This is a genomic window from Streptomyces sp. NPDC111606, from assembly GCF_055656945.1.
This window is the reverse complement of record NZ_JBVKBY010000005.1, coordinates 371,683-484,522: the sequence shown is the minus strand read 5'-3', so window position 1 is coordinate 484,522 and position 112,840 is coordinate 371,683. Positions and strand designations below refer to the sequence as shown.

The 112,840-nt window shown below is 70.8% G+C and carries 106 protein-coding genes, 1 pseudogene and 1 riboswitch (1 of these 108 cut by a window edge); of the genes and pseudogenes, 57 read left to right on the top strand and 50 right to left on the bottom strand.

The genetic code is table 11. The features are described from left to right. Positions 1-194 precede the first annotated feature (194 nt). The 14 genes and pseudogenes from ACZ7M7_RS20880 (at position 195) to ACZ7M7_RS20815 (ending at position 8,826) form a co-directional block, all read left to right on the top strand. Positions 195-422, top strand: a complete 228-nt coding sequence (locus ACZ7M7_RS20880) for a helix-turn-helix transcriptional regulator (protein ID WP_472118960.1) — start codon at positions 195-197, stop codon at positions 420-422. Beyond that, complete coding sequence (locus ACZ7M7_RS20875; RefSeq protein WP_472118956.1) at positions 412-654, top strand: DNA-binding protein; 243 nt, start codon at positions 412-414, stop codon at positions 652-654. Before ACZ7M7_RS20880 ends, ACZ7M7_RS20875 begins: the two co-directional genes overlap by 11 nt. Then, complete coding sequence (locus ACZ7M7_RS20870; protein ID WP_472118953.1) at positions 654-956, top strand: hypothetical protein; 303 nt, start codon at positions 654-656, stop codon at positions 954-956. Before ACZ7M7_RS20875 ends, ACZ7M7_RS20870 begins: the two co-directional genes overlap by 1 nt. Further along, the gene (locus ACZ7M7_RS20865) at positions 953-1,153 is read left to right on the top strand and encodes a hypothetical protein (RefSeq protein ID WP_472118950.1); all 201 of its coding nucleotides are present in this window, start codon (positions 953-955) and stop codon (positions 1,151-1,153) included. Before ACZ7M7_RS20870 ends, ACZ7M7_RS20865 begins: the two co-directional genes overlap by 4 nt. After that, entirely contained in the window at positions 1,150-2,025 is an 876-nt protein-coding gene (locus ACZ7M7_RS20860) for a bifunctional DNA primase/polymerase (protein WP_472118948.1), read from the top strand. The genes ACZ7M7_RS20865 and ACZ7M7_RS20860 overlap by 4 nt, the downstream gene beginning before the upstream one ends. Then, positions 2,022-3,431 (top strand): DNA primase family protein, encoded by a 1,410-nt coding sequence (locus ACZ7M7_RS20855; RefSeq protein WP_472118944.1) that lies wholly within the window; start codon positions 2,022-2,024, stop codon positions 3,429-3,431. Before ACZ7M7_RS20860 ends, ACZ7M7_RS20855 begins: the two co-directional genes overlap by 4 nt. A gap of 189 nt (positions 3,432-3,620) precedes the next feature. Continuing rightward, entirely contained in the window at positions 3,621-3,791 is a 171-nt protein-coding gene (locus ACZ7M7_RS20850; RefSeq protein ID WP_472118940.1) for a hypothetical protein, read from the top strand. A gap of 169 nt (positions 3,792-3,960) precedes the next feature. Then, positions 3,961-4,311 (top strand): annotated as a pseudogene (locus ACZ7M7_RS20845) (NUDIX domain-containing protein); the annotation flags it as partial. Positions 4,312-4,415: 104 nt separating this feature from the next. After that, the gene (locus ACZ7M7_RS20840) at positions 4,416-5,015 is read left to right on the top strand and encodes a hypothetical protein (protein ID WP_472119296.1); all 600 of its coding nucleotides are present in this window, start codon (positions 4,416-4,418) and stop codon (positions 5,013-5,015) included. Positions 5,016-5,017: 2 nt separating this feature from the next. Next, positions 5,018-5,596, top strand: coding sequence for a hypothetical protein (locus ACZ7M7_RS20835; RefSeq protein WP_472118938.1), 579 nt, complete (start codon positions 5,018-5,020; stop codon positions 5,594-5,596). Continuing rightward, complete coding sequence (locus ACZ7M7_RS20830; protein WP_472118936.1) at positions 5,593-6,429, top strand: hypothetical protein; 837 nt, start codon at positions 5,593-5,595, stop codon at positions 6,427-6,429. Before ACZ7M7_RS20835 ends, ACZ7M7_RS20830 begins: the two co-directional genes overlap by 4 nt. Positions 6,430-6,877: 448 nt before the next feature. Continuing rightward, positions 6,878-7,306 carry a hypothetical protein gene (locus ACZ7M7_RS20825; protein ID WP_472118933.1) on the top strand — a complete coding sequence of 143 codons (429 nt, stop codon included), beginning with the start codon at positions 6,878-6,880 and terminating at the stop codon, positions 7,304-7,306. Between the two features lie 26 nt (positions 7,307-7,332). Further along, entirely contained in the window at positions 7,333-7,620 is a 288-nt protein-coding gene (locus ACZ7M7_RS20820; RefSeq protein ID WP_472118930.1) for a hypothetical protein, read from the top strand. An 18-nt stretch (positions 7,621-7,638) separates the two neighbouring features. After that, positions 7,639-8,826 carry a tyrosine-type recombinase/integrase gene (locus ACZ7M7_RS20815; RefSeq protein ID WP_472118927.1) on the top strand — a complete coding sequence of 396 codons (1,188 nt, stop codon included), beginning with the start codon at positions 7,639-7,641 and terminating at the stop codon, positions 8,824-8,826. A 175-nt stretch (positions 8,827-9,001) separates the two neighbouring features. On the opposite strand, the gene ACZ7M7_RS20810 is transcribed toward ACZ7M7_RS20815, so the two are convergent. The 7 genes from ACZ7M7_RS20810 to ACZ7M7_RS20780 all read right to left on the bottom strand — a co-directional run bounded on the left by ACZ7M7_RS20810 (position 9,002) and on the right by ACZ7M7_RS20780 (position 17,275). Continuing rightward, entirely contained in the window at positions 9,002-9,784 is a 783-nt protein-coding gene (locus ACZ7M7_RS20810; protein WP_383599385.1) for an SGNH/GDSL hydrolase family protein, read from the bottom strand. 61 nt (positions 9,785-9,845) lie between these two features. Continuing rightward, entirely contained in the window at positions 9,846-10,859 is a 1,014-nt protein-coding gene (locus ACZ7M7_RS20805; RefSeq protein WP_383599382.1) for a hemolysin family protein, read from the bottom strand. Then, positions 10,856-12,199 carry a hemolysin family protein gene (locus ACZ7M7_RS20800; RefSeq protein WP_472118923.1) on the bottom strand — a complete coding sequence of 448 codons (1,344 nt, stop codon included), beginning with the start codon at positions 12,197-12,199 and terminating at the stop codon, positions 10,856-10,858. Before ACZ7M7_RS20800 ends, ACZ7M7_RS20805 begins: the two co-directional genes overlap by 4 nt. A 182-nt stretch (positions 12,200-12,381) precedes the next feature. Continuing rightward, positions 12,382-12,807, bottom strand: coding sequence for a GNAT family N-acetyltransferase (locus ACZ7M7_RS20795; RefSeq protein ID WP_472118920.1), 426 nt, complete (start codon positions 12,805-12,807; stop codon positions 12,382-12,384). Between the two features lie 56 nt (positions 12,808-12,863). After that, positions 12,864-13,769 carry an LLM class F420-dependent oxidoreductase gene (locus tag ACZ7M7_RS20790; protein ID WP_472118917.1) on the bottom strand — a complete coding sequence of 302 codons (906 nt, stop codon included), beginning with the start codon at positions 13,767-13,769 and terminating at the stop codon, positions 12,864-12,866. Positions 13,770-13,815: 46 nt separating this feature from the next. Continuing rightward, positions 13,816-16,389: an ABC transporter permease gene (locus tag ACZ7M7_RS20785; protein ID WP_451165824.1), complete on the bottom strand. Its 2,574-nt coding sequence runs from the start codon at positions 16,387-16,389 to the stop codon at positions 13,816-13,818. A 4-nt stretch (positions 16,390-16,393) separates the two neighbouring features. Further along, entirely contained in the window at positions 16,394-17,275 is an 882-nt protein-coding gene (locus tag ACZ7M7_RS20780; RefSeq protein ID WP_472118914.1) for an ABC transporter ATP-binding protein, read from the bottom strand. Between the two features lie 222 nt (positions 17,276-17,497). Here ACZ7M7_RS20780 and ACZ7M7_RS20775 point away from each other — a divergent pair, with 222 nt between their 5' ends. Continuing rightward, a complete protein-coding gene (locus ACZ7M7_RS20775; protein ID WP_383599366.1) occupies positions 17,498-17,737 on the top strand; it encodes a toxin-antitoxin system HicB family antitoxin in 240 nt (79 codons plus the stop codon). Positions 17,738-17,741: 4 nt separating this feature from the next. After that, on the top strand, positions 17,742-18,116 hold the full coding sequence (locus ACZ7M7_RS20770; protein WP_472118911.1) for a fic family toxin-antitoxin system, toxin component: 375 nt from the start codon (positions 17,742-17,744) through the stop codon (positions 18,114-18,116). On the opposite strand, the gene ACZ7M7_RS20765 is transcribed toward ACZ7M7_RS20770, so the two are convergent. Both ACZ7M7_RS20765 and ACZ7M7_RS20760 read right to left on the bottom strand, forming a co-directional pair. Further along, on the bottom strand, positions 18,117-18,812 hold the full coding sequence (locus ACZ7M7_RS20765) for a class I SAM-dependent methyltransferase (protein ID WP_383599363.1): 696 nt from the start codon (positions 18,810-18,812) through the stop codon (positions 18,117-18,119). A 96-nt stretch (positions 18,813-18,908) separates the two neighbouring features. Further along, complete coding sequence (locus ACZ7M7_RS20760) at positions 18,909-19,595, bottom strand: esterase/lipase family protein (RefSeq protein ID WP_383599360.1); 687 nt, start codon at positions 19,593-19,595, stop codon at positions 18,909-18,911. A 114-nt stretch (positions 19,596-19,709) separates the two neighbouring features. Here ACZ7M7_RS20760 and ACZ7M7_RS20755 point away from each other — a divergent pair, with 114 nt between their 5' ends. After that, positions 19,710-21,956 (top strand): helix-turn-helix transcriptional regulator, encoded by a 2,247-nt coding sequence (locus ACZ7M7_RS20755; RefSeq protein WP_472118908.1) that lies wholly within the window; start codon positions 19,710-19,712, stop codon positions 21,954-21,956. Here ACZ7M7_RS20755 and ACZ7M7_RS20750 read toward each other — a convergent pair. From ACZ7M7_RS20750 to bioB, 4 genes are read right to left on the bottom strand one after another with little or no spacing between them, the layout of a single operon-like run. Next, positions 21,953-22,432 carry a hypothetical protein gene (locus ACZ7M7_RS20750; protein ID WP_472118905.1) on the bottom strand — a complete coding sequence of 160 codons (480 nt, stop codon included), beginning with the start codon at positions 22,430-22,432 and terminating at the stop codon, positions 21,953-21,955. The two genes, ACZ7M7_RS20755 and ACZ7M7_RS20750, sit on opposite strands and share 4 nt — an antisense overlap. Next, positions 22,429-23,145 carry a dethiobiotin synthase gene (gene bioD / locus ACZ7M7_RS20745; protein WP_451165834.1) on the bottom strand — a complete coding sequence of 239 codons (717 nt, stop codon included), beginning with the start codon at positions 23,143-23,145 and terminating at the stop codon, positions 22,429-22,431. The genes ACZ7M7_RS20750 and bioD overlap by 4 nt, the downstream gene beginning before the upstream one ends. A 2-nt stretch (positions 23,146-23,147) precedes the next feature. Further along, positions 23,148-24,446 (bottom strand): adenosylmethionine--8-amino-7-oxononanoate transaminase, encoded by a 1,299-nt coding sequence (locus ACZ7M7_RS20740; RefSeq protein WP_472118902.1) that lies wholly within the window; start codon positions 24,444-24,446, stop codon positions 23,148-23,150. Further along, positions 24,439-25,683, bottom strand: coding sequence for a biotin synthase BioB (gene bioB, locus ACZ7M7_RS20735; protein WP_472118900.1), 1,245 nt, complete (start codon positions 25,681-25,683; stop codon positions 24,439-24,441). Before bioB ends, ACZ7M7_RS20740 begins: the two co-directional genes overlap by 8 nt. A gap of 146 nt (positions 25,684-25,829) precedes the next feature. Between bioB and ACZ7M7_RS20730 the strand changes: the two genes are divergently transcribed. Continuing rightward, complete coding sequence (locus ACZ7M7_RS20730; protein ID WP_472118896.1) at positions 25,830-26,957, top strand: 8-amino-7-oxononanoate synthase; 1,128 nt, start codon at positions 25,830-25,832, stop codon at positions 26,955-26,957. 82 nt (positions 26,958-27,039) lie between these two features. Here the strand turns inward: ACZ7M7_RS20730 and ACZ7M7_RS20725 are convergent, their stop codons facing one another. Then, positions 27,040-27,267, bottom strand: a complete 228-nt coding sequence (locus tag ACZ7M7_RS20725; protein WP_328429218.1) for a DUF397 domain-containing protein — start codon at positions 27,265-27,267, stop codon at positions 27,040-27,042. Between the two features lie 9 nt (positions 27,268-27,276). Continuing rightward, positions 27,277-28,146: a helix-turn-helix domain-containing protein gene (locus ACZ7M7_RS20720; RefSeq protein WP_383629349.1), complete on the bottom strand. Its 870-nt coding sequence runs from the start codon at positions 28,144-28,146 to the stop codon at positions 27,277-27,279. Positions 28,147-28,359: 213 nt separating this feature from the next. Between ACZ7M7_RS20720 and ACZ7M7_RS20715 the strand changes: the two genes are divergently transcribed. Then, on the top strand, positions 28,360-28,818 hold the full coding sequence (locus tag ACZ7M7_RS20715) for an ATP-binding protein (protein ID WP_383599337.1): 459 nt from the start codon (positions 28,360-28,362) through the stop codon (positions 28,816-28,818). A 15-nt stretch (positions 28,819-28,833) separates the two neighbouring features. On the opposite strand, the gene ACZ7M7_RS20710 is transcribed toward ACZ7M7_RS20715, so the two are convergent. Continuing rightward, on the bottom strand, positions 28,834-29,748 hold the full coding sequence (locus ACZ7M7_RS20710) for a LysR family transcriptional regulator (protein WP_383599334.1): 915 nt from the start codon (positions 29,746-29,748) through the stop codon (positions 28,834-28,836). A 101-nt stretch (positions 29,749-29,849) separates the two neighbouring features. On the opposite strand from ACZ7M7_RS20710, the gene ACZ7M7_RS20705 reads away from it, so the two are divergent. Continuing rightward, a complete protein-coding gene (locus tag ACZ7M7_RS20705; protein ID WP_472118889.1) occupies positions 29,850-30,464 on the top strand; it encodes a LysE family translocator in 615 nt (204 codons plus the stop codon). A gap of 65 nt (positions 30,465-30,529) precedes the next feature. Here ACZ7M7_RS20705 and ACZ7M7_RS20700 read toward each other — a convergent pair whose 3' ends face one another. The 3 genes from ACZ7M7_RS20700 to ACZ7M7_RS20690 all read right to left on the bottom strand — a co-directional run bounded on the left by ACZ7M7_RS20700 (position 30,530) and on the right by ACZ7M7_RS20690 (position 32,511). Next, complete coding sequence (locus ACZ7M7_RS20700; RefSeq protein WP_472118886.1) at positions 30,530-31,003, bottom strand: C40 family peptidase; 474 nt, start codon at positions 31,001-31,003, stop codon at positions 30,530-30,532. Between the two features lie 3 nt (positions 31,004-31,006). Then, positions 31,007-31,139: riboswitch (cyclic di-AMP (ydaO/yuaA leader) on the bottom strand. Positions 31,140-31,559: 420 nt separating this feature from the next. Continuing rightward, positions 31,560-31,868 (bottom strand): hypothetical protein, encoded by a 309-nt coding sequence (locus tag ACZ7M7_RS20695; RefSeq protein ID WP_369269637.1) that lies wholly within the window; start codon positions 31,866-31,868, stop codon positions 31,560-31,562. A gap of 7 nt (positions 31,869-31,875) precedes the next feature. Next, positions 31,876-32,511, bottom strand: coding sequence for an ATP-dependent Clp protease proteolytic subunit (locus tag ACZ7M7_RS20690; RefSeq protein ID WP_472118883.1), 636 nt, complete (start codon positions 32,509-32,511; stop codon positions 31,876-31,878). Positions 32,512-32,579: 68 nt separating this feature from the next. On the opposite strand from ACZ7M7_RS20690, the gene ACZ7M7_RS20685 reads away from it, so the two are divergent. Next, positions 32,580-32,867: a type II toxin-antitoxin system Phd/YefM family antitoxin gene (locus ACZ7M7_RS20685; protein WP_383599320.1), complete on the top strand. Its 288-nt coding sequence runs from the start codon at positions 32,580-32,582 to the stop codon at positions 32,865-32,867. Positions 32,868-32,995: 128 nt separating this feature from the next. On the opposite strand, the gene ACZ7M7_RS20680 is transcribed toward ACZ7M7_RS20685, so the two are convergent. Next, on the bottom strand, positions 32,996-34,027 hold the full coding sequence (locus ACZ7M7_RS20680; protein WP_472118880.1) for an ABC transporter permease: 1,032 nt from the start codon (positions 34,025-34,027) through the stop codon (positions 32,996-32,998). Between the two features lie 106 nt (positions 34,028-34,133). On the opposite strand from ACZ7M7_RS20680, the gene ACZ7M7_RS20675 reads away from it, so the two are divergent. From ACZ7M7_RS20675 to ACZ7M7_RS20645, 7 genes are all read left to right on the top strand, one after another. After that, positions 34,134-34,781, top strand: a complete 648-nt coding sequence (locus ACZ7M7_RS20675) for a TetR/AcrR family transcriptional regulator (RefSeq protein ID WP_383599314.1) — start codon at positions 34,134-34,136, stop codon at positions 34,779-34,781. Between the two features lie 116 nt (positions 34,782-34,897). Then, on the top strand, positions 34,898-35,200 hold the full coding sequence (locus tag ACZ7M7_RS20670) for an urease subunit gamma (protein ID WP_383599311.1): 303 nt from the start codon (positions 34,898-34,900) through the stop codon (positions 35,198-35,200). 10 nt (positions 35,201-35,210) lie between these two features. Then, the gene (locus tag ACZ7M7_RS20665) at positions 35,211-35,522 is read left to right on the top strand and encodes an urease subunit beta (RefSeq protein ID WP_369269632.1); all 312 of its coding nucleotides are present in this window, start codon (positions 35,211-35,213) and stop codon (positions 35,520-35,522) included. Next, positions 35,515-37,236 (top strand): urease subunit alpha, encoded by a 1,722-nt coding sequence (locus tag ACZ7M7_RS20660; protein ID WP_472118874.1) that lies wholly within the window; start codon positions 35,515-35,517, stop codon positions 37,234-37,236. Before ACZ7M7_RS20665 ends, ACZ7M7_RS20660 begins: the two co-directional genes overlap by 8 nt. A gap of 19 nt (positions 37,237-37,255) precedes the next feature. Further along, a complete protein-coding gene (locus ACZ7M7_RS20655) occupies positions 37,256-37,930 on the top strand; it encodes an urease accessory protein UreF (RefSeq protein WP_472118871.1) in 675 nt (224 codons plus the stop codon). A gap of 209 nt (positions 37,931-38,139) precedes the next feature. After that, entirely contained in the window at positions 38,140-38,817 is a 678-nt protein-coding gene (ureG, locus tag ACZ7M7_RS20650; RefSeq protein ID WP_383599301.1) for an urease accessory protein UreG, read from the top strand. Next, the gene (locus tag ACZ7M7_RS20645; protein WP_472118868.1) at positions 38,805-39,578 is read left to right on the top strand and encodes an urease accessory protein UreD; all 774 of its coding nucleotides are present in this window, start codon (positions 38,805-38,807) and stop codon (positions 39,576-39,578) included. The genes ureG and ACZ7M7_RS20645 overlap by 13 nt, the downstream gene beginning before the upstream one ends. A 15-nt stretch (positions 39,579-39,593) precedes the next feature. Here the strand turns inward: ACZ7M7_RS20645 and ACZ7M7_RS20640 are convergent, their stop codons facing one another. The 6 genes from ACZ7M7_RS20640 to ACZ7M7_RS20615 form a co-directional block, all read right to left on the bottom strand. Next, a complete protein-coding gene (locus ACZ7M7_RS20640; RefSeq protein ID WP_383599295.1) occupies positions 39,594-40,334 on the bottom strand; it encodes a lysophospholipid acyltransferase family protein in 741 nt (246 codons plus the stop codon). 320 nt (positions 40,335-40,654) lie between these two features. Further along, the gene (locus tag ACZ7M7_RS20635; RefSeq protein WP_472118865.1) at positions 40,655-41,890 is read right to left on the bottom strand and encodes a PP2C family protein-serine/threonine phosphatase; all 1,236 of its coding nucleotides are present in this window, start codon (positions 41,888-41,890) and stop codon (positions 40,655-40,657) included. An 88-nt stretch (positions 41,891-41,978) separates the two neighbouring features. Beyond that, positions 41,979-44,435 carry a SpoIIE family protein phosphatase gene (locus tag ACZ7M7_RS20630; RefSeq protein WP_472118862.1) on the bottom strand — a complete coding sequence of 819 codons (2,457 nt, stop codon included), beginning with the start codon at positions 44,433-44,435 and terminating at the stop codon, positions 41,979-41,981. 441 nt (positions 44,436-44,876) lie between these two features. Next, positions 44,877-46,094, bottom strand: a complete 1,218-nt coding sequence (rocD, locus tag ACZ7M7_RS20625; RefSeq protein WP_472118859.1) for an ornithine--oxo-acid transaminase — start codon at positions 46,092-46,094, stop codon at positions 44,877-44,879. Next, complete coding sequence (ddaH, locus tag ACZ7M7_RS20620) at positions 46,091-46,903, bottom strand: dimethylargininase (RefSeq protein ID WP_383599285.1); 813 nt, start codon at positions 46,901-46,903, stop codon at positions 46,091-46,093. Before ddaH ends, rocD begins: the two co-directional genes overlap by 4 nt. A 153-nt stretch (positions 46,904-47,056) precedes the next feature. Then, positions 47,057-47,554 carry an Lrp/AsnC family transcriptional regulator gene (locus tag ACZ7M7_RS20615; RefSeq protein WP_383599282.1) on the bottom strand — a complete coding sequence of 166 codons (498 nt, stop codon included), beginning with the start codon at positions 47,552-47,554 and terminating at the stop codon, positions 47,057-47,059. Positions 47,555-47,643: 89 nt separating this feature from the next. On the opposite strand from ACZ7M7_RS20615, the gene ACZ7M7_RS20610 reads away from it, so the two are divergent. From ACZ7M7_RS20610 to ACZ7M7_RS20595, 4 genes are read left to right on the top strand one after another with little or no spacing between them, the layout of a single operon-like run. Then, entirely contained in the window at positions 47,644-48,408 is a 765-nt protein-coding gene (locus ACZ7M7_RS20610) for a LytR/AlgR family response regulator transcription factor (protein ID WP_383599279.1), read from the top strand. A 2-nt stretch (positions 48,409-48,410) separates the two neighbouring features. Next, the gene (locus ACZ7M7_RS20605) at positions 48,411-48,770 is read left to right on the top strand and encodes a hypothetical protein (RefSeq protein WP_383599276.1); all 360 of its coding nucleotides are present in this window, start codon (positions 48,411-48,413) and stop codon (positions 48,768-48,770) included. Between the two features lie 22 nt (positions 48,771-48,792). Further along, positions 48,793-50,505 (top strand): sodium/solute symporter, encoded by a 1,713-nt coding sequence (locus ACZ7M7_RS20600; RefSeq protein ID WP_383599273.1) that lies wholly within the window; start codon positions 48,793-48,795, stop codon positions 50,503-50,505. 37 nt (positions 50,506-50,542) lie between these two features. Further along, positions 50,543-51,757, top strand: coding sequence for a sensor histidine kinase (locus ACZ7M7_RS20595; protein WP_383599270.1), 1,215 nt, complete (start codon positions 50,543-50,545; stop codon positions 51,755-51,757). A gap of 3 nt (positions 51,758-51,760) precedes the next feature. Here the strand turns inward: ACZ7M7_RS20595 and ACZ7M7_RS20590 are convergent, their stop codons facing one another. The 7 genes from ACZ7M7_RS20590 to ACZ7M7_RS20560 form a co-directional block, all read right to left on the bottom strand. Continuing rightward, complete coding sequence (locus ACZ7M7_RS20590) at positions 51,761-51,931, bottom strand: hypothetical protein (protein ID WP_328429244.1); 171 nt, start codon at positions 51,929-51,931, stop codon at positions 51,761-51,763. Positions 51,932-51,943: 12 nt separating this feature from the next. After that, positions 51,944-53,839: a serine/threonine-protein kinase gene (locus ACZ7M7_RS20585; protein WP_472118854.1), complete on the bottom strand. Its 1,896-nt coding sequence runs from the start codon at positions 53,837-53,839 to the stop codon at positions 51,944-51,946. Between the two features lie 39 nt (positions 53,840-53,878). Beyond that, positions 53,879-55,201: a DUF6777 domain-containing protein gene (locus tag ACZ7M7_RS20580; RefSeq protein WP_472118851.1), complete on the bottom strand. Its 1,323-nt coding sequence runs from the start codon at positions 55,199-55,201 to the stop codon at positions 53,879-53,881. A 181-nt stretch (positions 55,202-55,382) separates the two neighbouring features. Continuing rightward, positions 55,383-56,333 carry a cytochrome c oxidase assembly protein gene (locus ACZ7M7_RS20575; protein WP_451165876.1) on the bottom strand — a complete coding sequence of 317 codons (951 nt, stop codon included), beginning with the start codon at positions 56,331-56,333 and terminating at the stop codon, positions 55,383-55,385. Between the two features lie 108 nt (positions 56,334-56,441). Further along, entirely contained in the window at positions 56,442-57,467 is a 1,026-nt protein-coding gene (locus ACZ7M7_RS20570) for a 6-phosphofructokinase (RefSeq protein WP_383599260.1), read from the bottom strand. A gap of 201 nt (positions 57,468-57,668) precedes the next feature. Beyond that, positions 57,669-58,397, bottom strand: coding sequence for a type 1 glutamine amidotransferase (locus ACZ7M7_RS20565; RefSeq protein ID WP_472118847.1), 729 nt, complete (start codon positions 58,395-58,397; stop codon positions 57,669-57,671). Between the two features lie 34 nt (positions 58,398-58,431). Then, on the bottom strand, positions 58,432-59,670 hold the full coding sequence (locus tag ACZ7M7_RS20560; protein ID WP_369269613.1) for a MurT ligase domain-containing protein: 1,239 nt from the start codon (positions 59,668-59,670) through the stop codon (positions 58,432-58,434). 111 nt (positions 59,671-59,781) lie between these two features. Here ACZ7M7_RS20560 and def point away from each other — a divergent pair, with 111 nt between their 5' ends. Further along, positions 59,782-60,336, top strand: a complete 555-nt coding sequence (gene def, locus ACZ7M7_RS20555; RefSeq protein ID WP_472118844.1) for a peptide deformylase — start codon at positions 59,782-59,784, stop codon at positions 60,334-60,336. A 6-nt stretch (positions 60,337-60,342) separates the two neighbouring features. Here def and ACZ7M7_RS20550 read toward each other — a convergent pair whose 3' ends face one another. After that, positions 60,343-60,987, bottom strand: coding sequence for a TetR/AcrR family transcriptional regulator (locus ACZ7M7_RS20550; RefSeq protein ID WP_472118841.1), 645 nt, complete (start codon positions 60,985-60,987; stop codon positions 60,343-60,345). Between the two features lie 180 nt (positions 60,988-61,167). On the opposite strand from ACZ7M7_RS20550, the gene ACZ7M7_RS20545 reads away from it, so the two are divergent. After that, the gene (locus ACZ7M7_RS20545; RefSeq protein ID WP_383599250.1) at positions 61,168-62,394 is read left to right on the top strand and encodes an acyl-CoA dehydrogenase family protein; all 1,227 of its coding nucleotides are present in this window, start codon (positions 61,168-61,170) and stop codon (positions 62,392-62,394) included. Positions 62,395-62,439: 45 nt separating this feature from the next. Here the strand turns inward: ACZ7M7_RS20545 and ACZ7M7_RS20540 are convergent, their stop codons facing one another. From ACZ7M7_RS20540 to ACZ7M7_RS20520, 5 genes are all read right to left on the bottom strand, one after another. Continuing rightward, entirely contained in the window at positions 62,440-62,676 is a 237-nt protein-coding gene (locus tag ACZ7M7_RS20540) for a DUF6213 family protein (RefSeq protein WP_328429254.1), read from the bottom strand. A gap of 25 nt (positions 62,677-62,701) precedes the next feature. After that, a complete protein-coding gene (locus tag ACZ7M7_RS20535; RefSeq protein ID WP_472118837.1) occupies positions 62,702-64,096 on the bottom strand; it encodes an NADP-dependent succinic semialdehyde dehydrogenase in 1,395 nt (464 codons plus the stop codon). A gap of 76 nt (positions 64,097-64,172) precedes the next feature. Then, entirely contained in the window at positions 64,173-64,646 is a 474-nt protein-coding gene (locus ACZ7M7_RS20530) for an NUDIX hydrolase (protein WP_472118835.1), read from the bottom strand. Between the two features lie 16 nt (positions 64,647-64,662). Continuing rightward, on the bottom strand, positions 64,663-66,201 hold the full coding sequence (locus tag ACZ7M7_RS20525) for an ATP-dependent DNA ligase (RefSeq protein WP_472118833.1): 1,539 nt from the start codon (positions 66,199-66,201) through the stop codon (positions 64,663-64,665). Between the two features lie 125 nt (positions 66,202-66,326). Further along, the gene (locus tag ACZ7M7_RS20520) at positions 66,327-67,250 is read right to left on the bottom strand and encodes an NAD(P)/FAD-dependent oxidoreductase (RefSeq protein ID WP_472118830.1); all 924 of its coding nucleotides are present in this window, start codon (positions 67,248-67,250) and stop codon (positions 66,327-66,329) included. Positions 67,251-67,327: 77 nt separating this feature from the next. Between ACZ7M7_RS20520 and ACZ7M7_RS20515 the strand changes: the two genes are divergently transcribed. The 6 genes from ACZ7M7_RS20515 (at position 67,328) to ACZ7M7_RS20490 (ending at position 72,630) form a co-directional block, all read left to right on the top strand. After that, the gene (locus ACZ7M7_RS20515) at positions 67,328-67,903 is read left to right on the top strand and encodes a helix-turn-helix domain-containing protein (protein WP_383599236.1); all 576 of its coding nucleotides are present in this window, start codon (positions 67,328-67,330) and stop codon (positions 67,901-67,903) included. A 103-nt stretch (positions 67,904-68,006) separates the two neighbouring features. Beyond that, on the top strand, positions 68,007-68,984 hold the full coding sequence (locus ACZ7M7_RS20510; protein ID WP_472118827.1) for an NADPH:quinone oxidoreductase family protein: 978 nt from the start codon (positions 68,007-68,009) through the stop codon (positions 68,982-68,984). Continuing rightward, positions 68,981-70,165, top strand: coding sequence for an acyl-CoA dehydrogenase family protein (locus ACZ7M7_RS20505; protein ID WP_472118824.1), 1,185 nt, complete (start codon positions 68,981-68,983; stop codon positions 70,163-70,165). Before ACZ7M7_RS20510 ends, ACZ7M7_RS20505 begins: the two co-directional genes overlap by 4 nt. Next, positions 70,162-71,247: an acyl-CoA dehydrogenase family protein gene (locus tag ACZ7M7_RS20500; protein WP_472118821.1), complete on the top strand. Its 1,086-nt coding sequence runs from the start codon at positions 70,162-70,164 to the stop codon at positions 71,245-71,247. The genes ACZ7M7_RS20505 and ACZ7M7_RS20500 overlap by 4 nt, the downstream gene beginning before the upstream one ends. Before the next feature lie 195 nt (positions 71,248-71,442). Then, complete coding sequence (locus tag ACZ7M7_RS20495) at positions 71,443-72,309, top strand: phosphatidylinositol-specific phospholipase C/glycerophosphodiester phosphodiesterase family protein (RefSeq protein WP_472118818.1); 867 nt, start codon at positions 71,443-71,445, stop codon at positions 72,307-72,309. 126 nt (positions 72,310-72,435) lie between these two features. Beyond that, the gene (locus ACZ7M7_RS20490; protein ID WP_328429264.1) at positions 72,436-72,630 is read left to right on the top strand and encodes a hypothetical protein; all 195 of its coding nucleotides are present in this window, start codon (positions 72,436-72,438) and stop codon (positions 72,628-72,630) included. Between the two features lie 3 nt (positions 72,631-72,633). On the opposite strand, the gene ACZ7M7_RS20485 is transcribed toward ACZ7M7_RS20490, so the two are convergent. Both ACZ7M7_RS20485 and ACZ7M7_RS20480 read right to left on the bottom strand, forming a co-directional pair. Continuing rightward, on the bottom strand, positions 72,634-73,869 hold the full coding sequence (locus tag ACZ7M7_RS20485) for a phosphodiester glycosidase family protein (RefSeq protein WP_472118815.1): 1,236 nt from the start codon (positions 73,867-73,869) through the stop codon (positions 72,634-72,636). Between the two features lie 75 nt (positions 73,870-73,944). Further along, positions 73,945-74,322 carry a DUF779 domain-containing protein gene (locus ACZ7M7_RS20480; RefSeq protein ID WP_472118812.1) on the bottom strand — a complete coding sequence of 126 codons (378 nt, stop codon included), beginning with the start codon at positions 74,320-74,322 and terminating at the stop codon, positions 73,945-73,947. 707 nt (positions 74,323-75,029) lie between these two features. On the opposite strand from ACZ7M7_RS20480, the gene ACZ7M7_RS20475 reads away from it, so the two are divergent. Then, complete coding sequence (locus ACZ7M7_RS20475; RefSeq protein WP_472119279.1) at positions 75,030-76,598, top strand: LamG domain-containing protein; 1,569 nt, start codon at positions 75,030-75,032, stop codon at positions 76,596-76,598. An 85-nt stretch (positions 76,599-76,683) separates the two neighbouring features. On the opposite strand, the gene ACZ7M7_RS20470 is transcribed toward ACZ7M7_RS20475, so the two are convergent. The 5 genes from ACZ7M7_RS20470 to ACZ7M7_RS20450 all read right to left on the bottom strand — a co-directional run bounded on the left by ACZ7M7_RS20470 (position 76,684) and on the right by ACZ7M7_RS20450 (position 86,048). Further along, positions 76,684-81,897, bottom strand: coding sequence for a family 43 glycosylhydrolase (locus tag ACZ7M7_RS20470; RefSeq protein WP_472118810.1), 5,214 nt, complete (start codon positions 81,895-81,897; stop codon positions 76,684-76,686). A gap of 215 nt (positions 81,898-82,112) precedes the next feature. Beyond that, positions 82,113-82,745, bottom strand: a complete 633-nt coding sequence (locus ACZ7M7_RS20465) for a DedA family protein (protein WP_383599212.1) — start codon at positions 82,743-82,745, stop codon at positions 82,113-82,115. Positions 82,746-82,862: 117 nt separating this feature from the next. Further along, entirely contained in the window at positions 82,863-84,146 is a 1,284-nt protein-coding gene (locus tag ACZ7M7_RS20460) for a sugar ABC transporter permease (protein WP_472118807.1), read from the bottom strand. Beyond that, entirely contained in the window at positions 84,140-84,913 is a 774-nt protein-coding gene (locus tag ACZ7M7_RS20455) for an ATP-binding cassette domain-containing protein (RefSeq protein WP_472118804.1), read from the bottom strand. The genes ACZ7M7_RS20460 and ACZ7M7_RS20455 overlap by 7 nt, the downstream gene beginning before the upstream one ends. 46 nt (positions 84,914-84,959) lie before the next feature. Beyond that, a complete protein-coding gene (locus ACZ7M7_RS20450) occupies positions 84,960-86,048 on the bottom strand; it encodes a sugar ABC transporter substrate-binding protein (RefSeq protein WP_451165897.1) in 1,089 nt (362 codons plus the stop codon). A gap of 472 nt (positions 86,049-86,520) precedes the next feature. Here ACZ7M7_RS20450 and ACZ7M7_RS20445 point away from each other — a divergent pair, with 472 nt between their 5' ends. The 3 genes from ACZ7M7_RS20445 (at position 86,521) to ACZ7M7_RS20435 (ending at position 90,381) form a co-directional block, all read left to right on the top strand. Continuing rightward, a complete protein-coding gene (locus tag ACZ7M7_RS20445; RefSeq protein ID WP_472118801.1) occupies positions 86,521-89,058 on the top strand; it encodes a SpoIIE family protein phosphatase in 2,538 nt (845 codons plus the stop codon). Then, the gene (locus tag ACZ7M7_RS20440) at positions 89,055-90,140 is read left to right on the top strand and encodes a sugar ABC transporter substrate-binding protein (protein WP_451165900.1); all 1,086 of its coding nucleotides are present in this window, start codon (positions 89,055-89,057) and stop codon (positions 90,138-90,140) included. Before ACZ7M7_RS20445 ends, ACZ7M7_RS20440 begins: the two co-directional genes overlap by 4 nt. A 64-nt stretch (positions 90,141-90,204) precedes the next feature. Continuing rightward, entirely contained in the window at positions 90,205-90,381 is a 177-nt protein-coding gene (locus tag ACZ7M7_RS20435) for a hypothetical protein (RefSeq protein WP_383599194.1), read from the top strand. A gap of 20 nt (positions 90,382-90,401) precedes the next feature. Here the strand turns inward: ACZ7M7_RS20435 and ACZ7M7_RS20430 are convergent, their stop codons facing one another. Further along, complete coding sequence (locus tag ACZ7M7_RS20430) at positions 90,402-91,709, bottom strand: SUKH-4 family immunity protein (protein ID WP_472118797.1); 1,308 nt, start codon at positions 91,707-91,709, stop codon at positions 90,402-90,404. A 320-nt stretch (positions 91,710-92,029) separates the two neighbouring features. Between ACZ7M7_RS20430 and ACZ7M7_RS20425 the strand changes: the two genes are divergently transcribed. From ACZ7M7_RS20425 to ACZ7M7_RS20415, 3 genes are all read left to right on the top strand, one after another. Next, positions 92,030-94,330, top strand: coding sequence for a glycosyl hydrolase family 95 catalytic domain-containing protein (locus ACZ7M7_RS20425; protein ID WP_472118794.1), 2,301 nt, complete (start codon positions 92,030-92,032; stop codon positions 94,328-94,330). A gap of 35 nt (positions 94,331-94,365) precedes the next feature. Further along, positions 94,366-96,258, top strand: a complete 1,893-nt coding sequence (locus tag ACZ7M7_RS20420) for a glycoside hydrolase family 97 protein (RefSeq protein ID WP_472118792.1) — start codon at positions 94,366-94,368, stop codon at positions 96,256-96,258. 123 nt (positions 96,259-96,381) lie between these two features. Further along, positions 96,382-97,614: a glycoside hydrolase family 88 protein gene (locus tag ACZ7M7_RS20415; RefSeq protein ID WP_472118789.1), complete on the top strand. Its 1,233-nt coding sequence runs from the start codon at positions 96,382-96,384 to the stop codon at positions 97,612-97,614. 16 nt (positions 97,615-97,630) lie between these two features. On the opposite strand, the gene ACZ7M7_RS20410 is transcribed toward ACZ7M7_RS20415, so the two are convergent. Next, the gene (locus tag ACZ7M7_RS20410; RefSeq protein ID WP_472118786.1) at positions 97,631-98,929 is read right to left on the bottom strand and encodes an alginate lyase family protein; all 1,299 of its coding nucleotides are present in this window, start codon (positions 98,927-98,929) and stop codon (positions 97,631-97,633) included. A gap of 220 nt (positions 98,930-99,149) precedes the next feature. Here ACZ7M7_RS20410 and ACZ7M7_RS20405 point away from each other — a divergent pair, with 220 nt between their 5' ends. From ACZ7M7_RS20405 to ACZ7M7_RS20385, 5 genes are all read left to right on the top strand, one after another. Further along, positions 99,150-100,235: an S-(hydroxymethyl)mycothiol dehydrogenase gene (locus ACZ7M7_RS20405; protein ID WP_383629383.1), complete on the top strand. Its 1,086-nt coding sequence runs from the start codon at positions 99,150-99,152 to the stop codon at positions 100,233-100,235. Beyond that, positions 100,232-100,867, top strand: a complete 636-nt coding sequence (locus ACZ7M7_RS20400) for an MBL fold metallo-hydrolase (RefSeq protein ID WP_472118783.1) — start codon at positions 100,232-100,234, stop codon at positions 100,865-100,867. Before ACZ7M7_RS20405 ends, ACZ7M7_RS20400 begins: the two co-directional genes overlap by 4 nt. A 196-nt stretch (positions 100,868-101,063) precedes the next feature. After that, positions 101,064-101,426, top strand: a complete 363-nt coding sequence (locus tag ACZ7M7_RS20395; protein ID WP_383599170.1) for a bifunctional 3-phenylpropionate/cinnamic acid dioxygenase ferredoxin subunit — start codon at positions 101,064-101,066, stop codon at positions 101,424-101,426. After that, entirely contained in the window at positions 101,423-102,586 is a 1,164-nt protein-coding gene (locus ACZ7M7_RS20390) for an NAD(P)/FAD-dependent oxidoreductase (RefSeq protein WP_472118780.1), read from the top strand. Before ACZ7M7_RS20395 ends, ACZ7M7_RS20390 begins: the two co-directional genes overlap by 4 nt. A gap of 50 nt (positions 102,587-102,636) precedes the next feature. Next, positions 102,637-103,767, top strand: a complete 1,131-nt coding sequence (locus ACZ7M7_RS20385) for an aromatic ring-hydroxylating oxygenase subunit alpha (RefSeq protein ID WP_383599164.1) — start codon at positions 102,637-102,639, stop codon at positions 103,765-103,767. Positions 103,768-103,776: 9 nt separating this feature from the next. On the opposite strand, the gene ACZ7M7_RS20380 is transcribed toward ACZ7M7_RS20385, so the two are convergent. Continuing rightward, on the bottom strand, positions 103,777-104,559 hold the full coding sequence (locus ACZ7M7_RS20380) for an IclR family transcriptional regulator (RefSeq protein ID WP_383599749.1): 783 nt from the start codon (positions 104,557-104,559) through the stop codon (positions 103,777-103,779). 166 nt (positions 104,560-104,725) lie between these two features. Between ACZ7M7_RS20380 and betA the strand changes: the two genes are divergently transcribed. Continuing rightward, positions 104,726-106,396 carry a choline dehydrogenase gene (gene betA, locus ACZ7M7_RS20375; protein WP_472118777.1) on the top strand — a complete coding sequence of 557 codons (1,671 nt, stop codon included), beginning with the start codon at positions 104,726-104,728 and terminating at the stop codon, positions 106,394-106,396. 75 nt (positions 106,397-106,471) lie between these two features. On the opposite strand, the gene purU is transcribed toward betA, so the two are convergent. Beyond that, the gene (gene purU / locus ACZ7M7_RS20370) at positions 106,472-107,353 is read right to left on the bottom strand and encodes a formyltetrahydrofolate deformylase (RefSeq protein ID WP_383599158.1); all 882 of its coding nucleotides are present in this window, start codon (positions 107,351-107,353) and stop codon (positions 106,472-106,474) included. A gap of 215 nt (positions 107,354-107,568) precedes the next feature. Between purU and ACZ7M7_RS20365 the strand changes: the two genes are divergently transcribed. The 4 genes in view from ACZ7M7_RS20365 to ACZ7M7_RS20350 are tightly spaced (at most 20 nt apart) and all read left to right on the top strand, a layout consistent with a single transcriptional unit that may run on beyond the window. Continuing rightward, the gene (locus ACZ7M7_RS20365) at positions 107,569-109,038 is read left to right on the top strand and encodes an aldehyde dehydrogenase family protein (protein WP_472118774.1); all 1,470 of its coding nucleotides are present in this window, start codon (positions 107,569-107,571) and stop codon (positions 109,036-109,038) included. Positions 109,039-109,058: 20 nt separating this feature from the next. Then, entirely contained in the window at positions 109,059-110,144 is a 1,086-nt protein-coding gene (locus ACZ7M7_RS20360) for a quaternary amine ABC transporter ATP-binding protein (RefSeq protein ID WP_383599153.1), read from the top strand. Beyond that, the gene (locus ACZ7M7_RS20355) at positions 110,144-112,147 is read left to right on the top strand and encodes an ABC transporter permease (protein WP_472118771.1); all 2,004 of its coding nucleotides are present in this window, start codon (positions 110,144-110,146) and stop codon (positions 112,145-112,147) included. The genes ACZ7M7_RS20360 and ACZ7M7_RS20355 overlap by 1 nt, the downstream gene beginning before the upstream one ends. A gap of 13 nt (positions 112,148-112,160) precedes the next feature. After that, positions 112,161-112,840, top strand: partial view of an ABC transporter substrate-binding protein gene (locus ACZ7M7_RS20350; RefSeq protein ID WP_383629388.1) — the 5' portion only. It continues 292 nt past the right edge of the window; the window shows 680 of its 972 coding nt (coding positions 1-680); it begins with the start codon at positions 112,161-112,163; its stop codon lies beyond the right edge, outside the window.

The following is a 112,840-nucleotide window of genomic DNA, read 5'->3' as shown; positions in this document are numbered from 1 at the left end:
TAGTACGCTGCCCGGCAATCGACAGAGAATGTCGAGCTGCTAGCCCTAGGCAGTAGGCCAGTTCGCCCCGGTGGCGAACCCCTGCTGAGTAAGGCCAGCGGCGCCACCCTGGAGGTTCCCAAGGCGCCGGGCAGTGCGTGATCCAAGAAGGATCGCGTCACGTGCTCGGCGTTCGCGTTTTCAAGGGACCTTCCATGGCACGGATCTTCTCCGGCCCCCGGCTCCGCGAAGCCCGGAAGTTGGCCGGCCTTTCCCCCGAACATCTCGCTATCAGCGTCCGCCGCTCCTCCTACTCCATCCGCGAGTACGAGATGGGCCGCGTAACCCCCAGCGTCAGCACCCTCGCCGCCCTGGCCGACACCGTCGGCTGCGCGGTCGACGACCTCCTCGCCGAGACCGAGGAGACCGCCAATGCCGCCTAAGACCCGGCCCACTCTCGCCGACATCCGCAAGTGGCCGGCCACGGTGAGCGTGCCGCTCGCCGCGCAAGCCCTCGGATGCAGCAAGAGCCACCTGCACGAGCGCATCAAGGCAGGCGACAGCCCCGTCAAGACACTCCCGTTCGGAACCCGGCACGTCGTCATCACCGCCGACCTCGTGCGACTGCTATCCGGCGAAACGCCCCCCGCTCAAGAGGGGAACGAGGCTGCCTAATGGCCCAGAACGCAGAAATGCCGCACGGGGCACGTGCGGCATTTCGAGAAGACTCCGCGGCGGGCGGTAAGTCCGCTGCCACCGTACCGCAGGCATCGCCGCAGAGCGACGGCCTGTTCCCCGTCGACCCTGCGCCGCTCATGGCCCGCCCCCTGGTGCTCATCACCCGCGGACGCGTCGAGTACCTGGCGCACTGCCCCAACTGCCGCGACTGGCACCGCCACGTCCACCTCGGCAACGTCACCGGACCCTGCGGCACCGAGTACGAGCTGCAGTCCCGACGAGCCAAGGGGGCCGCATGAGCGACAGCACCCTGCCCCCGAAGACTCAGTGCGGCCACTGGATCGGCGCCGAATCGGGGTACTGCCGAGCAGGCAAGGGCATCCGCCACTACCTGCCCGGCTACCGCTGCCCGGCCCACACCCCGGCCGCCCTGCAGGGCAAGCCTGAAGCGCCCCCCGGCCCCGGCTGGCCTATCCACCGGGAGGTGCAGGCATGAACAACTGGCAGAACGCCCTCGACAACGCCCTGCAGGCCGCAGACCGCGACTTCGGCGTCTTCCCACTCTCCCGCAACAAGGTTCCCGCCATCCCGTCCCCTCACGAGAAGGGACACCGCTGCGGAGGCCTCCGAGAGTGCGGAGCGTTCGGGCACGGCGTCCTCGACGCCAGCACCTGCCCCGACATCATCAGCGCAGGGTTCGACCAGGCCCCGCACGCCGCCGGATACGGCATCGCATGCGGCGCCGGACCCGTGGCGCTCGTCGGTATCGACCTCGACCGGAAGAACGGCGTCGACGGCTGCGCCAGCCTCAACCAGCTGGCCCGGGAGCACGGATTCACCATCCCGCGCACCGTAACCGTGTGCACGCCGTCCGGCGGATTCCATCTCTGGTTCACCGGCCCGGCAGGCGTCCACGTACCCAACAGCGTCGGACGCCTCGGCCCCGGCATCGACATCCGCGGCACCCGCGGCTACCTCGTCGGCCCCGGAAGCCGGGGCAAGGCAGGCGAGTACACCGTTCACCCCAGCATCACGGAGCCGACCGTTCACCCGATCCCCGAGCAGCTGCTCACGCTGCTGATGTCGCCGCCCGCACCGAAGTTCCGGCAGCCGCTCACACGGCGCGTACCAAGCCCCCGCGGAAACGTCCTCGACGGCCTGGTGCGGTTCGTCGCCCAATCCGCCGAAGGCACGCGGAACGACCGCCTGTTCTGGGCTGCAGCCCGAGCATGGGAGCACGTGAGGGATGGGCATCTCGCGGCCAGCGAGGTGGGGGGCGCCCTGGTCCCGGCGGCTGTCGGGGTGGGACTGGGTGAGCGTGACGCCGAACGCACCGTGGACTCAGCCCGAAAGGAGGTAGGAGCGTGACCGAGCCCTACGCCCAGCCGGCCGCCGCCCCGAGGCTGCGCGTCGTCCCCCTGCCGAAGAACGCCCACGGCGGCCACCTCGGCATGGCCGAGCGCTTCCTGGAGCAGCACTCCGACGAGCTGCGGTTCGTCCACGGGATCGGCTGGCACCACTGGGACGGCGCCCGCTGGAAGCCCGACGAGGAACGCATCGACGTCGAGGCTGCCATCGCCACCACGAAGCGAGCGCTCGCCGACGTGCTCCGCATGGACAAGTCCCCTGAGCGGGATGCCCTGTACGCCGACGTGAAGAAGTCAGAGAGCGCGGCCGGCATCGAGGGCATGCTCAAGCTGGCCAGTGCCCTCAAGCCGATCTCCACCGCGTCGCGCCAGCTGGACGCCGACCCGTTCTACTTCAACACCCCTCTCGGCACGGTCGACCTGCACGAAGGGTCCATCAAGCCCAACGACCGCAACGACCTGATCACCAAAGTTGCCGGGGGCGGGATCGGCGAAGAACCGAACGAGGAATGGGAAGCGTTCCTCAAGCGGATCCTGCCCGACGAGGACGTGCGGGCCTTCGTTCAGCGGCTGTTCGGCTACGCCATGCTCGGCAAGCAGACCGAGCACGTGATGCCGATCTTCACCGGCACCGGCGCCAACGGCAAAGGCACCCTCCGCGACGCCCTCATGGCCGCATTCGGCGACTACTGCATCGAGGTCGACCCCGCACTGCTCATGGAGTCCAAACACGAGCGGCACGGCGCCTTCAAAATGCGGCTCCGCGGCGCCCGACTGGCCTTCTGCTCCGAGACGGAGAAGGGCCGCAAGTTCGCCGAAGCCACCATGAAGCGGCTCGTCGGCGGCGACCAGATCGAAGCCAACCTCATGCACAAGAACCCGATCACCTTCGACCCGTCCCACACCCTCGTCATGCTGACCAACCACCTGCCGGCCGTCAGCGGCGACGACCCCGCGGTATGGCGCCGCATCCTCGTCGTCCCGTTCGACGTCGTCATCCCCGAGGAAGAGCGAGACGGCGAACTGCCCGCACGGCTCAAGCAGGCGACCGCGGCCGTCCTCGCATGGGCCTACGCCGGATGGCTCGACTACCAGCAGCAGGGCCTCAACCCGCCCGAGGCGGTGCGGGTCCGCACCGAGCAGTACCGCACCGACAGCGACACTCTCGGTCGCTTCCTCGCCGAGCGGACCCTTCCCGGCTCGCACGGCTACGTCCGCTCGCGGGAGCTCTACAGCGCTTGGTCGACGTGGTGCCACAACGCCGGCATCAAGGCCGATGAAGTCGGCTCAGAGGTGGCGTTCGCGACGTCCATGAAGGCCCGCGGCTACGAGAAGAAGGCCCGCAAGATCGGGGCCGTCTGGCTCGGCCTCATGCTCGCCGGCGACGAGGAGGACGAAGCGGCCTGACCTGCAATTACGTCTGAGGGGTGGTGGGTTGTGGTGGGTCTCCCCAAAACCTTCCATGTGTGCGCACGTAGCGAGTTTCGGAAAACCCACCACAACCCACCACCCACCACCCGGCAACCGGACCTCAACCCACCCCCTCCCACCCCCGCTAATGCACACCCCAACCCCAGCCACCCACCGGGAGCAACCGTGACATCCCACGTCGAGCAAGCCGTCGCGGCGCGGATAGCCGCAGCGGGACAGAAGCGGGCCAGGCGCAGGCTGCAGCGGGCCGAGTTGGACGAGGCCCGCACCTACGGACTGGAAGCCCGGCACGCCGCGAAGCTACGCCGCTGGGCCGCCGAGGAGAACCCCGAGTGACCCGCGCCCGACACCAGTGCGCGGCCTGCGAGCGGTTCGTCACCAGCGCCCGCTCCAAGCCCTGCGTCCGCGGGTGCGGCGCCCGACTCTGCCGAACCCCCCGCCGACCGCCGTGCAACGACGTACACGGCGGACAGTGCCCCAACCTCGACCTCCCGGAGGCCTCGTGATGTTCACCTACGACACCTCACGCGGCTACGTCACATGCGACCGAGGCTGTCGCCACTGGGGGCCGCACGGCGCCGCTGGCCTCCTCCTGCTCCACGCCGGGCAGATCCTCCTGCAGCAGCGAGCCTCACACGTCCACCACGGCGGGACGTGGAGCATCCCGGGAGGCTCTCTCCACGATGGTGAGACCCCGCGCGCTGGTGCCCGCCGCGAAGCGACTGAAGAACTCGGCGGTCTGCCGCGCATGCGTCACCACGTCACCCACCCCAACGATCACGGCGGATGGACCTACCACACCGTCATTGCCCAAGCCCTCGAACCGTTCCACCCCCGCCACGGCGACGGAGAAGGCAGCCAAACCCGCTGGATCGCCCCCCAGGACGTCAACGACCTGACGCTGCATCCCGGCTTCGCCGAAACCTGGGGCCGCATCGCCGTCCTCCTCGGAGGCCGCCGATGGTGCTGCCCGAAGCCCTCACCCTCGACAGCGGCCCGCAGCTGTGGAACGACCGACAACTACAGCGCGACATCAACCGGTACGTCACCCGCCAGGCCCGCGCCATGCGGCCCGACATCTTCGCGATGATCCTCGACCGGACCGGCCCCGACCTACTGCCCACCATCCTGTGGCACGCCTGGCGCCGCCACATCATCCCCACCGACGCCATTGGCGAACACCTCGGTATGGCCTTCGCGTACTGCGCCCGCCCCGGAGAACTCCTCACCCAGGAACGCTGGCTCACCCTCTTCGAGGCCGTCGGATTCCGCATCGACGGAACCCCGGCAGACCGGCCGACCCAGCCAACCAGGCTCTACCGGGCCTGCCTGCCCAAGCACACCCGGCGCATGTCCTGGACGCCAGACCTTCACGTCGCCCGCGCCTACGCGACTGGAGAAGGCCACCACCAGCCCGGCGCCGGCCACATCTACACGGCCGTCGCCGACCCCCAGTACGTCCTCGCTATCAACGACGACGTCCTTGCCAACCCCGACGAAACCGAGTGGATCGTCGACCCCCGAAACCTCGACATCACCCCGCACGGACAGGAGAACTGACCATGGACCGCGAACAGATCCTCAACAGCTACAACCAGCAGCTCGCCCGCATCGCCGACAACCGCACGTACAGCGACCACGCCAAGCAGGTACTGACCGCGAAGGCGTACACGGCCGCCCAGTCGGCCATGGACCAGCTGCGGGAGTCCACCGTCGAGCAGCTGCGCGGCCGACGTCAGGACATCCGCCGCCGCATGTTCGGGCACGCCGACACCGGCGACGCGAACACCATCCTCGCCCGCCGCAACGCATCCGACCGGGCCGCCGAACTCGACAACCCGCGCATCGCCCGCGCCCAGCTCGGCGAGGCGCTCGCCCAGGGGGACAGCATCCTCGCCCGGGCCATCGCCCAGCAGGCAGACGCCTGGGGATGGGACGACGTCGTCGGCGCCTACGCCGAAACCCGCCCCGACTTCGCCCGGCTCGCCGAGGAGTTCAACAACACCCCCAACCCGGACGACCGGGGCTGGAGTCTCGGCAACGCGTTCGCGCACGTCGTCCCCGCGCCCGACATGCTCGGCGGACTCCAGCCCCACCAGATCGGCCGGCTCGCCGAGCAGGACCTCGAGGACGCAGCATGAGCATCGGCAACCTCGTCGCAGACGCCACCCGAGCGGTCACGGCCGCCGAACGGCGCAAGCTCCCCGTACCCGACGCGGTACGGCAGACCGCGGCCGTCCGCGGCGCCATCCTCCAGACCATCCAGCAACCCGACCCCGAACGGCCCGCCCTGCCGGATACGGCCGCCGACGTCGAGCAGGCCATACGCGAATACGCCGCCCAGCTCCACCTCGTCGACCTCACCCGGCGGGCAGCCGACCGGTTCGAGGAAGAGGCAGACCTGCGCTACGTCGGAGCCGTCCGCGCGTCCATCGCCGACTGGATCGCCGGCCTGCAGAAGGAGTTCACCACCCTCGTCGGCGTCGTCTCCAAAGCCGCGGCCAAGCTCCCCGACGACCTGATGGCGCTCGACCCCAAGCGGATGAACTGGAACGACGCCGCCCGCTCAGCCGCCTATACCAAGGCCGAAGGTGCAGCCGTCCAACTGGAACAGCTCATCTCCGACCGGACAGACATGGTCAAGGTGGCAGGCGGAGACGGAGGCCGCGACAACGCCCTCTACTCCGTGGCCGCCATGCCCGACCCCAGCGCCGAGCGAGTCATGGCCGGCGACTGGCGACAGCTGTCGCCGACCATCGCCAAGTGGCGGGAGCTGCGGGGGCAGCCGGTCGCGCGGTGGGTGTACCTCGTGCGCCAGCAGGAGCTCAACCTCACGCTCGCCACACCAGGCGAGGTCAGGCAGCGGTCGTCCCAGGTCGAACGGTGGAGGGATGCAGGGCACGCGATGCGGTCGGCCACCACCCGAGCAGGCGGCGAGGCAGCGGTCAGGCAGTACCTCACCAGGACGGCCTGACTCACAAGCTCGGCGTCAAAGGCATCGACCTTGTCTGATCTTCACAAGCGTCGAACCCATGGAGCGGGAGTCTTCACCGTTCTCGCCCGCACCAGCGCCGACCCCCTACCCCCACCCCCCTCCCCCCGGGGGCGGGGGTAGGGCACAGGCACAGCACAGCAAGCAGTTGAGTTCGATCAACAACACGAAGAACGAAACAAGATCAAAAGACTTGAAATCGAATCGAATTGATCAACGAAGCAAGCGAACGCGACGACACAGCGAGCAGCCACACCGGGGCGTTACGGATCACGCCCTCTACCTGCACAGACATACCTGATCATGCCTCTGACCTGCGGGAACACCCTGGGGACCCACACCTCCACCCGCACCCCCAGGTACCGGGGCCGTTTAGCAATCAAGGATCGCTGCATCGCAGAAACGTCAGTTTTACCAAGGGAGGTCAGCCGTGGCTGATGACGAGAACACCCCAACTCCGCCCCCGGCCGGCCTCGGTGAGCGCGGTCTGAAGCTGTGGACGGACACGCTCGAGGACCTCGAACTCGACCCCGACGAGCTGATCCTCCTCGAGGAGGCGTGCCGCCTGGCGGACGAGCTTGACGAGATGGGTGTCCTGCTGGCCAACTCGGCGATGTTGTCGAAGGGTTCGCGCGGGCAGCCGGTCGCCAATCCGCTGATCCGGGAGATCCGCGGTCACCGTCTGGCTCTGTCGCGGGTGCTGCGGCAGTTGGGGGCCACGCGGCCGGGGGAGGACGACCAGGAGAGGCTGACGCCTTCCCAGCGCGGTCGTAAGGCTGCGATCGCCCGGCATCACGGGGCGCGGTCGCTGGCGCCGGTCCGTCCGATCTGGCCGCCGCGGGAAGGGGATGCGTCGTGAGGCGCCGGCAGCGAAGTGAGTCGAGCGTGCCCGAGCATCTGCGCCGGTTCGACTGGCGGGAGTGGCGGGAGCCGGCCGCGTCGGACGATCCGTTCCCGGAGTATCGGACTTGGTACATGGGTCTGTGCGACTGGCTGGCGGCTCGCCGGGCTTGGGCAGCGGGGCACGACGTGCCGCTGCGCCAGGTGCCCAAGGAGCCGGTGCCGCCCCCAGGCCCACGGCCAGCGTTGTACGCGTCGCCGCCCGGCGAGGAGGCCCCCAAGGTCCACCGGGCCCGGTCCGTTCCGCGTGCTCGCCCCATCAAGTTGCAGTGAGGAGAGAGGGTTACGAGGATGGCTGAGCCGAAGCGGATCGTCCTGCAGGACGGCACGGTGCGGTGGCGCACGGTGGTCGACGCTGGCCACGACGAGAACGGCAAGCGAATCCAGCTCACGATCACCAAGGACACGAAGACGGAGGTTAAGGAGGAACGCGCCAGGATCATTGCCGCTCGCTCCTCGGGCACCTTCATCGCCCCCAGCAAGCTCACGCTGGGGGAGTGGCTTGACCAGTGGCTGGAGTACAAGCAGCGGGACGTCGAGGAAACCACGATCCGCACGTACCGGCTCGCCCTGGTCCACGTGCACGACCGTCTCGGGCATGTGCGGCTGCAGGAGTTGACCGAGGATCAGGTGCAGGGCTGCGTCGATGACATCGTCCGTCAGGGCCGTCGCATGGGCGGCACGCCTGGTACGCGGCTCGCTGTGTCCACGGTTGACGGCGTCCTCACCCGCCTGAAGGAGGCGCTGAGCCGTGCGGTCGTGCGGAAGCTGATCGCCGTGAATCCGGCGCAGCACGTGCGGGTGGCACTCGTCGACAAGAAGACCGACAAGCGGGAGCGGGTTGAGGTCAAGCCGTGGACGGTGGAGGAGGTGCAGACGTTCATCCGTGGCATCGAGTCGGACCGGCTGTACGCCCCGCTGCTGCTGTCCCTGATGGGGCTGCGTCCGGCCGAGGTGTGCGGGCAGCGCTGGGTGGACATCGACCTGCAGCGCGGCGTTCTGGAGATGACCAACACCCGCACGATGATCGGGAACGTCAAGGTGCTGGAGAAGGACGCCAAGACGGCTGCCGGCGAACGGGGACTGCCGCTGCCTCAGTGGCCGTGGGAAGCGCTGAAGAGGTTCAAGGCGCAGCAGGCCCGGGAGAAGCTCGCCGCGGGCGAGGGCTACACCGATACCGGCTACGTCCTCGTCGACGAGCTAGGGATTGCCCTGAATACGCGGAAGCTGCGCGAGCACGCCTACCGGCTCATGGATGAGCTGCAGTTGCGCCGTGTCCGTCTGTACGACGCGCGGCACAGCTGCTTGTCCTACCTGGCGGTGAACGGCGTTCCTGACGTCGTGCTGGCCGCGTGGGCGGGGCACACGAACGCCAACTTCACGAAGCGTAAGTACGTCCATGTCACGCCGGAGGACATGCGGGCCGCCGCCGCGGCATGGGACGTGTTCCACGGTGGTGACCCGAAGGCCGCTACGTGAGAAATTGTGAGAAACGATCTCTGCCCAGGTCTCCCATATGGCCTCTGACCTGCGGTGGGAGATGCGGACGCAGAACAGTGTCCAGATTCTACTGGCGGTTTGTGCAGGCCAGCGCCGCGGCCCGGTTGGGCGGAACGTACGAGACGTGCGTCACGTCGCGCAGACGGCTCCGGCGCTACTCCACCGTGTCCTCGTACGGCAGCAGACCCGGCCGCTTCGCCGGGCGGCCGTCGCCGGAGGAGCGGCCGGTCAGGCGGCGTCCGATCCAGGGCAGCAGGTACTGCCGGGCGAACCGGGCGTCGGCGACCCGCCGCGAGGTCCACCCCGGCGGCAGCGTGGCCGGCATCGGCGTACGCCACTCGGTGTCCTCGGGGTCGTACCCGAGCGTCTGCCACACGGCCTCAGCGACCCTGCGGTGCCCCTCAGCCGAGAGGTGCAGCCGGTCCACGTCCCACAGGCGCGGGTCACTGAGCGACGGGGCGCCGTACAGGTCGACGACGACGGCGCCGTGCCGCGCGGCCAGCTCGTCCACGTGGGCGAACAGCTCCTCCATGCGCGGCCGGAACCGCTCCAGCACCGGGCCCTGGCGGCCGGGGCTGCGCATCAGGACCAGCTGTTTGCAGGACGGGGCCAGCCGCTCCACGGCCTCGGTCAGCAAGGCGCGCACGCGCACCATGTCGCACTTGGGCCGCAGGGTGTCGTTGAGCCCGCCGACCAGCGTGATCACGTCGGCCTGCATGGCCGCCGCAACCTCGACCTGCTCGTCGACTATCTGGCGGATCAGCTTCCCGCGCACCGCGAGGTTGGCGTACCGGAAGCCGGGCGTACGGGCGGCCATCCGGCCGGCGAGGAGGTCGGCCCAGCCCCGGTAGGAGCCGTCCGGGAGGAGGTCCGACATGCCCTCAGTGAAGGAGTCGCCGACCGCGACCAGGCTGCTGTAGGTGGGATTCGTCTGCATGGCGACAGAAATAGTATCCCGTGCACATACCCGTCGGTCGGTCGGCCTGCGTCCCCCGACCTCACGCCCGCTGCCCGAACAGCTCCCGCAGCACGTCCTCCATGGTCACCACACCGCCCAGCCGCCCGTCGCTCCCCAGCACGGCCGCCAGGTGCGTCCGGCTGCCGCGCATGGCGGTGAGCACGTCGTCCAGCGGCGTGCTCTCCCGTACGCGCGCGATGGGCCGCATGTCGTCCACCTGGAACGGCACGTCCCGCGGGGAGGCGTCCAGCGCGTCCTTCACATGCAGATAGCCGACGATGTGGCGGCCGGAGTCGACGACCGGGAAGCGGGAGAAGCCCGACTCGGCCGACAGCCCCTCCAGCTCCTCCGGAGTGACGCCCACGCGCGCGTAGACGACGCGTTCCAGCGGAAGCACCACGTCACGCACCGGCCGACGACCCAGTTCCAGGGCGTCGTGCAACCGCTCCCGCGCGCGCTCGTCGATGAGGCCGGCCTCACCGGAGTCCCGCACCAGGCGGGCCAGCTCGGCGTCCGAGAACGTGGCGGTGACCTCGTCCTTGGTCTCGACGCGCATCAGCTTCAGGAGCGCGTTGGCGAAAGCGTTGATCGTGAAGATCACCGGCCGCAGCGCCCGCGACAGCGTGACCAGCGGCGGGCCGAGCACCAGGGCGCTGCGCACCGGCTCGGCCAGCGCGATGTTCTTCGGCACCATCTCGCCGAGCAGCATGTGCAGATACGTGGCCAGCGACAGCGCGATCACGAAGGACACCACGTGCCCCGCGCCCTCCGGCACGCCCACCGCGTGGAACACCGGCTCCAGCAGATGCTCGATGGCGGGCTCCGCGACCACACCGAGCACCAGCGTGCACAGCGTGATGCCGAGCTGTGCCGCGGCCATCAGCGCGGACACGTGCTGCAGACCCCACAGCACGCTCTTGGCGCGCCGGTCGCCCTGGTCGGCGTACGGCTCGATCTGCGAGCGCCGAACCGAGATGAGCGCGAACTCGGCGCCCACGAAGAAGGCGTTCACGACCAGCGTCGCGAAACCGATGAGCAGCTGTACGGCGGTCATCGCTCGCCCTCCTTCTCGTCCTGCTCCGCCGCGTCGTCCAGCGGCGCGTGCATCAGCACCCGCGCGGCCCTGCGCCCCGCGGCGTCCACCACGTCGAGGCGCCAGCCGACGACCTCGACACAGTCACCGACCGCGGGGATGCGGCCGAGCTCCGTCGCGACGAGACCGGCCAGGGTCTCGTACGGCCCGTCGGGCGCTCTCAGCCCCACGCGCGCGAGCTGGTCCACCCGCGCCGAGCCGTCGGCGGAGTACAGCGCCCGGCCCTCGTCGTCGCTGCCGGCCTGGGCGAGGTCGGGTGTCTCGTGCGGGTCGTGCTCGTCCCGCACCTCGCCGACGACCTCCTCGACGATGTCCTCGAGCGTCGCCACGCCCGCCGTGCCGCCGTACTCGTCGATCACCACGGCCATGGTGCGCTTGCCGGACAGCCGGTCCAGGAGCCGGTCGACGGTGAGCGTCTCGGGGACCAGGAGCGGCTCGCGCATCAGCTCGGCGACGGAGACGCGCGGACGGGCCCCGGCGGGCACCGCCAGGATGTCCTTGATGTGCGCGGTCCCCACGACCGCGTCGAGGCTGCCGCGGTAGACGGGGAACCGGGACAGCCCGGTCGCCCGCGTCGCGTTCGCCACGTCCTCGCAGGTCGCCTGGGCGTCGAGGGCGACGACCTGGACGCGCGGGGTCATGACGTTCTCCGCGGTCAGGTCGGCCAGGTTCAGCGTCCGTACGAAGAGCTCGGCGGTGTCCGCCTCCAGCGCACCCTCACGGGCGGAGTGCCGGGCGAGGGCGGCCAGCTCCTGGGGCCCGCGCGCGGCGGCCAGCTCCTCGGTGGGTTCCACCCCGAAGCGGCGGACGATGCGGTTCGCCGTGTTGTTGAGGTGAGTGATGAAGGGGCGGAAGATCGCGCTGAACCAGCGCTGCGCGTTCCCGACCCGCTTGGCCACGGCCAGGGGCGAGGAGATCGCCCAGTTCTTGGGCACCAGCTCGCCGACGACCATCAGGACGATCGTCGACAGCGCCGTGCCGATCACCAGCGCGATCGAGCCCGACGCCGAGTGGGAGATGCCGAGCGCCTCCAGCGGGCCCGCGATGAGCCTGGCGATCGACGGCTCGGCGAGCATGCCGACGACCAGGTTGGTGACGGTGATGCCGAGCTGTGCGCCGGAGAGCTGGAACGTCAGATTCCGTACGGCTTTCAGGGCGCCGGACGCGCCCCGCTCGCCGCGTTCCACGGCTCGCTCCAGCTCGCTGCGCTCGACCGTGGTCAGCGAGAACTCCGCCGCGACGAAGGCACCGCAGGCCAGCGACAGCAGGATCGCCACCAGCAGGAGGAGCACTTCGGTCATCGGGTCACCTCCGTCCCATGGTCGGACAGGGTGGGGAGGATCGCGCGATGTCGGGTACTGGGAGGCTCGCCCATGGGCGGACGCTCACACCTTTCCTTGGAGGGCCGAAGTGGTCCAGCAATAGTAAAGGACGGGCAAAGTGATTCGGTATTGATCCGTGTGTGATCCCTGTCCGAGCTGATTCAGTCGTTCAGCGGCTTCACCCACCGCCGCCAGTGATCCTCCGGCGAGTACCCGGCCGCGCGCCAGGCATGGTGCGCGCTCTCGTTGCGCTGGAGCACCATCGCGTCACCACGGCGCCCTCCCAGCCGTACGAACCGCTCCTCCGCCGCGGCCAGCAGCGCCGAGCCGATGCCGCGGCGGCGGCGCTGCGGGTGCACCGCCAGCCGGTACAGATGGCAGCGCCAGCCGTCGAAGCCCGCGATCACCGTGCCGACCAGCTCGCCGTCCAGCTCCGCCAGGATCAGCGCCTCGGGATCGCGGGCGACCAGCCCCTCCACGCCGTCCCGGTCGTCACTGATGCTCGTGCCCTCGGCGGCCGTCTTCCAGAAGGCCAGCACGCTGTCGAGGTCGCCGGCCGTCGCGGGCCGTATCCGCAGATCAGTCATGCCGCGATCCCATCACGGGCGGCGGAACGGGAAGCGGAATTCCATTATCCGGACGGCTACTTGCCGCGCAGCCCCGCCATCACCGGGGCAAACGCCTCCATGTACGGCTCGAGGACCGTCAGATACGAGAATCCGTACCGCTCGCGCTGGGCCAGCACCTGCGCGGCGATCTGGTCCAGGGTGCCGGTCATGATGATGGGCAGCTCCAGGGCCTGCTCCAGGGTCAGCTCCGGCACCCGGTCGAGGAGCGGCTGGATCACGGCCTCGCGGTCCTCCGTGACGGTCACCATCTGCAGAAGCAGGTTCAACTCGGCCGGTTCCGGCCGATCCGCCGCGAACTTCCGGTAGCGGGCCACCCGTTCGTCGAGCTGCTCGGCCGTGACGGGGAGCAGCCGCCCGGTCGAGCTCTTCGGGTCCGGGTAGGCGCCTCCGAATGCCGCGATGTCGGCGTGCTCGGCGGTCAGCCGCAGGACGCGGTCGCCGTTGCCGCCGACCAGCAGCGGCACTCGGGGCTGCTGCGTGGGCTGCGGCTGGTACGACTCGGCGACGAGCAGCCGCCCGAGTTCCTCGACCGTGCGCCGCAGATGGTCCACGCGCTCGCGAGGAGTACCGAACGGCAGACCCGCGGTGTCGTGCTCCGCCTGCACGTAACCCGCGCCCAGCCCCAGTTCCAGCCGACCGCCCGTCAGCGCGTCGGTCGTCGCCACCTCCCGGGCGAGCAGGGCCGGGTTCCAGAACCCCGCGTTGAGCACGAACGTGCCCAGGCGCGGCCGCTCGGTCGCCTCGGCCGCCGCGACCAGGGCCGGGAACGGCGCCGGCATGCCCAGATGGTCCGGGACCAGGATCACGTCGTAGCCGAGTTCCTCGGCCCGGCGGCACTTGGCGCGCCACTCGTCGGCAGGGGCGGCGGTCATCAGGTTGACGCCGAAACGGAACGGACGGGGGCCCACCGGTCGCGACATGAACTCTCCTCACCTTGACGGGACTTGAGCGGCTGCCGCGATTCCATCACTCGTGCGCGATGGCCGCCAGCACATTCATGCGCGATGCACGCAACGCGGGCAGCAATGCCGCCACCACGCCCACCACCGCCGAGCCGATCACCACGGCCACGATCGTGCCCCAGGGGATCGCCAGCGCCGTCATGCCCTGCAACGCCAGCACCTGCTGGGTGCACACCCCCCACACCAGCCCCAGCGCGAGCCCGAGGACCGCGCCGAACACGGCGATCACCACCGACTCCAGGCGGATCATGCGGCGCAGTTGCCGGCGTGCGAGCCCGATGGCCCTGAGCAGCCCGATCTCCCGGGTGCGTTCGACGACCGACAGTGCGAGGGTGTTGACCACGCCGAGCACCGCGATGATGATCGCGAGGCCGAGCAGGGCGTACACGAGGTAGAGCAGCACGGCGATCTGATCGTGCACCAGCTGCTTGTAGTCGGCGATGTCCCGGACCTGCACCTGCGGATACGGGTCCAGCGTCTTCTCCAGGCCGGCCCGCAGGTCGCCCGCGCTCGTGCCGGAGGCGGCGTTGACGTACACGGCGGCGTCCTGCCCGCCCGGCGCGTACTTCTCCAGCGTGGCCAGGCCGAAGTAGATGCCGCCCTGGGAGCCGAACCCGTCGGCGGACTCCTGGTCGGTGAGGGCGCCCACCGTCAGCTCGGCCCGCCGGTCGCCCTGGAACTCGACGGGGACGGTGCTGCCGACGCGTACGCCGTGGTCCTCGGCGAAATCCTTGTCCATGGCGAGGTGCCCGTCCGCAAGGGCCGCCGCGCTGTCGCCCTGTGCGTAGGTGATGTTGGCGACCTCGTCGAGCTGCGGTTCATAGGCCGCGGCGGTCGTCTGCACGCGGTCGCCGTCCGGCAGGCGCACCGCGATCGTCGTGAACTGCGAGCGTACGACGAGGCCCACGCCCTCGGTGTCCCGGATCCGGTCGGTGATCTCCCGGGGGAACGGCACGAAGTTGCTGTTCTGCACCACGAAGTCGGCGCCCAGCGTCTTGTCGATCTGCTCGTCGAACGACTTGGTCATCGAGGCGCTCGCCACCGACATCCCGCCGACCAGCGCGAGGCCGACCATCAGGGCGGCGGCCGTGGCGCCGGTGCGGCGTGGATTGCGCAGGGCGTTGCGCTGGCTCATCCGGCCGATCGTGCCGAACAGAGCGGGGAAGGCCCCGCCGAGGACCCGGATCACCGGCCGTACGAGCAGCGGTCCGGCGATCACGGTCGCGATGAGCGTCAGGATGACGCCGAGGCCCAGCAGGGACGCCGCCGTCGATGTCTTCGACGACACGGCACAGCCCACGAGCGCCGCCGCCCCGGCCGCCCCGACCACCGCGCCGACGACCGCCCGCAGCCGCAGCGGCCGTCCGATGTCGGCGATCTCGGCGTCCGCGAGGGCCGCCATCGGCGACACGCCCGCCGCGCGCCGGGCCGGGAGGTAGGCCGCGACGAAGGTGACACCGAGGCCGACGACGTACGCGACGACCGGCGTCCCCCAGCCGATGACCATCTCGGCGGCCCTGATGTTCATGCCCAGCAGGCCCATCAGCTCGATGAGCGCGACGGCCAGCCCGATGCCGGCCGCGAGCCCCAGCGTCGAGCCGACCAGGCCGAGCAACAGCGCCTCGGCGAGGACCGAGCGCCGCACCTGGCGCCGGTCCGCGCCGAGGGCCCGCAGGAGGCCCAGCTCGCGGGTGCGCTGGGCGATCAGCATGGAGAAGGTGTTGACGATCAGGAAGACGCCCACGAGTACGGCGATCCCGGCGAAGCCGAGCATCACGTACTTGATGATGTCGAGGAACCCGCCCAGCTGTTCGACGTCCGACTGGGCCTGCTCGTCGGCGGTGCGCAGTTCGTAGGCGCCGGTGTCACCGCCGAGCTGCTCGGCCACGCGCCGCTTGAGGTCCGTGTCGCTGACGCCCTCGGCCGCGTCGATCGAGATGCTGGTGGCCGCCTTCGGGTCGCCCAGGAGCTTCGTCTGAGCGGCCTCGGTGTCGAAGAAGACCAGTGCGGCGCCGGGGTTGGTGGTGGTGAAGGTGACGATGCCGACGACCTCGACCGGGAAGGAGCCCTCCTGCCCGATGACCGTCAGACGGTCGCCGATCCGTACGTCCTTGCTGTCGGCGGTCTCCGCGTCGATCAGCACCTGCGCGTCGCCCTTCGGGGCGTGCCCGGAGGTGAGCTCCACGGGGCTGCGCTCGGTCGGGTTCCAGGCCGTGCCGATGGTCGGGGCGCCGGTGGTCGGGCCCACCGACTTGCGGTTCTTGTCGGCGACGGTGAGGCCCTCGACGTCCACGTCCGGGCGTGCCGCCGCGACGCCGTCGACCCGGGCCAGCCGGTCGGCGAGCGAGGCCGGCAGGGTCAGGGTCTGCCCGGAGGGGATCGTCTCGTCGAGGGTCTCCTTCGGGGTGACGGTGACGTCGGCGGCGGTCGAGGCGAAGAGCCGGTCGAACGTGCGGCTGACGGTGTCCGAGAAGATCAGGCTGCCCGCGACGAAGGCCACGGAAAGGATCACCGCCAGGGCGGAGAGCAGCAGCCGCCCCTTGTGGGCGAGGAAGCTCCTGAGCGTCGCCTTGAGCACCGGGTCAGCGCTCCTCGGGCGGGGCGGGCCGCTCGGACGGTGCGGGCGAGGCGGACGCCGGCCCGTTGCCGGGGATCGCCCCCGGTGCGGGGCCGCCGCCGTCGAACGGGCCGCGGGTCACGTCGAAACGCTTCATGCGCTCCAGTACGGCATCCGCCGTCGGCCGTTCCATCTCGTCGACGATCCGTCCGTCGCCCAGGAAGAGCACCAGGTCGGAGTGGGCGGCGGCGCCCGGGTCATGGGTGACCATGACGACGGTCTGCCCCAGCTGGTCGACGGCCTCGCGCAGGAAGCCGAGCACCTCCAGGCCGGCGCGCGAGTCGAGATTGCCGGTCGGCTCGTCCGCGAAGATCAGCTCCGGCCGCGAGGCCAGCGCGCGGGCGCAGGCGACGCGTTGCTGCTGGCCGCCGGAGAGCTGGGACGGCCGGTGCTTGAGGCGGTCCCGCAGCCCGAGTGTGTCGATGACCTGGTCCAGCCACTTCTCGTCGGGCTTCTTGCCCGCGATGTCCATGGGCAGGGTGATGTTCTCGGCCGCGTTCAGGGTCGGGATCAGGTTGAACGACTGGAACATGAACCCGATCCGGTCCCGCCGCAGCCGGGTCAGCTCACGCTCCTTCAGCCCGGTGATCTCGGTGTCGCCGAGCCACACCTGTCCCGCCGAGACGTTGTCGAGGCCCGCCAGACAGTGCATCAGCGTGGACTTCCCGGAACCCGACGGCCCCATGACGGCGGTGAAGCGCCCGCGCGCGATGTCCACGTCCACCGAGTCGAGGGCGAGCACCGTGGTCTCACCCGAGCCGTACGCCTTGGTCAGACCGCGGGCGCGGGCCGCGATGCCGTCGGCCGACGCGGGGCCCGGGGCGTAACGGGCAGCTGCTGTGGACAAGACCGCCTCCTCATGGACGGAACGACTCGTCGTCACCGCCGAGACTAATGTGATCCACCACACACCCGGTATCCCCCCGAGGTCCCGGTCGGTCTCCGCCGCAGGTCGGGTCCCTGATATCGATGTAAGGGGCACCCGCCGATCCGGGGACGGCCCCTTGATCCCCGGTGACCCCCGGAGTGGACTCTTGCCGTGCTAGCGCGATCGCGCTAGCTTCGAAGTATGGCGAAGACCCAGTTGAACGTGAGGGTGGACGAGGGCACGGCCCGCGCCGCCCGTGAACGCGCGCTGGCCCGAGGTGTGAGCGTCAACCGCTACATCGAGGAGCTGGTCAAGCAGGACACCGGCGAGGTCGGCAACACGTTCGTGGAGGCCGCCGCCGATTTCATGAAGCAGTACGAGTCGGTGTTCGCCGAAGAGTTCGGCGCGGACCGTGAGGGCACGCGCGAAGGTCGCCACTGATCCGTTGAGCCATCTGAACATCGACCTTGCCTGGCTGCTGATGCTCGCCGAACAGAACACGCCGGGGGACCCCCAGGTCACCGACTGGGGAGCCCTCGTCGCGGCCGTCGCACGCCATGAGGCCGAGATATTCGACGTCCCCGTCTACGACAGCCCGCAGACCCGAGCCGCATCCCTGCTCCAACTCCTCATCCACGTCCCCGCGCTGGAGCGCTCCAACGCCCTGTTCGCCTCCGCCGTCGCCTACGCCTATCTCGTCGCCAGCGGCCTCAAGGTCGTCACCTCGCCCGAGCAGGTGCGCGACCTGGCCCGGCTGGTGAAGGGCGGCGAGGCCACGGTGCACGACATCGCGCGGGAACTGCGGCAGTGGAGCCTGTGACTACTCGCTGACCGGCGGACGCCATGCCGTCCCGAGAGCGCAGTACGACGAGGGCAACGTCGGCCCCCGCTCCGGCATCATCACCCGCCGGACGGGGCCGAGTTCGAAGCCGGCCCCGCGCAGCGCCCCGACCGGGTCGCGGGAGACATGGCAGCCGCCGCTCACCAGCGGCCACACCGTCCGGTCCAGGGCGCGCTGAGTGAGGAGCATGGCGCGCCCGCCGCCCCGCCCGTGCTCGAAGAACCGCACGACACCGCCGGGCCGCAGCACCCGCCGTACCTCACCGAGCGCACGCGGCACGTCCCGCACGCTGCACAGCACCAGCGAGAGCACAACGGCGTCGAAGGCCTCGCTCTTGACCGGCAGCGCCTCCGCCGCGCCCGGCACGACATCCACGGGCACGCCCGCCCGCAGCGCCGACTCCACCGCCAACTGCCGCAGCAGGCGCTCCGGTTCGATGGCGACGACCTCCGAGACGGCCCCCGGATAGTGCGCGAAGTTCAGGCCGTTGCCCGCGCCGATCTCGATCACCCGGCCGGACAGCCCGGCCAGCAGCCGGTCGCGGACACCGCCCATGCCCATCCGGGTCTCGGCGCTGACGCTGGTCCGGGCGTAGAAGCGGGCGAACAGCGGGTGGTGCACGGCATCCCGTGGCACCTTGCCGGAGGCGGCGGACCGTGGGGACCGTAGGGCCATGGGGACCTCCCGGGCGGGACGTGACTCACCCTGATTGTCCCCCGTAAGGGGCCGACGCACCCCCCGCCGTTGCGGTGGCTGCGGTTCCGGGCCGCCTCAGCCGATGAAGTCCCGGACCTGTTCGTACACGCCGTGGTCGTTGTTCATGTCGGTGTGCGAGACACAGCCGACCTCGACGTTCGTCGCGCCGCTCAGGATCGCCGTGGTGTCGGGCGTGAGCGCCTCGTCGCAGTTCGACCAGTAGCTGGCGTACGACACGCCGCCCGGGGTCTCGTCGCCGGAGTTCAGGGCGGTGAGGAACGAGCTGCCGGTGTTCATCTCCGCGCAGGAGGTGTACAGCCACGCGCACCACGAGGCGGTGGACGTGCCGTGGTTCACCCCGGCCGTGGAGACGAAGTCGTCGACGTACGACGTACCGCCGAGGTTCTTGAGGTAGTAGCGGGAACTGAGCGCGCCCAGCGAGTGAACGACCAGGTCGACCTTCGAGGCGCCGGTCCGGGCGAGCACGTTTCTGATCTCGGTCGCGAGCTGCTGGGCGGTGGTGGCGTTCGACTGGGCCCAGTCGTACGACCAGGCGTCCAGCTCGGCCGCCGCGTAACCGTCGGCCTCGAAGTAGCCGGCCCAGTCGTCCCAGCTGCTCGCCGAGCTGCTCAGGCCGTGCACGAAGACGACGGGGTCGTGGGTCGCGGCGTGCGCGGGTGTGGGGGAGAGGGACAGTGACAGAAGGAGCGATGCGGCCAGGGCCGAGGCGGCCGTGGCGATGCGACGCTTGTGGCGCTGCATGATGCCTCCTGAAACGTGTGGGGTTGTCAGGAGTGTCGAGCAGGTCTACGCGCGCCGCATCGGTGAAATCGCCGGTCTTTACGGTTCAAATAACTCGCCAGTAACGTCATTCGTGTGGTGACACCGGTGAACCCCCCACCTCTTGACCGCACTTCGCCACCGCAGCGCACGGACGCGTGGCGAGAACGGGCCGCCACCCTTCCCGAAGGGGTCCGGGTACGGGTGCTGCGTGCCGTGTACGGCGATCCGCGGGCCGCCGCCGAACTGGTCCCGCGTCTGACCGACCGCCAGGCGAGGGGCCTCGACCCGCTGCCCACGGACCCGGCCGGGCTGGCCCCGGCCCTGCTGCGTGAACGCCGGGCGGAGATACGGGCGTTGCCGGACGACACCCGCCTGCTCCTGCTCCTCGCCGCGGCCGACCAGTACCCGGTCCCCACCGACGCCTTTCTGCGCGCCGTCATGGCCGCCCGCCTCGACACCCGGTCCCTGGACGCGGCCGACGCTGCCGGGATCGCGCACGCGGGTGCCGGCGGGGTGGTGTTCCGCGACGCGTGGACGCGGATCGCGGCCTACGAGACGGGCTCCCCGGCCGACCGCCGCGACGTCCACCGCCTGCTGGCCCGCGTGCTGGGCGGCGCGGGGGAGACGCCGTGGCGCTCCTGGCACCGGGGTGCCGGCGCGCCCGGCCCCAGTGGCCGACTCGCGGCGGAACTCGGCGCCGCCGCGCGCACGGCAGCAACTGCGGGGCGGTTCCCCTTGGGGCGGGCATTGGCGGAACGGGCCGCAGCCCTGTGCCCCGAACCGTCCGAGCAGGCCCGCCTGCTGACCCGGGCAGCCGGGTACGCCTGGCGATCGGGCGACGGCGAACGGGCACGGCGGTTGGCGGCTGCCGGCTCCGAGGACGCCCTGAGCGGGGTGCTTGCCCTGCGGGCGGGGAATGCGGGCGAGGCGTTCGACGCGTTGGTGTCGGCGGCGGTTCGGACGGGGTGTGATGCCGGGGCGCGGGAGGGCTCGCGGTTCACGGCCCGCACCCCGGCCCCCGCCACCCACCTCCTCGCCCGCGCCACCGAAGCCGCCATCTACACCGGAGACCTACGTCGCCTGCGCGAGGCCTCGCGTGTGGCCGACCGGCTCGGGATCGTCCCGCCGGGGACGCTGGGCGGACTCGTGGCGGCGTTCGACGGGCGGTACGAGGATGCGCGTGACCTGCTGGAGGCGGCGGCCGGGCGATGCGGACCGGGTGGGGACCCCACCGTGCTCATCCACGCCGGGATCGCCGCCCTGCTCCTCGGCGACCACACCCGCGCGGCCACCGCGACCGTCCGTGCGGCCGCCTCCGCCCGGGCGCGGGGCACCCCCGTGACCGTGCCGCAGGCGATGGAGTTCCGTGTGTACGCCGACTTCTGGACCGGACGCCCCCGTGCCGGCGAGGCCGCCGCGACGGACGCGCTGTGGCAGGCCCACGCCACCGGTCAGGACAACGGTGCCTGTCATCTGCAGGCGGCCCTGGCCATGTTCGCGGCGCTCACCGGAGACGCGGACCTCTGCCGCGAACGCGCCGCGAGCGCCCGGTCGTACGCCCTCGCCCGTGGCCTGGGCCTGCCCGCCGCGCTCGCCCAGTGGGCGCTCGCCGTCCTCGACCTGAGCGGCGGCCGCTTCGCCGCCGCGGCCGCCCGGCTGCGCGCCCTGGCCGGGTTCGGACCCGGGCACGGCCACCGGGCCGTCCGTCACCTGGCCACCCCGCACTACGTCGAGGCCGCCGTCCGCACCGGCGACACCCGGGTCGCCCGGGTCGCCCACGCCGACTATCACCGCTGGGCGAACGCCGTGCGCAGCCCCGACGACCTGGCCCTCAGCGCCCGCTGCCGAGCCCTCCTCACGCCCGGCGCGGAAGCCGTGGACCACTACCGGGTGGCCCTCGACCTGCACTCCCACGGCACCCGCGACTTCGAACGTGCTCGCACGGAGCTGCTGTTCGGCAGCACCCTGCGCCGGCTGCGCCGCCGTACGGAGGCACGCGACCGCCTGCACAGCGCCCTGGAGGCGTTCGACTCCTTCGGCGCCCCGCACTGCGCGGCCCGGGCCCGCTCCGAACTCCGCGCCCTGGGCACGCCGGCCACCCCCACGCGAACCGGCCCCGACAATCCGACCGGCCGCCTCACGGCCCAGCAATTCCTGGTCGCCCGTATGGCCGCAGAGGGAGCCACCAACCGCGAGATCGCCGATCGCCTCGCCCTCAGCCCGCGCACGATCGACCACCACCTGCGGGGCGTCTTCAGCCGCCTGGGGATTCGTTCCCGTATCGAGCTGGTGCGGCTCATCGCCGAGGTCGACGAGAGCGAGGGAGGCGGGACCGGCTAGGCGTCGGCGAAGGCGCGGGCGAACCCGGCGAGGTTCCGCGGGCAGGTCCAGATCTCCCGCGTCATCCGGTGTTCGAACAAGTCCTCCGACTCGGCGTCGGGCCGGGGATCGACGTGGGCCAGCATTTCCAGGACGTCGCGAAGGTTGTCCAGCTCGTCGTCGAGCGGCATGTCGTCACACGGATGCTCGTCGTGGGCGCAGGTCGTCCCTCCGAGCGCCTGCTCGACGGCGCCCATCGCCTTCAGCACACGGGCCTCGGCCGCTGCATCCGGACGGGCGTAGATCACGTAGGGCCCTATCAGCACCAGTCCGAGGGTCCACAGAGCGGTGTCCGGACTGCCGGCTCGGACGCTCGCCACGAGGTTCCTCGCGCAGTCCAGCACCGCCCTCGGCGCATCGCCGAGGTAGTAGCCCTGGCGGATCTCGTCCCACGTGTCGATCAATTCGTCCCACTCCGCGGGAGCGGCGGGCTTCACGGCGCCTCCCTCCCCCGGAACCCCTCCGCATCCCAGGTCCCGAACAACCGCGGCGCCAGCCAACCCGGCGCCGCAGCACGGAAGTCGGCCGGTGCCAGTGCCCCCGCGCCGGTCGGCACCGCACCCAGCAGCGGCGCCCCCGCCACCTCGGGCAGGTCCGCGACATTGCAGCGCGACGCCAGATCCGGTGCCGCGGGCCAGCTGCCGATCACCACGCCCAGCAGGTCCACTCGGCGTGAGCGCAGTTCACGCGCCGTCAGCTCCGTCGTGTTCAACGTGCCCAGACCTGCCGACGCCACCACGAGAACCGGCGCCGCCATCAGCTCGGCCGCGTCCGCCAGCGTGCCGCCCGTCTCGTCGAAGCGGACGAGTAGTCCGCCCGCCCCCTCCACCAGCACCAGGTCGTGCTCGGCGGCCAACTTGGCGGCCGCCTCGGCGATCTCCTGCGGGCGGACCGCAGGCCGAGCGGCCCGGCGCGCCGCCGTCGCCGGGGCCAACGGGTCGGGGTAGCGGGCGAGTTCGGCGGTCGTCACCACGCCCGCGAGGCGCGTGACCTCCTCCGCGTCGCCGTCCTCGTCCGGCCCTACGCCGGTCTGCGCGGCCTTGAGCACCGCCACCGACCGGCCGGCGCCCATCGCCGTCGCGGCGACCGCGGCGGTCGTGACCGTCTTGCCGACCTCCGTGCCCGTACCCGTGATCACCAGGATCGGCATGTTCATCCCTCTCGTACTGCCGCGCACACCGCGCGGCCGATCCGTGCCACGTCCGCGTCGCTCGTGACGTACGGCGGCATCGTGTAGACGAGGTCACGGAACGGCCGCAGCCATACGCCCTCGCGCACGGCGGCCGCCGTCGCCGCCTCCATGTCGACGGCGTGGTCGAGTTGCACGACCCCGATCGCACCGAGGACCCGTACGTCCTTGACGCCTGGAATGTCCGCCGCGGGGGCGAGCCCCTCACGCAGCCCCGCCTCGATCCGCTTGACCTCGGTCGGCCAGTCCTGGCCGAGAAGCAGTTCGATCGAGGCGCAGGCGACCGCGGCGGCGAGCGGGTTGCCCATGAACGTCGGGCCGTGGGCCAGGACCGGCACGTCGCCCCGCGAGATCCCGTCGGCCACGCGCGAGGTGCACAGCGTCGCGGCCATCGTCAGGTAGCCGCCCGTCAGGGCCTTGCCCACGCACATCACATCCGGCGTCACCGCCGCGTGGTCCGCCGCGAACAGTGCGCCCGTGCGCCCGAACCCGGTCGCGATCTCGTCGAACACCAGCAGCACGTCGTGCGCGTCGCACGCCTCCCGCAGCACCCGCAGATACCCGGGGGAGTGGAACCGCATCCCACCCGCGCCCTGCACCACGGGCTCGACGATCACCGCCGCCAGTTCGTCGGCGTGCCGCTCGATGAGCGAGCGCAGCTGATCGGCGTACGGCTCCTCGTACTCGGCCGGCGGCGGGTCCGCGAACACCTGGCGCTGGAGCACCCCGGTCCACAGCTCGTGCATCCCGCCCTCGGGGTCGCACACCGACATCGGCTGCCAGGTGTCGCCGTGGTAGCCGCCGCGCCAGGTCAGCAGCCGCTGCTTGCCGGGGCGGCCCAGCGAACGCCAGTACTGCAGGCACATCTTGACCGCGACCTCGACGGACACCGACCCGGAGTCCGCGAGGAAGACATGCTCCAGACCGTCGGGCGACATGTCGACAAGGAGCTTTGCCAGGCGTACGGCGGGCTCGTGGGTGAGCCCGCCGAACATCACATGGCTCATCCGCGCCAGCTGCTCGCGCGCGGCCTCGTTGAGCACCGGGTGGTTGTAGCCGTGGATCGCCGACCACCAGGACGACATGCCGTCGACCAGTTCGCCCGTGCCGTCCGCCATGGTCAGCCGCACCCCGCTCGCCGACTCCACGACGAGCGGTTCGATACGGCCGGGCATCGGGCCGTACGGATGCCAGACGTGCCGCCGGTCCAGCTCCAGCAGCTCGGGCACGGTCAGGCCGGCCTCGTGACGCGGGTCAGGCATTGGGTGCGAGGTCCGTTCCGGCGCCCCGGCGGCGCACGGCGACCAGGTCGGTGCGCGGCTCGGTGACCGCGTCGGTGCGAGGCTCCCCGACCGGCGCGGCGGGGTCGGCCGTACCGCACACACCGCCACCCTCGTGCGACCCGCACCCGGCGCCTTCGTGCGATCCGCACCCGGCACCGTCGTGCGAGCCGCACCCCGCGCTCTCGTGCGAGCCGCACCCGCCCCCGGCCGTCGCCCGGTGCTCCGGCAGCGTCACCTGTTCGGTGCCCTCCACCTCGAACCCGGCGTCCGCGATCATCTCCAGGTCGGCCTTGCCGGCCTGGCCCTCGGTGGTCAGGTAGTCACCGAGGAAGATCGAGTTGGCCAGGTTCAGGGCGAGGGGCTGCATCGTGCGCAGATGGACCTCGCGGCCGCCGGCGATCCGGACCTCGACGTCGGGGCAGACGAACCGCACCATCGCCAGGATGCGCAGGCACCGCTGCGGGGTGAGGTTCCACTCCTTGGCGAGCGGGGTGCCCTCGACCGGGATCAGGAAGTTGACCGGCACCGAGTCCGGGTCCAGCTCGCGCAGCGAGTAGACGACGTCGACCAGGTCCTCGTCGCTCTCACCCATGCCCGCGATCAGGCCCGAGCAGGCCGAGAGGCCCGCCGCGTGCGCCTTGTTCACGGTGTCGACACGGTCGGCGTAGGTGTGCGTGGTCGTGATGTCCGCGTACGTGCTCTCGGAGGTGTTGAGGTTGTGGTTGTAGGCGTCCGCGCCCGCCTGGCGCAGCCGCTCGGCCTGGCCGTCGGAGAGGAGGCCGAGGCAGGCGCACACCTCGACGCCCTCGTTCTGGTCCTTGATCGCCTTGATGGTCTTGGAGACCCGGTCCACGTCCCGGTCGGTCGGGCCGCGCCCGGACGCCACCAGGCAGACGCGCTTGGCGCCTCCCGCCAAACCGGCCGCCGCGGCCTGGGAGGCCTCGTCCGGCTTGAGCCAGGTGTACTTGAGGATGCCGGTGGTCGAGCCGAGCCGCTGCGAACAGTAGTTGCAGTCCTCCGGACACAGGCCCGACTTGAGGTTGACGAGATAGTTGAGTTTCACCCGTCGGCCGAACCACTGCCGGCGCACCTTCCCGGCCGCGGCCACCACATCGAGCAGGTCGTCGTCGGAAGTGGCGAGGACGGCCAAGGCTTCCTCGCGGGTCGGCAGCTCGCGCCGAAGCCCCTTGTCCACCAGCGTGTTCAGCAGGTCCATGGGAGCTGATCCTGACGTACGGAGGGGCTCCGAGCCAAGGAGAGTTTGCACAACCCTGTCCATTGGATGTGTGGGTATTGCCACACCGTGGGTGCACGCCGCTGCGGCTAGTGTCTGTCCACTGCCTACAAAAGCCCGGAGGAGTCATGGCGTTCGGCTGGATCGACGAGCAGGCGGAGCTGCGCCGCCGCGCCGGACTCGTGCGGACCCTGCGCCCCCGCCCCGCCGAGTCGCCGCTCCTCGACCTCGCGAGCAACGACTACCTGGGCCTGGCCCGCCACCCCGAGGTCACCGAGGGCGCCGCGCGGGCCGCGCGGGCGTGGGGCGGCGGCGCGACCGGCTCCCGGCTCGTCACGGGCACGACCGAGCTGCACGCCGAGCTGGAGCGCGAGCTGGCCGACTTCTGCGGCGTCGAGGCGGCCCTGGTCTTCTCGTCCGGCTACGCGGCCAACCTCGCCGCGGTCACCGCGCTGGCGCCGCACGGATCGCTGATCGTCTCCGACGCGGGCAACCACGCCTCGCTGATCGACGGCTGCCGGCTGGCGCGCGGCACGACACAGGTCGTGGCGCACTCCGACCCGGATGCCGTGCGCAAGGCGCTCCAGACGCACGACGGGCCCGCCGTCGTCGTGTCCGACACCGTCTTCTCGGTCGACGGCGACGCGGCCCCGCTGGCCCGGTTCGCCGAGGCGTGCCGGGAGCACGGTGCCGGTCTGGTCGTCGACGACGCCCACGGCCTGGGAGTGCTCGGCGCCGGCGGCCGCGGCGCCCCGCACGCGGCGGGGCTCGCGGGCGCCGACGACGTCGTCGTCACGGTCACGCTGTCCAAGTCGCTCGGCAGCCAGGGCGGCGCCGTGCTCGGCCCCGCCCGGGTGATCGACCACCTGGTCAACGCGGCCCGGACCTTCATCTTCGACACCGGCCTCGCCCCCGCGGCGGCGGGCGCGGCCCTGGCGGCACTGAGACTGCTGCGTCGCGAGCCGGAGCGCGCGGAGCGGGCCCGCGAGGTGGCGAGCGAACTGCACGCACGCCTGACCGACGCGGGCCATCAAGCCGTACGGCCGGACGCGGCGGTCGTCTCCGTGCGCGCGCCGTCCCCGGAGGAGGCCGTGCGCTGGGCGGCCGAGTGCCGGGCGGCAGGCCTGGCCGTGGGCTGTTTCCGACCTCCTTCCGTCCCCGACGGCATCTCACGGCTGAGGCTGACCGCCCGCGCGGACCTCTCCGAGGGGCAGATCGAACGCGCTGTACGGGTCATCGGCGAGACACGGCCATGAGTCGGCGTGACACGGCCCTGCCGTCGCGCCCGGCGGAACCGATCGGAAATGATCGGAATCGGTCAGGCTGATCGGGAAACTGTCAGGACTGGAGCGCCGCCGTGAAGCCCGCCCAGCTCTCGGGGGAGAAGAGCAGCGCGGGTCCGGCCGGGTCCTTGGAGTCGCGCACGGCGAGCAGTCCGGTCCAGGGACCCGAGTGCGGCCGCGCCGTCTCGACGCAATTGTTGGCTCCGGTGCTGTAGCTGCTGCGCAGCCATCGTGCACCAGGCAGTTCGGTGCTTGAACTCACCTTCCGAGGCAGGGTGGTCATGGTGCCTCCTTACGCGCCGCCAGCCAGTGCGGCGATGTAATCCATCGATTCCTCGGGCGAAAGGGCGTGGATCCGAAGGGCGTTGAAGGCCTCCGTGTAGGCCTGGAGGTCTTCTTTCCGTTCGAGGTAGAGGCTACTCGTCAAGTGGTCGAGAACAACCACATCCAGATCAGAAGTGCGCGAAAATGAGAAGATAACGAAAGGCCCGGTGATGCCGATGTGCTCGCCGGCCGCGAACGGCAGGACCTGCAGCCGGACTTGCGGCAGTCGCGCCGCCTCCATCAGCCGCCTCAACTGTTGCTCCATCACCTCGGGTCCGCCGATCTCCCGGTGCAGCACCGCCTCGTCGAGCACCGCGCTCAGCTCCAGCGGCGGCTCGGCGCGCAGCACGTCCTGCCTGGCCAGACGGACGGCGACCAGCGCGTCCAGACGTTCGTCGGCGTCGTCGTCGAGCCCGCCCACCGCGGCCCGGGTCACCGCACGGGCGTACTCCGGCGTCTGCAGCAGCCCGGGCACCACGGAGGTCTCCAGCGTGCGCATCGCACTCGCCTGGGACTCCAGGCTGATGAAATCGCGGTACGTCGGCGGCAGCACTCCGCGGTACGCGTGCCACCAGTGATCCCGGCCGCCGCCCTCGTCGGAGCCCGCCAACACCAGCAGCAACTGACGTAGTTGGGCATCCTGTACGCCGTAGACGTCGAGGAGTAACCGCACATCGGCCGGTTTCACCCCGCTGGCGCCCGTTTCGATCCGGCTCACCTTGGACTGGTGCCAGCCCACCAGCCGGGCCGCCTCACCACTGGTGAGTCCCGCCCCGGTGCGTAACGCACGCAGTTCCGCGCCCAGTTTCCGGCGGCGCACCGCGGGACCGTGCTGCATGGGCAACTCCTTACTCCAACCGAGCCGCCCAAATACGGTCTGCCGTCGCAGAGTTCACCGCTTCGAGCGACAGATATATGCATATCTTGGGGGATCGGCACCGTGACGGCCCTGGTAATGGCAGTCTGGCGACGAAGCACCAGTCCGGGACCGTACTCGAACCCTCCGCTCCGTGTCGGACTGCGGTCCCGTTGGGAAAGGGACGACATCGCCATGGCAGATCATTTGGAAGCATCCGTCACTCTGCCGAGCGATCCCGCCTCGGTCTCCGCGGCCCGGACCTTTGTGGTCACCACCCTCGCGGAGTGGGGACTGCCACCGGACACGGAAGTGGCCGACACCATCCGCCTGATCGTCTCCGAACTCACCACCAACGCCGTACAGCACACCCTCGGGCAGTCACCCACCTTCACGGTGGACCTCGTGCTCGACCGTGACGAACACCTGCGCATCGGGGTCACCGACAGCCACCCACGCTTCCCCAAGCGGCTGCCCGCCGCCGTCCAGCAGGACAACGGCCGTGGCCTGGTCATCATCCGCTGGCTGACCGCTGAATGCGGCGGCAAGCTGAGAGTGCGCCCGACCCGCGAAGGCGGCAAGACCATCTCCATCGAACTGCCGTGGACGGTGCCCGCGGAACCCGTGCCGACCGCCGGCCCCCAGGAGCCATAGCCGCGAGCCCGCCCCTCAGGTCTGCCGTGACCGGCCGAACGTGCCGCGCAGCAAGGCCCGGAAGGCGTCCGCGGCCGGAGCCGCCTCCTCGCTCCGGTGGGCGACCGAGATCGTACGGCGCAGTTGTCCGCCCTCCAGCGCGCGCACCCCGACCGGCGTGACCGAGGTACGCGCCACCATCTCCGGTACGACCGCGACCCCGAGCCCCGCACTGGCCAGCGCGCACACCAGGAGATACCCCGGCGTCGGCACCAGCACCGAGGGCAGGGCGCCCGCCCGGGCCAGCACCGCCTCCACGCCACGCCGGGCCGGTGCGTCCGGCGCCATGCTGATCAGCGGCTGCCCGGCGAGCTCGGCCAGCGGCAGCCGTGCGGTCCCGCTGGTGAGGGCGTGGCCCGGAGCGGACACCAGGACCAGCTCCTCGACGAGGATCGGCTCGACGCGGACCGAGGACGCGAGCGGGATCGGGTCGCCCGGCTCATACGCGTGTGTCAGGGCCAGATCCACCTCACCGGTCGCCACGGCGGCGACGCCGGCCGACGGTTCGTAGTCGGCGACCGTCAGCTCCACGTCCGGATGGGCCCGCCGGAAGGCGCTGAGGGCGGGCGGCAGCAGATGGATGCCCGCGGTCTGGAAGGTGCCGAGCCGGAGCGTGCCGCCCGACAGGCCGGTCAGCCGGGCCAGCTCGTGCCGTGCCCGCTCCAGCTCGTCGAGCACCCGCCGGGCCCGCGCCACCAGCAGCTCGCCCGCACCCGTCAGCCGCGCCCCGCGGTGGTGCCGTACCAGAAGGGCCGTGCCCGCCTCGCGCTCCAGCTTGGCCAGCTGCTGGGAGAGCGCGGGCGTGGTGTAGCCGAGCCGCTCGGCCGCCCGGGTGATCGAACCCGCCTCGGCGACCGCCACCAGGGCGGCGAGCCTGGTCGGGTCGTACATGCCGGGCTCCTCGTCTGCCGTTCTGCCTTAAGCAATGCTTTAGGGCAGCCCAGGATATTCGACATACCTGCTGAAGGCTGCCGCGCGGCACGCTGGGTGCCATGGACGCTCAGCTCATCGCCTTCACCGGGGTCTCCGCAGGCCTCGTCGCCATGCCCGGTGCCGACTTCACCGTCGTCGTGCGCAACGCCCTCGTCTCCCGCCGGGCCGGCATCGCCTGCGCGTTCGGGATCGGGGCCGGGCTGCTGGTGCATGTGACGCTGGCGGTGCTGGGGGTCGCCGCGGTCCTGGCCGCGGTACCGGCGCTGTTCCGTGTGCTCCAAGTGGTCGGGGGGGTCTATGTGTTGTATCTGGGCGTCCAGACGCTGCGACAGCGGGGCAGTGAAGTGGCGGACACGCGCGAGGACTCCACCGGGCGACCGCTGCGGCAGGGCTTCGTCACCAACGCCCTGAATCCGAAGGCGTCCCTCACCTTCCTCAGCGTGCTGCCCCAGTTCGTGCCCGCGGGCGCTCCGGCCCTGCCCAGGACGCTGCTGCTCGCCCTGATCGTGCTCGCGATCGCGATGGTGTGGTTCCAGGTGGTCGTCCTGCTGGTGGACCGGCTCGGGCGGTGGCTGCGCCGGCCGCGCGCCGCCCGGGCGGTCACGACCGTCACCGGCGTCGCGCTGACGGCCTTCGGCGTGGGACTCCTCGCCGGGCCGCTGACGGCCGTCTGACGGCCTTTCTGGTGCCCCGAGGGCGATGACGGCGTGTCAGGCCGCCGCCATCGCCCCCGGGAGGGTCACTTGACCCGGCCGTACCAGACGCTCCTGGTCCAGATCTTCTGCAGCTTCACCACGTCCCCGCTCTTGGGGGAGTGCCAGATCTTTCCCTTCCCGGCGTAGATGCCGACGTGGTAGACGTACGACCCCGAGTGGAAGAACACCAGGTCTCCGGCCTTGCGGCTCTTGGCGGAGATGTGGCGGGTCTTGTTGTACTGCTGGGCCGCTGTACGGGGCAGTTTCTTGCCCGCTTTCTTGAACGAGTACAGCGTCAGCCCGGAGCAGTCGAACCGGGTCGGCCCCGTGGCGCCCCACTTGTACGGGGAGCCCTTCTTGGAGGCCGCGACCTGAAGTGCCTTCGTCGCCGGTGTGGCCGCCTCAGCTTCGGAGGTGAAGCCGGGTGCCAGTATCGAGCCGCCCACTGCGGCGATGGTGAGAGCCGAGGCCGTGCCGGCCCGGGCCATGAGCGACGGGACACGATTGAGCGCAGTCATGCGCAACCCTTCGTCAGCCGCCTGTGAAGGATGACCTGTCGGATTCGGGCTGGCGAAGTTGCCCGGCCGCGTTGCCGCGGCTTCACCCCAAGGGCTGCTCGGATCGAACGAACGTCCGCTCCGGCGACCCGTCTTGCTCGGGTCCTCCACTCCTGCCGATCCACTCCTGTCGACCGGTCATCCGGGCGGCGGCAGGACTCGGCGTCCGCCCGGACCGCCCCGCCGCTGTGGCGGGGGCTTGTCGTCAGACAGGGATCTTGACGCACGGATGAGCGAAATACCCAACGGAACCGGGGATTTGTGGTGTTAGTCACCACTCACCCGTTCGGGTGGGTACCCGCGTGTTCGAGAGGGTGTCCAGGGGGCGAAGGAGTCCCGGACCAGCGATGGAGCGCCTCGTTCCGCCCTGGGCTCATGCCCGTTGCGCAACCCTGACGGGCCTGTAAAAGGAGCCGTGGCTACGCCGAAAGGGGGTACGCCGTTTGGTGCGTTTCAGCCTTGTTCCGGACGCCTCGTCAGTGGGATCGAGACGTCCGGGACCGGCCTGTACACGTCGTCAACTGTCGGAGCGCGGCGGCACCGTGACACGAGCCGTGCGGCGCTCCCCGTCCAGTACGCGCAGCGCACGCGCGAGCGTGGGGGCGTGCAGCTCCGTCTCGCCCCGCTGATGCATCAGCGCCAGCGCGTCCCGCAGCTCTGCCGCCTTGCGGACGAGCGCCTGGGCGGCACGCAGTCCGCGGTAGGTGTCGCCGTCCTGCGCCGGGTTGATCCGGCCGAGCAGGTCCACCACATCGAGATAACGGTCGATCAACTCGCCCTCCGCGCGGGTCAGCGCGGGCAGGGGCGGCAGCTCGGGTGGCAGCACCGGCCGATCACCGCCCCGTGGGCGGCGCGAGGGTCGCCTTGCGGCTGGGGATGATCCGGTCCACCAGCCCGTACTCCAGTGCCTCCTGGGCGTTGAGGATCTTGTCCCGCTCGATGTCCTCGGTCACCTGCTCGCGGCTGCGCCCGGTGTGCCGGGCGAGCATCTCCTCCAGCCGGGCCCGAATCCGCGTCAGTTCGTCGGCCTGGATGGCCAGATCGCCGGCCTGGCCCTCGATCGGCTCGGGCAGCGCCGGCTGATGGATCACCACCCGGGCCCCCGGCAGCGCGAACCGCTTCCCCGGCGTGCCCGCGGCGAGCAGCACCGCGCCGGACGCGCCGGCCTGGCCCAGGCAGATCGTCTCCACGTCGCAGGTGACGTACTGCATCGTGTCGTAGATCGCCGACATGGAGCTGAACGAGCCGCCGGGCGAATTGATGTACAGCGAGATGTCCTGGTCGGGGTCCTTGTGTTCCAGGTACATGAACTGGGCCATCACGTCGTTCGCCGAGGTGTCGTCGATCTGCGTGCCGAGAAAGACGATCCGCTCCTCCAGCAGCTTCGAGTACGGATCCTGCGTCCTGAGGCCTGAACTCGTGCGCTCGGTGAACTCGGGCAGTACATAGCGGGCGGACGGTCGGGTCATGGCTCACGCTCCGTTGTCGAGGTGCCTGTAAAAAATGTACAGGACGTACATGACGTAATGTAGGGAGCATGGCCTACGAGATTCCGGTGACGCAAGCAAGGGCTGAGCTCGCCGAACTGATCAATCGCGTGGTGTACGGCGGTGAGCGCGTCGTCGTGACGCGCCACGGAAAGCCCCTCGTCGCCCTTGTCTCCGCCTCTGACCTCGAACGACTCGAGAAGCTCGGGGAGCCGGCGGAGCTCACCGAGGAGCAGGTGATCAGCGCGGTCTCCAGCGTCCGCGAGGTCGGATCCGCTCCCCGCGAACGACAGCGCTTCGGTATCGCCGCTGAGCATCGGGGTTCGAGCCCCTCGTAGGGCTGCCGCCCTTCCGGACGCAGCTCGGCTTTCGGGCGTCCGCCCACCGCACCCGGAACGACAGGACCGTGCACCCCCGTCCGCTACAGCGGGGGTGCACGGTCGGTTCGGTGTGGCCGGGCGGCGGCTCAGCCGACGGGGGCGGGCTCCCTCTCGGTCGCGGGCTCGGCGCGGGGCGTACGGGACCTCAGGGCGTTCCCGAGCAGGGTGGCGCCCAGGCCCAGCGCGGCCCACCAGGCCAGCGTCATGGCGGGACCGATCGCCGCCGCGCCGTCGAAGAAGGACACCGAGCGCAGCAGGGTCGTGCCCGCTCCCGGCGGCAGCCACTGGCCGATGACGCCGGCCGGCTCGGGCAGCATCTGCGGCGCCGAGGCCGCCCCCGAGAAGGGGTTGCCGAGGAACATCACCAGGAACGACACGACGCCGATGCCCGCGTTGCCGATCAGAGCGGCGAGCCCCGCGACGGCCGCGCTCACGGCCAGCGTCGTCAGCGCGAACACCCCGGCCTCCGCCCACCAGTCGCCGGTGAGGATCCCCAGCCAGCTGTGCGCGAGCGCGGCCGCGACCACGCCGATCAGGGTGGCGGCACCGGCCAGGGCACTCACGGCCCGGATACCGCGCAGCCCGAGCAGGGTCACCGCCGCGCCCGCCGCCATGCCGGCCAGGGCGAGTGGCAGGACGCTCGCGCCGAGGGCGGCGCCGCGCGGGTCGTTCGCTGCTGTGGGGACGACGTCGACGGTCTTGACCTGGGTGCCCTCGGCGGCGGCCTGTTGGGTCACCGCCTGCTGCAGCAGCTGGGCGACGGCCGGGCTCGCGGCCGAGGCGGTCAGGAGCTCGGGGCCCTGCGGGGTCACGACGACCGCGCCGTATACGGTCCGGTCCTCGATCGCGTCCCGCGCGGCGGCCGCGTCGGCGTAGCGGTGGATCTCGAACGCGCCCTCGTGCCGGCCGAGTTGCTTCTCCACCTGGGCCGTGGCGGCGGCCGGTCCGGCCACCCCGAGCGGCAGGTCGCGGGGGGCGGTGCGGGCGGCGGGCCAGGCGAAGGCCCACAGGGCGAGGGCGGCGAGGACGGGGACGAGGACGACGACCGCGATCATGCGCCTGGGTGCGGCGGACCTGGGTGCGGCGGCCCTCGGTGGCGTAGCGGACGGGGTGGACATGAGGTCTCCTGGCTAAAAAGAAGGATCGTTCGTTTTTGGTGACCCTCCCACCGTCCTGCTGATGCCGCTCCTTGTCAAGAAGGAATGTTCGTTTTACTTTGGGACCATGGCCCGCGTATCCCAGGAACACCTCGACGCCCGCCGCCGGCAGATCCTCGACGGCGCCGCGATCTGCTTCGCCCGCAACGGCTTCCATGCCACGTCCATGCAGGACGTGCTGAAGGAGGTCGACCTCTCGGCGGGGGCGGTCTACCGCTACTTCAGCGGCAAGGAGGCGCTGATCGGCGCGATCGTCGCCGAAGTGCTCGGATCGGTCCGCGGGGCCTTCGAGGAGGCGGCGCGGCAGAGCCCGCCCCCGCCGCCGGACGAACTGGTCGCCTCGGTCCTCGGCAGGACCCTCGCCGCCCGCGAGTCCCTGGTCGTCGACGGCAGGCCCGCGTTTCCGCGGCTGGTCATCCAGGTGTGGACGGAGACACTGCGCAACGAGGAACTGGCGGCGATCCTGCGGGAGGGCTACGGCTCGGTGCGCACGGCCTGGGCTCGGATCGTCGAGGGCTACCAGGAGGCCGGGATGATGCAGGCCGACGCGGCGCCGGACCATGTGGCCCGCACGATGATCGCCGCGGTCCTGGGATTCATCGCCCAGCAGTCCCTCTTCGGGCCCGCCCCGGTCGAGGTGCTCAGGGACGGGCTGCGGGCGCTGATGAGCATGCGGGACGACCGGGGAACGGCCGATGGACCACAGCTTGGTTAACGTGCCCGAAACTCGGTCCAACTAGCCTGCCGATCCACGCCACCTGGCACTTTGCCCCGTGGCGGCTGCGGCAACCGGACCCCGCACGGTCCGGAGCGAGGACTGTGAGGTGGGACGTGCAACTGACCCCGCACGAGCAAGAGCGGCTGCTCATCCACGTGGCGGCCGACGTCGCCGAGAAGCGCCGGGCCCGCGGGCTGAAGCTCAACCACCCCGAGGCGGTCGCCCTCATCACGTCGCACATCCTCGAGGGCGCCCGCGACGGCCGTACGGTCGCCGAGCTCATGTCCTCCGGACGCAAGCTGCTCACGCGGGACGACGTCATGGAGGGCATCCCCGGGATGATCCACGACGTCCAGGTCGAGGCGACCTTCCCGGACGGCACCAAGCTCGTCACCGTCCATGACCCGATCGTGTGAAGGGGCTTCGATGATCCCCGGAGAGATCCTGTTCGCCGACGGCCCGATCGCATACAACGAGGGTCGTGAGGTCACCCGGCTGACCGTCCTCAACGCCGCCGACCGGCCGGTCCAGGTCGGCTCCCACTATCACTTCGCCGAGGCCAACCCCGGACTGGACTTCGACCGCGCCGCCGCCCGCGGCAAGCGGCTCAACGTCGCCGCCGGCACCGCCGTGCGCTTCGAGCCCGGCATCCCCGTCGACGTCGAACTCGTCCCGCTCACCGGCGCCCGTGTGGTGCCCGGCCTGCGCGGGGAGACCGGAGGTGCCCTCGATGCCTGAGATCTCCCGTGCCGCGTACGCCGACCTGTTCGGCCCGACCACCGGTGACCGCATCCGGCTCGCCGACACCGAGCTGCTGGTCGAGATCGAGGAGGACCGCTCCGGCGGTCCGGGACTCGCCGGTGACGAGGCGGTGTTCGGCGGCGGCAAGGTCATCCGCGAGTCCATGGGCCAGTCGCGGGCCACGCGCGCGGAGGGCACCCCGGACACGGTCATCACCGGCGTCGTGATCATCGACCACTGGGGCATCGTCAAGGCCGACGTCGGCATCCGCGACGGCCGGATCACCGGCATCGGCAAGGCGGGCAACCCCGACACGATGGACGGGGTGCACCCGGACCTCGTCATCGGCCCCGAGACCGAGATCATCGCGGGCAACGGACGGATCCTGACGGCCGGCGCCATCGACGCGCACGTCCACTTCATCTGCCCGCAGATCGCCGACGAGGCGCTCGCGTCGGGGATCACGACCCTGGTGGGCGGCGGCACCGGACCGGCCGAGGGCTCGAAGGCGACCACCGTGACGCCCGGCCCCTGGCATCTGGCCCGGATGCTGGAGGCGATGGAGGGCCACCCCGTCAACTTCGGCCTGCTCGGCAAGGGCAACACCGTCTCCCACGAGGCGATGCTGTCCCAGATCCGCGGCGGCGCGCTCGGCCTCAAACTGCACGAGGACTGGGGCACCACCCCGGCCGTCATCGACGCCTCGCTGACCGTCGCCGACGAGACCGGCATCCAGGTCGCCATCCACACGGACACGTTGAACGAGGCAGGCTTCGTCGGTGACACGCTGGCCGCCATCGCCGGCCGGGGCATCCACGCGTACCACACCGAGGGCGCGGGCGGCGGGCACGCGCCGGACATCATGACCGTCGTCTCCGAACCGCACGTGCTGCCGAGCTCGACGAATCCGACGCGCCCGTTCACCGTCAACACCGCCGAGGAACACCTCGACATGCTGATGGTGTGCCATCACCTCAACCCGGCGGTGCCGGAGGACCTCGCCTTCGCCGAGTCGCGGATCCGGCCGTCGACGATCGGGGCGGAGGACATACTGCACGACCTCGGCGCGATCTCGATCATCTCGTCCGACTCGCAGGCCATGGGGAGGGTGGGCGAGGTCGTCATGCGGACCTGGCAGACCGCCCATGTGATGAAGCGGCGGCGGGGCGCGCTGCCGGGCGACGGGCGGGCCGACAACCGGCGGGTGCGGCGGTACGTGGCCAAGTACACGATCAACCCCGCGCTCGCGCAGGGCCTCGGCCGTGAGATCGGCTCCGTGGAGACCGGCAAGCTCGCCGACCTGGTGCTGTGGGAGCCGGCGTTCTTCGGGGTCAAGCCCCAACTCGTCATCAAGGGCGGGCAGATCGCGTACGCGCAGATGGGCGACGCCAACGCCTCCATCCCGACACCCCAGCCGATCCTGCCCCGCCCGATGTTCGGCGCGATCGGCAGGGCGCCGGCGGCGAACTCGGTCAACTTCGTCGCCCCGCTCGCGATCGAGGACGGGCTGCCGGAGCGGCTTCAGCTCGGGAAGCGGTTCGTGGCCATCGAGTCGACGCGTGGGGTCACCAAGGCCGACATGCGGGAGAACGACGCTCGGCCGGAGGTGCGGGTCGATCCCGACAGCTTCGCCGTGCACATCGACGGGGAGCTCGTGGAGGCCACGGCGGCCACCGAACTGCCCATGGCTCAGCGGTACTTCCTGTTCTGAGGGTGGGTGGCTGGTTCCGATGTCACGAGCTGCACTCCTCGTCCTTGCCGACGGCCGCTTTCCCGCCGGGGGCCACGCGCACTCCGGCGGGGCCGAGGCGGCCGTCAAGGCGGGGCGGATCACCGGGGCCGCGAGCCTGGAGGACTTCTGCCGGGGGCGGTTGCACACGGCGGGCCTGATCGCGGGCTCGCTCGCCGCGGCGGCTGCGCTCGGGGGTGACGCGGTCGCCCTCGACGCGGCGGCCGACGCGCGTACACCTTCGCCCGCCTTGCGGCTCGCCGCGCGGAAGCTGGGGCGGCAGTTGATGCGGGCCGCTCGGGCCACTTGGCCGTCCGAGGAACTGGACGAGCTGGCCCGGCGGTTTCCCAAAGGGGCTCATCAGCCGGTCGTGCTGGGCGTTGTGGCTCGGGCCGCGGGGTTGGGGGCCGTGGAGGCGGCCTACTGCGCGGCTTGCGAGTGTGTGAGCGGGCCGGCGAGTGCGACGGTGCGGTTGCTGAGCCTTGATCCCTTTGACGCCACGGGGGTGCTGGCTCGGTTGGCGCCTGAGGTGGACCGGGTGGTGGATCGGGCGGTCGAGGCGGGGCGGTGTGCTGTCGACGACGGGGTCGATGCGTTGCCTGCGGGTTCCGCTCCGCTGTTGGAGGTGGGGGCGGAGGTGCATGCGGCTTGGGGCGTGCGGTTGTTTGCGTCCTGAGTGTTTTTCGCCCCCGCCGCCCCTACCCGTCCCGTCCTTGAAGGGGCTCCGCCCCTTCGACCCCGGTCCCTGGGGGCTGCCGCCCCCAGACCCCCGCTGTCGGCCTGAACGGCCTCGTCCTCAAACGCCGGACGGGCTGAAATGCCTGGACCGGAGCTGAGAAGCCAAGCCCGCAGCAAGCTGCGAAGCCCAAGAGAAGGAGCCGCTCCATGCACCTCGACCACTCCCACCAAGGCGCCTCCGCCGTCAGTGCCGACGCCCACCGTCCCGACGGGGCGCGTCGTGCCCTGCGGATCGGGCTCGGTGGGCCCGTGGGGTCCGGTAAGACGGCCACTGTCGCCGCGCTCTGCCGTGCACTGCGCGATGAGCTGTCCCTGGCCGTTGTCACGAACGACATCTACACGCGCGAGGACGCCGAGTTCCTGTTGCGGGAAGCCGTGTTGCCGCCCGAGCGGATCACGGCCGTGGAGACGGGGGCCTGTCCGCACACCGCGATCCGGGACGACATCTCCGCGAACCTCGAGGCCGTCGAGGACCTGGAGGACGCGGTCGGGCCGCTTCAGCTCATCCTCGTGGAGTCCGGTGGGGACAACCTCACCGCCACCTTCTCCAAGGGGCTCGTCGACGCGCAGATCTTCGTGATCGATGTCGCCGGTGGGGACGACATTCCGCGCAAGGGCGGTCCGGGAGTGACGACCGCAGATCTGCTCGTCGTCAACAAGACCGACCTCGCGCCGTACGTCGGCTCCGATCTGGCGCGGATGGCGGCCGACGCCAAGGCGCAGCGGGCCGAACTGCCGGTCGTGTTCCAGTCACTGAGGAGCGAACCCGGAGTCAGGGACGTCGCCGACTGGGTGCGGGCTCAGCTCGTGGCGTGGACGGCGTGACGGCCACCGCCGGTGGGGTGCGGGCACGTGCGCGGATCGTCGCCCGGGACGACGGGCGAGGCGGCACCTCACTGCCCGTGCTCGACGGTGACGGGCCACTGGCGCTCAGGCGGACACGGGGGAGCGGCGCCGAGGCGCGGGTGGTGCTCGTCGGGGCGATGAGCGGGCCGCTCGGTGGTGACCGGTTCGCCATTGAGGCCGACGTGGAAGCCGGCGCGCGGCTGCGCGTCCAGTCGGCCGCGGCCACGATCGCGCTGCCGGGACAGAGCAAGGGCGAGGCCCGTTACGACGTACGGCTGTCCGTGGCCGACGGGGGTGAACTGCACTGGCTGCCCGAGCAGTTGATCTCCGCCCGGGGCAGCGATCTGCGGGTGACCACCCGCGTCGACGTCGGTGCGACCGGGCGGTTCGTCCTGCGCGAGGAGCAGGTGCTCGGGCGGGTGGGAGAGGAGCCGGGGCGGCTCGGGAGCCGGATCCGGGTGGGCGTCGCCGGGCGGGTCGTTCTTGATCAGGAGCTGGCCTGCGGGCCCGGTGCGCCGGGTGGCTGGGACGGGCCCGCAGGGCTCGGCGGGTTTCGGGCGGTCGGGCAACTCGTCGTCGTACGGCCCGAGTTCGCGGATGCTCCGGTGTCGGCTCGGGTGTTGGGGGAGAACGCCGCTGTCATGCCTCTCGCCGGGCCCGCCGCCCTGGTGAGTGCCGTGGCGGCGGACGCGTTGCGGCTGCGCAGGCTGCTCGACGAGGCGCTCGACTCCCTCGGCTGAGTCCCCCGGTGCGCGTCAACGTATGGGCAGCCGCGGCAGCTTGCGTTCCCTCGCCGCCTTGGCCTGGGCCTTGGCTGCGGCTTCCTGCTCCGCCTTGGCGACGGCCGCGTACTGGTCGACGTACTCCTGCTCGGACAGCGCCAGGATCGCGTACATGATTTCGTCGGTCACGGCGCGCAGGATCGCCTTCTCGTTCTCCATGCCCTCGTAGCGGGAGAAGTCGAGGGGCTCACCGAAGCGGATCTTCACCGGGTGGACGTTCGGGATGACCTTGCCGGGCGGCTGCGCCTCGAAGGTGCCGATCATCGCGCAGGGGATGACCGGGACGCGTGCCTTGAGCGCCATCACCGCGACTCCGACCTTGCCCTTGTAGAGCCGGCCGTCGTGCGAGCGGGTGCCCTCCGGGTAGATGCCGAGGAGTTCGTCCTTGCTCAGGACCCCGAGCCCCTCGCGGATCGCGGCCTGGCCCGCCTCCTTGCCGGTGCGGTCGACCGGGATCTGGCCGGCGCTGCGGAAGAAGGCCGCGGTCAGACGGCCCTTGAGGCCGGGGCCCGTGAAGTACTCCTTCTTCGCGAGGAAGGTGATGCGCCGCTTGAGTATCGCCGGCATCAGGAAGTGGTCGGAGAACGACAGGTGGTTGCCCGCGACGATGGCCGCACCCGTGGCCGGTACGTGCTCGAGGCCCTCTATTCGGGGCCGGAAGACCAGTCTCAGCAGAGGTCCCAACAACACGTATTTCAGTACGTAGTAGAACAAGGGGGGCGCTCCTCACTCCGGCGGATCAGCTTGGGCCGCCGCGTTCTGGCAGGTCAACCAGCGTGCCGTGGGGCTGCCAGTGTAGGCGCAGGGGTGACAGGCCGGAACCGGGCCGGGACGGGCGGATGCCGACCGACGGAGACCGTTCTGAGTGGATGTCAGGTAGTTGGTGGGCGGCGTTTGCGGATGGGGAGGACCGCCGGACCAGCCTGGTGTCCGGGGTCGGTGTGCGGCAACTCGATGGCGGGGTTTGGCGTGATCACGATTGCCGCGTGGCAGGTGGGCCGCCCTTGCGGGGAGTCGCCGGGTCTGCTCGTCCATCACAGCCGCACGATGATCAGCGCCGTGTCGTCCGTCGCGCCGCCGGGCGGCAGCAGCTCCAGAAGAACGGCGTCGGCGACGGCCTCGGGGTCCGAGGCGCGATTTCGCACGAGCGCGTCGGCGAGGCGGGCCAGGCCCGTGTCGATGTCCTCGCGGCGGCGCTCGATCAGGCCGTCGGTGTACAGCGCGAGCGTGGCGCCGTCGGAGTAGGTGGTGGCCGCCTGCGGTCTCGGCCTCGGATCGGGACGGGCGTCCAGGGGCGGATCCGTGGCCAGGTCCAGGAATTCCACCCGGCCGTCGGCGTGCACCAGCACCGGCGGCGGATGACCCGCGCTGCTGTAGGTGATGGTGCGGGCGTCGCAGTCGATGAACGTCGCGACCGCGGTGGCCGACTCGGCGCCGTCGACGACATGGGCGTACCGTCCGAGCACGTCGAGCGCCTGCGCCGGGCCGTCCGCGACCCGGGAGGTGGCGCTGAGCGCGCTGCGCAGCTGGCCCATCACGCCGGCCGCCTCGAGGCCGTGGCCGACGACGTCGCCCACGGAGACGCCGATGCGGTTGCCGCCCACCAGGTCGATCAGGTCGTACCAGTCGCCGCACACGTTCAGCGCGCCGACCGCGGGCCGGTAGCGCACGGCAGCCCGATGGTTGCCCACCTGCCGGCGCGCGGGCAGCATCGCCTCCTGCAGGGCCAGCGCCACCTCCCGTTCGCGGGCATGGGACTGCCGCAGCCGTTCGTTGAGCTCCTGCAGCTCCCGGGCGCGGGTGTACAGCTCGGCCTCCAGGACTCGCACCCGGCTGTCACCGCTGGTGCCGCCACCGCGCAGGCGGATCAGTTCGGTGACCTCCTCGACCCGGTGCGCGACGAATGCCACCTGCCCGTCGGGGTCGAACACGGGCGCGTTGATCGGGCTCCAGTAGCGCTCCTCCCAGTGGCCGGGCAGAGAGGCGTCCTCGACGTCGTAGCGCTGCAGCGCCATCGTGTCGCGCTCGCCGGTGGCCACCACGCGCAGCATCGATGCCCGGACGTCACGCATGCCGGTGGCGGCGGGGTCGTTGGGGTTGTCGGGGAAGACGTCGAAGATGTACCGGCCCACGAGCTCCGCGCGGCTGCGCCCGGACAGGCGCTGGAAGTCCTCGTTGGCGTCGGCGTAGACCAACTCCGGGGTCAGCAGGGCCACCATTCCGGGCAGGCTCTGGAACACCGCCTCGTAGTCGATCGCCTTCTCGTTCATGGCTCCCGCCTCACCACCGGGATCACACCAGTCTCCCATGTTGCGTGTCTTATGTGCCGATGTACTACATCTGTCGAGATTCGTCAGTTCAGGGAGACGGATCCGTCAGGGACTGCTCGGCCCAGATGATCTTCCCGTCGGGGACGAAGCGGGTGCCCCAGCGCTGGGTGACCTGGGAGACCAGCAGCAGCCCGCGGCCGCCCTCGTCGGTGGTGCGCGGATGGCGCAGATGCGGGGCCGTGGCGCCGCCGTCGAAGACCTCGCAGACCAGTGCGCGCTCCTTGATCAGACGCAGCCGGATGGGGCCGTCGGAGTACCGGATCGCGTTGGTGACCAGCTCGCTGACGACCAGTTCCGTCGTGAAGATCAGTTCCTCCAGACCCCACTCCGCCAGCATGCGCGAGGCCGTCTTGCGGGCGTCGGCGACGGCGGCGGGATCGGAGGGCAGGTCCCAGTCGGCGACCTGCTCGGAGCCCAGGAGCCGGGTGCGGGCCATCAGCAGGGCCACGTCGTCGTGCGGGCGGTCCGGGGTCAGGGCGTCGACCACGGTCCGGCAGTGCAGCTCGATCGAGGTCGCGCGCTGCTCCAGTGCCTGCCGCAGCCGGTCCCGGTCGCTGTCCAGGGCCCAGTCGTCCCCGCGCGCCAGCAGTCCGTCGGTGTGCAACGCGAGCGTGCTGCCCTCCGCCAGCGCCAGCTCGACCGACTCGAAGGGGAGACCGCCCACGCCGAGCGGAGGGCCCTGCGGAAGGTCGACGAAGGCCACGGAGCCATCGGGCATGACGACGGCGGGCGCCGGATGGCCCGCGGCGGCCATGGTGCACTGCCCGTCGACCGGGTCGTAGACGACGTACACGCACCCGGACCCCACGGACTGGGCGACGGCGGCCTCCTCCTCGCCCACCTGGACGCCCTCCTCGCGAGCCGACCTCGCGACCAGGTCGTCGAGATGGGCCAGCACCTCCTCGGGAGGCAGATCCAGCAGGGCGAGGGTGCGTACGGCGGTCCGCAGCCGCCCCATCGCCGCGGCGGCGTCGATGCCGTGGCCCGGCACCTCGCCCACCACCAGGGCGACGCGGGCGCCCGACAGCGGGATGACGTCGTACCAGTCGCCGCCGAGGCCGGTCAGCTCGTCGGCCGGCCGGTAGCAGGCGGACACCTCCAGTGCGGCCTGCTCAGGCAGGACGTGCGGCAGCAGGCTGCGCTGCAGGACCAGCGCCGCGTCGCGTTCACGGGTGTAGCGCCGGGCGTTGTCGACACAGACGGCCGCCCGTGAGACGAGGTCCTCGGCCAGGTTCAGGTCGTCCTCCTCGAAGGCCTCCTGGCGGTGGCGCCGGAAGAAGGAGGTGACGCCCAGGGTGACGCCCCGCGCGCGGATCGGCACGATCATCACGCTGTGCAGGCCCAGCTCGAGAAAGATGGCGGCCTCTCCACCGCGCGCGTGCTCGGCCCATGCCTCACCGAGCGGATCGAGTCTCTCCTCGCGCCAGGACTCGGCCGTCCTGAGGGAGCGGATGGGAGGTGAGCCCGCCGGGTAGACGACCAGGTCGCCGATCCCCACGACGGCCTCCGGCACCCGCTCGGCCGAACGATGTCCCGCCCGGCGCAGCGTCACCGGCTCGGTGTCGCCGAACGGTCCGGCCGCGGGCTCGCCGCCCCGCAGCACCGACTCCAGCAGGTCCACGGTGACGAGGTCGGCCAGTCCCGGTACGGCGACGTCCGCCAGCTCCTGGGCGGTGCGGTTGACGTCCAGGGTCCGGCCGATGCGCTCACCGGCCCGGTCCAGCAGCGCCAGCCGCTGGCGGGCCCGGTGCCGGTCGGAGATGTCCTCCACCGTGTAGTACACGCCCATCGGGTGGCCGTGGCCGTCGTCGAGCCGGGTGAACGACATCATGTGCGCGGTCTCGCGCAGCGGCTGGGAACGGGCGTGGCCCACGTGTTCGTAGCCGACGATCGGTTCGCCCGTCGTCAGCGCACGGCGCATCTGCGCCTCGATGGACTCGGAGTCCAGTCCGGGCTGTATGTCGGCGAGCCGCAGCCCGAGCCGACGGCTGGGCGGGCCGCCCCCGTACTGGGCGAGGGCGTCGTTCGACCAGACGAAGCGCAGATCCGTGTCGACGATCGCTATCCCGACGGGGGAGCGGGCGACCATCTGCTCCAGCACGGACCGGCTCATGTCCCAGCCGGGTGCCTCGTCCAGCTCCGACAGGAGGGCGAGCCACCGCGAGGAGCCCTCGGTGTCGAGGGCGGCGGTGATCCGCACCATGACCCCGGCAGACCGCCCGTCCCCGCGCAGGCCGGTCAGCAGCCCCACCCACCCGCCGTCCGCGCGGCACCGCTCCATCACCTCCGGCACCCGCGCCGCGTCCTCGGCGCTCAGCAGCTCGGCGACGTTGTGCCCCACCGCCGCGTCGGCCCCGTACGCCAGCAGCCGCTCGGCCTCTCTGGTCCACCCCGTCACCCGACCCTGCGCATCGAGCAGCACAGGCGCGGCGTCTGCCACGTCGAACCACTGCCGGGCAGCGCCCCGCTCCTCGTGTGTGCCCACGGCCGACCTCTCTGTCGCTTAGAGCGGTCTACCACCTCTTGTCCCCATCTTCACCCTTCCGGTGGGCGTTGCCTCTTTGCGGGGGCCGGGAGGGGGCGAGGTGGAGCCGGTTGGCGGGGCAGCGGCCGGTGCAGGTGTTGGGTGCGGTTGCGTGGCGGGGGCTTTCGGACGGGGGCCACGGTGGCCCGACCGGGTGGCCGACGGCCCGGCCCCCGTGGGTATCGGGCTGTGGGGCCGGGCTGAGCTACTTCAGTACTTTCTCCAGCGTCTTGCGGGGCCGGGTGGGGGCGAGGCGGTGCCGGTTGGCGGGTGCCGATGCCGGTGCCAATGTTGGGTGTGCTTGCGTGGTGGGGGCCTTCGGGCGGGGACCCCCGGTGGCCCGACCGGGACGCCGACGGCCCGGCCCCCGTGTGGGGAACCGGGCTGTCGGGCCGGGTCGGGCTACTTCAGTACCTTCTCCAGCGTTGCCAGCGCCCCGACCAGCTCCTCCGCCGTGATCGTCAGGGGCGGGGCCAGACGGATCGTGGAGCCGTGGGTGTCCTTGACGAGGATGCCCTCGCGCATGAGGCGCTCGCCGATCTCCCGGCCCGTGCCGAAGGCCGGGTCGATGTCGACGCCCGCCCACAGGCCCCGCGCGCGGAAGCCGACGACGCCCTTGCCGACCAGGTCCGACAGGCCGCTGCGCAGGATCGCGCCCAGCTCGGCGGCCCGGCGCTGGAACTCGCCCGTCTCCAGGAGACCGACCACGGCCGTGCCGACCGCGGCGGCCAGCGGGTTGCCGCCGAACGTCGAGCCGTGCTCGCCCGGCCGCAGGACGCCGAGTATGTCCCGGCGGGCCACCACCGCGGACACCGGCACGATGCCGCCGCCCAGGGCCTTGCCCAGCAGCACCATGTCCGGGACGACGCCCTCGTGCTCGACGGCGAGCGTACGGCCGGTGCGGCCGAGGCCCGACTGGATCTCGTCCGCGATGAACAGGCAGCCCTTGCGGCGGGTCAGCTCGCGCACACCGGCCAGGTAGCCCGAATCCGGGATGAGGACGCCCGCCTCGCCCTGGATCGGCTCCAGCAGCACCGCCGCGGTCGTCTCGTCGACCGCCGCCTCCAGCGCCGCCAGGTCGTTGTACGGCACGATCCGGAAACCCGGCGTGAACGGGCCGAAGCCCTGCCGCGCGGTCTCGTCCGTGGAGAACGACACGATCGTCGTCGTACGGCCGTGGAAGTTGTCCGCCGCGACCACGATCGTCGCCTGGTCGGCGGGGACGCCCTTCACCTCGTACGCCCACTTGCGGGCCACCTTGATGCCGCTCTCCACGGCCTCGGCGCCGGTGTTCATCGGCAGCACCATGTCCAGGCCCGTCAGCTCGGCCAGGCGCTCGGCGAACTCGGCGAGTTTGTCGTTGTGGAAGGCGCGCGAGGTGAGCGTCAGGCGGTCGAGCTGGGCGTGCGCCGCCTCGACCAGCGCCGGGTGGCGGTGGCCGAAGTTCAGGGCCGAGTAGCCGGCCAGCATGTCCAGGTAGCGGCGGCCCTCCACGTCCTCCACCCAGGTGCCCTCGGCGCGGGCGACGACCACGGGCAGCGGATGGTAGTTGTGCGCCAGGACCGGCTCCTCGGCGCGGATCAGATCGGCGGACGAACGGGTCTGCGCGGGCGCGGTCATGAGCGGATCTCCTGGGTGCAGCACTTGATGCCACCGCCGGCCTTGCGGAACTCCGACAGGTCGACGGGGACGGGGACATAGCCGCGCTCGTCCAGCCGGGCCGCCAGGGCCTCGGCCTGCGGTGCGATGAAGACGTGACGGCCGTCGGACACGGAGTTCAGGCCGAAGGCGGTGGCGTCGTCGCGGGTGGCGAGCACCGCGTCCGGATACAGCCGTGCGAGCACCTCACGACTGCCCGGCGAGAACGCCTCCGGGTAGTAGGCGATGTTGTCGTCGTCGAGCACGAACAGGGCCGTGTCGAGGTGGTAGAAGAACGGGTCCACCAGCGTCAGGCTGATCACCGGGTGGCCGAAGAACTCCTGCACCTCGCGGTGCGCCTCCCGGGTGGTACGGAATCCGGTGCCGGCGAGCACATAACGGCCCGTCCACACCAGGTCGCCCTCGCCCTCGCACACGGACTCGGGCCGGTACACGTCGAAGCCCGCCGTCTTGAACCACGTGTCGTAGTGCGTGGACTCAGGGCGGCGCTCGCTGGCGTGGAAGAGGGAGCCGAAGACGCGGCCGCCGACGACGACGGCCGAGTTCGCGGCGAAGACCATGTCGGGCAGACCGGGGACCGGCTCCACGGTGTCGACGTCGTGGCCGTGGGAGCGGTAGGCGCGGATCAGCGACTGCCACTGCCCATGGGCCAGATCGACGTCGACGCGGACGTCGGGCTGCATCCATGGGTTGATCGCGTACTGCACGGCGAAATGTCTGGGTTCGCAGACGAGGAAGCGCCGCCGGCGCGGCACACGGGTATCGGTCACAGAGGGGTTCCTCCGCTTCCTGCAGTGTCGATGAGGATTGACACCAAGGTAAGAAGGCACCCTGACGAGCGACAAGCAACTAAAATTGCGTGTCCACGCAGGAATGCTGCGTATTTTGCCGAGCCGACGCACGCCTGCTGCGTCACCCCGGGATCAGGCGCCTTGCTCCGGCGTGGCGAGGCCCGCGGCGCCCGCTTCCGGACTCTCCGGGATGAGGTGGGACAGCACCATCACGCTGATCGTCTTGCGGATGAACGGCTCGACACGGATGCGCTCCAGCACCTCCTCGAAGTGCTCCACATCCCGCGCCCGCACGTGCAGCAGCGCGTCCGCGCCCCCGGTCACCGTCATCGCCGCCGTGATCTCCGGATGGTTGCGGACCACCTCCGCGAGCCGCCGCGGCGGGGCCGCGCCCTCGCAGTACACCTCGACGTACGCCTCCGTACGCCAGCCCAGCGCCGACGGCTGGACCGTGGCCGAGAACCCGGTGATCACGCCCGTGTCACGCAGTCGGTCCACGCGCCGCTTGACCGCCGTCGCGGACAGTCCGACGCTCGTGCCGATCTCGGCGAAGCTCTTCCTGGCGTTCGCCATGAGGGCGGTGATGATCTTCCGGTCGAGTTCGTCGAAGGACGCCGCGCCGCTGTTCATGAGGGCACTGTAAGCGGCCCGCCACCCAGCGCGAACGTCCCGACGGAGCACATGTCCAAGCGTGCGAATTGCTCCTACACTCCGGGTTCATGCTGCGCGCCCTGGCTGTCGACGACGAACGCCCCTCGCTGGAGGAGCTGCTCTACCTCCTCAACGCCGACCCCCGCATCGGCAGCGCGGAGGGCGCAGGCGAGGCGACCGAGGCGCTGCGCCGCATCAACCGCGCCCTGGAGTCGGGGCCGGGCGGGCCGGAGGCGATCGACGTCGTCTTCCTCGACATCAACATGCCCGGCCTGGACGGTCTCGACCTGGCCCGGCTCCTCACCGGCTTCGCCAAGCCGCCGCTGGTCGTGTTCGTCACGGCCCACGAGGACTTCGCCGTCCAGGCCTTCGACCTCAAGGCCGTCGACTACGTCCTCAAGCCCGTCCGCAAGGAGCGGCTCGCCGAGGCAGTCCGCCGGGCGGTCGAACTGCGTGCCGCCGAACTCCGCGACGCCGCGCCCCGCATACCGGTGAGCGAGCCCGACCCCGACCACATACCCGTGGAGCTCGGCGGCGTGACCCGGTTCGTCGCCGTCGAGGACATCACCCACGTCGAGGCCCAGGGCGACTACGCCCGGCTGCACACCGACAAGGGCAGCCACCTCGTCCGCATCCCCCTGTCCACCCTGGAGGAGCGCTGGCGCTCCCGCGGCTTCGTCCGCATCCACCGCCGCCATCTCGTCGCCCTGCGCCACATCGGCGAACTCCGCCTGGACGCGGGCACCGTCAGCGTCATGGTGGGCTCCGAGGAACTCCAGGTCAGCCGACGGCACACCCGCGAGCTGCGGGACCTGCTGATGAGGAGGCCGTGACGATGGGCCAGAACCCCGCCGAACGCCGCGTCGTCGTCACCGGCCCGCCCCGGCAGACCCGCCGCGTCTCCGGCTACTACCGCCCCCGCACCGAGATCGACGAACAGACCACTCTCGGCCACACCTACGTCCGTTCCCTGATGCGCACCCAACTGCGCACCGCCCTGGCGGTGTTCGCCGTCCTCGGCCTGCTCATCGGCCCCCTGCCACTGCTGTTCGCGGCGATGCCGCACGCCCGCCCCCTGGTCTGGGCGGTCCTCGGCTTCGGCCTCTACGCACCACTGGTCCTGCTCGCCCGCTGGTTCGTGCGCCGAGCGGAGCGCAACGAACGGGACTTCGTACGGCTGGTCGAAGACCGCTGAGCCCGAAAGAACCGATGCGGTCGTGAACTCCAGCTACGCCGTCCCCGCCGTCGCCCTGGTCGTCCTCGCGACCGTCCTGGTCGGCGCCTTCGGCCTGCGCATCTCCCGCACCACGTCCGACTTCTACGTCGCCTCCCGCACCGTGGGCCCGCGCCTCAACGCCGCCGCGATCAGCGGTGAGTACCTCTCCGCCGCCTCCTTCCTCGGCATCGCCGGCCTGGTCCTCGTCCAAGGCCCCGACATGCTCTGGTACCCGGTCGGCTACACCGCCGGCTACCTGGTCCTGCTGCTCTTCGTCGCGGCCCCGCTGCGCCGCTCCGGCGCCTACACCCTCCCCGACTTCGCCGAGGCCCGTCTCTCCTCGCAGGCCGTACGGCGGCTCGCGGGCGCCTTCGTCGTCGGCACCGGCTGGCTGTATCTGCTGCCCCAACTCCAGGGCGCCGGGCTGACGCTGACCGTGCTCACGGGCGCGCCCGACTGGCTCGGCGGCGTGATCGTCGCGGTCGTCGTGGTCGCCATCGTCGCCGCCGGCGGCATGCGCAGCATCACCTTCGTGCAGGCCTTCCAGTACTGGCTCAAACTCACCGCCCTGCTCGTCCCCGCCCTCTTCCTGATACTCGCCTGGCAGGGCGACGGCGCCCCCCGCCACGCCTTCGACGAACCGGCGACCTTCCGCGAACGGAGCGTCGTCCGCGTCGACGACACCGTCGACCTGAAGCTCGACAGCCCGTTGACGGTCACCGTGAACGGCACGGTCGACGGCCGCACGCACGAGGACCAAGAGGTCCGACTCCCCGCCGGCACCCACCACATCGAGGCCGGCACCCGTCTGACCTTCGACAAGGGCGCCCCCGTCCCCGACCCCGACCGCGGCGGCAGCGGCAGCCTGTCGCCGTCGCAGGCCGAGAGCCGCGGCGAACGCCCGCTGTACGCCACGTACGGACTGATCCTCGCCACCTTCCTCGGCACCATGGGCCTGCCGCACGTCGTCGTCCGCTTCTACACCAGCCCGCACGGCGTCGCCGCCCGCCGCACGACCGTCGCCGTGCTCGGCCTGATCGGCGCCTTCTACCTGCTGCCCCCGGTCTACGGCGCCCTCGGCCGGCTCTACGCCCCCGAACTCACCCTCTCCGGCGACGCGGACGCCGCCGTCCTGCTGCTGCCCGAGCGGATGATCGGCGGCCTCGGCGGCGACCTGCTCGGCGCGCTCGTCGCGGGCGGCGCGTTCGCCGCGTTCCTGTCGACGGCGTCGGGCCTGACCATGGCCGTCGCGGGCGTGCTCACCCAGGACGTCCTCCCGTCCCGCGGCGTACGGCACTTCCGGCTCGGCACGGTCCTCGCCATGGCCGTACCGCTCGGCGCGAGCGCCCTGGTCGGCGGGCTCCCCGTCGCCGACGCGGTGGGCCTCGCCTTCGCCGTGTCGGCGTCCTCGTTCTGCCCGCTGCTCGTCCTCGGCATCTGGTGGCGACGGCTGACCCCGCCCGGCGCGGCCGCCGGGATGCTGGTGGGCGGCGGCTCCGCACTGCTGGCCGTCGCGGCGACGATGGCGGGCTTCCCCGGCTCCGGAGCCCTGCACGCGCTGCTCGCCTGGCCCGCGCTCTGGTCGGTGCCGCTGGGCTTCCTCACCATGGTGCTGGTCTCCCTGGCCACGCCGAGCCGGGTGCCGGCCGGGACGGCGGCGATCCTGGCGCGGTTCCATCTGCCGGAGGAACTGCGGGCGGAGGTGAAGGCATGAGGCAGCTCATCGCCGGACGGCGCGGAACGGAGACGGCATGAGCGGGTTCATCGCGGGCCTGTGCGTGGCCATCCTCCCGCTGCTCGCCGCGGGCTTCTGGCTCGGCCGGCGCACCGCCCGCCCCGAGAACTCCGGCGGTCTCGGCACCCCCGTCGAGCACGCCACCTTCGAGACCCTGCACACCGCCTCCCTCGCCGCACCCCCGCTGCGCGCCGGACTCACCGAGGAGACCGCGCGCAAGTCGGCCCGCAGGCTTCGCTCACTGCTCGGCACGGACGCGCTGTGTCTGACGGACCAGAAGGACGTCCTGGTCTGGGACGGGATCGGCGGGCATCACCGTACGGAGATCATGGAACTCCTCGCCGGCCCCCTGGAGTCGGGCCGCGGCGAGGCCTTCCCGCTCACCTGCGACACCCCCGACTGCCCGGTGCGCTGGGCGGTGGTCGCCCCGCTCACCGTCGACGACCGGGTCCACGGCGCCCTCGTCGCCTGCGCGCCCCGGGAGTCGGCCGTGCTGGTGCGCGCGGCGGGCGAGGTGGCCCGCTGGGTCTCGGTCCAGCTGGAGCTGGCCGACCTCGACCAGTCCCGCACCCGCCTGATCGAGGCCGAGATCAAGGCCCTGCGCGCGCAGATCTCCCCGCACTTCATCTTCAACTCGCTCGCGGTGATCGCCAGCTTCGTCCGCACCGACCCGGAGCGCGCCCGCGAACTGCTCCTGGAGTTCGCCGACTTCACCCGTTACTCCTTCCGCAGGCACGGCGACTTCACCACCCTCGCCGAAGAACTGCATGCCATCGACCACTACTTGGCGCTCGTGCGGGCACGCTTCGGCGACCGCCTGACGGTCACCCTGCAGATCGCCCCCGAGGTGCTGCCGGTGGCGCTGCCCTTCCTCTGCCTCCAGCCGCTCGTCGAGAACGCCGTGAAGCACGGCCTGGAGGGCAAGGCGGCGTCCGCGGGCAGGAGCCACATCAGCATCACCGCTCAGGACGCCGGCGCCGAGGCCCTCGTCGTCATCGAGGACGACGGCGCCGGAATGGACCCCGTCCTGCTGCGCCGCATCCTCGCCGGCGAGGTCAGCCCGTCGGGCGGTATCGGGCTGTCCAATGTCGACGACCGTCTCCGGCAGGTGTACGGCGACGCCTACGGGCTCGTCATCGAGACCGCCCCGGGAGCGGGCATGAAGATCACCGCCCGGCTGCCGAAGTACCAGCCGGGCGTGCACTCCGCAGGGCGGCTCATCCGGGAGTGAGGCTCAGCTGCCGCGGCTGGCCACCATCCCCAGCGTGATCAGCCCCAGCACCACCCACCCGAACCACAGCCAGCCATTGCTCCCGAGCGCCACCGTGTAGGCGGTCACCACGACGAGTCCGCCGACGGTGACCACCCCCATCGCCTTGGTAGAACCGTCCGTAGAACCGGGCATCGCAACACCCTCCTAGGCTTCGTCCCCCTCCATGGTGCCCCCGTTCTGCTTCCTGACGGTGCACACGACGAAATGAGTGCCTGTCTTCCAGGCCCCCTCGCTCGTCCAGGAGCCCGCCGTGTAGACGGAAGGATCGAAGCCGTAGTCGCGCGGTGGTACCTGGCGGGCGCACGCCGCGTCCGACTCGGTGCGTGCCTCGGTCAACGTGACGTCGGCGCCCAGTCGGGTGAACCCGAGCACCTGCTCGTCGTGCGGGTCCGCGCAGGACACCAGGCGGGCGTCCCGGTGGGAGCGCACGTCCAGACAGTCCCGCCGCTGCATGGTCGCCGTGTCGGCGAAGGCCGACCCCGGCTTCCGATGCCCGCCCAGCGGCCCGTACACCGGCCCGTGCCCGCCCAGCACCAGACAGGCGGTGCGCCGCCCGGCCGCGTCGAACCCCGCCTCGGTCGGTACGACGGCGAAGCTGCGGACGTCCGCCAGCCTCCCGCGGACGTCCTCCGTCCGCTCCTCGCACGCCCCCGGCCCCTTCTCCCGTGCCTCGGCGGCGGACGCGGCCCCGACGAACGCCATCACCTGCCCGTCGGGCACCTTCTCCCGGCAACTGGGATCAAGGCTCAGCCGGGGTGTGCCCCGGAAGGGAGCCGTGCCGGGCCAGTCGGCGAGCACGCAGTCGCCATCCTTCAACGCACTGGCGAGTCCGACGGTGTCGCCGTACGGCCGGGCGGTTCCCTTGGTGTCCGGCGACTGGGCCATGGCGTACCAGACGCCCACGCCCGCGAGCGCCAGCCCGAGGATGCCGCCGAGGACCGCGTGGAGGATGCGGGGACGGGTTCGGCGCTGCCCGTCGGGGCCGGGACGGGGGCCGAGGCCCTGTGGACCGCCGTGCGCACCGGCCGCGGGGCCGAAGCCCGGTCGGCCGCCGGGTCGCTCGGACACGGGCAGGGAGCCGAAGCGCGCCGCGTCGGGCATGCGCCCCGACGGCGCGCCGCCCCAGTGCGGCTGGGAACCCAGGTCGGTCTGAGTCCGCGCGTACGAGTCGACCTCCGGAGTGGCGATCCGTGACAGCGCCGCCTCCACCTCCACCGCGGACAGCCGCATTGCCGGGTCCTTCTCCAGCAACGCCCGCAGGACAGGCGCCAGCGCACCGGCCCGCGTGGCCGGCGGGGGCTCCTCCATGACCACCGCGGTGACCTGGGCCAGATGCGACTCGCGGTCGAACGGTCCCCGGGCCTCGACAGCGTGGTACAGCGTGCAACCCAGCGAGAACAGATCGGTCGCCGGCGTCGGCGCCCCGCCCGTGACCCGCTCCGGCGCCAGATAGCCCGCCGTGCCCACGAGCACGGACGCCAGCGTGTACCGCGTCTCACCGGCGTCCGGCTGCACCGAGATGCCGTAGTCCGTGAGCAGCACCCGCCCGTACGGCGCCCCGGTGCGGTCCGGAGCCAGCAGGATGTTCGCCGGTTTCACGTCCCGGTGCATGACGCCCCGCTGGTGTCCGGCGGTCAGCGCGTCGAGTACGGCGAGCCCGATTCGGGCGCACTCCGCGGGCGCCAGCGGGCCGCGCTGATCGATCAGGTCACGCAGATCGACGGCGCCCGTCACGTACTCCATGACGATCCACGGCAGCCCCTCGTGCTCCAGCACGTCATGCACGGTCACCACATGCGGATGCCCGCGCAGCCCCGCCGCGTGCCGGGCCTCCGTACGGGCACGGGCCACCCGGGCCTCACGCTCGTCGGCCTCGACCGGGTCCCGGAACACGATCTCCTTCAGCGCGACCTCGCAGGCGAGTCTTTGGTCGTGGGCGAGCCAGACATGGCCCATACCGCCGCTGCCGAGCCGGTTCAGCAGCAGATAGCGGCCGGCGACGACCCGGCCCACTCCCGACGTCGATGATCCTGAAGGCATCCGGTGACTCCCGGGTTCTGCGGGTGCGCTGCGTGGTTGTCAGGCGGTCGTGCTCGCGGTGGGCCCGCCGGTGGACGGGGCGCTCGTCGCGGGCCTGCCGGTCTCGGGCGGCGGTGCGCTGCTGGTCGGGGGCGAGCCGGTGGTCTCCGGCGGCGCACTGGTCGTGGGCGGGGGTGGTGAGCTGGACGTGGGGTCCTTGGGCGAGGGGGGCTTCGCCGAGCTGGGCGGCGGATCGGAGGACGGAGGAACGGACGAGGGCGGCGCCGCGGAGGACGGCGGACCCGCGGACGGGGGCCCGCTGGTGGGACCCGGGCTGCTCGGTCCGGAGCTGCCGGATCCGGAGGACGACGGCGGTGGGGTCGAGCCGGACGGCGAAGACGTGGACGACGAGGACGGCGAGGACGTCGACGGCGTGGTGCCCGACGGATCCCGCGTCGACCCGGACGACCCGGGATCCGATCCCGACCCCGATCGCGGGGGAGTGGACGTCACACTCGACGAGCCACCGGACGTCGCCCCTCCGGCCACGCTCAACGTCACGTACTCCCCGAACCGCAGCTCCGTCCCGGCCGGCGGATCCGACGCCGTGACCCGGGCGTTGTCGGGCGGCAGCCCTCCGCCGGCGAAGGCGGCCGCCAGCCCCGTGCCGACCAGCCGTCGGCTCGCCTGCCCGAACGTCGTCCCGGCGAGGTCGGGCACCGCACGCCGCTCCCGCGTGTCGAACGTCGTGTCGTCCTCGCCCGTGGTGCCGACGGGCCGGTTGACGCCCCGGTCGGGTTCATGGACGTCGACGAGAGCGAGCTGCTCCACTTCCCGCGGGGCGGGCCGCACGGCCACGACGGACGACTTCTCGTAGCCCTTCCACTCCTCGTTGCGGTCGTCGAACTCGACCTTTATCCGCGTCGTGTCGCCCTCGAAGGGCCGCAGCGGATTTCCGCACGAGCACTTCACCGCGGGAAGACCTCGCTCATCGACGAGTATCGCGATTCCCGTCTGAAGCAGCGCGCTGAAGGGGACGGCTTTTCCCTTTTTGTAGTCGTGGTTCTTCACGAGAGTGTCGTGACGCAGGAGTACGGGTGTGAGGCGGCCGAGATAATCCGGAATCTCGGCCGTCGTGAGGGAGAGCGCGGTTGCCCAGGCCTGCGCCTTGCGCTCATTGGCCGGGTCGGTGAGGAACTCCTTCAGCCGTGCGACGTCGCAGATCGTCGGCTGCTTGGAACCCCCGTACAGACCAGGAGTGTCGCCCTGCTGCAGACCGCCGTGCGCCGTCTGCACCCGTACCTGCGCGTCCCGCCCCAGCCCCTGGTTCTCGTTGAAGAAGGGCGCGAGCGACGGAACTCCCGCGGCCACCGCTTTCACCACGGACAACGGTGTGTTCCGGTCGCACCCACTGAGCGACAGAACGAAGACCAACAGGACGGCGATCCTCCGAATCGCCGCTAATTCGGACCTGTGCACGAAAACGCGAAACGCCATTACCGCTCCCCCCGGCGGTTCCCCCGACGCGCTTCATGCTACTGAAAGGCGAAGCCTTTCGGTTTCCTCAGTTCCCGCGTGCGTTCAATGAGGCCAAATAGGCGTTGTACGCCTCGAGTTCCTTGTCGCCGTCCCGGTCGGCGGCCCGGTCCTTGCGCTTGGCCTGGCGCTGCTCGGAGCCGTACCACTGGAACAGCAGCGCGATCAGCACCAGCACGGACGGAATCTCACTGAACGCCCAGGCGATGCCGCCGGCCGCGTTCTGGTCGGAGAGCGCGTCGATGCCGAGTGAGGCGGGCGGGTTCTTGAACGTCTCGACCATCGGCTCCGACGCCATCATCAAGGCGATGCCGAAGAACGCGTGGAACGGCATTCCCGCGAACAGCTCCAGCATCCGCATCAGATACCCCGGCCGGTGCGGACCGGGATCCACGCCGATGATCGGCCAGAAGAACACCACACCCACGGCGAGGAAGTGCACCATCATCGCGATGTGGCCCGGCTTGGAGCCCATCAGGAAGTCGAACATCGGGGTGAAGTACAGCGCGTAGAGGCTGGCGATGAACAGCGGAATGGTGAACGCCGGATGCGTGATGATCCGCATGTACCGGCTGTGCAGCAGGGCCAGCAGCAATTCCCGCGGCCCCTTGCGCCCCCGCCCCGCCGGCGGCATCGCACGCAACGCCAGTGTCATCGGCGCACCGAGCAGGAGGAGAATCGGCGACAGCATGCTGATCACCATGTGCTGCACCATGTGCACGCTGAACATGACCATCCCGTAGTCATTCAGCCCGGTACACATGACGAGCATCACGGACAGCACCCCGGCGACGTACGACACCGTCCGCCCGACGGGCCACTTGTCCCCGCGCCGCGCGAGCCGCACGACACCCCACGCGTACAGTGCGAGCCCCACCAGACAGGCGACGAGGAAGAACGGGTCCGCGGACCACGCGAGCCCCCGCCCCAGCGTGAACGGCGGCAGATCCATCATCATGCCGTGCCCGCTGTGATCCATCCGCCGGCTCCTGTTTCGTGGGGGTTGTGCAAGTCTGTCCGCACACAGACTAGAACTGCCCCCGGTCGGCATTGCGACCGGGGGCATCCGTTCCAGGGCGAACCGGGGCTACAGCACGCACTCAGCCTCTTCGTACCGGTCCTCCGGCACGGTCTTCAGCGTCTCCACGGCCTCCGCCAGCGACACCATCACGATGTCGGTGCCGCGCAGTGCCGTCATCCTGCCGAACTCACCGCGGTGCACGGCCTCCACCGCGTGCCACCCGAACCGCGTCGCGAGCACCCGGTCGTACGCGGTGGGCGTACCACCACGCTGCACATGTCCGAGGATCACCGGCCGGGCTTCCTTGCCCAGGCGCCCCTCCAGCTCGATGGACAGCTGACGGGCGATCCCGGCGAACCGCTCATGCCCGTAGATGTCCTTGCCGCCCTCGTCGAACTCCATGGAGCCGGGCCTCGGCTTGGCCCCCTCGGCCGCCACGACGATCGCGAAGCGCTTGCCCGCCTCGAACCGCGCGCCGACGACCCGGGTCAACTCCTCGATGTCGAAGGGCCGTTCCGGCACCACGATCGCGTGCGCGCCGGCCGCCATGCCGGAGTGCAGCGCGATCCAGCCGGTGTGCCGGCCCATGACCTCGACCACGAGCACCCGCTGGTGGGACTCGGCGGTGGTCTTGAGCCGGTCCAGGGCCTCGGTCGCAACGCCGACGGCCGTGTCGAAGCCGAAGGTGACGTCCGTGACCGCGATGTCGTTGTCGATGGTCTTCGGCACGCCCACGACGGGCAGGCCGCTGTCCGACATCAGCCGGGCCGCCTTCAGCGTGCCCTCGCCGCCGATCGGGATGATCGCGTCGAGGCCGAGCTCCTCGAGGTGGCCCTTCGCCCGCTCCACGCCGTCCCGCAGATGGGAGGGCTGGACCCGGGAGGAGCCGAGAATCGTGCCGCCGCGAGCCAGGATGCCGCTCACCGCGTCGAGGTCGAGCTTGAGGTAGTCGCACTCCAGGAGGCCCTTCCAGCCGTCCCGGAAGCCGATGACCTCGTCGCCGTGGTCGACGACGGCGCGGTGCACGACGGACCGGATGACGGCGTTCAGGCCGGGGCAGTCGCCGCCGGACGTGAGGACACCAATGCGCATAGCCCGAAAAACCTTCTCCACGTGGGCCGGGACCGGACCACGCTGTCCGGCTCGAATCCCCGCCACCCTAGCGGCATCAGGGGGCGGGGCCGAACCATGCGTCCGCCTGCTGGACGACCCCGCTCACCTGTGCGGACGCACCGTCAGACGGGCTCGTGACAGCAGGCCGGCCACCAGGTGTACGAGCCGGTGCCCGAACCGTCAGGCGGGCTGCTGCGCGGCCGCGATGCGCTCGTTGCGCAGCGCCTCGTACCAGCGGTCGTCGGTCGGCGGCAGCGCGTTCACGTCGAGCGCGAGCTTCAGCAGCAGGTCGGCGATCAGCGGGTTCCGGGCGAGCACCGGGCCGTGCATGTACGTACCGAAGACGGTGTCGTTGTACGCACCCTCCGTACCGTCGCCCGTGCCGTTGCCGTTGCCGAAGCGGACCTTGGCGAGGGGGCGGGCGGTGGGGCCGAGGTGGGTGATGCCCTGGTGGTTCTCGAAGCCGGTCAGCGGGGGCAGACCGAGGCGCGGGTCGATGTCTCCGAGCACGTCACCGACGCACCGGGCCCCTTCACCGCGCACGGACACCACGTCGATCAGTCCGAGACCGGGCTCGCGCTGGCCGAGGTCGTTGATGAACTCGTGGCCGAGGATCTGGTAGCCCGCGCACACCGAGAACACGATGGCGCCGTTCTCGACGGCCCGGTGCAGACCGCCGTCCCGGCGCAGCCGCTCGGCAGCCAGCCGCTGCGGCCGGTCCTCGCCGCCGCCGATCAGGTAGATGTCGCCGGAGGTCGGGATCGGCTGGTCGCTGCGCACGTCGAGACGGGCCACGTCCAGGCCGCGCTGCCGCGCCCGGCGCTCCACGACGAGGACGTTGCCCTGGTCGCCGTACGTGCTGAGCAGGTCCGGGTAGATCCAGACGACCCGCAGACTGTTGTCGCTCATGAAGTCACTGTCCTTGTGAGTACGTCCGAGTACGTCAGTTGCCGACGCGGCGGCGCAGGTCCTGGAACGCGGTGTAGTTCGCGATGACCTCGATCCGGCCGGGCGGGCACAGCTGCACGGCCTGGTCGAGGGTGTCGCAGACCTGGAACTGCTGGTTCGCGACCTCCAGCCGCACCGCGAGGTCGAGCCTGCGGTCGCCGACGACGCAGATCGGGTGCCCGGTCAGCCGCGTGTAGTCGACGTCCCACAGCCAGGAGGTGTCGGTGCCGTCGGCGCTGCGCGCGTTCACGGAGAGGATCACCGGGGTCGGCGGCGGGTCGATGAGGGAGAACGTCTCCAGCCAGCCGGCCGGGTTCTTGGCGAGCAGCAGCCGCAGGTCCCGCCCCTCGAACTGCACGACGTCATAGCGCCCCGCGACGGCCTGCACCTGGTACATGCGTTCCAGGGCGACCTGCGGCGGCACTCCGAACACGGCGGCCACGGCGGCGGAGGAGGCGGCGTTGGCCTTGTTGGCGCGCCCGGGCAGCTGGAGGTGAATGGGCCAGGCCGACCCGTGCGGGTCCAGGACGTGATCACCGGACAGCGCCCAGCTCGGCGTGGGCCGCCGGAAGCCGCACTCACCGCAGAACCAGTCGTCGCCGGGGCGCTGCATCACACCGCCGCACGACGGGCAGGACCAGGCGTCGTCCTTCCACATCTGTCCGGCCGCGACCCAGATCACATTCGGGGAGGAGGAAGCCGCCCACACGACCAGCGGGTCGTCGGCGTTGGCGATGATCACGGCCTTCGAGCCGGCGAGCCCCTCACGCCAGTTCTCGGCGAGCATGCGGGTCTCGGCGGCGCGGTCCAGCTGGTCGCGGGAGAGGTTGAGGAGCGCGATGCACTTGGGGTCGGTGTCCCGGGCGACCCCGGCGAGATACTTCTCATCGACCTCGATGACGCCGTAGCGAGCCTCCGAGCTGCCCGCGAGCGCCGAGGTGATGCCGGCGGGCATGTTGGCGCCCAGGGCGTTGGAGACGACCGGCCCGGCGGCGCGCAGGGCCTCCGCGATGAGCCGGGTGGTCGTGGTCTTGCCGTTGGTCGCCGACACCAGGACCACGTCCAGGTTCTGCGCGAGCCGGGCGAGGAGGTCGGGGTCGAGCTTGAGTGCCACCCGGCCGCCGATCACCGAACCGCTACCGCGCCCCGCGGCACGCGATGCCGCCGCGACCGCCTTGCCCGCGGTCACGGCCAGCTTGGCCCGCGGCGAAAGCGGGTCCGAGTTGCCTGACATCAGTCCTCGATCCTCCTTGCGTACGCGCCGCGCCTCTGCCTGACGGCAACGTGGTGGTGGTCAGCCTATCGAGATCCATTCGCACTCCCGAATCGCCGTACCCTTGCGGTCATGCGAAACGGCTCCATTCCGGGCGCGCGCGGGCGCGTCCGTCCCCTCACGATGCTCGGCGACCCGGTGCTGCAGGCACCCTGCAAGGATGTCACCGACTTCGGTCCCGAATTGGCGACGCTGGTGGAGGACTTGTTCGCGACGATGTACGCGGCGCGTGGCGTGGGCCTCGCCGCGAACCAGATCGGCGAGCCGCTGCGGGTGTTCGTGTTCGACTGCCCGGACGACGAGGACGTCCGGCACCTCGGGCATGTGGTGAACCCACGGCTCGTGGAGGCGGACGGCGTGGTGCTGCGCGGCCCGGAGGGCTGCCTGTCCCTGCCGGGCCTGGAGGCGGGCACGGAGCGGTACGACCACGCGGTGGTCGAGGGCTTCACGATGACGGGCGAGCCGGTGACGATCCACGGCACGGGCTTCTTCGCGCGCTGCCTGCAGCACGAGCACGACCACTTGGACGGCACGCTGTACGCGGACCGCGTAACGGGCCGGCGCCGCAGACGCCTGATGCGACAGGTGTCCCGAGCCTCTTGGTACAGGCCGACGCCGCCCGCCTAGGCACCGTCAGAACCCCGGGCCGCCCACCCTGTCCCCGGCGGCAGCCAACCGTCCCCACAGCAGGTCGGCCAGACTGCGCACCAACTCCGCCCGCGAGCAGGGTCGTTCCCCGAGCCACCAGTCACCCGCGGCATGCATCATCCCGACGATCCCGTGCCCCCACACCCGGGCCAGCTGCTGGCTGCCGGGCCCGAGGTCCAACCGCTCCTCGATGACGGTGGCCAGTTCCTCGCCCATCCTGCGCAGCAGCGGCGCGGAGTGCTTGCCGACGTCGAAGCCGGGGTCGCCGGGCTGGCCGCCCTCCGCCGGATGCATCAGGAACCGGTACACCTGAGGCCGCGCCTCGATCGCCGCGAGGTACGTGTCCAAGGTGGCCTCGACGCGCTCACGCCGGTCCGCGGGGGCGTCCAGCGCCGCCCGCAGCGAGTCGAGCAGCGCGTCCGTGTGCCTCATGGCCAACGCCGCGTAAAGTCCGCCCTTGTCACCGAAGTGCCGGTACAGAATCGGCTTCGTGATCCCCGCCTCGGCTGCGATCGCGTTCATCGAGGCCTGCGGACCGTCGCGAAGCACCACTCTGTCGGCGGCCTCCAGCAGCTCGCGCCGACGGCGGTCGGCGGACCGCTGTTGCTCGGTCCGCTGCGTGGTGTCCATGAGCTCTCCCCACCCGTGGTGAATCGATGACGCATGCGCAAACTAACACTCAACCAGCCGCGGCCATCGAACGGACTGCCGACCGGGCATCGCGGGTTGACTTTATCTACCCACGAGTAACAAACTAAGGTTACCGCTAGTAACAAGCATCAAGCATGCACGTACGCCGCTGGAGGGGACATGGCCGAGTTCACCATGGAGCTCAACGACGAACAGAAGGAGGTCCGGGACTGGCTGCACGGCTTCGCGGCCGATGTGATCCGCCCCGCGGCCGCCGAATGGGACGAGCGTGAGGAGACTCCCTGGCCGGTCATCCAGGAGGCCGCGAAGGTCGGCATCTACTCGCTCGACTTCTACGCCCAGCAGTACTTCGACCAGACCGGTCTCGGCATCCCCATGGCGATGGAGGAGCTGTTCTGGGGTGACGCGGGCATCGCCCTGTCGATCGTCGGCACCGGCCTCGCCGCCGTCGGCGTCCTCGCGAACGGCACCGAGGAGCAGATCGGCACCTGGGTGCCCCAGATGTACGGCGATGCCAACGATGTCAAGCTTGCCGCGTTCTGCTCCTCCGAGCCGGACGCCGGCTCCGATGTGGCCTCGATGCGCACCCGTGCCGTCTACGACGAGGCCAAGGACGAGTGGGTGATCAACGGCACGAAGACCTGGGCGACCAACGGCGGTATCGCCAACGTCCACGTGGTCGTCGCGGTCGTCGACCCGGACCTGGGTTCCAAGGGGCACGCGTCCTTCATCGTGCCGCCGAACACGCCGGGCCTGGCCCAGGGCCAGAAGTTCAAGAAGCACGGCATCCGCGCCTCGCACACCGCCGAGGTCATCCTGGACAACGTGCGGGTGCCGGGCTCCTGCCTGCTGGGCGGCAAGGAGAAGCTGGACGAGCGTTTGGCGCGGGCTCGTGAGCGGGCCAAGGCGGGCGGCGAGCGCGTGAAGAACGCGGCGATGGCCACGTTCGAGGCCTCGCGGCCGGCCGTCGGTGCGATGGCCGTGGGCACGGCCCGTGCCGCGTACGAGGTCGCCCTCGACTACGCGATGACGCGAGAGCAGTTCGGGCGGCCGATCATCGACAACCAGGGTGTGGCCTTCCAGCTGGCCGAGATGGCGACGCAGATCGACGCCGCGCGGCTGCTGGTGTGGCGCGCTTCCTGGATGGCTGTCAACGGGAAGCCGTTCACGGCGGCCGAGGGGTCGATGTCGAAGCTGTTCGCGAGCGAGACGTCGAAGAAGGTCACGGCGCAGGCCATACAGATCCTCGGGGGCAACGGCTACACCCGGGAGTACCCGGTGGAGCGGATGCACCGGGACAGCGCGATCTACACGATCTTCGAGGGCACGAGCGAGATCCAGCGGCTGGTGATCGCCCGTACGTTGTCGGGCATGTCGATTCGGTAGCGCAGGGGATTGCCGCAGGGTGCCCTCGCGCCCTGCGGCGCCCTTCTACGGTGCTGTGCCGCTGCTGTGCGCGATGCACGCCACATCGATGCGATCCGCGAGCTTCGCCAGCTCGATGGTCAGCGCGGCCACCGTGTCCTCGTCGAGCCCGTCCTCCCCGGCCTCGACAAGGTGCAGCCACCGACCACCCACCGTGCGCAGCAGCTTGCTCACATCGGACGCAGCCACCTGCAAGGTCCCGCGGTCATCGACGATCAGCGGCAGAGTAACTTCGCGGTTCACACCCGGGATCGTAGTCGCGCGGCGCTCACGCACCCTGCCAAACCGTGGTGATGTTGCAGAACTCGCGGATTCCGTGCCCGGACAGCTCACGCCCGTATCCGGACCGCTTCACTCCGCCGAACGGGAACGCCGGATGGGACGCCGTCATCCCATTGACGTACACGCTTCCGGCCTCCAGATCCCGTACGAACCGGTCGACCTCGGCCTCGTCGCGGGTCCACACGTTCGAACTCAGTCCGAACGGTGAGTCGTTGGCGATCAGTACCGCCTCGTCCAGGTCGTCGGCCCGGTACAGCGTGGCGACCGGCCCGAAGGCCTCCTCGCGGTGGATCCGCATCTCGCGGGTGATGCCGGCGAGCACGGTGGGCGCGTAGTACCAGCCGGGCAGTTCGGGCCGGCGGAGCTGGTGGCCGCCGCACAGCACGGCCGCTCCGCTGCGCCGGGCGTCGTCGACGAGCTCCTCCAGGTCGTCCCGGCCCCGTTCGCTGGACAGCGGGCCGACCTCGGTCTCCTCCTGCATCGGGTCGCCGACCACCAGCGCCTTCATGCCCTCCGCGAACCGCTGCGCGAACGCCTCGTAGACGTCCGTGTGCACGATGAACCGTTTGGCGGCGATGCACGACTGGCCGGTGTTCTGCACGCGCGCGGTCACCGCGACCTGCGCGGCGCGGTCGACGTCGGCCGACGGCATGACCACGTACGGGTCGCTGCCGCCCAGTTCCAGCACCGTCTTCTTGATCATCTCCCCGCAGGTGGCGGCTACCGCGCGGCCGGCCGGCTCGCTGCCGGTGAGGGTCGCCGCCCTGACGCGCTCGTCGCGCAGGATCTCGTCGACCTGTCCGGAGCCGACGAGCAGGGTCTGGAAGCAGCCCTCCGTGTAGCCCGCGCGGTGGAACAGGTCCTCCAGGTAGAGGGCGGTCTGGGGGACGTTCGAGGCGTGCTTGAGGAGGCCGACATTGCCTGCCATCAGCGCCGGGGCCGCGAAGCGGATCACCTGCCAGAGCGGGAAGTTCCACGGCATCACCGCGAGTACCGGACCCAGCGGCCGGTAGCGGACCCGGACCCGCGAGGCGCCGGAGTCCTTCACGTCGGACTCGGGCGGCTCCTCGTCGGCGAGCAGTTCCGCGGCGCGGTCGGCGTACCAGCGCATCGCCTTGGCGCACTTGGCGACCTCCGCGCGCGACTGCTTGATGGGCTTGCCCATCTCGGTGGTCATCGTCCGGGCGATGTCGTCCTGATCCCCCTCCAGGAGATCCGCGGCCTGGACCAGCAGGCGAGCCCGGTCGGTGAAGCTGGTCGTCCGGTACGTGCGGAACGTGGCCTCGGCGAGCTGGAGCCTGCGCTCGATCTCCTCGGCACCCATGGCCTCGTACGTCTTGAGCGTCTCGCCGTTCGCCGGGTTCACCGTCGCGATGGGCATGACCGACCTCCTGGGAGCGGGCTGATGCTTCGACCTTCCCGCGCGGCGGTGGCTACCGCAACGCGTGTACGGCCGCTCAGGCCGAGTGCTCCGCCAGCCGGTCGAGAAACGCGGCCTGGGCCTTCACGACGACCTCGCGCGCCCGGTCGACGTCCAGCCATGCCACCCGGTCGAGCTCCGGGAACTCCTGGGTCCGTCCCGAGTGCGGCGGCCACTCCATCACGAACGTGCCGGGGACGACCGTCGCCGGGTCGAGGTCGGCCTCGACCGCCCACACCGTGACGATCTTTCCGCCCGACTGCTTCACCTCGCCCAGGGGTACGGCCTCCCCGTCGGGCGGCGCCAGCCCCAGCTCCTCCTGGAACTCGCGGCGGGCCGCGTCCCAGGCGGGCTCGTCGGGTTCGTACTCGCCCTTCGGGACCGTCCACGCCCCGGCGTCGCGCTTGGCGAAGAAGGGGCCGCCCATATGGCCGAGCAACACTTCCAGGCCGTCATCGGTGTGGCGGAACAGCAGCAGGCCCGCGCTGCGCTTCTCGCCGGACGGCGTCACCGCGTCACCTCCGTGGTCACGGCTTCACGTCCGGGTGGGCGGCGAGCAGGGTCTCGACCGTGTCCGCCTCCTCGGGGCGTTTGTCCTCGCGGTAGCGGACCACGCGCGCGAAGCGGAGTGTCACGCCGGCCGGGTAGCGGGTGGAGCGCTGCAGGCCGTCGTAGGCGATCTCGACGACCAGCTCGGGGCGTACCGTCACCCCCCAGCCCTGGTGATCCACGGCGAGTTCCTGGAGCCGCCCGGTCTGCCAGGTCAGCATCGTGTCGGTCATGCCCTTGAAGGTCTTGCCGAGCATGGCGAAGGAGCCGTCCGCCGTGCGGGCGCCCAGGTGGAGGTTGGAGAGCTTGCCGGTCCGGCGGCCATGGCCCCATTCGGCGGCCAGCACGACCAGGTCGAGGGTGTGCACGGGCTTGACCTTCAGCCAGGAGGCGCCGCGCCGGCCCGCGCTGTAGGGGGCGTCGAGCGCCTTGACGACGACGCCCTCGTGGCCGCGCCCGAGGGTCTCGGCGAGGAAGTCCTCGGCTCGCGTGAGGTCCTCGGGCCCGGACACCGGGCTGCGGCGTACGCGCATCGGCTCGGGGACCAGCCGGGCCAGTTCCGTGTGCCGGTCGGCGAACGGCAGGTCGAGCAGGTCGCGGTCGTCGACGGACAGGGCGTCGAAGAAGACGGGGGAGACGGGGACCTCCTGGGCCGCCGTCGCCACGTCCACGCGGGAGCCGACGCGGCCGGCGGTCTCCTGGAAGGAACGGGGGCGGCCCCGGTCGTCGAAGGCGATGACCTCTCCGTCCAGGATGAAGCGATCGCCTCGCAACTCCAGTGCGGTCGCGGTCAGTTCGGGGAGCCTGTCGGTGATGTCGTCCAGGGTGCGGGTGTAGATCCGTACGGCCTCGCCGTCGCGGTGGACCTGGACGCGGATGCCGTCGAGCTTCTCCTCGACCACGCAGGCGCCGAGCTTGCCGACCGCCTCGGCCACCGAGGAGGCGCTGTGCGCCAGCATCGGCAGGACCGGGCGGCCGACGGTGAGCCGGAAGCGTTCGAGGGCGGCGGGGCCGTCCGCGAGCAGGGCCTCGGCCACCGTCTGGAGCGACCCGGCGAGCATCACCGCCCGCCGCACGTCCGCCGACGGCGCCCCGGTCGCCTGCGCCAGCCCCTCCGCCGCCACGGCGTCCAGCGCGCCCTGCCGCACCTCGCCCGTGATCAGCCCGAACAGGAAGCGCTGCTCGTGCTCGGTGGCAGCGCCCATCAACTCGCCGACCAGACGACCCCGTTCGGCCTGCGAACCCGTGCCGGTGACCTTGCCGAGCCCGGTCAGCCGGGCGTCCACCTCGCGCACCGTGAGCGTGGGCTCGGCCGCCGGGGCGACCGGCCGGCTCAGCACCTTCCAGCCGATGCCGAGCCGCCCCTGCGGCAGCCGTCCCGCCAGATACGGGATGACGATCGGCACGTCCTCCGCCTCGGCGTCCCGGAACAGCTCCGCGAGCAGAGCGATCTTCCGGGACCGCGCAGAGGTCGCGGCGACCTCCTGGGACACCTGGGCCAGCCGGGTCAGCAGCATGCAGCCATCGTGCGACGGGCTCCGCCGGTTTACACCCCGACGAATGGGTTGCGTTTCGTCTGCGGGTGCGTTGTGGCCGGTCGCGCCCACGCGGCGGAGCCGCACGTCGATACAGCTCCGCGCCCCTACAGGGTCGCGTCGAGGTCCGCCATGAGCAGCTCCCCGTTGATGAAGGCCCCTGCCCGGTAGCCGCCGGCCGCCGCGTTCACGACCTGTTCGGCGAAGCCCATCGCGTTGCCGACCGCCCAGACACCGGGGACGGTCGTCAGGCCCGTCCCGTCGACCACGGGGTACGCGCCGAAGGGGGTCTCGGTCAGCTCGGCGCCCAGACGTACCAGCAGATCCGTTTGCGGGACGGCGCGCGGCGCGGTGAACACGACCTCGCGTGTGTGCACCGTGCCGTCGGCCAGGCGCACGCCCGTGAGCCGGTCGTCCTCGATCACCAGCCCGGCCACCTCGCCGGGCACCACCTGCACGCCGGCCGCCGCGAGCCTGCGCCGGTCGTCGTCCGCGAGGTCCGGCTCGGCGACCTCGTGCAGGAAGAAGGTCACGTCCTTCGACCATTGCGACACCATCAGCGCCTGGTGCACGCTCTGTGCGGTGGTCGCCAGCACACCGAAGGCCTGGTCACGGACCTCCCAGCCGTGGCAGTACGGGCAGTGCAGCACATCCTTGCCGAACCGCTCGGCGACGCCGGGGACATCCGGCAGCTCGTCCTTGAGGCCGGTGGCGACGACGAGCCGCCGGGCCCGCACGCTGCGTCCGCTCGCCAGCTCGACCGCGAAGTCCTCGCCCCGGGCGACGTCCACGGCGGTGTCCCGGACGAGCTCCACGCCGTACCGGGCGATCTCCTCGCGGCCGACCGCCAGGAACTCGGCGGGGGACATGCCGTCCCGGGTCAGATAGCCGTGCATGTGCGCGGCGGGCGCGTTGCGCGGCTCGCCCGCGTCGACGACCAGGGTGCGGCGCCGGGCCCGGCCCAGGACGAGAGCGGCCGAGAGGCCCGCCGTACCGCCTCCGACGACGATCACTTCGTACGCTTCGGTCATGGTGACCACCTCCACCCAGACCGTGCCGCGAAGGGCGCGGGATTGACAAACAAGTTTGCCGAAACTGCAATACCGGCATGAGTACCGACGAAGTTCTGGCGGGCGTGGGTCCCAGGCTGCGGCAGATGCGCAAGGAGCGCGAGGTGAGCCTCGCCTCGCTGTCCGAGGTGACCGGCATCTCGGTGAGCACGCTCTCCCGGCTGGAGTCCGGCCTGCGCAAGCCCAGCCTGGAACTGCTGCTGCCGATCGCGCGGGCGCACCAGGTGCCGCTGGACGAGCTGGTCGGCAACCCCGTCGTCGGCGATCCGCGGGTGCGCGCCACCAAACCGATCGAGCAGTTCGGCCGCAAGCACTGGCCGCTCACCCGCCAGCCCGGCGGCCTCCAGGCCTTCAAGGTGCTCGAACCGCAGCGCAGGCTCGAACCGGAGCCACGCACGCACGAGGGCTACGAGTGGCTGTACGTCCTGTCGGGCAGACTGCGGCTGGTGCTCGGCGAGCACGACGTGGTGCTCACGGCCGGAGAGGCCGCCGAGTTCGACACGCGGGTGCCGCACTGGTTCGGGTCGACGGGGGAGGGGCCGGTGGAGTTCCTCAGTCTGTTCGGGCCGCAGGGGGAGCGGATGCATGTGCGGGCGCGGCCCAAGAAGTCGTGACGCGCATGACTGTCCCCACATGACTGTTCCCTGATCGGCAAGCGACCGCTTAGTATGCGAACCGACCCCGGTCAGACGAAGCAGTCCCCCGTGGAGGCACCGCATGCAGGCATGGCAAGTGCACGAGAACGGCGAGCCGAGCGAGGTGATGCGGCTCGAGGACGTCGAGACGCCCACGCCCGGTGACGGCCAGATCCTGCTGAAGGTGCGTGCCGCGAACATCAACTTCCCGGACGCCCTGCTGTGCCGGGGCCACTACCAGGTCCGGCCGCCGCTGCCCTTCACGCCGGGCGTGGAGATCTGCGGCGAGACCGAGGACGGGCGCCGTGTCCTGGCCAACCCCGCGCTGCCGTACGGCGGTTTCGCCGAGTACGCCGTCGCGGACGCCGCCGCCGTCCTGCCCGCGCCCGAGGCGCTGGACGACGCCGAGGCCGCCGCCCTGCACATCGGCTACCAGACCGGATGGTTCGGCCTGCACCGCCGGGCCGGTCTGGAAGCCGGTGAGACGCTGCTCGTCCACGCTGCCGCTGGAGGGGTCGGCAGCGCGGCCGTGCAGCTCGGCAAGGCGGCCGGGGCGAGGGTCATCGGTGTCGTGGGCGGCGCGGACAAGGCGGCCGTCGCCCGTGAGCTGGGCTGTGACGTCGTCATCGACCGGCGTGCCGAGGACGTCATCGGCGCCGTGAAGGAGGCCACCGGCGGCCGGGGCGCCGACGTCATCTACGACCCCGTCGGAGGCGAGGCGTACGCCCAGTCCGCCAAGGTCGTCGCCTTCGAGGGCCGGATCGTGGTCGTCGGCTTCGCGAGCGGCACGATCCCCAGCCCGGCGCTCAACCACGCCCTGGTGAAGAACTACTCGATCCTCGGTCTGCACTGGGGCCTGTACAACACCAAGAACCCGAAGCTGATCCAGCACTGCCACGAACAGCTCACCGAGCTGGCCGCACGGGGCGCGATCAAGCCGCTGGTGAGCGAGCGGGTGCCGCTGAGCGGTGCCGCGGTCGCCGTCCAGAAGGTCGCCGACGGTGTCACCACGGGCCGTATCGCCGTCGTGCCGTCGCTGGAGAACGGAGCCGCCGCATGACGATCGACGCAGCCGAACTCCGGCGCCGGACAGGCGAGTTGCTGGACGCACATCCGCCCACCGGCACCGACCGTCTGGACTTCCTGCGCGCCCGCTTCGACGCCGGTCTGGCGTGGGTGCACTACCCCGAGGGCCTCGGCGGACTCGGCGCGCCCCGCTCGCTCCAGGCCGTCGTCGACGCCGAGCTGGAGGCCGCGGGCGCCCCCGACAACGACCCGCGGCGCATCGGGATCGGGCTGGGCATGGCCGCGCCGACGATCCTGAAGTACGGCACCGAGGAGCAGAAGCGGCAGTATCTGCGGCCCCTGTGGACGGGTGAGGAGGTCTGGTGCCAGCTCTTCAGCGAGCCCGGCGCCGGATCCGACCTCGCCGCGCTCCGGACCCGTGCCGTCCGCGAGGGCGAGGACTGGGTCGTCAACGGGCAGAAGGTCTGGACGTCCAGCGCCCACATCGCCCGCTGGGCCATCCTCATCGCCCGCACCGACCCGGACGTGCCCAAGCACGCGGGCATCACCTACTTCCTCTGCGACATGACCGACCCCGGCGTCGAGGTCCGGCCGCTGCGGCAGATCACCGGTGAGGCCGAGTTCAACGAGGTCTTCCTCACCGACGTCCGCATCCCGGACTCACGTCGCCTCGGCGAGGTCGGCGACGGCTGGCGGGTCGCACAGACCACACTGAACAACGAGCGGGTCGCGATCGGCGGCATGCGGCTGCCCCGCGAGGGCGGCATGATCGGCCCGATCGCCGCGACCTGGCGCGAGCGGCCCGAGCTGCGCACCCACGACCTGCACCAGCGGCTGCTGAAGCTGTGGGTGGAGTCCGAGGTCTCCCGCCTCGCCGCGGAGCGGCTGCGCCAGCAGCTCGTGGCGGGCCAGCCAGGCCCCGAGGGCGCCGGCATGAAGCTCGCCTTCGCCCGCCTCAACCAGGAGATCAGCGGCCTGGAGGTCGAACTGCGCGGCGAGGAGGGCCTGTTGTACGACGACTGGACCATGCGCCGCCCGGAGCTGGTGGACTTCACCGGCCGCGACGCCGGGTACCGCTACCTCCGCTCCAAGGGCAACAGCATCGAGGGCGGGACCAGCGAGGTCCTGCTGAACATCGTCGCCGAGCGCGTCCTGGGCCTGCCGTCCGAGCCGCGCACCGACAAGGACGTCGCTTGGAAGGACCTGACCCGATGAAGACGCAGAGCGACCTGTTGTACTCGGAGGAGGAAGAGGCGCTGCGGGCCGCCGTACGGGATCTGCTCGCCGATCACTGCGACGCGCCCGGCGTCATCGCGCGCACCGAGTCGGACGCCCCGCACGACCTCGCGGCCTGGAAGGCGCTCGCGGACGGGATGGGCCTGGCCGGGCTCCTGGTCCCGGAGGAGCAGGGCGGCCAGGGTGCCACGCACCGCGAAGTCGCCGTCGTACTGGAGGAGTTGGGGCGCGCGGTCGCGCCCGTGCCGTTCCTGACCAGCGCCGTCGTGGCCACCGAGGCCCTGCTCGGCTGCGAGACCGACGCGGGCCTGCTGGCCGAGCTGGCGTCCGGGCGGCGGATCGGCGCGCTCGCCGTGGCACTGAACGTGGTTCCGGGCGGCGCCTACAAGGTCGTACGGCATGAGGGCGGCGCCCTGCACGGGGAGCTGACCGGCATCGCGGACGCGGCCGTCGCGGACGTGCTGCTCGTGCCCGCGGACGACGGTGGGCTGTACGCGGTCGACTCCGCGGCCGTGACCGTCACCCCGCAGGTGTCCCTGGACCTGACCCGGCCGGTGGCCACGGTGCGCCTGGACGGGGCGTCGGGCCGGCTGCTGGGGGCCGCCGAACCCGCCGTGGGCCGCGCCCTGCGCGCCGGAGCGGGGCTGCTCGCCTCCGAGCAGTTCGGGCTCGCCGAATGGACGTTGACCGAGACGGTCCGCTATCTGAAGGACCGCAAGCAGTTCAACCGGCCCGTCGGCGGCTTCCAGGCGCTCAAGCACCGGCTCGCCCAGCTGTGGCTGGAGGTCGTCAACGTCCGCGCCGCCGCCCGGGGCGCCGCCGACGCGCTCGCGACGGGGAACGACGTCGACGTGGCGGTGGCCGTCGCCCAGGCCTACGCGGCGCCCGTCGCCGTGCACGCCGCCGAGGAGGCGCTGCAACTGCACGCCGGAATCGGCATGACCTGGGAGCACCCGATCCATCTCTATCTGAAGCGCGCCAAGGCCGACTCCATCGCCTACGGCACGGCAGGCGCCCACCGTGCGGCCCTGGCCGAACTTGTCGACCTGCAGGCTCCCTGACGTCCACCTGAGCGAACCGCGCGAAAAGCCCGCCCGACCTGGGGCGGGCTTTTTCGTGTGCGCTGCACCGGTGAAGTGAACACAGGACGGCAGTCCGGCCAACTCGCCGCCCAGCTCTGCTGTTTGGGGCCTCGGAATCGCATACTCGCAGCGGTTCCCAACGCCTGGAACGCCCCTGTCAGGGAGGCAGAGCACATGGCCCTCACCACCCGTCGCAGAGCCCTCACCACCCTCGGCGCCGCCCTCGCGGGCGCGGTCGCCCTGCCCGCCACCGGTGCGCTGGCCGGCGAACAGAAGCACCGCCCGCGCCCGTTGTGGCGCGCCCACGCCCACAACGACTACGAGCACCCGCGTCCCCTCCTCGACGCCCTCGACCACCGCTTCGGCAGCCTCGAAGCCGACATCCACCTGGTCGGCGACCAGCTCCTCGTCGCCCACGACCCCGAGGACCTCGACCCCACCCGCACGCTGGAGTCCCTCTATCTCGACCCGCTGGCCGCCCGCGTGCGGGCCAACCACGGCTCGGTGTACCGCGGACACCGCAAGCCGATCCAGCTGCTCATCGACATCAAGACCGAGGGCGCGTCGACGTACCTCGAACTCGACAAGCACCTCAAGCGCTACAAGCACCTGTTCACGACGTACGGCCACGGCCGGGTCCTTCCCGGGGCGGTCACCGCGGTGATCTCCGGGGACCGTGCCGCCCGTACGCCGATGGAGGCCCAGACCGTCCGTCGCGCCTTCTACGACGGCCGCCTCGCCGATCTCGGCAGCCCGGCGCCCGCCTCCTTCATCTCGCTCATCAGCGACAACTGGACGCTCAACTTCACCTGGCTGGGTGTCGGCGCCTTCCCGGACGCCGAGCGGCAGAAGCTGCGCGGCATCGTCCGGGCGGCGCACTCCCGCGGGCAGAAGGTGCGGTTCTGGGCCACCCCGGACGTGGCCGGCCCGGCCCGGGACGCGCTGTGGGGCGAACTGCTGGCCGCCGGCGTCGACTTCCTCAACACCGACGACCTCGCGGGCCTGGAGGCCTTCCTCGACGCCCGGCAGCGGACCTTCTAGAACGCCGCGCGGGAACACCACACGTTCGGAGGACAGGTCAGCCGCCCGGACGAACCCTCCGCTACGCCACACTTGCGGCCGAAAGCCGCGAACCTTGACAAGGCGGCGTGGCGGAGGAGGTTGACGATGGCCATTTCCATCTCAGTGGTGTTGTTGCTGTTCATCCTGGCGGTGATCTTCGTCCGCAACGGCGGACTGAAGATCACCCATGCGCTGGTGTGCCTGCTGCTCGGCTTCTACCTGGCCAGCACGAGCATGGCGCCCACCATCAACAGCGGTCTGACGGCCACGGCGGACATCGTCAGCGGCCTCAGACCGTAACGGTCAGCGAGCCGAGAAGACTCCGATGCCGTTGGGGACAGGGCGTTCCACACCGTCGGACGGGTGGTTCCGTACCGAGACCGTCCCCGCTCCCGGCGCGCGGGCGACCAGCGTCGACGAGCCGCCGCCGTCCAGGCTGAAGGCGTCGGCCGAGCCCAGATCCTGCATGACGGAGGCCACCTCCGCGATGGTCAGACCGGTGCGGTACTCGGGCGCACCGTCCAGCGCGAGCAGCAGCAGGCGCCGGCCGTTGTCCGCGATGCCCACAGCCGTGCGCACGGCCGAGGCCCGGTTGTCGAGGCCGGGCAGGGGCTGTCCGTCGTCCAGGACCGGATAGCCGCCGAGCGCGAAGCGGAACGGAACCCGCGACTTGGATGCCACCAGCCGGTGCCGTACCGTCACGCGCTCGCCCGCGAAGAGCTTCCGCAGCTGCTGCGCGCCCGCCTCGCGGCCCACGAGCACGGTCGTGTCCGGCGCGATCGGCCCGCTGCCGGGAGCGTCGGCGGTCGACACGACCCGGCCCCGGCGGACCGTCACCTCGTAGGTGTCCGTGCTGCACGGAGCCGCCCGGTCCGTGTCCGTCCCGCAGGTGGCACGCACCCGGGAGACGCTGCCCCACTTGGCGGTGAACGCCCCGATGGACCCCACCGGCAGGGCGTACTGGTTGAATCCGCGCAGCGGCAGCCGGCCCTCGGGCGTGCGGATCGAGCCGTCGAGGCTCAGGCCGTCGAGGCGGGCCCGGCGGTCGACGCCCAGGCCGAACACGTCCTCGGTGCTCGTGCCGGGCGGCAGCGCGGGCCCGAAGCGCTGGCCGTTCGGCACCGCGCCCTTCAGTGCCTTGCCACGCGCGATGGCCGGTCCCACACTCGCGCCGGTCGCCTGGACGCCGGGGTGCTGGGCCTCGCTGATGTTGAAGAAGTCGCCGTTCACGCCCGCGACGGCGCCTTGCGCGGTGGCCTGCTCGGAGATGGTCGCCCGGGCCGCCACCGCTCCCGGATGCAGCAGATCGAGGCGCACGTGCGGGTTGCGCAGGTCGACGGTGAGGACATGGGCATGCGCCGTGCCCTTCGCCGCCGCGATGTCGAACTCGTCGTACGAGACACCCGGCGCGACCGGGGTGCCCTGCGCGGCGCCGGCCGGTGCCGCCCCCACCAGGGCCGTACCGGCCAGCGCGCTGAGTGCCGTGAGCAGCGTGAGGGCCGCTCTGGCGGTTCCGAACCGTTTCTGACGACGCGTCACAGTTCCCCCTGATGTCTCGTCAAATGTGGCAGGACTCAGGGGAAGTGCACCAGACGGCGATGAGCTGCGGGGTTTCTAGGCGCCGACGACGCGAGAACGGGTGAGGAAACGTACCCCCTCGGGTGCCTCCAGGGAGAAACCGCTGCCTCTGCCCTCCACGACATCGACGATCAGCCGGGTGTGGCTCCACACCTCGTACTGACTGCGCGCCATCCAGAACGTCACCGGCTCCTCGACCCCCTCGACACGCAGCTCCGCGAGCAGTACGTCCGAGCCCCCGGTGCGGAACTCGCCCTCCGGGTAGCACATCGGCGCGCTGCCGTCACAGCAGCCGCCGGACTGGTGGAACATCAGCGGGCCGTGCGTCGCCCGCAGCCGGCGCAGCAGCTCGGCGGCCGCGGGGGTGAGTTCGACGCGGGGGGTCTCGTCGTACGGCGGGGTCTCCTCATCCATGGGAGCAAGGGGAGCACGGGGAACGTTGCGAGAGGGTTGCACCAATAATGGTTCTGTCCATGTCAGTGGGCACTGTTAGCCTCCTGCGGCCCGTGTGATCAACGGGCTCACCAGGGGAGGAAAACGTGAACAGTGCCAGAAGCAGCGGGAGTCGGCACAGACCCGGCCGCATCGCGGTGGGCTTCGTCGTCACCGCGGCGGTCCTGACCGTGCCCGGAGTCGCCCACGCCGCCGAGAACCTGCCGCCGCGTCAGCCGCTGGTCCAGGATCTGCAGACCGGTACGAAGGCGTGCGCCGCGGGGGAGCAGAAGGCGTACGTCGGGGCGCCGCCGACGCTGGAGGCAGTGCTGTACGACCCGGAGGAGGACAACCAGCCCGTCGAGGCCAACATGGTCAAGGGCGAGTTCGAGGCCTGGTGGACCGACGCCGAGGGCGTGGAACAGCGCCGCACCCACACCACGTCGGACACACTGTCCGGCTCACCCCAGCGTTGGCGGCTGCCGGACGACATTCCGGCGAACACGGTCGTCTCCTGGCACGTGCGCGCCGACGACGGCACCGCTCTCTCCGCGTGGAGCTCCGAGGGCGCCGGCTCGGTCTGCCAGTTCGTGTACGACGACACCAGCCCGGAGAAGGCCGTCGTCACGTCCTCCGACTATCCGGAGGACCAGATCCAGGACGGCGTCGGCGTCTACGGCAGCTTCACCATGGACTCCCCGTCGGACGATGTCGCGCAGTACGTCTACAGCTTCATCGGCGGCCCGCAACTGACCGCCCGCCCCGATGAGCCCGGCGGCCCCGTCACCATCCGGCACCTCCCGCTCAAGTCCGGCACCGACTACCTCAGCGTCCGCGCGATCGACCGTGCCGGCCGCAGCAGTACGACGACCACGTACTGGATCCGTATCAAGTCGGGCCGCGCCCCGGTCGCCCACTGGACCCTGGCGGACCCGGCGGGCTCCACCACGGCCGCCGCCGAGGCCGGCCCGGCCGCCGACGCCGGCTCCGGGGTGACCTTCGGCACGACCGCGCCGCGCGGAACGTCACCGGCCTCCGTGGCGAGCCTCGACGGCAGCAGCCACGCCTTCCTCACCCCGCACGCCCCGGCGGTCGACACCGCAAAGACCTTCGCCGTCAGCGCCTGGGCGCGCCCCGCGCGGACGGACCGGAACATGACCGTGGCCGGCCAGGACGCGGGGGCGCACGCCGCCTTCGCCCTGGGGCTGCGCACCCGGCACGAGGGCCCGCAGTGGTCCTTCACCATCGGCCGCACCCGGATCACCGGCGGCGCCCCGGAGACCGGAGAGTGGGCCCACCTGCTGGGCCTGTACGACAAGGAGACCGGCGAGGCGCGGCTCTACGTCAACGGCGACGAGGTCGGCACTCCCACCGAGGCGACACCGGACCGGACGGCGGGCGCCTTCCAGATCGGCCGCTCCCGCAAGGGCGGCGGCTACGGGGACCGCTGGCACGGCGCCGTCGGCGACGTCCGCGCCTACGACCGGGTGGTCGTTCCCACCGAGGTCACCGAACTGGCATACCGCAAGCCGACGTTGCTCGGCCACTGGTCGCTGGAGACCGCCACGGACGGCGCGAGCCCCGAGCAGAACGGCAAGGCGCCGCTGAGGCTCGGCACGGGAGCCTCGATCCACCGTGGCCCCGACGGCTCCTGCCTCCCCGACCTCGATCCGGACTGCCCCTTCGTGCCCTACCCCCTCGTCGGGGACGGCCACCTTCAGCTGGACGGCGCGACCGGTCACGCGACCACCGGGAGTGCTGTCGTGGACACCTCGGACAGCTTCACCGTCGGCGTGGTCGTCCGCCTCGCCGACGCCGAACCCGCCGCGCCGATGACCGTGCTGTCGCAGGCCGGTGAGCACACGGACGCCTTCAAGGTGCGCTACGACCCGGCGGTCCATGCCTGGCAGCTGCTGATGCCGCTGAAGGACGAGGCCGGCGCGCCCGAGGTCGTCGTCTCGCAGATCGAGTCCGCCGACGGCGGCGAGGGCCAGGGGCACCGGCTGGCCGTCGTCTACGACGACGCCACCGACCGGATCAAGCTCTACCTCGACGGCTACACCAACGCCGACGCCACCGCCACGCTCCCGAAGGGTTGGCACAGCTCCGGCGCACTGCAGATAGGCCGGGCCAAGGCCGGTGACGGCTGGGGCGAGTACCTGCACGGCGACGTCGACGAGGTGCAGGCCTACGCCGGGGCCCTGCGGGACCGCGACATCGCCTTCCTGGGCTCGGGCGGCGGACCCTGCTTCTGCTGAGAACCCACTGCACGGGTGTGCCCTGAGCCAGGCCGATCTCTCGGCGCCGGCTCAGGGCGCACAGGCAGTGATGGGGCCGGCAGGGCTAGCGGCGACCGGTGCCCACGGTGATGAAGCCCGTGGGCTTCGTGGCGGTGGTGTTGTCGTAGCGGACGTCGCCGGTGGACTTCTTCCAGATCCGGATGCGGAAGGTGTCCGGGCCGTCGGTGGCGGTGATGCGGAAGGCGTAGCCGCTGTCGCCGTTGACGGTGCCGGAGCCCTGGTAGACCGCCTGGTCGCCGGTGATCACGAGCCAGTCGGAGGCGGTGGAGCGGAACTTCAGCTTCGCCGGGCCGAACTCGAACGTGGCCTTGCCGGTGGGGACCGTGGTGCCCTTCGGGTGGGCGTAGGCGGCGGCGAAGGAGAAGGCCGCCCTGCCGGTCAGGGTCGGCTCGGCCGGGTAGGCGCCGGCCGGGGAGGCGATCACGCCGGTGCCGAGGGCGGGGCCCGCGGTGCGGTCGTAGGCGATCAGCTCGGGCAGGGTGGTGCTGTCCGTCCCGCCGTCGTCGTCATTGACCGTGATCACCGGGCGGTGGATGCCGGCCTCGGCGTAGGCGTGCCGGGCCCGGCAGGTGGTGCCGGCGACCGTGCCGGTCGTCGGTCCGGTGCCGTCCTTCCAGTCGACGGTGCAGGTGTGGGTGTCCCGGGCGCCCGGGTCGTCGAAGGCGGCGGTCACGACGGTCCGCTTGCCGGTCTGCACGGCGGAGGTGGGGCCGGTCGTCGAGGTGATCGCCGGGGCCGCGTTGGTCACGGTCACGGTGGCGGTGTCGCTGCCGCGGCCGCCTGTGAGGGTCACCTGGTAGGTGCCGTCGTCCGAGCAGGTGAGCGTGGTCCGGGCGGCGGTGGCGTCGGCGACCGTGCAGGGGGCTCCCTCCGCCACCGCCCACTTCGGGGCGGCCGCGCCGGAGACCGAGCCGTGCAGCGCGATGGCGTCGCCCTCCTTGCCGCCGCTGTCCGGACCGGCGTGGACGACGGTCACCGGGTCGATGCCGGTCAGGGTGGGCACGACCTTCTCGATCAGGCCGTCGGCGTCGAACTCCAGCTTGTCGACGGTCGTTTCGCGGTGCGTACCGTCACCGCCGGGGATCGCGAAGCGGTGGTAAGCGATGTACCAGTCGTCGGTGTTCGGGACGTGTACGACCGAGTGGTGGCCGGGGCCCTTGATGCCGAGGGAGAGGTCCTTCTCCAGGATCACGCCGTGCTTGGTCCACGGGCCGGTGGGCGAGGGGCCGGTGGCGTAGGCGACGCGGTAGTTCTCGTCGCGGGTGTCGTTCTCCGACCACATGAAGTAGTAGGTGCCCTTGCGCTTGATGACGAAGGTGCCCTCGTTGTAGCCGCTCGGGGTGATGTCCTTGACCTTCGAGGTGTCGATGGACGTCATGTCGGCGTTCAGCGGAGCGACGTAAGCGCGGCCGTTGCCCCAGTAGAGATACGACGTGCCGTCGTCGTCCGTGAACACGGCGGGGTCGATCATCTGGCCGCTGAACTGCCCCGCCTTGAGCAGCGGTTGGCCGAGCGCGTCCTTGAACGGTCCCGTCGGCGAGTCGGACACCGCGACACCGATGTTGGCGTCGGCACAGAAGTAGAAGTAGTACTTCCCGTCCTTCTCGGCGATCGCCGGCGCCCACGCCCTGCTGTCCGCCCAGGAGACGTCCGGGCCGAGGTCGAGGATGACGCCGTGGTCCTTCCAGTGGACCAGGTCGGAGGAGGAGTACGCCTTGAACTGCGTACCGCTCCAGCCCTCGAAGCCGTCGGTCGTCGGGTACAGGTAGAAGGTGTCGCCGAAGCGGACGATGTTCGGGTCGGCGCTGAGACCGGGCAGCACCGGGCTTCTCATGACGAGCGCCGATACCGACCAGGTGCGCTTCTTGCCGTCGGAGCCCGTCACCTCGTACGTCACCGGCTTGCTGAAGTCCTGGACGCTGCCGGAGGCGGGGCTGATCGCCGCGCCGTGGGCCAGGGTGAACTCCGGGGCGAGGGCGGTGAGATCGGTGCCCTCCTTCATCGGCAGGGTGATCCTGCTGCCGGAGTCGTCGACGAGCGCGTCGACCTTCAGCGCCGGAGCCGTCACCTTGGCGATGCCCGCGGTATTGCCGCTGAGCTCCATGACCTGCGCGGCGGTGAGGGCCCGGTCGTAGACGCGGAAGTCGTCGACCTCGCCGCCGAAGTACGGGTCGGCCGCGTACAGCGACCGGCCGATGTAGCCGCTGTAGTCCTTGTTCGCGTCGTACAGCTCGGACGGTTTGATGGCGGTCGTCGTGCGGGCCGCCTCGATGCCGTCCACGTACAGGACCATCGCGCCGGACGGGCCGTCGAGGGTGACGGTGACGTGCCGCCACTCGCCGGGCGTGAGCTGCGAGCCCGCCGTCAGCCTCGACTCGGCCGACCAACTCGCCTTCGTGATGGCCGAGTAGAGGCTGGAGCCGCCGTTGGACGGTGTGGCGAAGAGGTACTTGTTGCTGTCGGGGCCGAGCCCGAACAGCCACTGGAAGTTGCCCCCGCCCTTCCACTTGGCGTATGTCGAGACGGTGACACTCTCGGCGTTCTTCAGCACGCCGTTCGGGATCTTCACATACGGCGAGCCGGAGTCGCCGGACATCTTGAACGAGCCGCCCTCGACGCCGGTGCCGAAGTCGGGCGTACGGACGTACGTGCCGTGGTGGCCGTGACCGCTGGAGTCTCGGGCGATGTTGCCGCCCGTCTCGTCGAAGTCGTACTGGAGGAGCAGGTCGGCTGGGACGTCCGCGCCTTCCTCCGAGGCGGTGACCTCGGCGCGCACCGGTATCGCGGCGCCGTCCGGCAGGCTGCCGGTCACGGTGAAGGTGCCGGCCTGCGCGTACTTCGACGCCGGGACGTCCTCCCAGGTCACGGAGACAGGACGCTTGACGTCGTCGGCGTACTCGGCGATCACGGTCGCCGGGAGGACCGGAGCCTCACCGATCCCCGTCCTCACTGTCACGTCCTCGACGCTCTCCACCAGCTGGTCCGGCTGGTAGGCGCGCAGCAACCGGTCGTACTCGGCCTGCGTCACCGGCAGCACGGTGCCGTGGCGGGGCTTGGCCGGGAGGTCGTAGCCGGTGGCCGGGGTCCACGTGCCGGAGGCGAGGTCGGTGGTCTCGAAGGGGATGTAGCCGCGACCGCCGAACTCGTCGAGGAAGGCGTACCACTTGTCCTCGGTGTTCGACTTGAACACCAGCGGCCCCTCTGCCGCGTTCATCGCACCCTTGCCGATGCCCTCGGCGACGGGGTCCCAGGACGAGTTCAGGAGCGAGTCGCTCTTCTCCTCGAAGATGAACTTGCTGTTGGGGGTCGAGGAGGAGTTGTTCCGCTCGTCCTTGGAGAGACGGAAGTACGTCCCGTCGTGCCGGATCACCGTGGAGTCGATGACGGAGTAGCCGCGGTCGATCCAGACCTTGGGCTCGCTGAAGGTGTGGAAGTCGCGGGTGGTCGCGTACATCATGCGGTTGTACGTGTCCCCGGAGTGCGTCTCGTTGTCGTACAGCTTCGACGCCCAGAAGACGACGTACTCGCCGCGCTGTGCGTCGTAGAACGCCTCCGGCGCCCAGGTGTTGCCCGCGCTGTCCGGGGAGACCTTGACGAGGCGCTGGTCCGTCCAGTGGACGAGGTCGGTGGACTCCCACACCATGATGGACTTGCTGCCGGTGCGCTGGGCGGCGTCCCAGTCGCCGTTGCCGTAGATCCTGAGGTCGGTGGCGATCTGGTAGAACTTGTCGCCCTCGGGGGAGCGGATGATGAACGGGTCGCGCAGGCCCTTCTCGCCCAGTGTGGACGTCAGGACGGGCTTGCCGTCGTTCAACTCCCGCCACTTCAGAGGGTCGTCGCCCTTGCTGAGGGCGGCGTGGAGCTGCTCGCCGTCGGCCGTGCCCTCGCCGGTGAAGTAGCTGAACATGTAGCCCTTGAGGGCCTCGTGCTTCGGCAGTTCGGGCACCTTGGCGGTGAAGGCGCGGGTCGTGCTCGCCTCGCCCTTGGTGACGGTGGCGGTCAGTTCGACCGTGGTGGCGCCCGTGCCGGGTGCGGGGCGGTGGACCACGCCGTCGGCGGAGACGACGTCCCCGTTCGCGGAGGACCAGGTGACCTTCGTGCCGTAGGAACCGGTCGCCGGCAGGGTGAGGTTGCCGCGTACGTCGTCGAGGTTGTGGACGGCGAGGGCCTCGGCGGCCTGCTCCGTGGCGGTCCGGTCGTCGAAGGCGGGGAGCACCGTTACGTCGAAGGTCCTGGTGTCGGTCACAGCGCCCTTCTTCAGGGTCGCCGTGAGCGTGGCGTGGGCGGCCGGCTCACCGGCAGCGGGGCGGGTCACCGCGCCGGAGTCGGACACGACGCCGGGGTTGTCGCTGGCCCAGCTGATCGTGGAGCCGCCGGCCGTGCCGGTCCTCGGCAGGTCGAGGTCGGCCGTGACGGCGTCGGTGTCACCGAGGCTCAGCGCGGCCTTGTCGTCGGCGACGCCCTGGGTGGCTACGGGGAGGGCGAGTTGCTCGACCTCGGAGGCGGCGAGGGCGCGGTCGTAGACGCGGAAGTCGCGGATCCGGCCCTTGAACAGCTTGTCGTCGGAGTAGACCGACTTGCCGATGTAGTTGGCGGTGGTGGTGCCGGATCCGATGGCGCCCGGGGTGAGGGTGACCGAGGTGTTGCGGCCGACCTCGACGCCGTCCTCGTACAGCACGCCGGTGCCGCCGGACTGGGTGTAGGTGACGTGCTTCCACACCGAGCGGGTCAGATTGTGCGAGTCGGCGGGCCGGGTGGTCTGCTCCGTCGACCAGTTGCCGGTCGCGACGGACGTCCGGAAGGAGTTGCCGGTGGTGAACAGGTAGCCGTTCCCGCTGCCGCCGCTCGAGTTGCCGAAGCCGTAGAGGAAGTACGGCGTGCTCTGCGCGGAGTCGATCTGCACGTCCAGCGAGACGGTGATCGCGGCCATGCCCTTCATGACGTCGTTCGGCACCTTCAGGTAGGTGTCCGAGCCGTTGAAGGCGAGGCCCTGACCGGTGCCCGACCAGTCGGCGGCGCCGCTGACCGTGCCGGTGCGGCCGTTGCCGGAGGCGTCGGTCACCGTGCTGCCGGAGGTGGCGTCGAGCTTGTACCAGAGGGCGAGACCGTCGGTGATCTCCGCCGCCTCGGCCGTCTCCGCCGCCTGCGCGGGAAGGGCGGGTGCGGCGAGACCCAGCAACAGTGACGCCGCGGTCAGCCCGGCGAGTTGGCCCGCCAGACGTCTCGCGCGGACACGGACGCGTGCGATGTACGGCATGTGGATTCCCTGCTGAGGCATGGCGGGGCCGCGGCCAAGGGCACCCTGCCGTTTCGGCTGTGTGACGTCGTGTTGCGAGAGTGTCAATCGGGGCGTGGTGCAGCGTCAAGAGTTTTCGAACAATGTCCGACTGGTCGAACGATGGATTCGCGCGGGGTCAGAAGGCGGGTATCGGGGGCGTGTTGGGGCCGAGCTTCGGTCGAGCGGTGGCCGGGTCAGCGATCGCGCCTCGTCCGGCGGGCCTCGGTCAGCAGGGGCACCAGGGGCAGCAGGGAGATCACGACGACGAGGGCGACCATCGGCAGCAGGTAGTCGTCGATGTCGGGGACTGAGGCCCCGAGGAGGTATCCGGCGAGGACGAGACTCTGCGACCAGAGCAGGCCGCCGACGATCTGCCAGACGGTGAAGGTCCGCACGGGTACGCCGAGCGCACCGGCCGCCGGGTGCAGGACGGTCCGCACCATCGGGATGAAACGGCCGATCACCAGGGCCTTTCCGTAGCCGTACCGGGCCAGGAGTTTCTCCGCCCGCTCCGCCGTCTCCCGTACGCGCCGTTTCGACGTGCGGGCCAGGAACGCCCGCCCGCCGTGCCGCCCGAGCAGATAGCCGACCTGACCCCCGGCCACGGCGCCGACCGCCGCGCACAGCAGCACCTGCCACAGCACCAGGCCCGCCGGCTGGTCGGCGGTCGCCGCGCACAGCACGCCCGCCGGGATCAGCAGTGTGTCGCCGGGCAGGAAGAAGCCGACCACCAGCAGACCCGACTCCGCGAAGATCACCGCGAGGACCCCGAGGGCGCCGAAGGTCGCCAGCACGGAGTCGCCGTCCATCGGGTTGACGGCCCACATCGCCCTCACCTCCCGGCCGTCCTCGTCGGTCGCCCCCGTCCAGCATCCCGTGGACGGGACAAAGGCGCCTTTGCGCAGGGCGGCTCCCTCCGCGGCAGCGCGGTCCCCTCGGCGGGGTCAAGCGCGCCCATGCGCCTCTTGCGACCGTCGCGACAGTGCGTCGATGACCACGGCGGCGAAGAGCACCCCACCCGTGATCATGAACTGGACGGCGGCGGGGGTGTCCGTGATCGCCATGCCCGAGGCGATCGACTGGATGACGAGCATGCCGAGCACCGCGGACCACGTGGAGCCACGGCCGCCGAACAGGCTGGTGCCGCCGATGACGGCCGCCGCGATGGCGTTGAGCAGCAGCACTCCCGAGCCCGAACTCTGGCTCACCGAGGTGATGCGCGAGGCCAGGAACAGGCCGCCGATCGCGGCCATGGTGCCCGAGACCGCGAGCACCGCCGTCTGCACCCGCGTCACGCGGAGGCTGGCGCGACGAGCCGCCTCGACCCCGCCGCCGAGGGCGTAGACCTGCCGTCCGTAGTGCGTGCGGCGCAGGGCGATGTCGAGGCCGGCCACCACCACCAGGAAGATCAGCAGGGCGAGCGGCAGACCCTGGAAGCGGTTGAGCAGATACGCGGCGGCGAACGCGATCACCGCGAGGCCTCCGGCACGTATCGCGATGACCTGCAGCGAGCGGTGCGGCATCCGGGCGGCCACGCGTCGTCGTCTGTCCAGGTAGGACACGAGGAAGACGAGGCCCACGGCGACCGCCGCGATGCCGTAGGCGACGGCGTCATCGGTGAAGTAGTAGCTGGTCAGCTTGGCGACGAGGCCGTTCTCGTCGAGGTTGATCGTGCCGCTGGTGCCCAGGATGTAGAGCATGAGGCCGTTCCAGGTGAGCAGCCCCGCGAGCGTGACGACGAACGCCGGTACCCGGGTTCTGGCGAAGGAGTAGCCCTGTACGGTTCCCGCCGCCATCCCGGCGAGGACCGCGATGACGAGGGCGAGCCATTCGGGCACGCCGTTGTTCACGTTCAGCACGGCGAAGATGGCCGCCGCGAGCCCGCTGATCGAGCCGACGGACAGGTCGAGCTCCCCGAGCAGCAGCACGAAGACGATGCCGACCGCGATGAGGCCCGTGCCCACGATGTCCACGCTGAGATTGGACAGGTTCCGGGGGGAGAGGAAGTTCTCGTTGAGGGACTGGAAGGTGATCCACACGACGGCGAGCACGACGACGACCGGGACCGAGCCCAGCTCTCCGGCCCTCAGCTTGCGCCGCGAGAAGGCCATCCAGTTCTCGATGGCACGGGCGGCGCTCTGCCCGCGGTGGGCCTGACGGGCCTCGGTGGCGGGTGCGGCGGTTTCGGCCTGAGGGCTGTCCGCCATGTCGCGCGTCCCTTTCACCATCCCGCCTCCTGGTGGGCCGGTCGGCGGGGCGCGTTCTCCGTCGCCCCGGTGATGGAGGAGATGATCTGCTCCTGGGACGCCGTGTTCACGTCGAAGAAGCCGTTGTTGCGGCCGAGCCGCAGCACGGCGGCCCGGTCCGCGAGCGCTTTGACGTCGCCCATGTTGTGGCTGATGAGAAGGACACCCAGGCCGCGCTCGCGCAGCCGGTCGACGAGATCCATGACCTCGGTGGTCTGCTGGAGTCCCAGGGCCGCGGTCGGCTCGTCCAGCAGGAGGAGCCGTGGGTCGCCCAGGAGCGAGCGGGCGATGGCGACCGTCTGCCGCTGACCGCTGGACAGGGACACCACCGGGGCGCGCAGCTCGGGGACACCTCTGGTCAGCCGCTCCAGCAGCTGGAAGGTGCGGCGCTCCATCTCCATCTCGTCCAGGAACCCGAACCTGCGGAGCTCCCGCCCGAGGAACAGGTTGCCGACGACGTCGAGGTTCCCGCACAGCGCGAGGTCCTGGAAGACGGTGGCGATGCCGAGGTCCCGGGCGTCTTTGGGGCGCCTGATGTGGACCGTATGGCCCTCCCACTTGATGACGCCCCTGTCCGCGGGGGTGACTCCGGAGATCACCTTGATCAGAGTGGACTTGCCGGCTCCGTTGTCGCCGAGCAGGGCGACGACCTGGCCGGCGTGGATCTCCAGGTCGATGTCCTCGAGGACCTCGACGGCGCCGTAGCGCTTGCACACACCGTGCAACGCCAGCAGTGGGGGAGCAGACACGGAGACGATCTCCTTCCCGTGGGTGCGGCCGAGGGCGAACCGGTGGTCAGGTCAGCCCGACGGCCTCGCATGCGGCGCCGAGTTGAGGGGTGCAGATCTGCCGGACCGAGTACACCCCGTCCTTCACCAGGGTGTCCTTGATGTTGTCGGCGGTGACGGATATGGGGGTGAGCATGACCGCGGGGACCGTCCCCCCACCGCGCGTCGTCACCTCGTCCTTGGCCACCCGGTCGAGGTTCTCCCCGCGCGCCGCGGCCACGGCCAGGGCGGCGCCGGCGGCGGCCTCGGGCTCGAAGGGCTTGTAGACGGTCATGTACTGTTCGCCGCCGACGATGCGCCGCACGGCTCCGAGTTCGGCGTCCTGCCCGGTGACCGGGGGCAGCGGTTCCACCTTGTTCGCCTTGAGGGCGGTGATGCTGCCGGAGGCGAGTCCGTCGTTGGCGGCGTACACCCCCTGAATGTTGCCGACGCCGAGGGCGGAGATGGCGCCGGACATGTTCAGGTTGGCGGTCTCGGGCCGCCACTGGAGGGTGTCGTACGACTTGCCGATCTTCACCTTCCCCATGAGCACGTCCAAGGCGCCCTTTCTGAACAACACCGCGTTGGGGTCGATGGGATCGCCGTTCATCATGACGATCTGGGCGCCGGGGACCTCGTCGCCCATGGCCGTCAGCAGGGCTCTGCCCTGGAGCCTGCCGACCTCCTCGCCGTCGAAGGAGACGTGACCCGAGATCGGACCCTCGGCGAGACGGTCGTAGGCGATGACGGGGATACCTGCCTCATCCGCCTTCCGGACCGAGGGGGCGAGCGACCTGGAGTCCAGCGGCACGAGCAGGATGGCATCGACTCCCTTGGTGATCATCGAGTTCATCTGCTCCTGCTGCCGGGCCACATCGCCCTTGGCGTTGGTCATGTCGACCTCGCACTCGGCGCACCGCTTCTTGATCTCCTTGGTCAGCAGGGGTTTGTCCTGGGTCTCCCAACGGGCCGTGGTGGCGTCCGGCAGGAGCACACCGATCACCGGCTCGCTGCTCTCGGCGGCGTCGCTCCCGCCGTCCGCCCCGCAGGCCGCAAGGGCGACGGCCGTGGACACGGCGGTCATGGTGACCACCGCGTCCCGTATGCGGGCCTTCATGCGAGAGATCTCCCTTGTGCTTCACCTTGGGTGGCGAGGCGGCGCCCGTGACAGGCCGTCGACGGGTGTCCGGGGCTCGGCCTGCGTGGCGGGTGTGGAGGGAGCGGTGCGCGTGCACCGCCATGTCGGGGGTGCGGGTCCACGGGGGCCGAGGTGTGGGGCCAGTGCGGCGCGCCTTCGCCCACCCCGGCGCGGCGGTGGCTCAACCCGGCCGGTCCTGCACCGGCGGCAGCCTCATCGAGCATGGCGACACCTGGCCTTCTCCGTCGTCAGTCTGACACCGGCCGGGGTGATCTGCGAACGCAGCGAGAGCGTGAAGAAGGACGGCAGCAATGAGAAGGACAGGGGTAAATAAGGCAGATATGTCCGGCTCATCCATGTATGCGATTCTGGTGGGGGAGCGACCGGGGCGGCGGGAGGTGCCCCGATCTCCTCCGGCACCTCCGGCACGGACGGGAGGTTGGTTGCGGACATGCCTCATGACGGCCGTGCCCGGACCGGAGTTTCGGCCCCGGGGGCATCCGAGGTCGGCACCGCAGACACCGGTTCACCGCCGACGGGGCAGCAGGCCGCCACGAGCGACCGGGCCCTGACGTTCGCCGGAGCGGCGCTGGCGGCCGTCTACGTGCCCCATGCCGGGGACGGCGAACTTCAACTGCTGGAGACAGCCGGTGGCGCCAGTCCCGAGTACCGGCTGCCGGAGCGGCTCGCCCTGTCGGGCGGATCGGCCGCCGCACACGCCTTCCGCACCGACCGTCCGCTGTGGCTGAACGCCGCGGCCCTCGCCTCCTACCCGGTGGGCGCCCCCACTCCGCCGCGCGCGAGGACGGCGTCGCTCGGCGCGCTGCCACTGGAGAGGGAAGGCATCCGGCTGGGCTGCCTGGTGGTCGTGGGGGCCTCCGCGGACGGCTTCGACGCCGGGCAACAGCGCTTCCTGGAGCGGTACGCCGACGCGCTCGCGGGTCTGCTGCAGGCCGAGTCCGGCCGGCCCGCGGCCTCGGGCCTGCCGAGCCGTGCACTGCGGAGCCTGCGCGTCGGCTCCTTCGTGCTGGAGCCGGACACCGGGCTGATCGAGGCGGACGGGACCCTGCTCGAACTGGTCGGCACGACCGTGGACGACTTCGGCGGCAAGGCGGACACCCTCCTCGCACACGCCCTCCCCGAGGACATGCCCGCGCTGATGTCGGTCCTGGAGCCGTCCGCCCAGACGCCCGGCCGGCGGGAGCTGGAGTTCCGGGTCCGCTGCCCCACCGGCGAGATGCGCTGGCTGAGCCTGATCTGCCGGGTCGTACCGCACACCGACGACGGCCCGGAGCAGGTGCTGGGCGTGGTGACGGCCACCTCGGTCAAGAGCCGCAGCGCCGACGACGTCTCCCGGATCCAGTGGCTGACCGCCGCACTCGACGACGCCGCGACGGTCCGCGACGTCGGCCGGGTGGCGGTCACCGCACTGCGTGAGCCCCTCGGCGCCGACCGGGTGGCGCTCGCCGATGTGCGCGAGGACCGGCTCGTCGTGACGCTGCTCGACCCGCCGCAGCCCGACGCCTGGCCGGATCTGTGGCGGGCCCAGTGGCGTTCCGAGTGGCCCGACGCGCCGGTCAGCGCCCTGCCCACCCTGCAGATGGCCCTGCAGGACGGCCGGATGGATCTGTGGCCTGCGGGCACGGCCCTCGAACCCGGACTCGCGGGCATCGGCGCCGGCGGCCTGGCCGTCCTGCCGCTCCCGGCCAAGGGCCGGGTCACCGGCGTGTGCCTGGTCGGCTGGGACCAGCCGCACGAGTTCATCCCCGAGGAGCGGTCCCTGCTGACCGCCACCGCGGCGTTGATCGGGCAGGCCCTCAAACGGGCCCACGCCTACGACGCCGAGCAGGAACTCGCGACCATGCTGCAGCGCAGCCTGCTGCCCCGGCGGCTGCCCGAACTGCCCGGCGGAACGGCTGTCGCCCGCTACCTGCCCGCCAGGCGCGGACTCCAGGTGGGCGGTGACTGGTACGACGTCATCGCCCTGTCCCAGGACCGGGTGGCACTGGTCATCGGCGATGTGCAGGGGCACAGCGCCGCCGCCGCGACGATCATGGGCCAGATGCGTACGGCGGTCAGGGCGTACGCCGTGGAGGGCCACCCGCCCGACGTGGTCGTCTCCCACGCCAACCGCCTGCTGGTCGGCATGGAGACCGACCTGTTCGCCACCTGCTGCTATGTCGAACTGGACATGGACGAGGGCAACACCCTGTTCGTGCGGGCCGGGCACCTGTCACCGCTGCTGCGCCACCCCGACGGCGGCACCGAGGAGGTGCAGGTCGAGGGCGGGCCGCCGCTGGGGATCCTCGCCGAGGCGGACTTCCCCATGACCGCGGTCGCACTGACCCCGGGCTCGGTGCTCGCCCTGGTCACCGACGGCCTGGTCGAGGCCGCCGATCTGCCCCTGGACGTCGGCATGGAGCGGACGCGCAGCGCCCTCGCCGCGGCCGACCCGGCGGACCCGGCACGGATGGCCGACGCGCTGCTCGGCGACATCGGCCGGCGTGAGGACGACGTGGCGCTGTTGCTGCTGCGCTACGACGGCATGCGGACCCGGCCGATCCGGTCCAGCTGGGTGGTGTGGCGGCTGCCCGACGCGGTCATGCACGCCCGCCGCTTCACCGCGCGCACCCTGCGCAAGTGGCACGTCCAGGAAGCCGCCGACGCGGTGCTGCTCGTCGTGTCCGAACTGGTCACCAACGCCCTGGTGCACACCCAGGGATCGGTCACCCTCGATCTGGTGCTGCGCGGCGACCGGGTACGGGTCAGCGTGAGCGATGCCTCGCCGCGGGCGCCCGCCAAGCCGGTGATCGTGGACTGGGAGGCGACCGGCGGCCGGGGCCTGCTCCTCGTCGAAGCGGTGTCGGACTCCTTCGGCTCGGTGCCGGTGGCGGGCGGGAAGCAGGTGTGGAGCGAGATCACCGTGCCACGGCGCGGGCCCGCTCCCACCGACCCGAGCCTCTCGACGGAACGAGGCGAGCTGCCATGAGGACCCGTACGCTGCACCTTGTCGCGGCGCTCGTCGCGGGACTGCTGGCGGTGCCGCTGGCCGCCTGCGGCGGAGATGACGAGGCGGCCGGCGGGGACAGCTTCACGGTCGGCCTGCTGCTCCCGAACCGGGTCACACCCCGCTGGGAGCAGTCCGACAAGCCGCTGATCCAGCAGCACCTCAAACAGCTGTGCGCCGACTGCACCATGGTGTACGCCAACGCCGAGAACGACGCGGCGCGGCAGCGGGAACAGATGATCTCCATGATCACCAAGGGGGTCGAGGTGCTGATCCTCGACCCCGCCGACAGCAAGGCGCTGCGCTCCCCGATCCAGGAGGCGCGCCGGGCGGGTGTCCCGGTCGTCGCGTACGACCGGCTCGCCGAGGGCGCGATCTCCGGCTTCGTCAGCTTCGACGGCGATCAGGTCGGCAAGCTGCAGGGCGAGGCGATCCTCAAGGCCATGCGGGAGAGGGGCAACGGCAGAACCGTCGTGATGATGAACGGCGATCCGAGCAGCGCCAACGCGGCCTGGTTCCGCAAGGGCGCGTTGTCCGTCATCGCCGGCAAGGCCGAGATCGCCAGGTCGTACGACACGGTGGGCTGGAGCCCGGAGAACGCCCACGCCAACATGACCGCCGCCATCTCCGCCCTGGGGGCGAACCGTATCGACGGTGTCCTCGCGGCCAACGACGCCATCGCCGCGGGTGTCGTCTCCGCCTTCAAGAAGGCCGGCGTCCGTAAGCCTCCCCCGATCACCGGGCAGGACGCCGACCTCGAGGCCGTGCGGCGCATCGTCGCGGGCGAGCAGTACATGACGGTGTACAAGCCGTTCGAGAAGGAGGCGGCCGCGGCCGCCGCCATGGCCGTCGCCCTCGGCAACGGAGAGGGGGCCGACGAGGTCTCGACGACGACCACCGACAGCCCCACGCACCAGGACATCCCGTCCATCCTGCTCACTCCGAAAGCGGTGACGGCCGACAACGTCAAGCAGACCCTCGTCGACGGGGGCCTCTACACCACCCAACAGATCTGCACGCCCAGGCTCCGCTCCGCCTGCGCCGCGCTCGGACTCACCGGGTGAGCAGGGCTGGTCGGTGCGACGGCCCGGGCGGAGCATGGAGATGAGCGACCAACGGAGGTCAGCCATGAAGACCGGAGCCTCGGAATACGACCGCTGGCTGTACTCGCACACCCCTTCCCAGGCCGAGGGCGAACGCGACGAACCGGCGGAGCGCGCAGCCGTGCAGCAACACCCGGACGTCCCCAGGACCGAGCCGTCCCAGGCCGAGGGAGAACGGCTGGAGGACTTCAGGACGCCGTGATCGCCTGGAGCCGGTGCACTCTAGAAGCCGTCCACGCCCAGCTCGGTGATGCCCGCATAGAGCCAGCTCCATGTGGTGCCGCTGGGCGTGTCGCGGTCGAACAGGCCCGGGGCCAGCTCGTCCATCTCTTCCAGGAAGAGGTGCGCCACCCAATCCTGGCTCCCTTCCACGGGGTAGGGGTGCCAGCAGGCGTTGCTGTAGCGGTAGATGGCTTCGAGGATGCGGGTGAAGGCGTCGAGGTCCGGGGCCAGCGGCACGAGTGTCCGCTTCGTCGGACCCTGCAGCCCGCTCCAGATGTGCACGGTCCCGTCGTGGCGGTGCAGATAGAGCTCGCCGTACTCGCATGCGCCGAAGACGATCAGGTCCGCCGCGGCGACACCGTCAGGCAGGCCCTCCGCGGACAGGGCGCCGTCGGACGCGGGCAGCATGGCGTCGGCCGGACGGGCCTCGTACTGGGCGCCGTGGCACACCCACAACGCGGGCAGGCCGATGTCCCGCAAGTGCCGCCTGCTTCCCGGATGTTCGAGCCCCTCGGGGAGGTCGCTCTCCGGGATGCGCAGCACATGGCGCTCCCCGAAGGCGTCGTCGACCCGGTCCGGGGTGAGCGGGCCCGTCGGACGGCGTGACTCCGGTTCCGGCTCGGGCAGCGCCTCCTCGGACGAGGTGTAGTCGATCCCGTCACCGTGCGGCCAGTCCCGCAGTACCTCCGCGTCCGTTTCCAGCACGGCTATGCCGTGGTTTCCCTCGATGAGATAGCGGGTCCTGCCGTCCTCGGCGGTGAGCGCAGCCGCCCTCTCCCAGCTCGCCGGTGCGTTCAAGTTCCAGTCGTACAGCGCGGGTGCGTCGAGCGCCTCCCGCGACAAGGGTGCTTTCGGCAGAGCTTCTCCATCCCGCACCCGCACTCTCCGTCCCGTCTCCGCGTCGAGCCGGAGCAGGCCGCGGTGGTCGGCCACCTCGACGAGCACCCGGCCCTCGTGCAGGCGCCGGTGGACCTGGTAGTAGTCACCGTTCAGGCTGGGGTGGGCCATGAACCAGTTGGCCGGCCGCCACCACGCCCACACCGTTCGCCACGGCATCCCCGGCTCGGCCTTCGCGATCTGCTCGGCATACTCCTCGTGGCCGGTCGCCTTGGCCGCGAAGTGCAGCCAGGCTGCGAACTCGGCAGGCGTCACGTCCGCGCCGCCGAAGATCGCCTCGGCCTGGAGGAAGACCTCAAGCCCCACGCCCCGCGCATCGCCCGCGGCGGCGATGCGGTCGCGCACCACCGCTCGGTCGGCGGCCAACAGCCGTGCGGGGTCGGCCAGTACGTCGTCAAGATCCTCACTCATACGGCGATCCTGTCACCCACCACTGACATCCCGGCCGGGCCCGCATCACTCCTCCCCCCCCCAGGCATCCAGCGCTGCCGACCCGGCGGGGATCCGCGGGACGGGCCGCTGCCGTGGTCCCACAGAGTCTCGAGCTTATACATCCGATGAGTCAGGAACTTGGACGGGGTTCGCTGACGTAGGCGTAGAGGTCAGAGCTATTTGGTGGCCTCTACTGGTCCAGTTTCTGTTGCAGTTGAGGCGATTGACAGGTGCACGAAGCCTGCTAGGTTCCCCGATACACCCGATGTATCGACGATCGTCAGGTCTGGAGGACGAAGATGACCTCACAGCCGGAGAGACGCTCGCAGGTGGCCCGCCGAGCCGTACTCGGCACCGCGCTCGGCGGCGCGGCAGCGGCGGCCCTTCCCGGGACGGCCCACGCGGAAGTGCCCTTACGGGCGGACCGGCGCCCCTGGAGACTCCGCAACACCATGACCACCGACGGCGCCTGGTCGAAGTTCCTGCGCGGACAGGACCTGCTGTGGACCAAACTGCCCACCCGCTGGTACGAGGGCCCGTTCCTCGGCGACGGACTGCTCGGCAGCATGGTCTACCAGGAGCCCGGCGCCAACCGGATCCGCTTCACCGTCCAGCACGGCCGAGTCCAGGACCACCGCCCCGAGTTCGGCAGCGGCTGGGGCACCTGCCGACTGCCGGTGGGGCACCTGACGCTCGACCCGGTCGGCACCATCACGGCCGTCGACTGGCGACTGAGCCTGTGGAACGCCGAACTCACCGGCACCGTCACCACCACGGCCGGCACGCTCATCCTCGCCGCCCTCATCCACGACGAGGTCCTGGCCGTACGCGCGACGGCCGACGGCGACGAACGGGTCGCCTGGACGTTCCACCCCGAGGAGGCCATCAGCCCCCGCAAGATCAGCGAGGCGCCGCCCACCGGCTACACCGGCAACCCGCCCTGGACCACGCACACCACCGCCGACGGCACCGAGCAGGTCCTCCAGCCCCTCACCGGCGGCGGTCAAACCGCCACCGCGCACCGTCGGACCGGCGACGACCTGCTGCTCAGCGTCGGACACAGCTTCCCCTCCGGCACGGCCGCCGAGGCCGACTCACTGCGCAACCTGCGCCGCGCGACGTCGTACGGCACCCTCAGGCGCCGGCACACCCGCTGGTGGCACGCCTTCTACCGGAAGAGCTTCGTCTCGCTTCCCGACCAGCGGTTGCAGAGCTTCCACTGGATCCAGCTCTACAAGGTCGCCTCCGCCAGCCGCGCGGACGGCCCGGTCATGGCCACCTGCGGCCCCTGGCTGGAACCCACCCCCTGGCCCGCGGTCTGGTGGAACCTCAACATCCAGCTGGAGTACTGGCTCATCCACGGCTTCAACCACCCGGAACTCGACGCGCTCGCCACCACCGTGCGCCAGCACCAGGAACAGCTCATCGCCAACGTGCCCACCGCCTACCGCGCGGACAGCTCCGGCGTCGGCCGCAGCTCCGACATGTTCGCCTCCCGGAACGTGCCCGTGATCGGCACCGGCGGCGAGGCCGGCAACCTCACGTGGGCGCTGCACAACGTCTGGCTGTCCTACCGGCACTCGATGGACAGGAACCTGCTGCGCGACACGATCTACCCCGTGCTGCGCCGGGCCATCAACTACTACCTGCACTTCCTCACCCCGGGCAGCGACGGCAAGCTCCACCTGCCGAGCACACTCTCGCCCGAGTACCCCGTCGTACCGCCCCGGGACACCAACTACGACCTGGCCCTCATCCGCTGGGGCTGCCGAACACTCATCGACTCCGCGGAACTCCTCGGCATCGACGACGAGTTGACCCCGCGCTGGCGCGAGGTACTGGCCAGGCTCACGCCGTACCCCGTCGATGCCAACGGCTTCATGATCGGTGCCGACACCCCGTACGCGCAGTCCCACCGCCACTACTCGCACCTGCTGATGGTGTACCCGCTGTACCTCGTCAACTGGGACCAGCCCGGGAGCCGCGAGCTGATCACCAGGTCGGTGGAGCACTGGCACGCCGTCACCGGCGCCCACCGCGGCTACAGCTACACCGGAGCCGCGTCGATCCACGCGATGACGGGCGACGGCGACACCGCGATCAGCCATCTGCGGAAGTTCTTCGACACCTCCACCCGCTACCCCTGCCAGGCCAACACCCACTACACCGAGGCCGGGCCGGTCATCGAGACGCCGCTGTCCGCCTCGCAGTCCCTGCACGACATGTTCTGCCAGAGCTGGGGCGGCGTGATCCGCGTCTTCCCGGCCGTCCCCGGCGCCTGGGCGGACGTCACCCTGCACGACTTCCGCACCCAGGGAGCCTTCCTGGTCAGCGCCGTCCGCGAGGCCGGGACCACGCGGTTCATCCGGATCAGGAGCCTGGCGGGCGAACCGCTCAAGCTCCGCCACGGCCTCACCGGCAGGCTCACCGTGCTGCTCGACGACGGCACCCCGGCCCGCACCGACGACCTGGACGACGGCACCCTCGCCATCGACCTGCCCAAGGGCCGTGAGGTCCTCGTGCACGTCGGCTCCCGTCCCGACCTGGTCATCGCACCCGTCGCCGTGAGCGAACCGGGTCCGGCCTGGGGACTGCCGTAGCAACCGACCATCGGACCACAACACGGAGGGCCCTCATGGCTGTTCCGATCAGAACCGCGGCCGCCGCGCTCTGCGCCGGGCTGGTGGCCGCACTCCTCACGACCGTGCCCGCGCGGGCAGAGCAGAACGCGCACGTATGGTCCGTGTCCGGCCCCGAGCGCAAGGCGGCGCCGCCCCGCGCTCAAGTGACGCTGGACGACGGCACCTTGAGCCTGGCGGTGTCCCGGGCCGGCCGGACGGTCATCGAGCCGTCGCCGGTCGGAATCGTCACCGAACAGGCCGATCTCTCCAAGGACTTGCGCTTCCTGCACCGCAAGGACCGGCTGGTCGACGAGCGGTACCGGACCAAGTCCGGGAAGCGGCTCGACCGCAGGGTCCGCATGAACGAGACCCGGCTGTCCTTCGCCACCGCCGCCGGAGCCCGGCTCGACCTCGTCGTCCGCGCCTCCGCCGACGGCATCGCCTACCGGTATGTCCTGCCCGCCGGGTACGGCGACGTGCTCGGCGAGACCTCCGCCTTCAACCTGCCGCCGGACGCGGGCGCGTGGCTGGGCACCTACCGGGTCGACAACGAGGGGCAGTTCGTCCAGTACACCGCCGCGACCGCCCCCACCGGCGCGTACTCGGACCAGGCGCTCTTCGCGACCGACGGCGGCTACACGCTGCTTGCCGAGTCCGACCTCACCGGCACCTACTCCGGCGCCCGACTCGCGCACGACAAGGGCACCGGCACCTACCGCATCAAGCTGGCCGACGACCGGATCCACACCGACGGCCCGCTCGCCACGCCCTGGCGGGCCATGGTCACCGGTGATCTCGCCACCGTCACCCGGTCCACCTTCACCGACGACCTCGCTCCCGCCTCCAAGGTCGCCGACACCTCGTGGATCCGGCCGGGCACGGTCCTGTGGACCTGGCTCGCGGGCGGCAAGGAGGCAGGTCAGAGCCTTTCCGCACAGAAGGCCTACGTCGACTACGCGGCCGAACGGAATTGGCCCTACGAGGCCGTCGACGCGGGCTGGTACTTCAAGACCGACGAGTGGGACACCACCGACCCGAACTGGCAGACCAACAGCTGGATGCCCGAACTCGTCGACCACGCCCGCGCCAAGGGCGTCGGCATCATCGTCTGGATCCACCAGCGCGACCTCGACACACCCGAGGAGCGCGCCCGGTGGCTGCCCACCCTGGAGCGCTGGGGGGTCAAGGGAGTCAAGATCGACTTCATGAACTCCGAGGCGCAGCCGATGCTCCGGTGGTACGACGCCATCCTCGCGGAGACCGCCGCCCACCACCTCATGGTCGACTTCCACGGCTCGACGATCCCCAAGGGCATCCAGCGGACCTGGCCGCAGGTCATGACCCTGGAGGGCGTCGCCGGCGAGGAGAAGCGCACCAACACCGCGGCCCACCTCACCACCCTGCCCTTCACCCGCAACGTCATCGGCTCCATGGACTTCACACCTGGCGCCTTCCAGCGGGTCGGCCTGCGTCCCAACTCCGACGCGGCCGAGGTCGGGCTCACCGTCGCCTACGAGTCGGGCCAGCAGATGTTCGCGGGCACTCCCGCTTCGTACGACGAACGGCCCCTGGCCCGGGCCTACTTCGACCAGCTCCCGGCGGCCTGGGACGACACCCGGCTGCTCACGGGCCGACCCGGTCAGGAGGCCGTGCTGGCCCGCCGCAGCGGCGACCGCTGGTTCCTCGGCGGCGTCTACGCAGGCACCGCCCACACGGCCGAGGTGCCGCTGACCATCGGCCCCGGACGGTGGCTGGTCGAGACGGTCGAGGACGGCGCCGACGGGCTCGTCCGGAACCGGCAGGTGCTGCGCGGCGGCGACACGCTGGGCGTGGCCGTCGTGGCCAATGGCGGCTTCGCCGGAATCGCCTGCCCATGGCGCCCGGGAATCAGCAGCTGTCACCGGTGAGCGCCGTCGATCCGACAAGTGGTTCACACTGATGAACATGACTCACGTGGGTGTACAGCAGTGTGTCCGCCGTGCAACGCTCGGTCAACTCCGTTCTCCCATTGACCAGTTGGAGGAACCGGCATGAGTGTTTCCCGGCGGACGATGCTGGCCACGGCGGTCGGCGCCGCGGCGGCAGGCGCTGTCTCGACACCCGCCACGGCCGCGGACGTGAACGCCGGTCGGACACCGGCACCGACCCTGCGCAAGCTCCGCGCGGCGGCCGACTACGCCGTCGAGAAGCTGCACACCGTGGCGCCCACCGTGACCGCCTTCCCCGTCGGCACGAAGTTCGAGAAGTGGACCTACTCGCAGAACGGTGACTGGGTCGGCGGGTTCTGGCCGGGCACGCTGTGGATGGCGTGGCTCTACAGCAAGGACGACACCTTCCGCACGCAGGCGCTGGCGTCGGCGCGGAAGCTGGCCCCGCGCCAGTACGACACCGGCACACACGACCTCGGCTTCCTCTTCTACCCGTCCTGGGTCACCGCCTGGCGGCTGACGGGCGACGAGGCGTGGCGGGCCGGTGCCCTACGGGCGGCCGACTCCCTGATCCAGCGGTACAACCCGCGCGGGCGCTTCATCAGAGCGTGGGGCGCGCTGAACGACGAGAGGAACGCCGGCCGCGTCATCATCGACACGATGATGAACCTCGACCTGCTGGCGTTCGCGAGCAGCCGGACCGGCGACGGCAAGTACCTGGACATCGCCGTGGAGCACGCGAAGACGGCTCAGCGGGTCTTCCTGCGCCCGGACGGATCGACGCCCCACGTCTACGACTTCGACCCGAACACCGGCGCCGCGATCGGCCCGAACACCGTGCAGGGATACAGCCCCACGTCCTGCTGGTCGCGCGGCCAGGCGTGGGGCCTGTACGGGTTCACCACGATGTACCGCCGCACCGGGAACCCCGAGTTCCTGGCCACCGCCCGCAGGCTCGCGGACTTCGCGATCGGGGCGCTGACCCCGGACCACGTCCCGGTCTGGGACTACCGCGCGCCGCAACAGCCGTACGACATCAAGGACGCGTCGGCCGGGGCGATCATGGCGTGCGGACTGCTCGACCTCTCCGCTGCCACCGGCAGGCACGCCTACCGCGAGGTGGCGTTGCGACTGCTCACCGCGCTGTCGGAGACGTGCCTGACGAGGAACTCGGCCCGCGCGGAGGCGGTGGTGGCCCGCTGCACGCGCAACCGGCCGGCCGAGGACGGGATCGAGATCTCCCTTCCCTACGCCGACTACTACCTGCTGGAAGGCATCCTGCGGGTGCTTCAGCCGCAGGACGTCGACCGCGCGATCGATCTCTCCAGGGTCTGAACCGGCGGGCCGGCGGTCACCCCGCGATGGAGTCCAGCTGTTCCGCCGCCGGGCGCAGGGCCCACAGGTCGCCGCCCGGCGGCGCCTCCAGCAGCGGTACGGCTCGCTGCGCCCGCCTGTCCCCGGCGTCGGCGGCCGCGTGCACGACGTCGGTCGCCGCGTACCGGCGGAACTCCATCTCGGGGTGCGGCCAGGCGGCGGCTCCGGTCGCGGCGGGCAGCAGATAGTCCACCGCCTTGAACAGGCTCTGCCCGTCCGGCCCGCGGTAGGCCCACAGGTTCACACCGACGTGCCGGCCGATGGCTGCGAGCCGGGTGTAGGCGACCAGGTCGAACGTCGAGTAGTGCCAACTCCTGGTCCGGGTCAGCTCCTGTGGCTGGCTCCCGTCGGACGCGATCTGCGGCGCGATGCGCTTGCTCCGGGCGTCCAGGACCGTCCGGCGGGCCAGCTCCTCGTCGCCGGTCGCGTAGGCGAGGCCGGCGAGCTGCATGTCGTAGAAGGTGCCGTGGTTGTTGGTGGCGGCGGCCTCCTGCTTGCCGAAGTCGCTGTTGATGAGCCAGTCGCGGAAGGCGGTGTTCCACCGCGCCATGCCGGAGCGGTCCTTCGCGGTCCAGCCCGGGGCGCCGGTCTGCAGCAGGGCGATTGCGTCGAGGACGCTGGTGTACGACTGCGAGAAGTCGATGATGCCGATGGCGCGGCCGTCGTACTTGCACGGAATGAACTGGGCGTGGTCGAGGTTCGGGTTCATCCTCGTGGCCGGATCGAGGAACCAGGTCCGCAGCACCTGCCCGGCCTTCTCGGCGTACCGCTTGTCGCCGGTGTAGTACCAGGCGAGCGAGAGGTCGTAGGTGGAGTCGAAGGTCTTCTCGACGTCCTGGCGGTCGGTGCCGGAGTCGACCTCCGGGTTGCGCTCGCCGTCGCGTTGCACATACGGGCAGCCCCACGGGTTGTCCGGGGTCGGGGCCTTGGTGGGCCACCAGTACGGAGCCTGACTGAGGTAGTCGTGGACGTCACCACCGGGTGCGGGCCGGGGCTTGTCGACGACCGTCCAGGGGCCTCGGTCCAGCCATCTGTCCGCGCGTGTCCGCAACGCCCCCAGCGCCTGCCGGAGTTGGGGGTCGCCGCGATCGAGGCGGATCTTCGTCCGGTGCAGGCGCGGGCCGTCCAGGACGGCGGTGTGCGGGATGCGTGGCGCCTGCTGTGCCTGTGCCTGCGCCACTGCCGGGGCCGGGGCGGCGGAGGGGGCGGGGGCGGCGCCGGTGGTCAACGCGGCCAGGACCGCCAGCAGGAGACCCGAGCGGGATCTTGCAGTCATGAGCCACTCCCTGACTGTTGAGGTTCATGAGTGTGAATGGTGTTCAGATCCGTGTTGGCGTGAGCATGCCACGCCCTTTGCGTCCACGGAAGGGGTCGTGCCGCGCTCTGCCGGGCCCTTGACCGCCGTTCGGCTCTCCCTGATGCTGTGTTGCGATGTATGAGATGCGTGCCGTAATGAGCAACATCTGATTCCGGTATCGACCAGCCGAGGAGTGGCCATGACGCACCAGGTCCGTGCTGTCGTCGCGCGGGGCAAGGGCGCCCCCGTCAGTCTGGAGACGATCCTCGTGCCGGATCCGGGCCCGGGCGAGGCACTGGTGAAGATCGAGGCCTGCGGGGTGTGCCACACCGACCTGCACTATCGCGAGGGCGGCATCAACGACGACTTCCCCTTCCTGCTCGGCCATGAGGCCGCCGGTGTCGTGGAGTCGGTGGGGGAGGGCGTCACCGATGTCGCCCCCGGCGACTTCGTCATCCTCAACTGGCGTGCCGTGTGCGGGCAGTGCCGGGCCTGTCTGCGCGGTCGGCCTTGGTACTGCTTCGCCACGCACAACGCGAAGCAGAAGATGACCTTGCCGGACGGCACCGAGTTGTCCCCGGCGCTGGGCATCGGTGCGTTCGCGGAGAAGACGCTGGTGGCGGCCGGACAGTGCACGAAGGTCGACCCGGCCGCGTCGGCGGCCGTGGCCGGGCTACTGGGCTGCGGGGTGATGGCGGGCATCGGCGCTGCCATCAACACCGGCAATGTCGGCCGGGGTGACTCGGTCGCCGTCATCGGCTGCGGTGGCGTCGGGGCCGCGGCGATCGCGGGGTCCGGCCTCGCGGGCGCGGCGAAGATCATCGCGGTGGACATCGACGACCGCAAGCTGGAGACCGCCAGGAAGCTGGGCGCGACGCACACCGTCAACTCCAAGGACGCTGACGCGGTCGAGGCGATCCGCGAGCTGACCGGCGGATTCGGCGCCGACGTCGTCATCGAGGCGGTCGGCCGCCCGGAGACGTACCAGCAGGCCTTCTACGCCCGCGACCTCGCCGGCACGGTCGTCCTGGTCGGTGTCCCGACTCCGGAGATGAAGCTGGAGCTGCCGCTGCTGGACGTCTTCGGACGCGGTGGCGCGCTGAAGTCGTCCTGGTACGGCGACTGCCTGCCGAGCCGGGACTTCCCGATGCTGATCGACCTCCATCTGCAGGGGCGGCTGCCCCTCGACGCCTTCGTCACGGAGACCATCGCGCTGGACGACGTCGAGAAGGCCTTCGAGCGCATGCACCACGGCGACGTGCTGCGCTCGGTGGTGGTCCTGTGACGGCCGGCGCCGGCATCGAACGCCTCGTCACCTCGGGGACGTTCTCCCTGGACGGCGGCACCTGGGACGTCGACAACAACGTGTGGATCGTCGGCGACGACACCGAGGCGATCGTCATCGACGCCGCCCACGACGCCGGGGCGATCGCCGAAGCACTCGCGGGGCGCACCTTGCGGGCCATCGTGTGCACGCACGCCCACAACGACCACATCGGCGCCGCTCCCGAACTCGCGGAGCGCACCCGCGCCCCGGTCCTGCTCCACGGCGACGACCTGCCGCTGTGGAAGCAGACCCACCCCGACCGGATGCCGGACGGCGACCTGGCCGACGGCCAGGTGCTCACAGTGGCCGGCATCGAACTCACCGTGCTGCACACGCCGGGCCACGCCCCAGGCGCGGTCTGTCTGTATGCGCCGGCCCTGACGGCGCTCTTCAGCGGCGACACCCTGTTCGCCGGCGGGCCGGGGGCGACGGGGAGGTCGTACAGCCACTTCCCGACCATCGTCGAGTCGATCCGGGAGCGGCTGCTGACCCTGCCCGGCGACACCGTCGTGCACACCGGGCACGGGGAGACCACGACCGTCGCCGCGGAAGCCCCGCACCTCCAGGAGTGGATCGACCGCGGCTTCTGACCGCCCCCCGGAAGGTCCTCGTACGGCGCCCGTTCCACCTGTTTCCGCAGGTGGTTCGGGCGTTTCGAGCTGCCCGGAAATCGCGTGAAAGGCCGGTCCGAACGAGGCCCATGGATGCCTTGACAACGCTTCTGGGCGGCCTTCAGACTGGCGTTGCGCTCATCGCAATCCGTTTCGCTATACGCACCGAGGTGTCATGATGATTCCCGCGTGCCGTCTCGCGGATCTCCCGCGAGGCGAGGCCCTCCGGCTCGATATCGATCCGCCGGTCTCGGTGTTCCACACCGACGATGGCGAGCTCTTCGCCATCGACGACACCTGCACCCACCAGGACGCCTCGCTCGCCGACGGCTGGCTGGAGGGCTGCGAGGTGGAATGCCCGCTGCATGCCTCGAAGTTCGACCTGCGTACCGGCGCGGTCGACGCCCCGCCGGCGAAGCTCCCGGTCCGGACCCACGAGGTCGTCGTCGAGGACGGCGTGGTCCACGTCCGGCTGTCCATGGACGCCCCCAACCTGCCGCCCTGCGTCGCAGCCCGGCTCGCCGGGGGAGTCGCGTGAGGACGGTGGCCGTGGTCGGCGCCTCGCTGGCCGGACTGTCGGCGGCGCGCTCCCTGCGCAAGCAGGGCTTCGACGGACGGCTGGTCGTCATCGGGGACGAGCTGCACCGCCCCTACGACAGGCCCCCGCTGTCCAAGGAGTTCCTGGCCGGCACCCTCGGCGAGACGGAACTCGCGCTGGAGACGGACGACGAGGACCTGCGGGCCGAGTGGCTGCTCGGCACCCGTGCCGTCGGACTCGACCGCACGGGGCGCACCGTCCGGCTCGCCGACGGACATCAGGTGCGCGCCGACGGGGTGGTCCTCGCGACCGGCGCCGCGGCGCGCACCCTGCCCGGCTCCGAGGGCCTGTCCGGAGTGCACACCCTGCGCACCCTGGACGACGCCCGCGCCCTGCGCGACGAACTGGCCCGCGGCGGACGGCTGGTGGTGATCGGCGGCGGCTTCATCGGGGCGGAGGTCGCCTCCACCGCGTACGCCCTCGGACTCGAGGTGACCGTGGTGGAGGTGGCGTCGACGCCGCTCGCCGGACCGCTCGGCGAGGCCATGGGTGCCGTCGTCTCCGCGCTCCACGCCGACCACGGCGTACGGCTGTTGTGCGGTGTGGGCGTCAAGGGGCTGAGCGGGGAGACCCGCGTCGACGCCGTCCTGCTGGAGGACGGCCGCAGCCTCCCCGCCGACATCGTCGTGGTCGGAGTCGGCGCCCGACCGTGCGTGCAGTGGCTGGACGGCTCCGGCGTCGAACTCGACAACGGCGTCAAGTGCGGGGCGGACGGCCGCACCAGCCTGGCCGGTGTCGTCGCGGTCGGCGACTGCGCCAACTGGTACGACCCCCGTGCCGGCTTCCACCGCCGTGTCGAGCACTGGACCGGCGCGCGGGAGCGGCCCGACGCCGCGGTCGCCACGCTGCTGGCGGGGGGTGCGGTGGCACCGGGTGTGCCCCGGCCACCGTACTTCTGGTCCGACCAGTACGGCGTGAAGATCCAGTTCGTCGGGCACGCCGCCGGCGCCGACAGCGTGACCGTCGAGGCCGGCGCCGCGGACGACCGTGACGTGCTGGCCGTCTACCGGCGGGCCGGCGACCCGGTCGCCGTGCTCGGCATGAACCAGCCGCGTCTGTTCACCCGCTGGCGCAAGCAGCTCGCCGCGGCGACGTCCTGACCCCGCCCCTGAGGCATCACCCCGCCACGACGTTCTCCGAGGAGTGCACCGTGACCTCGACCAGCCTGCCGGACAGTCTGATCGCCACTCTCCCCGGCTCCTCCTACACCGATCCGGTGATCTTCGCCCAGGAGCAGGAGCACATATTCGAAACCATGTGGTTCTGCGTCGCGCGCGCGTCCGACCTCGCCGGGCCCGGCGCCTTCCGCACCTTCGACGTGGGCCGCGAGAGCATCCTCGTCACCCGGGCGAGGGACAGCAGCATCCGTGCGTACTTCAATGTGTGCCGGCACCGCGGAGCCAAGCTCTGCACCCAGGAGTCCGGCGAGGTCAAGCGGGCCTTCCAGTGCCCGTACCACGCCTGGACGTACGACCTGAACGGCAAGCTCGTCGCGGCACCCAACCTCACCAAGATGCCCGACGTCGGCCGCACCGAGTACGGCCTGGTGAGCGTGGCCGTGCGCGAGTGGCTCGGCTACGTGTGGGTGTGCCTCGCGGAGAACCCGCCCTCCTTCGAGGAGGAGGTCATCGGTGAGATCGTCGCCCGCCTCGGTGACGTCGAGTCGATCGAGCGCTACGGCGTCGAGGACCTCTCCGTGGGCAAGCGGATCGTCTACGACGTGAAGGCGAACTGGAAGCTCATCATCGAGAACTTCATGGAGTGCTACCACTGCGCCACCATCCACCCCGAACTCACCGAGGTGCTCCCGGAGTTCGCGGACGGTTACGCCGCCCAGTACTACGTCGGGCACGGTGCCGAGTTCGGTGCGGACGTGCAGGGCTTCACCGTCGACGGGTCCGAGGGCCTGGACCGTATCCCCGGCGTCGCGCAGGACCAGGACCGCCGCTACTACGCGATCACCGTCAGGCCGCAGGTGTTCATCAACCTCGTCCCCGACCATGTGATCTTCCACCGTATGTATCCGGTGTCCGTCGACCGCACGATCGTCGAGTGCGACTGGCTCTACCTCCCGCACGTCGTCGAGAGCGGCAAGGACGTCAGCCGGTCCGTGGAACTCTTCGACCGGGTCAACCGCCAGGACTTCGACGCGTGCGAACGCACGCAGCCCGGCATGAGCTCCCGGCTGTACGCCAAGGGGGGAGTGCTGGTACCGAGCGAGCACCACATCGGTGCCTTCCACGACTGGGTGAACGAGCGTCTCGGCGTCCCCCGGTCGTAGCCGGGCGGGTCAGCCCAGGTAGCCCATTCGGTGGCTGATCTCCTCGGCGCCCTTGAGCAGGACCGGGGAGAGCTCGTGCAGGCGCTCCTCGGTGAAGCGGTAGGCGGGCCCGGAGGCGCTGAGGGCCGCGACGACCTCGCCGTCCCGGTTGCGGACCGGCGCGGCGATGGCGTGCAGGCCGATCTCCAGCTCTTCGAGCGTGAAGGAGTAGCCGCGTTCGCGGGCCTCGGCGAGGTTCTTCTCGAGCTTGGTCTTCGCGGTGATGGTGTTCGCGGTGACCTTCTTCATGCCCGTGGTGGACAGCAGCGCGGCGCGCTCCTTGGCGGGCATGTGGGCCAGCAGGATCTTGCCGCTGGACGTGGCGTGCAGCGGGGTCAGCTGGCCGACCCAGTTGTGCGCTGTGATCGCGCCCGGGCCGCGAACCTGGTAGAGGTTGATCGCGTAGTGCTCCTGCATGACGGCGATGTTCACGGTCTCGCCGAGCTCCTCGGCGAGGCGTTCACAGACCGGACGGCCCTGCTGGGTGATGTCGATACGGCCGGTGACGGCGCCGGCCAGCCGGACGATGCCGAAACCGAGCCGGTACTTTCCACGCTCGCCCGCCTGCTCCACCAGACCGCGCGCCTCCAGGGCGCCGAGCAGGCGGAAGGCGGTGGACTTGTGCACATCGATCTCGGCCGCGACCTCGCTGACGCCTGCTTCACCACGCTGGGCGAGGATCTCCAGCACGCTGATGGCACGATCCACCGACTGGACCCCGCCGGCCTGCGAGTTCGACGTTTCCGTGTCCATGCTGTAGTTGCTCACAGTAAAACTATACGCGCAGTAAACAACGCCACGGCAAGAAACAGAGCCGTGATCAGCCCGTGAAAAGTTGCGCGGTTCGCAACCTGGTGCGTATCGCGAACCCACCGCTAGCATGCCTCGCGTATCAACGGCGCGAGCGAGACGAGGCACCATGGCTCCTGTGCACTTCGACTTCCTCATCGTCGGCGGCGGCTCGGCCGGCAGCGCACTGGCGAACCGGCTCTCCGCGGACCCGGCCAACCGGGTGCTGGTGCTGGAGGCGGGCCGCACCGACTATCCGTGGGACGTCTTCATCCAGATGCCCGCGGCGCTGACCTACCCGATCGGCAACCGGTTCTACGACTGGAAGTACGAGTCCGAGCCCGAGCCCCACATGGGCGGCAGGCGCGTCTATCACGCCCGCGGCAAGGTGCTGGGCGGCTCCAGCAGCATCAACGGCATGATCTTCCAGCGCGGCAACCCCATGGACTACGAGCGCTGGGCGGCCGACCCGGGCATGGAGACCTGGGACTACGCGCACTGTCTGCCGTACTTCCGGCGGATGGAGAACTGTCTCGCGGCCGAACCGGACGACGAGTTCCGCGGCCACGACGGCCCTCTCGTGCTCGAACGCGGCCCGGCCACCAATCCCCTGTTCGGCGCCTTCCTCAAGGCCACCGAGGAGGCGGGCTACGCCCCCACCGAGGACGTCAACGGATACCGGCAGGAGGGCTTCGCCAAGTTCGACCGCAACGTCCATCGCGGCCGCCGCCTGTCCGCCTCGAAGGCGTACCTCAAGCCCGCCATGGACCGGCCGAACCTCACGGTCATGACCCGCACGCTCGTCACCCGGGTCCTGTTCGAGGGCAACCGTGCCGTCGGCGTCGAGTGCCGGCGCGGCCGGGGCCCGCTCAAGCAGGTCCGCGCCAAGGAGGTCATCCTCTGCGGCGGCGCGATCAACTCGCCGCAGCTGCTCCAGCTCTCCGGTGTCGGCAACGCCGAGGAACTGCGTGCCCTCGACGTCGACGTCGTCCACGACCTCCCGGGCGTCGGCGAGAACATGCAGGACCACCTGGAGGTCTACGTCCAGTACGCCTCCAAGCAGCCCGTCTCCATGCAGCCGTACATGGCGAAGTGGCGCGCTCCGTTCATCGGGCTCCAGTGGCTCTTCCGCACGGGCCCGGCCGCCACCAACCACTTCGAGGCCGGCGGCTTCGCCCGCAGCAACGAGGACGTGGACTACCCCAACCTGATGTTCCACTTCCTGCCCGTCGCGGTCCGCTACGACGGCTCCTCGCCCTCCGGCGGCCACGGCTACCAGGTCCATGTGGGCCCGATGTACTCCGATGCCATCGGCTCCGTGAAGATCAAGAGCAAGGATCCGAACGAGCACCCGGCGCTGCGCTTCAACTATCTCTCCACCGAGCAGGACCGCCGCGAATGGGTCGAGGCGATCCGCGTGGCCCGCAGGATCCTCGAACAGCCGGCCCTCGACCCCTACAACGGCGGGGAGATCTCGCCGGGGCCGGGCGTTGCGACCGACGAGGAGATCCTCGCCTGGGTGGCCGAGGAGGGCGAGACCGCCCTGCATCCCTCCTGCACGTGCAAGATGGGCACCGACGACATGGCCGTCGTCGACCCCACCAGCTTGCGGGTGCACGGCGTGGAGGGCCTGCGCGTGGTGGACGCCTCCGTGATGCCGTACGTCACCAACGGCAACATCTACGCCCCGGTGATGATGATCGCCGAGAAGGCCGCCGACCTCATCCTCGGCAGGAAGCCGCTGGAGCCGTCCACGGCCGCGTACTACCGCTACCCCGATGTCCGGAAGCAGGCGAAGTAGGCGCGCGGCTGAAGGGGCGTCGTATACGACGAGTGGGCCGGAGAGCCGGCCCACTCACCCATGTGGCCGAGTCGTTCAGCGGAAGACGACCGTGCGGTTGCCGTCCACCATGACGCGGCTCTCGCTGTGCCACTTCACGGCGTGCGCCAGCACCTGCGCCTCCACGTCCCGTCCGACCGTGACCAGCTCGCCGGGGTCGAGCGAGTGGTCCACCCGCACCACGTCCTGCTCGATGATCTGCCCCTCGTCGAGGTCCGGCGTCACATAGTGGGCGGTCGCGCCGACCAGCTTCACACCGCGCTGATAGGCCTGGTCGTAGGGGCGCGCGCCCTTGAAGCTGGGCAGGAAGGAGTGGTGGATGTTGATGGCGCGGCCCTCGAGCTGCTTGCAGAGGTCGTCGGAGAGGATCTGCATGTAGCGGGCCAGCACCACCAGGTCGACGTCCAGCTCCCGCACCAGCTCCAGCAGCCGCGCCTCGGCGTCGGGCTTGGTCTCCTTGGTCACCGGGATGTGGTGGAAGGGGATGCCGTACGTCTGCGCGAGCCCCTCGAAGTCCCGGTGGTTGGAGACGATCGCGGGGATCTCGATGTTGAGGGCGCCGGTGCGCCTGCGGAACAGCAGGTCGTTCAGGCAGTGGCCGAACCTGGACACCATGATCAGTGTCCGGACCGGCGTGGCCGCCTCGCTCAGGGCCCAGGAGATGCGGTAGGCCTGGGCGACGGGACCGAACCGGTAACGCAGGCCTTCCAGCGTGGAGTTGGGATCGGAGACATCGAAGTGGACCCGCATGAAGAAGCGGCCCTCGAGTCGGTCGTCGAACTGCTGACTTTCCAGGATGTTTCCGGAGTTCCGGACGAGAAAGCCGCTCACGGCGTGAACGAGACCGGCACTGTCGGGACAGGAGAGGGTGAGAACGTACTCGCGGCCGGATGACGATCGGGGGAACTTGGGGGACATGTCGGCCTCCGTCGGTGCGCATTGCACAACATGGAGAGCGATGCGCAACATGGTCGGCTCGGTGCCGCTTCCGGTCAAGGGTGGCCGTGAACGTGATCGCATGGTCAAATCGTCATCGGCCAACCTCTTGACGTGCGTCTGGTCATTCGCAAGGGTGTTCCACCACAAGCAATCGGGTGCACGATGCGCAACGACTTCGTTGAAAGGCTCGGCGCGTGGCAGACCTGTACGTGGATGGCGAATGGCGTGAGCCGGTGGCTGGCGGGCAGCGGGAGATCCGATGCCCCGCCGACGGCGCACTCGTGGCGACCGTGTCGGAAGGGACACGTGCCGACACCGAGGCGGCGATCGCCGCGGCCCGCCGTGCCTTCGACGAGGGGACCTGGCCGGGCACTCCCGAGCGGGAGCGCGGCGCGCTGCTGCTGCGCACCGCCGACCTGATCGAGCGCGACGCCAAGGAGTTCGCCCGCGCCGAGTCCCTGGACACCGGAAAGCGGCTGGTGGAGAGCGAGTACGACATCGCCGATGTCGTCTCCTGTTTCCGCTACTACGGCGGCATCGGGGGCACCGACGCCGGCCGTGTGATCGACACCGGCCGCGACGACGCCGTAAGCCGCGTCGTGTACGAGCCGGTCGGCGTGTGCGGGTTGATCACTCCCTGGAACTATCCGCTGCTGCAGGCGAGTTGGAAGGTGGCCCCGGCGCTCCTCGCCGGCAACGCGATCGTCCTCAAGCCCAGTGAGCTGACCCCCTCCACCTCCATCCTGCTGATGAAGGCCCTGGAGGAGGCCGGGCTCCCGGCCGGTGCCGCCCACCTGATCCTCGGCGCCGGGCCCGAGGCGGGCGCACCGCTCAGCGAGCATCCAGCCGTCGACATGGTCTCCTTCACCGGCGGCGTCGAGACCGGCAAACGCATCATGGCCACCGCCGCCGCGAGCGTGAAGAAAGTGGCGCTGGAACTCGGCGGCAAGAACCCCAACGTGGTCTTCGCCGACGCCGACTTCGAGACGGCCGTGGACTTTGCGCTCACGGCCGTCTTCCTGCACTCCGGGCAGGTCTGCTCGGCCGGCGCCCGGCTGATCGTCGAGGACTCCCTGCACGACCGCTTCGTCGACGAGGTCGTCCGCCGTGCCCGGCAGATCCGCCTCGGCGGCCCCTTCGACCCCGAGGCCGAGACCGGGGCGCTGATCTCCGCGCAGCACCGCGCCAAGGTCGAGGCGTATGTCGCGGCCGGCCTCGCCGAGGGCGCCGTGCTGCGCTGCGGCGGCGCCCGGCCGGACGACCCCGCCCTGGGAGAGGGCCACTACTACCTGCCCACCGTGCTCGACGAGTGCCGACAGGACATGCGCGTGGTGCACGAGGAGTCCTTCGGACCCGTGCTCACGGTCGAGCGCTTCACCGACGAGGACGACGCCGTACGCATCGCCAACGACACCGAGTACGGACTGGCCGGAGCCGTCTGGACGCAGGACGCGGGCAAGGCCCAGCGCGTCGCCCGGCGGCTGCGTCACGGCACGGTGTGGATCAACGACTACCACCCCTATGTGCCGCAGGCGGAATGGGGTGGGTTCGGGCATTCGGGCGTGGGCCGGGAGTTGGGACCGGCAGGCCTGAACGAGTACCGGGAGCCCAAGCACATCTGGCAGAACATCCAACCCCGGCCGCAACACTGGTTCCGCGGCTGAACGCCGAAAAGAGGTCGAACGTGACCACACAGACCGAGGTGCCGCAGCGGCGCGGCACGCCCGAGGACTCGGGCTCCACTCCGGTCATATCCGTGCGCAGGCTGTGGAAGGTGTTCGGGCCGAAGGCCGACCAGGTGCCGGACTCCGAGGAGTTGCGCGGCCTCACCCGCCGCGAGCTCATGGACCGCACCGGATGCACCGCCGCGGTACGGGACGTCCACTTCGACGTCTCGCCCGGCGAGGTGTTCGTCGTCATGGGTCTGTCCGGCTCCGGCAAGTCCACGCTGGTGCGATGTCTGACCCGGCTGATCGAACCCACCGCCGGCGAGATCGTCTTCGAGGGCGAGGACATCCGCAAGGCCGACGCGGGACGCCTGCGCGACCTGCGGCGCCGCAAGTTCTCCATGGTCTTCCAGCACTTCGGTCTGCTGCCCCACCGCCGCGTCATCGACAACGTGGCGTTCGGGCTGGAGATCCGCGGCATGGGCAGGGCGGAACGGGCCAAGCGGGCCATGGAGGTCGTCGAACTGGTCGGCCTCGCCGGCTACGAGAACTCCTACCCCGACCAGCTCTCCGGTGGCATGCAGCAGCGCGTCGGACTCGCCCGCGCGCTGGCCGGCGAGCCGGACGTGCTCTTCTTCGACGAGCCGTTCTCCGCGCTCGACCCGCTGATCCGGCGCGACATGCAGAACGAGGTCATCCGTCTGCACCACGAGGTCGGCAAGACCATGGTGTTCATCACCCACGACCTCTCCGAGGCCCTCAAGCTGGGCGACCGCATCCTGATCATGCGCGACGGCAAAATGGTCCAGTGCGGCACCGGCGACGAACTGGTGGGCGCCCCCGCGGACGACTACGTACGCGAGTTCGTGAAGGACGTGCCGCGCGGCGACGTGCTGACCCTGCGCTGGATCATGCGCCCGGCGCAGCCCGACGACGCCCTGGACGGACCGGAGTTGGGACCCGACGTCGTGGTGCGCGAGGCCACCCGGGCCGTACTGGCCGCCGACAAGCCGGTCAAGGTCGTCGAGAACGGCAAGCTGCTCGGCATCGTCGGCGACGACGAGATCCTCGCGGTGGTCGCCGGGCGGGAAGGCGACGCGTGATGACCGTCGCCGTGGAGAAACCCGAGAAAACCGGGGCCGTCGAGGAGCAGACCGCTCCCGCCGGGATCGAGCGCAGAATCAGCCGGCCCATGGTGGTCGCCGCGATCCTGGTCGTCTGGCTGGTGCTGTTCCTCGTGCTGCGCGGCAAGCAGACCCTGACCCTGGCGGCGGCCGACCTGACCGATCTGCACCGGTGGTTCAACGACGTCAACGACTCGGTCGGCGCGAACCGCAACTCCAACCCGCTCTTCCTGTACTTCTTCAACGAGATCCGGCTGGTCATCGACTCCCTGGTGACCTTCGTCCAGGAGCTGATCTCACAGCCCACCCCCGGCCGGCCCGTCCCGCAGATCGGCTGGCTGGGTGTCGTCGGCATCGCCGGCTACGTCTCCTGGGCCGTGGGCAACTGGCGGGTCGCGCTGCTCGCCGTGGCCGGCTTCACCTTCCTGGGCCTTCAGGGCCTGTGGCAGGAGAGCATGGACACCCTGGCGCTGACCGTCTCCGCGGTCTTCGTGGCTCTGCTGTTCGCGATCCCGCTGGGCGTGTGGGCGGGGCTGTCCGACCGGGTCAACCGGATCGTGACGCCCTTCCTGGACTTCATGCAGACGATGCCGACCTTCGTCTATCTGGCACCGCTGACGCTGTTCTTCCTCATCGGCCCGGCCTCCGCCACCATCGCCACGCTGATCTACGCGGCACCGCCCGCGATCCGGATCACCGCGCACGCCATCCGCTCCGTTCCGACGACCACGGTCGAGGCGGCCGACTCGATGGGCGCCACGCGACGGCAGACCCTGACGAAGGTGCTGCTGCCGATGTCCAAGCGGACCGTGGTGATGGGCGTCAACCAGACCATCATGGCCGCCCTGGCCATGGTCACCATCGCGGCCCTGATCGACGCGCCCGGCCTCGGCAAGACCGTCGTCCAGGCACTCCAGTCCCTCGACGTCGGCACGGCCTTCAACGCGGGCCTGGCCATCGTCGTCATGGCCATCGTGCTGGACCGGGTCACCACCGCGGCGAGCGTACGCGAGGAGGCGGCCCGGCGTTCGAAGAACCGCTTCCAGGCCTGGCGGCGCCCGCTGCTGGGCGCGGGCGCGGCCGTCGCGGCCGTCCTGGTCTTCCTCTCCCACACCTATGTGTGGGCGGCGGAGTTCCCCGGCGAGGGCGGCGTCGGCAGCGCCATCTCCAGCGGGGCGGACAACGTGACCACCTGGGCGCAGGACAACCTGGGGGGCCTCACCAACGCCATCCGTGACGTCATCACCACCGGTCTGCTCAACCCGTTCCAGACGCTGCTCACGGACTCCCCGTGGTGGCTCGTCGGCGCGGCCCTGATCGCCCTCGGCGTCGTCGTCGGCGGCCTGCGCGCCGGCATCACCACGGCGGTCTGCGTGGGCCTGCTGGTCGGCACCGGGGTGTGGTCGGACAGCATGACCACGCTGGCGTCGACCGTCGTCGCCACGGTCCTCGTCATGCTGCTCGGCATCGGCTTCGGCGTGTGGATGGGCCGCAGCGCGCTGGTGGACCGGCTGGTCCGCCCCACCCTGGACGCGGCCCAGGTCATGCCGCCGTTCGTCTATCTCGTGCCGTTCCTCGCCCTGTTCGGCGCGACCCGCTTCACCGCGATCGTCGCCGCCGTCGTCTACGCGGCCCCCGTCGCCATGAAGATCATCGCCGACGGGGTGCGGAACGTGCCGGCGACCACCGTGGAGGCGGCCACCTCCGCCGGGTGCAACACCTGGCAGATCATCACCAAGGTCCAGCTGCCGATGGCACGCAGCGCCCTGACCCTCGCGACCAACCAGGGCCTGATCTATGTGCTGTCGATGGTCGTGGTGGGCGGCCTGGTGGGCGCGGGCGCCCTCGGCTACGACGTCGTGGCCGGCTTCTCACAGGGCCAGCTGTACGGGAAGGGGCTCGCCGCGGGGCTCGCCATCGTCCTTCTCGGAGTCATGTTCGACCGGATCACTCAGGCAGCGGCGCGACGTGCCGGCGCATAAGGAGTCACTGATCATGGCAAGGCAAGCAACACACTGGAGATACGGCGTGGCCGGCATCGCCGTCCTCGGTCTCACCCTCACCGCGTGCGGCGGCGCGAAGGTCGGCGACGACAGCGCCGGCGGCTCGGACGGTTCCGGCAAGTGCGGCACCTTCAACCTCGCGATCAACCCGTGGGTGGGCTACGAGGCCAACGCGGCCGTCGTCGCGTACGTCGCGGAGCAGGACCTCGGCTGCAAGGTGGTCAAGAAGGACCTGAAGGAGGAGATCGCCTGGCAGGGCTTCGGGACGGGCGAGGTCGACGCCGTCATCGAGAACTGGGGTCACGACGATCTGAAGAAGAAGTACATCACCGACCAGAAGACCGCCGTCGACGCCGGCCCGACCGGCAACAAAGGCCTCATCGGCTGGTACGTGCCGCCGTGGCTGGCCAAGGAGCACCCGGACATCACCGACTGGAACAACCTCGACAAGTACGCGGCCGAGTTCAAGACGTCCGAGTCCGGCGGCAAGGGCCAACTCCTCGACGGCGACCCGTCGTTCGTCACCAACGACGAGGCCCTGGTGAAGAACCTGAAGCTGGACTACAAGGTGGTGTACGCGGGCAGCGAGGCCGCCCTCATCCAGGCCTTCCGCAAGGCGGAGAAGAACAAGGAATGGGTGATCGGCTACTTCTACGAGCCGCAGTGGTTCAT

Bases quoted from the DNA above. Each gene is read 5' to 3' on its own strand.
- ACZ7M7_RS20685 (WP_383599320.1), top strand. From the start codon at position 32,580: ATGGCCTACGAGATTCCGGTGACGCAAGCAAGGGCTGAGCTCGCCGAA.
- ACZ7M7_RS20475 (WP_472119279.1), top strand. From the start codon at position 75,030: ATGGACTCCCCGTCGGACGATGTCGCGCAGTACGTCTACAGCTTCATC.
- ACZ7M7_RS20795 (WP_472118920.1), bottom strand. From the start codon at position 12,807: ATGACTGATCTGCGGATACGGCCCGCGACGGCCGGCGACCTCGACAGC.
- ACZ7M7_RS20635 (WP_472118865.1), bottom strand. From the start codon at position 41,890: ATGAACGAGAAGGCGATCGACTACGAGGCGGTGTTCCAGAGCCTGCCC.
- ACZ7M7_RS20720 (WP_383629349.1), bottom strand. From the start codon at position 28,146: ATGCAGCACGGTCCCGCGGTGCGCCGCCGGAAACTGGGCGCGGAACTG.
- ACZ7M7_RS20470 (WP_472118810.1), bottom strand. From the start codon at position 81,897: ATGCCGTACATCGCACGCGTCCGTGTCCGCGCGAGACGTCTGGCGGGC.
- ACZ7M7_RS20615 (WP_383599282.1), bottom strand. From the start codon at position 47,554: ATGAACAGCGGCGCGGCGTCCTTCGACGAACTCGACCGGAAGATCATC.
- ACZ7M7_RS20575 (WP_451165876.1), bottom strand. From the start codon at position 56,333: ATGGATCACAGCGGGCACGGCATGATGATGGATCTGCCGCCGTTCACG.
- ACZ7M7_RS20760 (WP_383599360.1), bottom strand. From the start codon at position 19,595: ATGCAGCGCCACAAGCGTCGCATCGCCACGGCCGCCTCGGCCCTGGCC.
- ACZ7M7_RS20490 (WP_328429264.1), top strand. From the start codon at position 72,436: ATGGCCATTTCCATCTCAGTGGTGTTGTTGCTGTTCATCCTGGCGGTG.
- ACZ7M7_RS20675 (WP_383599314.1), top strand. From the start codon at position 34,134: ATGGCCCGCGTATCCCAGGAACACCTCGACGCCCGCCGCCGGCAGATC.
- purU (WP_383599158.1), bottom strand. From the start codon at position 107,353: ATGTCCCCCAAGTTCCCCCGATCGTCATCCGGCCGCGAGTACGTTCTC.
- ACZ7M7_RS20715 (WP_383599337.1), top strand. From the start codon at position 28,360: ATGGCAGATCATTTGGAAGCATCCGTCACTCTGCCGAGCGATCCCGCC.
- ACZ7M7_RS20810 (WP_383599385.1), bottom strand. From the start codon at position 9,784: ATGCAGACGAATCCCACCTACAGCAGCCTGGTCGCGGTCGGCGACTCC.
- ACZ7M7_RS20515 (WP_383599236.1), top strand. From the start codon at position 67,328: ATGAGTACCGACGAAGTTCTGGCGGGCGTGGGTCCCAGGCTGCGGCAG.
- ACZ7M7_RS20510 (WP_472118827.1), top strand. From the start codon at position 68,007: ATGCAGGCATGGCAAGTGCACGAGAACGGCGAGCCGAGCGAGGTGATG.
- ACZ7M7_RS20815 (WP_472118927.1), top strand. From the start codon at position 7,639: ATGGCTGAGCCGAAGCGGATCGTCCTGCAGGACGGCACGGTGCGGTGG.
- ACZ7M7_RS20570 (WP_383599260.1), bottom strand. From the start codon at position 57,467: ATGCGCATTGGTGTCCTCACGTCCGGCGGCGACTGCCCCGGCCTGAAC.
- ACZ7M7_RS20535 (WP_472118837.1), bottom strand. From the start codon at position 64,096: ATGCCCATCGCGACGGTGAACCCGGCGAACGGCGAGACGCTCAAGACG.
- ACZ7M7_RS20595 (WP_383599270.1), top strand. From the start codon at position 50,543: ATGAGCGGGTTCATCGCGGGCCTGTGCGTGGCCATCCTCCCGCTGCTC.
- ACZ7M7_RS20440 (WP_451165900.1), top strand. From the start codon at position 89,055: ATGAGGACCCGTACGCTGCACCTTGTCGCGGCGCTCGTCGCGGGACTG.
- ACZ7M7_RS20800 (WP_472118923.1), bottom strand. From the start codon at position 12,199: ATGACCGAAGTGCTCCTCCTGCTGGTGGCGATCCTGCTGTCGCTGGCC.
- ACZ7M7_RS20480 (WP_472118812.1), bottom strand. From the start codon at position 74,322: ATGGATGAGGAGACCCCGCCGTACGACGAGACCCCCCGCGTCGAACTC.
- ACZ7M7_RS20790 (WP_472118917.1), bottom strand. From the start codon at position 13,769: ATGTCGCGACCGGTGGGCCCCCGTCCGTTCCGTTTCGGCGTCAACCTG.
- rocD (WP_472118859.1), bottom strand. From the start codon at position 46,094: ATGACCGCGCCCGCGCAGACCCGTTCGTCCGCCGATCTGATCCGCGCC.
- ACZ7M7_RS20765 (WP_383599363.1), bottom strand. From the start codon at position 18,812: ATGGCCCTACGGTCCCCACGGTCCGCCGCCTCCGGCAAGGTGCCACGG.
- ACZ7M7_RS20875 (WP_472118956.1), top strand. From the start codon at position 412: ATGCCGCCTAAGACCCGGCCCACTCTCGCCGACATCCGCAAGTGGCCG.
- bioD (WP_451165834.1), bottom strand. From the start codon at position 23,145: ATGCCGATCCTGGTGATCACGGGTACGGGCACGGAGGTCGGCAAGACG.
- ACZ7M7_RS20435 (WP_383599194.1), top strand. From the start codon at position 90,205: ATGAAGACCGGAGCCTCGGAATACGACCGCTGGCTGTACTCGCACACC.
- ACZ7M7_RS20870 (WP_472118953.1), top strand. From the start codon at position 654: ATGGCCCAGAACGCAGAAATGCCGCACGGGGCACGTGCGGCATTTCGA.
- ACZ7M7_RS20860 (WP_472118948.1), top strand. From the start codon at position 1,150: ATGAACAACTGGCAGAACGCCCTCGACAACGCCCTGCAGGCCGCAGAC.
- ACZ7M7_RS20705 (WP_472118889.1), top strand. From the start codon at position 29,850: ATGGACGCTCAGCTCATCGCCTTCACCGGGGTCTCCGCAGGCCTCGTC.
- ACZ7M7_RS20710 (WP_383599334.1), bottom strand. From the start codon at position 29,748: ATGTACGACCCGACCAGGCTCGCCGCCCTGGTGGCGGTCGCCGAGGCG.
- ACZ7M7_RS20395 (WP_383599170.1), top strand. From the start codon at position 101,064: ATGATGATTCCCGCGTGCCGTCTCGCGGATCTCCCGCGAGGCGAGGCC.
- ACZ7M7_RS20415 (WP_472118789.1), top strand. From the start codon at position 96,382: ATGAGTGTTTCCCGGCGGACGATGCTGGCCACGGCGGTCGGCGCCGCG.
- ACZ7M7_RS20355 (WP_472118771.1), top strand. From the start codon at position 110,144: ATGACCGTCGCCGTGGAGAAACCCGAGAAAACCGGGGCCGTCGAGGAG.
- ACZ7M7_RS20775 (WP_383599366.1), top strand. From the start codon at position 17,498: ATGGCGAAGACCCAGTTGAACGTGAGGGTGGACGAGGGCACGGCCCGC.
- ACZ7M7_RS20680 (WP_472118880.1), bottom strand. From the start codon at position 34,027: ATGTCCACCCCGTCCGCTACGCCACCGAGGGCCGCCGCACCCAGGTCC.
- ACZ7M7_RS20605 (WP_383599276.1), top strand. From the start codon at position 48,411: ATGGGCCAGAACCCCGCCGAACGCCGCGTCGTCGTCACCGGCCCGCCC.
- ACZ7M7_RS20525 (WP_472118833.1), bottom strand. From the start codon at position 66,201: ATGCTGCTGACCCGGCTGGCCCAGGTGTCCCAGGAGGTCGCCGCGACC.
- ACZ7M7_RS20660 (WP_472118874.1), top strand. From the start codon at position 35,515: ATGCCTGAGATCTCCCGTGCCGCGTACGCCGACCTGTTCGGCCCGACC.
- ACZ7M7_RS20465 (WP_383599212.1), bottom strand. From the start codon at position 82,745: ATGTGGGCCGTCAACCCGATGGACGGCGACTCCGTGCTGGCGACCTTC.
- ACZ7M7_RS20545 (WP_383599250.1), top strand. From the start codon at position 61,168: ATGGCCGAGTTCACCATGGAGCTCAACGACGAACAGAAGGAGGTCCGG.
- ACZ7M7_RS20880 (WP_472118960.1), top strand. From the start codon at position 195: ATGGCACGGATCTTCTCCGGCCCCCGGCTCCGCGAAGCCCGGAAGTTG.
- ACZ7M7_RS20450 (WP_451165897.1), bottom strand. From the start codon at position 86,048: ATGAAGGCCCGCATACGGGACGCGGTGGTCACCATGACCGCCGTGTCC.
- ACZ7M7_RS20500 (WP_472118821.1), top strand. From the start codon at position 70,162: ATGAAGACGCAGAGCGACCTGTTGTACTCGGAGGAGGAAGAGGCGCTG.
- ACZ7M7_RS20690 (WP_472118883.1), bottom strand. From the start codon at position 32,511: ATGACCCGACCGTCCGCCCGCTATGTACTGCCCGAGTTCACCGAGCGC.
- ACZ7M7_RS20865 (WP_472118950.1), top strand. From the start codon at position 953: ATGAGCGACAGCACCCTGCCCCCGAAGACTCAGTGCGGCCACTGGATC.
- ACZ7M7_RS20740 (WP_472118902.1), bottom strand. From the start codon at position 24,446: ATGCCTGACCCGCGTCACGAGGCCGGCCTGACCGTGCCCGAGCTGCTG.
- ACZ7M7_RS20725 (WP_328429218.1), bottom strand. From the start codon at position 27,267: ATGACCACCCTGCCTCGGAAGGTGAGTTCAAGCACCGAACTGCCTGGT.
- ACZ7M7_RS20655 (WP_472118871.1), top strand. From the start codon at position 37,256: ATGTCACGAGCTGCACTCCTCGTCCTTGCCGACGGCCGCTTTCCCGCC.
- ACZ7M7_RS20610 (WP_383599279.1), top strand. From the start codon at position 47,644: ATGCTGCGCGCCCTGGCTGTCGACGACGAACGCCCCTCGCTGGAGGAG.
- ACZ7M7_RS20700 (WP_472118886.1), bottom strand. From the start codon at position 31,003: ATGACTGCGCTCAATCGTGTCCCGTCGCTCATGGCCCGGGCCGGCACG.
- ACZ7M7_RS20840 (WP_472119296.1), top strand. From the start codon at position 4,416: ATGGTGCTGCCCGAAGCCCTCACCCTCGACAGCGGCCCGCAGCTGTGG.
- ACZ7M7_RS20520 (WP_472118830.1), bottom strand. From the start codon at position 67,250: ATGACCGAAGCGTACGAAGTGATCGTCGTCGGAGGCGGTACGGCGGGC.
- ACZ7M7_RS20410 (WP_472118786.1), bottom strand. From the start codon at position 98,929: ATGACTGCAAGATCCCGCTCGGGTCTCCTGCTGGCGGTCCTGGCCGCG.
- betA (WP_472118777.1), top strand. From the start codon at position 104,726: ATGGCTCCTGTGCACTTCGACTTCCTCATCGTCGGCGGCGGCTCGGCC.
- ACZ7M7_RS20505 (WP_472118824.1), top strand. From the start codon at position 68,981: ATGACGATCGACGCAGCCGAACTCCGGCGCCGGACAGGCGAGTTGCTG.
- ACZ7M7_RS20405 (WP_383629383.1), top strand. From the start codon at position 99,150: ATGACGCACCAGGTCCGTGCTGTCGTCGCGCGGGGCAAGGGCGCCCCC.
- ACZ7M7_RS20445 (WP_472118801.1), top strand. From the start codon at position 86,521: ATGCCTCATGACGGCCGTGCCCGGACCGGAGTTTCGGCCCCGGGGGCA.
- ACZ7M7_RS20835 (WP_472118938.1), top strand. From the start codon at position 5,018: ATGGACCGCGAACAGATCCTCAACAGCTACAACCAGCAGCTCGCCCGC.
- ACZ7M7_RS20590 (WP_328429244.1), bottom strand. From the start codon at position 51,931: ATGCCCGGTTCTACGGACGGTTCTACCAAGGCGATGGGGGTGGTCACC.
- ACZ7M7_RS20565 (WP_472118847.1), bottom strand. From the start codon at position 58,397: ATGAGCGACAACAGTCTGCGGGTCGTCTGGATCTACCCGGACCTGCTC.
- ACZ7M7_RS20830 (WP_472118936.1), top strand. From the start codon at position 5,593: ATGAGCATCGGCAACCTCGTCGCAGACGCCACCCGAGCGGTCACGGCC.
- ACZ7M7_RS20420 (WP_472118792.1), top strand. From the start codon at position 94,366: ATGGCTGTTCCGATCAGAACCGCGGCCGCCGCGCTCTGCGCCGGGCTG.
- ACZ7M7_RS20430 (WP_472118797.1), bottom strand. From the start codon at position 91,709: ATGAGTGAGGATCTTGACGACGTACTGGCCGACCCCGCACGGCTGTTG.
- ACZ7M7_RS20560 (WP_369269613.1), bottom strand. From the start codon at position 59,670: ATGTCAGGCAACTCGGACCCGCTTTCGCCGCGGGCCAAGCTGGCCGTG.
- def (WP_472118844.1), top strand. From the start codon at position 59,782: ATGCGAAACGGCTCCATTCCGGGCGCGCGCGGGCGCGTCCGTCCCCTC.
- ACZ7M7_RS20665 (WP_369269632.1), top strand. From the start codon at position 35,211: ATGATCCCCGGAGAGATCCTGTTCGCCGACGGCCCGATCGCATACAAC.
- ACZ7M7_RS20460 (WP_472118807.1), bottom strand. From the start codon at position 84,146: ATGGTGAAAGGGACGCGCGACATGGCGGACAGCCCTCAGGCCGAAACC.
- ACZ7M7_RS20730 (WP_472118896.1), top strand. From the start codon at position 25,830: ATGGCGTTCGGCTGGATCGACGAGCAGGCGGAGCTGCGCCGCCGCGCC.
- ACZ7M7_RS20805 (WP_383599382.1), bottom strand. From the start codon at position 10,859: ATGACCGCCGTACAGCTGCTCATCGGTTTCGCGACGCTGGTCGTGAAC.
- ACZ7M7_RS20380 (WP_383599749.1), bottom strand. From the start codon at position 104,559: ATGGACACGGAAACGTCGAACTCGCAGGCCGGCGGGGTCCAGTCGGTG.
- bioB (WP_472118900.1), bottom strand. From the start codon at position 25,683: ATGGACCTGCTGAACACGCTGGTGGACAAGGGGCTTCGGCGCGAGCTG.
- ureG (WP_383599301.1), top strand. From the start codon at position 38,140: ATGCACCTCGACCACTCCCACCAAGGCGCCTCCGCCGTCAGTGCCGAC.
- ACZ7M7_RS20550 (WP_472118841.1), bottom strand. From the start codon at position 60,987: ATGGACACCACGCAGCGGACCGAGCAACAGCGGTCCGCCGACCGCCGT.
- ACZ7M7_RS20425 (WP_472118794.1), top strand. From the start codon at position 92,030: ATGACCTCACAGCCGGAGAGACGCTCGCAGGTGGCCCGCCGAGCCGTA.
- ACZ7M7_RS20585 (WP_472118854.1), bottom strand. From the start codon at position 53,839: ATGCCTTCAGGATCATCGACGTCGGGAGTGGGCCGGGTCGTCGCCGGC.
- ACZ7M7_RS20495 (WP_472118818.1), top strand. From the start codon at position 71,443: ATGGCCCTCACCACCCGTCGCAGAGCCCTCACCACCCTCGGCGCCGCC.